At 53.2% G+C, this 103,365-nt stretch carries 90 protein-coding genes and 3 pseudogenes; 16 read left to right on the top strand and 77 right to left on the bottom strand.

Going from position 1 to position 103,365, the window contains the following annotated elements:
• Window positions 1-124: 124 nt before the first annotated feature.
• On the top strand, window positions 125-466 hold the full coding sequence (locus tag FEF65_RS11435) for a hypothetical protein (RefSeq protein WP_138239951.1): 342 nt from the start codon (window positions 125-127) through the stop codon (window positions 464-466).
• On the opposite strand, the gene FEF65_RS11430 is transcribed toward FEF65_RS11435, so the two are convergent.
• Window positions 453-3,704, bottom strand: coding sequence for an AAA family ATPase (locus FEF65_RS11430; protein ID WP_138239950.1), 3,252 nt, complete (start codon window positions 3,702-3,704; stop codon window positions 453-455). The genes FEF65_RS11435 and FEF65_RS11430 overlap by 14 nt on opposite strands.
• A gap of 12 nt (window positions 3,705-3,716) precedes the next feature.
• A complete protein-coding gene (locus FEF65_RS11425) occupies window positions 3,717-4,943 on the bottom strand; it encodes an exonuclease SbcCD subunit D C-terminal domain-containing protein (protein WP_138239949.1) in 1,227 nt (408 codons plus the stop codon).
• A 241-nt stretch (window positions 4,944-5,184) separates the two neighbouring features.
• Here FEF65_RS11425 and FEF65_RS13825 point away from each other — a divergent pair.
• Window positions 5,185-5,448: pseudogene (locus tag FEF65_RS13825) on the top strand (hypothetical protein); the annotation flags it as partial.
• Between the two features lie 261 nt (window positions 5,449-5,709).
• Here the strand turns inward: FEF65_RS13825 and FEF65_RS11415 are convergent.
• From FEF65_RS11415 to FEF65_RS11340, 16 genes are all read right to left on the bottom strand, one after another.
• Window positions 5,710-5,955 carry a DUF6933 domain-containing protein gene (locus tag FEF65_RS11415; RefSeq protein WP_138239947.1) on the bottom strand — a complete coding sequence of 82 codons (246 nt, stop codon included), beginning with the start codon at window positions 5,953-5,955 and terminating at the stop codon, window positions 5,710-5,712.
• 19 nt (window positions 5,956-5,974) lie between these two features.
• Window positions 5,975-7,318 carry a type II toxin-antitoxin system HipA family toxin gene (locus FEF65_RS11410; protein ID WP_138239946.1) on the bottom strand — a complete coding sequence of 448 codons (1,344 nt, stop codon included), beginning with the start codon at window positions 7,316-7,318 and terminating at the stop codon, window positions 5,975-5,977.
• Entirely contained in the window at window positions 7,312-7,575 is a 264-nt protein-coding gene (locus FEF65_RS11405; protein ID WP_138239945.1) for a helix-turn-helix domain-containing protein, read from the bottom strand. Before FEF65_RS11405 ends, FEF65_RS11410 begins: the two co-directional genes overlap by 7 nt.
• 286 nt (window positions 7,576-7,861) lie before the next feature.
• The gene (locus FEF65_RS11400; RefSeq protein WP_138239944.1) at window positions 7,862-8,782 is read right to left on the bottom strand and encodes a PIN domain-containing protein; all 921 of its coding nucleotides are present in this window, start codon (window positions 8,780-8,782) and stop codon (window positions 7,862-7,864) included.
• A complete protein-coding gene (locus FEF65_RS11395) occupies window positions 8,782-9,693 on the bottom strand; it encodes a DUF5655 domain-containing protein (RefSeq protein WP_138239943.1) in 912 nt (303 codons plus the stop codon). Before FEF65_RS11395 ends, FEF65_RS11400 begins: the two co-directional genes overlap by 1 nt.
• Complete coding sequence (locus FEF65_RS11390) at window positions 9,690-12,728, bottom strand: reverse transcriptase domain-containing protein (RefSeq protein ID WP_138239942.1); 3,039 nt, start codon at window positions 12,726-12,728, stop codon at window positions 9,690-9,692. The genes FEF65_RS11395 and FEF65_RS11390 overlap by 4 nt, the downstream gene beginning before the upstream one ends.
• 31 nt (window positions 12,729-12,759) lie before the next feature.
• Entirely contained in the window at window positions 12,760-13,689 is a 930-nt protein-coding gene (locus tag FEF65_RS11385) for a hypothetical protein (RefSeq protein ID WP_138239941.1), read from the bottom strand.
• 3 nt (window positions 13,690-13,692) lie between these two features.
• On the bottom strand, window positions 13,693-14,925 hold the full coding sequence (locus FEF65_RS11380) for a restriction endonuclease subunit S (protein WP_138239940.1): 1,233 nt from the start codon (window positions 14,923-14,925) through the stop codon (window positions 13,693-13,695).
• Window positions 14,922-15,947: a PDDEXK nuclease domain-containing protein gene (locus FEF65_RS11375; RefSeq protein WP_138239959.1), complete on the bottom strand. Its 1,026-nt coding sequence runs from the start codon at window positions 15,945-15,947 to the stop codon at window positions 14,922-14,924. Before FEF65_RS11375 ends, FEF65_RS11380 begins: the two co-directional genes overlap by 4 nt.
• Window positions 15,948-16,009: 62 nt before the next feature.
• On the bottom strand, window positions 16,010-17,668 hold the full coding sequence (locus FEF65_RS11370; protein ID WP_138239939.1) for a type I restriction-modification system subunit M: 1,659 nt from the start codon (window positions 17,666-17,668) through the stop codon (window positions 16,010-16,012).
• A gap of 219 nt (window positions 17,669-17,887) precedes the next feature.
• Window positions 17,888-18,259, bottom strand: coding sequence for a GxxExxY protein (locus tag FEF65_RS11365; RefSeq protein WP_138239938.1), 372 nt, complete (start codon window positions 18,257-18,259; stop codon window positions 17,888-17,890).
• 38 nt (window positions 18,260-18,297) lie between these two features.
• The gene (locus FEF65_RS11360) at window positions 18,298-21,099 is read right to left on the bottom strand and encodes a type I restriction endonuclease subunit R (protein ID WP_138239937.1); all 2,802 of its coding nucleotides are present in this window, start codon (window positions 21,097-21,099) and stop codon (window positions 18,298-18,300) included.
• A 50-nt stretch (window positions 21,100-21,149) separates the two neighbouring features.
• The gene (locus FEF65_RS11355) at window positions 21,150-21,425 is read right to left on the bottom strand and encodes a hypothetical protein (RefSeq protein WP_138239936.1); all 276 of its coding nucleotides are present in this window, start codon (window positions 21,423-21,425) and stop codon (window positions 21,150-21,152) included.
• 389 nt (window positions 21,426-21,814) lie between these two features.
• Window positions 21,815-22,678 carry an SIR2 family NAD-dependent protein deacylase gene (locus FEF65_RS11350; protein WP_202978272.1) on the bottom strand — a complete coding sequence of 288 codons (864 nt, stop codon included), beginning with the start codon at window positions 22,676-22,678 and terminating at the stop codon, window positions 21,815-21,817.
• 263 nt (window positions 22,679-22,941) lie between these two features.
• Complete coding sequence (locus FEF65_RS11345; RefSeq protein ID WP_138239935.1) at window positions 22,942-23,688, bottom strand: DUF481 domain-containing protein; 747 nt, start codon at window positions 23,686-23,688, stop codon at window positions 22,942-22,944.
• A gap of 427 nt (window positions 23,689-24,115) precedes the next feature.
• Entirely contained in the window at window positions 24,116-25,147 is a 1,032-nt protein-coding gene (locus FEF65_RS11340) for a cytochrome-c peroxidase (protein ID WP_138239934.1), read from the bottom strand.
• Window positions 25,148-25,418: 271 nt separating this feature from the next.
• Here FEF65_RS11340 and tgt point away from each other — a divergent pair, with 271 nt between their 5' ends.
• Genes tgt through FEF65_RS11315 form a run of 5 tightly spaced genes read left to right on the top strand, consistent with a single transcriptional unit; the run spans window position 25,419 to window position 29,915 of the window.
• On the top strand, window positions 25,419-26,543 hold the full coding sequence (gene tgt, locus FEF65_RS11335) for a tRNA guanosine(34) transglycosylase Tgt (RefSeq protein ID WP_138239933.1): 1,125 nt from the start codon (window positions 25,419-25,421) through the stop codon (window positions 26,541-26,543).
• 37 nt (window positions 26,544-26,580) lie between these two features.
• Entirely contained in the window at window positions 26,581-26,934 is a 354-nt protein-coding gene (gene yajC, locus FEF65_RS11330; protein ID WP_138239932.1) for a preprotein translocase subunit YajC, read from the top strand.
• Between the two features lie 44 nt (window positions 26,935-26,978).
• Window positions 26,979-28,562 (top strand): protein translocase subunit SecD, encoded by a 1,584-nt coding sequence (gene secD, locus FEF65_RS11325; RefSeq protein WP_138239931.1) that lies wholly within the window; start codon window positions 26,979-26,981, stop codon window positions 28,560-28,562.
• A 7-nt stretch (window positions 28,563-28,569) separates the two neighbouring features.
• Window positions 28,570-29,514: a protein translocase subunit SecF gene (gene secF / locus FEF65_RS11320; RefSeq protein ID WP_138239930.1), complete on the top strand. Its 945-nt coding sequence runs from the start codon at window positions 28,570-28,572 to the stop codon at window positions 29,512-29,514.
• A 14-nt stretch (window positions 29,515-29,528) separates the two neighbouring features.
• Window positions 29,529-29,915: an Mth938-like domain-containing protein gene (locus FEF65_RS11315; RefSeq protein ID WP_138239929.1), complete on the top strand. Its 387-nt coding sequence runs from the start codon at window positions 29,529-29,531 to the stop codon at window positions 29,913-29,915.
• Between the two features lie 113 nt (window positions 29,916-30,028).
• Here the strand turns inward: FEF65_RS11315 and FEF65_RS11310 are convergent, their stop codons facing one another.
• Window positions 30,029-31,528, bottom strand: coding sequence for an OmpA family protein (locus tag FEF65_RS11310; RefSeq protein WP_238701367.1), 1,500 nt, complete (start codon window positions 31,526-31,528; stop codon window positions 30,029-30,031).
• A gap of 270 nt (window positions 31,529-31,798) precedes the next feature.
• On the opposite strand from FEF65_RS11310, the gene FEF65_RS11305 reads away from it, so the two are divergent.
• Together FEF65_RS11305 and FEF65_RS11300 are read left to right on the top strand one after the other, a co-directional pair.
• Window positions 31,799-32,677, top strand: coding sequence for a GGDEF domain-containing protein (locus FEF65_RS11305; RefSeq protein ID WP_161595239.1), 879 nt, complete (start codon window positions 31,799-31,801; stop codon window positions 32,675-32,677).
• A 310-nt stretch (window positions 32,678-32,987) separates the two neighbouring features.
• A complete protein-coding gene (locus FEF65_RS11300; RefSeq protein ID WP_161595238.1) occupies window positions 32,988-33,386 on the top strand; it encodes a hypothetical protein in 399 nt (132 codons plus the stop codon).
• Between the two features lie 320 nt (window positions 33,387-33,706).
• Here FEF65_RS11300 and FEF65_RS11295 read toward each other — a convergent pair whose 3' ends face one another.
• Both FEF65_RS11295 and FEF65_RS11290 read right to left on the bottom strand, forming a co-directional pair.
• A complete protein-coding gene (locus tag FEF65_RS11295; RefSeq protein ID WP_138239926.1) occupies window positions 33,707-36,766 on the bottom strand; it encodes a response regulator in 3,060 nt (1,019 codons plus the stop codon).
• Window positions 36,767-37,222: 456 nt separating this feature from the next.
• Entirely contained in the window at window positions 37,223-37,639 is a 417-nt protein-coding gene (locus FEF65_RS11290; RefSeq protein WP_138239925.1) for a bacteriohemerythrin, read from the bottom strand.
• A gap of 177 nt (window positions 37,640-37,816) precedes the next feature.
• On the opposite strand from FEF65_RS11290, the gene hrpB reads away from it, so the two are divergent.
• Entirely contained in the window at window positions 37,817-40,453 is a 2,637-nt protein-coding gene (gene hrpB, locus FEF65_RS11285) for an ATP-dependent helicase HrpB (RefSeq protein ID WP_138239924.1), read from the top strand.
• Window positions 40,454-40,885: 432 nt separating this feature from the next.
• Here hrpB and FEF65_RS11280 read toward each other — a convergent pair whose 3' ends face one another.
• Complete coding sequence (locus tag FEF65_RS11280) at window positions 40,886-41,332, bottom strand: DUF2127 domain-containing protein (protein WP_138239923.1); 447 nt, start codon at window positions 41,330-41,332, stop codon at window positions 40,886-40,888.
• Between the two features lie 379 nt (window positions 41,333-41,711).
• Between FEF65_RS11280 and FEF65_RS11275 the strand changes: the two genes are divergently transcribed.
• The 3 genes from FEF65_RS11275 (at window position 41,712) to FEF65_RS11265 (ending at window position 47,051) form a co-directional block, all read left to right on the top strand.
• Window positions 41,712-43,595 carry a PhoX family protein gene (locus FEF65_RS11275; protein WP_161595237.1) on the top strand — a complete coding sequence of 628 codons (1,884 nt, stop codon included), beginning with the start codon at window positions 41,712-41,714 and terminating at the stop codon, window positions 43,593-43,595.
• A 66-nt stretch (window positions 43,596-43,661) separates the two neighbouring features.
• The gene (locus FEF65_RS11270) at window positions 43,662-44,156 is read left to right on the top strand and encodes an ATP-dependent zinc protease family protein (protein ID WP_161595236.1); all 495 of its coding nucleotides are present in this window, start codon (window positions 43,662-43,664) and stop codon (window positions 44,154-44,156) included.
• Window positions 44,157-44,393: 237 nt separating this feature from the next.
• The gene (locus FEF65_RS11265) at window positions 44,394-47,051 is read left to right on the top strand and encodes a hybrid sensor histidine kinase/response regulator (protein WP_161595235.1); all 2,658 of its coding nucleotides are present in this window, start codon (window positions 44,394-44,396) and stop codon (window positions 47,049-47,051) included.
• Window positions 47,052-47,227: 176 nt separating this feature from the next.
• Here the strand turns inward: FEF65_RS11265 and FEF65_RS11260 are convergent, their stop codons facing one another.
• Window positions 47,228-47,572, bottom strand: a complete 345-nt coding sequence (locus FEF65_RS11260) for a hypothetical protein (protein ID WP_138239919.1) — start codon at window positions 47,570-47,572, stop codon at window positions 47,228-47,230.
• 36 nt (window positions 47,573-47,608) lie between these two features.
• Entirely contained in the window at window positions 47,609-48,301 is a 693-nt protein-coding gene (locus FEF65_RS11255) for a transposase (RefSeq protein WP_138239918.1), read from the bottom strand.
• Between the two features lie 133 nt (window positions 48,302-48,434).
• On the opposite strand from FEF65_RS11255, the gene FEF65_RS11250 reads away from it, so the two are divergent.
• Window positions 48,435-50,666: an NADP-dependent isocitrate dehydrogenase gene (locus tag FEF65_RS11250; protein WP_138239917.1), complete on the top strand. Its 2,232-nt coding sequence runs from the start codon at window positions 48,435-48,437 to the stop codon at window positions 50,664-50,666.
• A gap of 94 nt (window positions 50,667-50,760) precedes the next feature.
• On the opposite strand, the gene FEF65_RS11245 is transcribed toward FEF65_RS11250, so the two are convergent.
• Genes FEF65_RS11245 through FEF65_RS11235 form a run of 3 tightly spaced genes read right to left on the bottom strand, consistent with a single transcriptional unit; the run spans window position 50,761 to window position 53,758 of the window.
• Window positions 50,761-51,879, bottom strand: a complete 1,119-nt coding sequence (locus tag FEF65_RS11245; protein ID WP_138239916.1) for an ABC transporter permease — start codon at window positions 51,877-51,879, stop codon at window positions 50,761-50,763.
• Window positions 51,872-52,789, bottom strand: a complete 918-nt coding sequence (locus tag FEF65_RS11240) for an ABC transporter ATP-binding protein (RefSeq protein WP_138239915.1) — start codon at window positions 52,787-52,789, stop codon at window positions 51,872-51,874. The genes FEF65_RS11245 and FEF65_RS11240 overlap by 8 nt, the downstream gene beginning before the upstream one ends.
• A gap of 3 nt (window positions 52,790-52,792) precedes the next feature.
• On the bottom strand, window positions 52,793-53,758 hold the full coding sequence (locus FEF65_RS11235; protein WP_138239914.1) for an HlyD family secretion protein: 966 nt from the start codon (window positions 53,756-53,758) through the stop codon (window positions 52,793-52,795).
• Between the two features lie 238 nt (window positions 53,759-53,996).
• Between FEF65_RS11235 and FEF65_RS11230 the strand changes: the two genes are divergently transcribed.
• Complete coding sequence (locus tag FEF65_RS11230) at window positions 53,997-54,557, top strand: outer membrane protein (RefSeq protein WP_238701366.1); 561 nt, start codon at window positions 53,997-53,999, stop codon at window positions 54,555-54,557.
• Between the two features lie 67 nt (window positions 54,558-54,624).
• On the opposite strand, the gene FEF65_RS11225 is transcribed toward FEF65_RS11230, so the two are convergent.
• The 50 genes and pseudogenes from FEF65_RS11225 to FEF65_RS10985 all read right to left on the bottom strand — a co-directional run bounded on the left by FEF65_RS11225 (window position 54,625) and on the right by FEF65_RS10985 (window position 102,296).
• Window positions 54,625-55,587 carry an AAA family ATPase gene (locus FEF65_RS11225; protein ID WP_138239912.1) on the bottom strand — a complete coding sequence of 321 codons (963 nt, stop codon included), beginning with the start codon at window positions 55,585-55,587 and terminating at the stop codon, window positions 54,625-54,627.
• Window positions 55,584-56,213, bottom strand: a complete 630-nt coding sequence (tmk, locus tag FEF65_RS11220) for a dTMP kinase (RefSeq protein WP_138239911.1) — start codon at window positions 56,211-56,213, stop codon at window positions 55,584-55,586. The genes FEF65_RS11225 and tmk overlap by 4 nt, the downstream gene beginning before the upstream one ends.
• Window positions 56,214-56,324: 111 nt before the next feature.
• On the bottom strand, window positions 56,325-56,954 hold the full coding sequence (locus FEF65_RS11215) for a TIGR04282 family arsenosugar biosynthesis glycosyltransferase (RefSeq protein WP_138239910.1): 630 nt from the start codon (window positions 56,952-56,954) through the stop codon (window positions 56,325-56,327).
• A complete protein-coding gene (locus tag FEF65_RS11210) occupies window positions 56,954-57,643 on the bottom strand; it encodes a TIGR04283 family arsenosugar biosynthesis glycosyltransferase (RefSeq protein ID WP_138239909.1) in 690 nt (229 codons plus the stop codon). The genes FEF65_RS11215 and FEF65_RS11210 overlap by 1 nt, the downstream gene beginning before the upstream one ends.
• Window positions 57,633-58,703 carry a hypothetical protein gene (locus tag FEF65_RS11205; protein WP_138239908.1) on the bottom strand — a complete coding sequence of 357 codons (1,071 nt, stop codon included), beginning with the start codon at window positions 58,701-58,703 and terminating at the stop codon, window positions 57,633-57,635. The genes FEF65_RS11210 and FEF65_RS11205 overlap by 11 nt, the downstream gene beginning before the upstream one ends.
• A gap of 56 nt (window positions 58,704-58,759) precedes the next feature.
• Window positions 58,760-59,695, bottom strand: a complete 936-nt coding sequence (locus tag FEF65_RS11200) for an NAD(P)-dependent oxidoreductase (protein WP_274595453.1) — start codon at window positions 59,693-59,695, stop codon at window positions 58,760-58,762.
• Between the two features lie 149 nt (window positions 59,696-59,844).
• Window positions 59,845-60,375: a hypothetical protein gene (locus FEF65_RS11195; protein ID WP_138239906.1), complete on the bottom strand. Its 531-nt coding sequence runs from the start codon at window positions 60,373-60,375 to the stop codon at window positions 59,845-59,847.
• Between the two features lie 98 nt (window positions 60,376-60,473).
• Complete coding sequence (locus FEF65_RS11190) at window positions 60,474-61,523, bottom strand: peptidase M42 (protein WP_138239905.1); 1,050 nt, start codon at window positions 61,521-61,523, stop codon at window positions 60,474-60,476.
• 473 nt (window positions 61,524-61,996) lie between these two features.
• Complete coding sequence (mtgA, locus tag FEF65_RS11185) at window positions 61,997-62,710, bottom strand: monofunctional biosynthetic peptidoglycan transglycosylase (RefSeq protein ID WP_138239956.1); 714 nt, start codon at window positions 62,708-62,710, stop codon at window positions 61,997-61,999.
• A gap of 155 nt (window positions 62,711-62,865) precedes the next feature.
• A pseudogene (locus FEF65_RS13820) lies at window positions 62,866-63,843 on the bottom strand (DUF3387 domain-containing protein); the annotation flags it as partial.
• A 69-nt stretch (window positions 63,844-63,912) separates the two neighbouring features.
• A pseudogene (locus FEF65_RS11180) lies at window positions 63,913-66,105 on the bottom strand (type I restriction endonuclease subunit R); the annotation flags it as partial.
• Entirely contained in the window at window positions 66,102-67,130 is a 1,029-nt protein-coding gene (locus FEF65_RS11175; RefSeq protein WP_138239903.1) for a virulence RhuM family protein, read from the bottom strand. The gene FEF65_RS11175 and the pseudogene FEF65_RS11180, both read right to left, overlap by 4 nt.
• Before the next feature lie 136 nt (window positions 67,131-67,266).
• Window positions 67,267-68,154, bottom strand: coding sequence for an Abi family protein (locus FEF65_RS11170; protein WP_138239902.1), 888 nt, complete (start codon window positions 68,152-68,154; stop codon window positions 67,267-67,269).
• A gap of 59 nt (window positions 68,155-68,213) precedes the next feature.
• The gene (locus FEF65_RS11165; protein ID WP_138239901.1) at window positions 68,214-68,468 is read right to left on the bottom strand and encodes a hypothetical protein; all 255 of its coding nucleotides are present in this window, start codon (window positions 68,466-68,468) and stop codon (window positions 68,214-68,216) included.
• Between the two features lie 111 nt (window positions 68,469-68,579).
• Window positions 68,580-69,080, bottom strand: coding sequence for a hypothetical protein (locus tag FEF65_RS11160; protein WP_138239900.1), 501 nt, complete (start codon window positions 69,078-69,080; stop codon window positions 68,580-68,582).
• Between the two features lie 20 nt (window positions 69,081-69,100).
• Window positions 69,101-70,282: a DUF6161 domain-containing protein gene (locus FEF65_RS11155; RefSeq protein ID WP_138239899.1), complete on the bottom strand. Its 1,182-nt coding sequence runs from the start codon at window positions 70,280-70,282 to the stop codon at window positions 69,101-69,103.
• Window positions 70,279-71,766 (bottom strand): restriction endonuclease subunit S, encoded by a 1,488-nt coding sequence (locus FEF65_RS11150; RefSeq protein WP_138239898.1) that lies wholly within the window; start codon window positions 71,764-71,766, stop codon window positions 70,279-70,281. The genes FEF65_RS11155 and FEF65_RS11150 overlap by 4 nt, the downstream gene beginning before the upstream one ends.
• Entirely contained in the window at window positions 71,756-73,882 is a 2,127-nt protein-coding gene (locus tag FEF65_RS11140) for an N-6 DNA methylase (protein WP_161595234.1), read from the bottom strand. The genes FEF65_RS11150 and FEF65_RS11140 overlap by 11 nt, the downstream gene beginning before the upstream one ends.
• A gap of 167 nt (window positions 73,883-74,049) precedes the next feature.
• Window positions 74,050-75,063: a dihydroorotate dehydrogenase-like protein gene (locus tag FEF65_RS11135; protein ID WP_138239897.1), complete on the bottom strand. Its 1,014-nt coding sequence runs from the start codon at window positions 75,061-75,063 to the stop codon at window positions 74,050-74,052.
• Window positions 75,056-78,640, bottom strand: a complete 3,585-nt coding sequence (gene nifJ / locus FEF65_RS11130; protein ID WP_138239896.1) for a pyruvate:ferredoxin (flavodoxin) oxidoreductase — start codon at window positions 78,638-78,640, stop codon at window positions 75,056-75,058. The genes FEF65_RS11135 and nifJ overlap by 8 nt, the downstream gene beginning before the upstream one ends.
• Before the next feature lie 230 nt (window positions 78,641-78,870).
• A complete protein-coding gene (locus FEF65_RS11125; RefSeq protein WP_238701369.1) occupies window positions 78,871-79,419 on the bottom strand; it encodes a methyltransferase family protein in 549 nt (182 codons plus the stop codon).
• Window positions 79,420-79,556: 137 nt separating this feature from the next.
• Window positions 79,557-79,970, bottom strand: coding sequence for an ATP synthase F1 subunit epsilon (gene atpC, locus FEF65_RS11120; protein WP_238701364.1), 414 nt, complete (start codon window positions 79,968-79,970; stop codon window positions 79,557-79,559).
• Window positions 79,971-80,513: 543 nt separating this feature from the next.
• A complete protein-coding gene (locus tag FEF65_RS11115; RefSeq protein WP_138239893.1) occupies window positions 80,514-80,993 on the bottom strand; it encodes a cytochrome c in 480 nt (159 codons plus the stop codon).
• Window positions 80,994-81,019: 26 nt separating this feature from the next.
• On the bottom strand, window positions 81,020-81,253 hold the full coding sequence (locus FEF65_RS11110) for a thioredoxin family protein (RefSeq protein ID WP_138239892.1): 234 nt from the start codon (window positions 81,251-81,253) through the stop codon (window positions 81,020-81,022).
• 60 nt (window positions 81,254-81,313) lie between these two features.
• The gene (locus FEF65_RS11105; protein WP_138239954.1) at window positions 81,314-82,330 is read right to left on the bottom strand and encodes a permease; all 1,017 of its coding nucleotides are present in this window, start codon (window positions 82,328-82,330) and stop codon (window positions 81,314-81,316) included.
• Between the two features lie 111 nt (window positions 82,331-82,441).
• Complete coding sequence (locus FEF65_RS11100; RefSeq protein ID WP_138239891.1) at window positions 82,442-83,002, bottom strand: sigma-70 family RNA polymerase sigma factor; 561 nt, start codon at window positions 83,000-83,002, stop codon at window positions 82,442-82,444.
• Between the two features lie 12 nt (window positions 83,003-83,014).
• Window positions 83,015-83,488, bottom strand: coding sequence for a hypothetical protein (locus tag FEF65_RS11095; protein ID WP_138239890.1), 474 nt, complete (start codon window positions 83,486-83,488; stop codon window positions 83,015-83,017).
• The gene (locus tag FEF65_RS11090; RefSeq protein WP_138239889.1) at window positions 83,485-83,793 is read right to left on the bottom strand and encodes a hypothetical protein; all 309 of its coding nucleotides are present in this window, start codon (window positions 83,791-83,793) and stop codon (window positions 83,485-83,487) included. Before FEF65_RS11090 ends, FEF65_RS11095 begins: the two co-directional genes overlap by 4 nt.
• A 4-nt stretch (window positions 83,794-83,797) precedes the next feature.
• Window positions 83,798-84,055, bottom strand: coding sequence for a hypothetical protein (locus FEF65_RS11085; protein ID WP_138239888.1), 258 nt, complete (start codon window positions 84,053-84,055; stop codon window positions 83,798-83,800).
• Between the two features lie 103 nt (window positions 84,056-84,158).
• The gene (locus FEF65_RS11080) at window positions 84,159-84,914 is read right to left on the bottom strand and encodes a sulfite exporter TauE/SafE family protein (RefSeq protein WP_138239887.1); all 756 of its coding nucleotides are present in this window, start codon (window positions 84,912-84,914) and stop codon (window positions 84,159-84,161) included.
• Between the two features lie 118 nt (window positions 84,915-85,032).
• Window positions 85,033-86,172 (bottom strand): cytochrome d ubiquinol oxidase subunit II, encoded by a 1,140-nt coding sequence (gene cydB / locus FEF65_RS11075; protein ID WP_161984407.1) that lies wholly within the window; start codon window positions 86,170-86,172, stop codon window positions 85,033-85,035.
• Window positions 86,173-86,178: 6 nt separating this feature from the next.
• The gene (locus FEF65_RS11070; protein WP_138239885.1) at window positions 86,179-87,720 is read right to left on the bottom strand and encodes a cytochrome ubiquinol oxidase subunit I; all 1,542 of its coding nucleotides are present in this window, start codon (window positions 87,718-87,720) and stop codon (window positions 86,179-86,181) included.
• Between the two features lie 11 nt (window positions 87,721-87,731).
• Complete coding sequence (cydP, locus tag FEF65_RS13815) at window positions 87,732-87,863, bottom strand: cytochrome oxidase putative small subunit CydP (protein ID WP_420813986.1); 132 nt, start codon at window positions 87,861-87,863, stop codon at window positions 87,732-87,734.
• Window positions 87,864-88,566: 703 nt separating this feature from the next.
• A complete protein-coding gene (gene trxC / locus FEF65_RS11065) occupies window positions 88,567-89,013 on the bottom strand; it encodes a thioredoxin TrxC (RefSeq protein ID WP_138239884.1) in 447 nt (148 codons plus the stop codon).
• The gene (locus FEF65_RS11060) at window positions 89,006-89,590 is read right to left on the bottom strand and encodes a methyltransferase domain-containing protein (RefSeq protein WP_138239883.1); all 585 of its coding nucleotides are present in this window, start codon (window positions 89,588-89,590) and stop codon (window positions 89,006-89,008) included. Before FEF65_RS11060 ends, trxC begins: the two co-directional genes overlap by 8 nt.
• A gap of 113 nt (window positions 89,591-89,703) precedes the next feature.
• Window positions 89,704-90,087 (bottom strand): OsmC family protein, encoded by a 384-nt coding sequence (locus FEF65_RS11055; protein WP_238701362.1) that lies wholly within the window; start codon window positions 90,085-90,087, stop codon window positions 89,704-89,706.
• A 5-nt stretch (window positions 90,088-90,092) separates the two neighbouring features.
• On the bottom strand, window positions 90,093-91,370 hold the full coding sequence (locus FEF65_RS11050) for an NAD(P)/FAD-dependent oxidoreductase (protein ID WP_138239881.1): 1,278 nt from the start codon (window positions 91,368-91,370) through the stop codon (window positions 90,093-90,095).
• A gap of 200 nt (window positions 91,371-91,570) precedes the next feature.
• Window positions 91,571-91,768, bottom strand: a complete 198-nt coding sequence (locus FEF65_RS11045) for a YgaP family membrane protein (protein ID WP_138239880.1) — start codon at window positions 91,766-91,768, stop codon at window positions 91,571-91,573.
• Window positions 91,769-91,784: 16 nt separating this feature from the next.
• A complete protein-coding gene (locus tag FEF65_RS11040; protein ID WP_138239879.1) occupies window positions 91,785-91,988 on the bottom strand; it encodes a YgaP family membrane protein in 204 nt (67 codons plus the stop codon).
• Between the two features lie 99 nt (window positions 91,989-92,087).
• Window positions 92,088-92,417 (bottom strand): rhodanese-like domain-containing protein, encoded by a 330-nt coding sequence (locus FEF65_RS11035; RefSeq protein WP_138239878.1) that lies wholly within the window; start codon window positions 92,415-92,417, stop codon window positions 92,088-92,090.
• Between the two features lie 2 nt (window positions 92,418-92,419).
• Window positions 92,420-92,824 (bottom strand): rhodanese-like domain-containing protein, encoded by a 405-nt coding sequence (locus FEF65_RS11030; protein ID WP_202978150.1) that lies wholly within the window; start codon window positions 92,822-92,824, stop codon window positions 92,420-92,422.
• Between the two features lie 25 nt (window positions 92,825-92,849).
• A complete protein-coding gene (locus FEF65_RS11025; protein ID WP_138239877.1) occupies window positions 92,850-93,269 on the bottom strand; it encodes a rhodanese-like domain-containing protein in 420 nt (139 codons plus the stop codon).
• 39 nt (window positions 93,270-93,308) lie between these two features.
• Window positions 93,309-93,518 (bottom strand): YgaP family membrane protein, encoded by a 210-nt coding sequence (locus FEF65_RS11020; protein ID WP_138239876.1) that lies wholly within the window; start codon window positions 93,516-93,518, stop codon window positions 93,309-93,311.
• A gap of 40 nt (window positions 93,519-93,558) precedes the next feature.
• Window positions 93,559-96,840 carry an efflux RND transporter permease subunit gene (locus FEF65_RS11015; protein ID WP_238701361.1) on the bottom strand — a complete coding sequence of 1,094 codons (3,282 nt, stop codon included), beginning with the start codon at window positions 96,838-96,840 and terminating at the stop codon, window positions 93,559-93,561.
• A gap of 4 nt (window positions 96,841-96,844) precedes the next feature.
• Window positions 96,845-97,873: an efflux RND transporter periplasmic adaptor subunit gene (locus tag FEF65_RS11010; protein WP_138239875.1), complete on the bottom strand. Its 1,029-nt coding sequence runs from the start codon at window positions 97,871-97,873 to the stop codon at window positions 96,845-96,847.
• A complete protein-coding gene (locus FEF65_RS11005; RefSeq protein ID WP_238701360.1) occupies window positions 97,870-99,219 on the bottom strand; it encodes a TolC family protein in 1,350 nt (449 codons plus the stop codon). Before FEF65_RS11005 ends, FEF65_RS11010 begins: the two co-directional genes overlap by 4 nt.
• A gap of 59 nt (window positions 99,220-99,278) precedes the next feature.
• The gene (locus tag FEF65_RS11000) at window positions 99,279-99,599 is read right to left on the bottom strand and encodes an ArsR/SmtB family transcription factor (RefSeq protein ID WP_138239873.1); all 321 of its coding nucleotides are present in this window, start codon (window positions 99,597-99,599) and stop codon (window positions 99,279-99,281) included.
• 93 nt (window positions 99,600-99,692) lie between these two features.
• Window positions 99,693-100,832, bottom strand: a complete 1,140-nt coding sequence (locus FEF65_RS10995) for an iron-containing alcohol dehydrogenase (RefSeq protein ID WP_238701368.1) — start codon at window positions 100,830-100,832, stop codon at window positions 99,693-99,695.
• 44 nt (window positions 100,833-100,876) lie between these two features.
• Window positions 100,877-101,404, bottom strand: coding sequence for a hypothetical protein (locus FEF65_RS10990; RefSeq protein ID WP_138239871.1), 528 nt, complete (start codon window positions 101,402-101,404; stop codon window positions 100,877-100,879).
• Between the two features lie 52 nt (window positions 101,405-101,456).
• A complete protein-coding gene (locus FEF65_RS10985) occupies window positions 101,457-102,296 on the bottom strand; it encodes a phosphate ABC transporter substrate-binding protein (RefSeq protein ID WP_138239870.1) in 840 nt (279 codons plus the stop codon).
• 393 nt (window positions 102,297-102,689) lie between these two features.
• On the opposite strand from FEF65_RS10985, the gene FEF65_RS10980 reads away from it, so the two are divergent.
• Window positions 102,690-103,238 (top strand): hypothetical protein, encoded by a 549-nt coding sequence (locus tag FEF65_RS10980; protein WP_138239869.1) that lies wholly within the window; start codon window positions 102,690-102,692, stop codon window positions 103,236-103,238.
• Window positions 103,239-103,365: the final 127 nt, after the last annotated feature.

The following is a 103,365-nucleotide window of genomic DNA, read 5'->3' as shown; positions in this document are numbered from 1 at the left end:
CAATGCCTTCGTCAGTTGTTTGAGAAGTCCATTTTCGCCAATCAGGTCTTCCGGCTTTTTATAGTCGGATAACAGCTGATCCAGCAGTTCAGTGGATAATTTTGAAACGGTCATACTCGCTCCTTTGAGTGAGGCGGAAGACTCCGCCAGATTGACCGTTTACACAAAATTCAGGACATCCTCTTATGTATTGAGTCTCACCACGTATCTGGTTTCCACGTGTTCAACTCAGGAGATGCTGATTTATTGCCTTCCTGGAAAAAATCAGTTCGCAAAGACAAAACCACGCTATAAATCAGGCACTTACGCGTCTGATTTGATTCGCTGCATCCTGCAGCTCACTGGCAGCGGCAATGCTGTCCAATCCGGCTATCCTGCCGGACTGTGGCGGCCGTCCATGGCTCGCTCGGAAGCGCCGAATGAATCAGCGCTTCCCTCACGAACGCCAGCCATCAACAAGCGCTGACTCCCGGTCCGGAGATACGGCTTCTGCCACCGGTTTTCGATTCGACCTGAATCTGCGTGGCGATGCGCTCTTTTAGTGCCTGCACATGTGAAATAACACCAATCAGTTTGCCCTCCTGCTGCAGGCCGGAGAGGGTTTCGAGAGCGGTATCCAGCGCCTCATCATCCAGGGTGCCGAAGCCCTCATCGAGAAAGAGTGAATCCACCCGCACCTTTCTGCTGGCCATCTGCGACAGGCCGAGTGCCAGCGCCAGACTGACAATAAAGCTCTCGCCACCCGAGAGATTCTTGGTCGAGCGCACTTCACCCGCCTGATAATGATCCACCACATTCAGCTCCAGCGGCTGTGCAGTGTCCCGAATCAGCAGATAGCGATCACTCATTTTCTGCAGCTGCCGGTTGGCGTGACCAACCATCATTTCAAAGGTCAGCCCCTGGGCAAAATTGCGATATTTCTTACCATCAGCAGAGCCGATCAGTTCATGCAGGTTTTTCCAGCGCTGGTATTCGGTTTCCTGCGCCAGAATCGCAGCAGCCTGTTCTTTCACCTTCTCTTTGGCTGTGTTATGCGCACTCAGTCCATGCCTGCAGCTTGCGATCGCCTCTCTGAGTTCATTCAGCGATGCATGACAGCTTTCCAGTTCCGGCGTGAGTTCCTCCATCGTTTGATCCGTCATATTGCGAGCACGCTCTGCCGCCAGACTCCTCTGCTTCTCCTGTTGTCTGGCTTTGAGATCAATCTGACGCGTATCCAGCTCCTTTGCCTGTCCAGATAGGTCAGACCTGACATCTGCTGCCAATCGGGCATCCATAAAGCGGGATTCATCCGCAAAACCGGCATCTACGCACGCATCCGTAAATGATGCCTCGACCTGTTCCAGCTCCGGTTTTCGCTGTTCGATTCGACTGATCAGATCCGCAAGCTGAACCTGTGCGGTATGCAATGTCTGCTGATGATTGGCCTGGCTATCTCTGGCTGATTTTTCAGCCGCCTCCGCCTTTAGCAGATCCTCGTTGTAGCGCAACTCTTCCTGATCCGCCTGCCTGTCTCCGAAGAGTCTGTGGCGGTCATCCTGTTGCGTCTCCAATGCCAGTATCAGTTTTTGTAGCGCTTCCTGTTGTTCATCCAGCGCTTTCGCTCTGGTTTTGATGACTCCATCCAGTGCATTTACTTCACTATCGATGTTACTGATTTGTTTATCAATTTCCGCTCTGGCGCCGCATTGCTCCTGCCAGTTCTGTCGCCTCGCACGAAGTGCTTTGAGTAACTCATGCACATCGACCTCATCACTATCTGTGATGCCCAGAGGTTCTAATCTGCCGAACAAACGCTCTCGCTGTTGAACGCGTTCGTTGGACAATTTTTCCAGCACTGCGCTGAGATCAGCCTCAGCTTTTGCTGCCAACTGTTTTGCATGCAGCGACTCTGTCTCTTTCTTCTCGGACTCAATTTTATTATTTCGGGACAGGTCTACCCTAATGATGCAGCCGGTGATAACGGTCTCCTGTTCACGAGCACACCGAATCAGGCTATCGAGTTCGTTGACCTCTTGTTGAAGAGCATCCGGCTGCGGCACATTGCCTGTCGCATAGGGATGCTCTAGTGCTCCGCATAAAGGGCATGGCGAACCATCTTCCAGCTTTGAACGCTGTTCTTCGAGGGCTTCAATCCGCCTCAACAACACCATCTCCCGCATCAAGGCATCTTTTTTATCCTGATACTCCCTGAGCAGGCGTCCATCCAGAATCTGCGCAAGCTTCTCCTGTTCCTGTGCCAGAGATCGTGTTGCCTCATCCAGGGCCACGTTCTGAGACAAAGCATGTTTTCGGCACGTCTCATAAGCATCTGAAGCCTGCGCCACCGTGTTCACAGCAGCAGCCAGCTCCCTCTCTTTTCGGGCAACCTCATCCTGCAAAGGCGACAAGCGATCGACCTGAGCCTCGATACCGGCCATGCCTTCAACCAGCCATTCATCTGCTGCATGCTCGTTGAGAAACTGACTGATTTCATTCAGACGGCTCAATGCGTGTGCGCGCTGCTGCTGCTTGTGATCATATGATTGCTGATCGGCAGCAATAACCCTGGATGCCACCTCGATCTGTTGCCTGATATTGATCACGCCCTTTTCACTTGCCGCAATTTGAAGATCGAGCGCACGCACCTGTTTTAAAAGCGGCATGGCCTCATCCCGCTGATTACGGGCAGTGGCCAGCCATTGCTCTGCCTCAGCCAGAATTTCTGCCCGCTTGCCGCTTTCAGCTTTGAGTTCCGGAAGCTTCTCCTGCATCCGGATTAACGATGCCCCATCCTCCGCCTGCTGTTTTCTGAGTCCTGTCAGGCTGGCGTAGCTGCCATCCAGTGAGGATGCCTGCATCGCCCGCTCAAGCTGTTCACGCTGAGGCATGAATGCAGCAAGTGATTGCTGCAATACTTCCGCTTCAGTATTCAATATACTGATTTCACTATGTAGTCCGGCAATGGTATTCAACCAGCGAATGGCCTTTTCAATCGCCACCAATCGTTCGGCAACCACGGCCTCTGCCGCCAGCTTATCGGCCAGAGACTGCTCCAGTTCACGCTCCTGCTCCGGATCGAGAATCGAAGCCGATACTGTTTCTGTCCTGGCCTTGAGTTGGTTCAGCTTCTGATTTTCCAGACTCTGTATTTCATGCACTTTTTTGGAGATGTCACTATATATCTGAGTGCCGGTGATCTGTTCCAGAATGTCTGAGCGCTTATCCACGGTGGCTTGCAGAAATGCGGCAAAGCTGCCCTGAGCCAGCAACATTGAACGGGTAAAGCGGTCGAAATCCATGCCCGTGGCTGCCTCGATCCGGGTTGCCACATCCTGAAGCTTCGTAGCCAGAATTGTGCCGCTCACAGCATCGGCAATCTCATGCTTCGGATTCTGCAGCTCGCCACCGGCATGCTTGCGGGCCCGATGCTGACTCCAGTGGCAGCGATAACGCCCCGTTTGGGTTTCAAATGTCACCTCGGAGAAACACTCACCGGTCTGGCGTGACATGATCTCGTTGGCACTTTTGGTCACCCTGTTCAGGCGTGGTGTACGTCCATACAGGGCCAGGCAGATGGCATCAAGAATCGTCGACTTGCCGGCGCCGGTCGGACCGGTGATGGCAAAGATGCCATCCGATACAAATGCCGGATGGGTGAAGTTGATCTCCCACTCACCGGCCAGTGAATTCAGGTTTTTGAAACGGACATTCAGAATTCTCATGGTATCCCCTGCTTAAGCCTGTGTATCGCATTCATTCAATAATGTGAGCGTTTCCTGATAAGCGTGCAGAAGTTCTGGCCGCTGTTCCTCCGCGACTTCGTGCGCATCCAGACAACGGGCGAAGACATCATACTCATTCAGGTCATCGAGTGTTTCCTCATCATACATTTGTCCCAGCATCCGATCGATAATGCGATTGTTCTTGACCCGCAGGATTTCCATCCCGGTACCGGCTGTTGTCTGCTCAAGCCGCTCGCGCAAATCGCCGATCACATCCATGCCATCGTAGACCACCTCCAGCCAGGCGGCAGAACTGTTTGCCACTAATGCACCGATTCGATCTGCAATCGTTTGCCAGTCACCGCGAATGCGCTCCAGTTGCTGAAACACCGGCACATGGATCCGTTGCACCGATACACTCCTGTGTTCGAACGCCACCAGACAGACACTCTTTTGCTGCTTTGCCTCACCGAACCCCATCGCGATCGGTGAACCGCTGTATCGTATGTGCTCCTGCCCGCCCACCGGCTGCGGCACATGCAGATGTCCAAGCGCCACATAATCAAAGCAGTCCGGGAAGATGGTTGCTCCGACATGGGCAAGGGAACCGACATAAAGCTCGCGCACTCCATCCCCATCGATCGTCTGACCACCGGCCGTAAACAGATGGCCTGTGGCGACAATCGGAATATCAGCCCCGAGCTCCGCCCGTTTCTGCTCAGCCAGTGCAGCGATCGCGGCATAGTGATTGCGGATGCCCTCGATCAGCTTCCGCTCCTTATCGTCGATACTCTCACCGGCTTCCGCCACGCGAATATCGCGATCCCGCAGATATGGCACGGCACAAACAATCAGCTCCGCTTCTCCTGTATCACCGCGAAGCACCAGCAGCTCATCGCTCACCCGGTCGGAGATTGCCCCCACCACATGCACATTCAGTGCTTTCAGCAGCTCTTTCGGTGCATTCAAAAATGAAGGTGAATCATGGTTGCCGCCTGTCACCACCACATGCCGGCAGCAGGAAGCGGCAACGCGACAGAGAAAGCGGTAATAGAGCTCCTGCGCCCGATTGCTCGGTGTGCCCGTATCAAACACATCCCCGGCCACCACCAGCACATCGACCCCGTTCTGCGCAATAAGTTCGGCTTGCCAGTCCAGAAATGCAGCGAATTCTTCATAGCGCTTGCGTCCATACAGGTTGCGCCCGATGTGCCAGTCTGATGTGTGGATGATTTTCATATACCCGCTCTCTTATTCAAGATTTCCTGTTAAGCAACGTGTAACGCTCATATGCAACGGTTATCGAGCCCAGCGCAGAAAAACGCAGTCACTTATGCCTGACACGACACCAATTTCTTAAGAGCTTATATTCAATCTGTTATGTATGTATAACAGTTTATAATCGAAGCCTTATGATTACGTTTGATATGTCAGATAAAGCCACTCTGTAGAGGCCGGCAAGCGATTCAAGGCGCTTCGCTTACGCAAGAATGTGACTCAGGATGAGCTTGCAAAGCTTGCCTGTGTCTCAGTCAGCAGCATTAAAGCACTGGAGCCCGGGAACGCCAAGCTATCAACGATGATGGCAGTACTGCGCGAACCTGGTGCCCTTGATGCCCTCGATGCTTTTATCCCCGAAATCACAATCAGTCCGCTCGACACAGCCAGAAGAAACGCTAAAAAGCGAGAGCGTGCAACGCGATCACTTGACACCGCAAAGCGTGAGGATGAATCAGAATGGTAGATAAACCGCATTCGTGCAGACAAGCAGGTGTTAGTTTATATAGCCTCAGTTTGTCGGCGGTAAGCGCCTGTGATAATTCATTATTACAAACTGAACATGAAGGTCTTCGGATAGCTCAGAGTCCCCTTCTCCAAGCGCTCAATAACCCATGCCTGGCACCGTATACAATAAACTGCACAAATATAACTCACAAATAAAGCAATAGTTGATTTATATAAAAGCGAGATATAACTCAGTAACTCATGCCTGCCGAACCATAAGTCAAATAGTCAAATCAGACCCGCTTCCCACAACTATAAAGTAAAGAGCTGGCCCCTTTCTTACTTTCTTCACACCAACCATCAACAACACAAACCGGGTTTGATCATGGCAGAACATCACGCAGTTACGGCGATCGATCGTATAAAGATTGGCATGCCAGCTTCCCAATGGATTGGAGTCAATCAAGGGCTCGGCACTTACATCCGACAGCTTAGCTGCAAGCTTTTTCGTGCAGTGAATGATCAACCTGACACACTCCTCATGTTCATATTGCTCTTTGAATGATTTCAGCCGATTCCTGCAGGCCGGAGAAAACCTTGTCAGTGACTATCGCCGGAAAATCCTCTGGCAGCATCTCAGAAACCTCACCAATGACCTTTGGTGTATCAGCCAGAATCTCTTCGATGATGCCATCGACCTCACCGCCAAGTCCCAGCTTCTTAGCCACAGAATAGAAATGTCGGGGATGGATATCCTTCAGTTTGTAGTGCTCATTTCGTGAGCGAAAGGCCATCGCAAGCCGTGCTTTGTGCCTGCTTAACTGGTTTGCCTTCTCCCCCATGATGGGCCATGTCGACAGCACATCGTATATCGGAGTCATGCGATACGTTCCTCCAGCTTCGTGAAAGAGACTGAAGTTTTTCGCATGCCCATCGGTTGCCGCGAGCATCCAGAACAGAATCTGGGTTTTATAGAACGTCCTGCGATCCTGATCGGCGGTTGCAGAGCCTCGCAACAGCCTGAGCAAATCACTCATACCCGGGCCTCCGTCACTCTCGTACTTAAGTTCCGGCGGCTTGCCCAGTGCCTGACACATATCTTCCTGAGGCAATCTGAGCCAATACTTTCCGTGAATGGATGACTTTCTGTCAAAACGCTCAACGACCAGTGCCTTTGTCTCTCCGAACATGGCCATATCGCACCGGGCAACCGGGATACCATAAGCCTGCATGATTTTTGAACAGAGCCACTCATTCTCAACCGATATGCTCATATCCGCATACATATTGCCCACCAACCCAAGCGGCAGCTTCATGATATGGGTGGTCGGTGTGACGCCGATCGGAGCATGCCACTGGCCTTCATGCCAAAGCAGTGCCGTTTTCTCCTGTGCGCCGGCAATCGAGATACGAAACTCATCCCTCACCTCTCCAGCCAGCCTGGCGGTCGTTGCAGCACGCAAATATTGCTCGACCTGCTCTGCTGTGAGCGGACGCGCTGTGATGCTGTTCCAACCCTCTGGCTCTTCATCTTCATGCAGAAGCTGAATGGCTCCAACACAATCCCTGCCGACTTCGGCCAGCAAATCGAATGGTGTACTCCCGCTTGCACCATAGTTCTGCTGGATGCGGCGGCGGATCTCCTTGCTATCCGGCAACAGATTGTCGAAAAAGCTTTCGACAACATCCCCTGTCACTGGCGCATTGCCCGGCTGGAACGGCATGGAGAGCGAAAGCACTCGGCGATGCGGAGAGTGCAACCAGCTTTCGGCATACCGAAACTGTTGCGGTTTTTGTTTGTAAACATGCCAGGTGCCGGCAAGCTGACCATTCATCCAGACATTCAGTGATTGCCTGTTTTTCGAACGCCTGCGAACCGGAGTCACCATGATTCTTCTTCAGGTGTGCGATTGGATGCGTTTGCGCTTTTGCGCTCCCTGATAATCAGGTCTGCATCCAGCGCCGAAAGCATTTGTAGAATCCTTTCAAAGTGAACCTTCTCCGGATGCGCTTCATTCCTGGCAATCACTCTTTGCGAAACCCCGAGCTTCTCGCCCAACTGTTGCTGAGTTAACCCGGCCTGCTTTCGCAACGTTTTAAGCTGTGTGGAAAGCTGTTGTGCAATGGCAACCTTGTATTCCATCATTCACCTCAGCCAACACCATAGACCTTCATCGATCTAAAGTAAATATAGATCCTTATCGATCTAAATACATTTTAGATCATAAACAGTCTATGAAAAGTCATGCCTAAACTCCGACATATTCAGCTCCTTATCAGGGGCACATCTTCATCAATGTGTCTCAATTGATTTATATGACAGCAAGATATAACTCAGCAACTCATGCCTGCCGAACCATAAGTCAAATAGTCAAATCAGACCCGCTTCCCACAACTATAAAGTAAAGAACTGGCCCCGCACTTTTTTTTCGTCATTTTGATCCCCTGCCTTGTCTGTCCAGCTCCAACATAGCCTTTTCCAGATGCGCATTGGCTTCTGCTCCATGCTTTTCGGAAAGAGCTGCCGCCTCAGCAATATGTTCCGCAATGAGTGGAGTAACACCTTCGATGCCTGTTACCACCGATTGAACCCACTGAACCATTTTCGCCCGAGCTCCAGGGTGAAAAATGACGAAGAAAGCACCTGCTATCAAAACCAGCTTGACCCAATCAGGGGCTCGACTGATCGCGGATGCCAATGCTTTGATTCCTAAGAGCAACTGTCGAACTGCGCCAATCGCAACACCAGAAAGCACCACCCCTGAAACTTTGATTTCCATGCTTACGGCGATGGCTCGTGAGTAGTCACGCAGAGAGGTAACGCATTCGACTGTAATCCAGTTGCCCCCCATCATCTCAATATGTCGATCTTTGGTAATTACACCATGGGCACTGATGTCCTCGGCAAGCGCCACAAAAAATGCATCGTCAGGATCTACACCATGTTTGAGCCTGGTAACTCGTGCTGCCTCAGGCTCTTTGACTTTCAGCCTTGGCTTGTACTGCTCCCACTCTTTGAGCAACAGGCCAACGTCGATTCCTTTGTCCGCTGCCAACAGAGGAATTTTCTCTTCGACTTCATCTAAGAGAGCAGGCGGGGCATAAACATCTATCGTCTCTGCTGCGATCACTTCCATCAGGTCTGTTGAGGCCTCTGGGTTTTTCCGCTTCTTGCATAGCCAAATGAGATCGCCGAGCACTATGTTGGTATCAACTACCACACGAAATCTGGCTATATCACCCAAGACAGGCTGTAACTCTTTCCATTGGTGCAGAGCAGCCCGTAAATGCTTCAGGTGATCTGAATGAACCGAAGTAAAAGCATTAACAATGTTCTCACTCGGCATATTCATTAGCTGGCCTCGTAGCTGTCTGACAATAGAAGCTTGGCATCCTGCAGTTGTTCAACTGTTGAGATCGCAATCTCCAGATCTCCGGTACCAAAATGGCCAATACTGCGGACGTCACGAGTGAATCCCTGTTTCAATTCAATCGAATCGGGATTTATTTTTGCATAGACGAGCAGCTTGCCGGACTGCGGGTGAACTTCGACACAGGCAAAGTTTTTGATACGCTTGAAGGCGATATAGAACTTCAGCTCCTTGACCTGTACGTCATCCCCCAGCGATAAAAGGTAGCCAGACAATTCACCGAATAGGTCTTTCAAACCCTGAGGAGATTGTTCGAGGTATTCTGATACGGTCTTATCCTTTTTCTTAACCTTACTGGAAGAGGAATCAGTAATCTGCGTGACCGTCGCAGTCGTTGCGTTGACCAGTTCAAGCAAGAGCAAGTCATCACCAAACAGTCGATACCTGATCAGTTCGATATTACGGTTGATCTGTTTTACAGCGTGTTCATCATATTTGGTGAAATCACCGGCGATGCAAAGCAAACGAGGACTGGAAAACTCGATGCTGTTCACGACATCAATGCCGAGCTTATCCATCACCAGCAACTTGAAATCGGCCTGATGTTCCATTAGCCAGTCAAGGTAAAAGAGCCCCTGATTGATGACGTTCTCATCACTCCTGCGCTTGTATTCGATGATGACAGGGCAGCCGTTTTCATCCAGGCCAAGACTGTCGATGCGCCCACCGTGCGCCTTGCCGGTGGAGTATTCGCTAGCGAGGAAGCGGACACCGAGGAACTCCTCCATGTGCCGCTCGATCTGCGCCTGCAGCGACTTCTCGATTGTCGCCGACCTGCCTTGCAGCTCTTCGACTTTGCTGTTTGAAGTCCGGAATAGCTTGATGTCACTCATGATTCATTCCCCCCAGCAGGCAACACCTTACGGTTGTAATCCATCGCGTCATTAAACCCATCAGGCACCGGCTTATAGGGCTTGTCAGGAGAGCGGTGACTGCTCTGGAACTCACGTAAGGACTGCACGTCGATTTCCCCAATGACACAGTAGTCTGTAACACCACCCTTAACTCGGAGTACATCGCGTTTCCAACTGTCCTTGAAAGGTGCCCGAATACGGCTATCACCATATTGGCGATCGTTGCATTGAATGATGTAAGCGTGCATATCCAGCGAGGCAGACTCCACCAGTGCGTTGAAAGTTTCCGTGTCCGGATTCCATTCCGGCACAAACAGCGCATCCACCTTTCCACACAGATCAGCTCGGTAGCTGATATTGGTCAATTCGCTGCAGATCAGCAGTGCAAAACGAAAGCCTCCGTGCTGAATAATGGGAGGCTTTTTCCACTCCTTGTCTGGCCTCAGCTCCAGCCCAGCCATCCGATGCAACTCCTGCTCTTCGTGCAAAGCTGGTCGCTGTTTGTCTTGTCGATAAATCATCAGCGAAGGAAAACCCAAACCATCGTGTGAGAGTGCCGCCCAAACTTGATTGCGTACCCGCCCCTTACTGGCATGTAGATACTCAACACCAGTGATCAGCGAAATCCCCCTGCCTTGCAGCTTGCGGGCAATGCGAATAAACCAGTGTGCAGGTAGCGCAAGTTCCGGCAAGACCAAGTAACGACTGTTGCGAGGTTGTGCAATCACGCCATCCAATAAACGGCACAAACGTGAATAGCGGTCGACATCCGGGTCAGGCATTCGCTTAACGGATGCCGCCCAACTATTCAATTGCGTCTGCCAACTGGAAACGGCGATGGTAAATTTTTGCGTGCTGGCGTCGATTGGGATATTCAGCACTCGATTGCTCTTATCAAAACAAGGGGACTTTCCGCTGAGTTCAAACCCCCGAACTGCCAGAACCACCTTTCGCATCTCTTCCTGCTCCGATTCGGCATATGGATTGCGGTTCAAAATGAATAGTTCGGGCAAATTGAAGGGGCGAGTAGAAAACACCAGTCCATTTGGGAGCTGCTTGAACCTGATCCATTCTGCAAGATGTATAGCTCCGATCAGCAAATCGTCGGGCAAGAAATCGGTAGTCTTGATGTAATTGGTAATTGCCTTTTTGGCAGGGATGCCACGCTGGGCCACCATCTCTTTCGGCAGTCCGATAAAGCGGAACGGCATGTGGGCAAGATCGAATGAGTAGAGCCGAGCTTGTTTCGTTTGAAAACCTTTGGCTGATACAGGCCAGGATATAAGATTATAAAGACTTATGCTTGGGATGAAGTCCGCCATGTGTTCTTGCCATGCCTGCTTGCCCACTTTGGATAAACGAGGCAGGAAGGCGGCCGAGATGCTCTCATGGATACTGGAGAAAAGCTGCTCTTGCCAGCGTTTGATCATCTCTGTGGCACTTGGCTTCTCTTCACCCTCGGGCCACGCCTTGATGCCTACCGTGCACTGATCTTCTACTTGCTTGCAGAGTTTTTCCAGGGCCTCAAGAACCCGGCGAAGCTCTGAAAAGTCCTCGCAAGCAGTGATCAGCCGAATTACACGCGGCAGATAGATGGCCAAATCAAAGAACCGAGGTAGCACCACCACATGCTGAGTAAAAGCTCTGATGAATGCTCGCCGGTGCTCGGCCCAAGCCTCTGGTAGCAGGTCTCGTTCATAGGCTTCAAAATCACGTAGTTTGATTGCAAAGCCTGCTCTGCGCATGGTCAGGGCATCGGCCTTACGCAGGTTGTCAGCAGCTTCACCATCACTTTGTGAGGCAGCCAGAAGATCGGTTCCGACATGCTCAGCAGACTGCGGCAGGCGTGGCATGGCTCGCCATTCACTGGCGCGTTCGTGGATTTGATGGGCAATGGCATCCACCATGGTTTTGCCTGACTCGCCCTCAAGGATGAATACCTTGTTTTTGCCATTAGCAAAGTGGATGCGGCTTTTGCCGTCACCTTGGTTGAGATAGTCGGGTTTAAAACAAACATTATTCCCTTTATTCTCCTCTACCCAGCCTAGTTTTCCATCAGCACGGGCGAACAACCACTCCCACAGCTGGACGGTAGAGCCAAAGTCGGCCCCGTTCTCCATAACCAACAGGATATCGTCTACATAGCGTCCGTAATATATCGGTGCTACTTCCTGCTCGATGCAGCGATCCAGCTCAACCAATGCGATATTGGCCACTACCGCCGAGGCAGGTAGCCCGACAGGCAAGCCTCTCTTCAATGGCGTGTTTGCCGACCACGCTTTAAGCGCACTGATAAAAAGACGATTGAGCTTGAGATGCTCTTCCGACAGCTCCAGCCCCAGGACATTCTCGATAAAGGATGGTGCCAGCATGAAGTCCGGGTTTAGCTCGTGATAGAAAGAACTAACATCAGCAGTGAGTGCAACAATCTTCCTATCTGCATTCAAAGCATCGCGCATCGCGGCGATCCCATTGTCACGCCAGTCGCGAAAAGGTTTGAGATAAGGCTTGAATGAGCCGAGCGACAATGGATTGATGCGCTTGCCATCCTGAGTACGACGCAAACGGTTTCCGTATGAGCAGTCGGTCAGCTTCGCATCAAACAGGTGGCCTACTTCCATCATCCATAAGGTAGAAAGCACATGAAAACTCAGGCTGCACTTGGCCATCACCCGAAATTCGGCCTTTGGTTTTTTTGATGCTTTGGTATCAGCTAAATCCTTGCAGGCATATTCCCACTCATCTGCTGGAGAGGAAAATATAAGGCCGCCTTTCCGATGATCCTTCCAGCCATCCATATCGACGGAAGTGCTGGCCAGAGTCCAGCTGCCAATGAAGTCCGCTTGCGTTACCCAAGACTCATCCTCTCCATCGATCTTCTTCTGTAATTCAGAGAGGTTGGAGTGAAGGTTTTCTTCATAGTCCGCAATCGCGTTCAATGAAGGGTGGGAAGAATAGTAGAGATCAACCTTGGCCTTGCGATAAGCAAGACCTAGATCCTGGAGAGTAGTCATCTGCTTGCACCCCCGTTAGATTCAACGCGCCCTATAAATACTTCGAATACACAAGGGCAACAGGGCAGTCTTCCCCTATCCCCTTTAGTTTATCGGCTGATACATTTTTTCTGGCGATCATCACCTTACCAGTTGACGTCCGGCTTTGAGCACTTATGCAAACATAGAAGAAGCCTTCAGATATCTCCCACGAACCATCAGGAAAAATGGTCTTTGGGCCATCCAAAGCGATCAATTTGTGTGTATCAAAAGCCTCAAGAATTTCTGGCCCAACCAATACAGCGTTTTCCATAGCCTCTTTTGTTAGTCTGAAAAAACGATCTACTTCCCAGCCGATGAAATCGCTTCGGATTGTCGTATGCACCTTGTTCGAGGTGACGACTCGGTGGGCTATGCCGAGTCGATTACAAAGATCGTTAAAGTCTGGATCACCTTCTTGAACGAGTCGTTCACCTGGCCTTTCAGGCGGTGAGAGCAAGCTGGCCACATGACTCTTGAGATACTTCTCTCGGAGAGCATTCATCTCAAGCGCGTCGGATATTTGATCAACTGTGATCTTCAGAGGTAGGCCAATTCGGAGAAGGGTCGAGGGGTCTATGTTTTCCCAATCATTAGGGTCTCTATCCGGGGCGGCAACAAGATCGAATGACTTCGTATGCATACCGACCAAGGCATTAATCACTTTGGCCATGGCCGCGTGCACTTCGAAGTCGTGCAGTCCTTCCAGGTCATAGGAGTACCAAAGCTCATCACCAATTGTTTTGATCAAAAACAAACGCTCAATTTCAAGCCCTTCAGAGCGCAACAAGGTCCAGAAAGTCTCCTCGACCCTCAATACCTGCCTTTGGAACTCCTCATAAAGCCGTGTTGGTTCAGTGGCGATCAGCTCCGCATGTTTACGAAGCTTAGCTTTAGCCTCGGTTGAGCCACAGATGTCGATGGAAATAGATAAGAATGCCATCAGTTATTTATCTCCAGTCAGACTAATCCGCGACAAATCCAGTTCGCCCTTGAATGCATTCTGGCTCAGGGCGCCATAGAGGTTTTCCAGACAGGCCAGGCTTTGCTGGTAGCTGGCCTTAACTTCGTCGGTTTTGGTATGAATAGCGGCAAAGTGATTTTGTAACTCGATTGGTGGACGTTTGAGTTTTGTTTCTTTGATAAGGCCCAAGTTTAAACCGCTCATAATTGCACCACGGTTCTTACTCCTGAACTGGTTGAGAATGAATGGGCTTGAATGAATCGAGTACGACAAAAAAATCGGATGGGCTATATCCCTATTTAGAGTAATTGCTGCCAAATGCTTGGTGTTGATTGCCAAAGGAATATGATCGGGAATAACCGCCGAGCGCCCTATGGTTCCCATGATGGAGACAATCACATCTCCAGGATAAATTCTGTAGTTCTGTAGTTCTTTGTATTTCTCATTGGTTATGAAGCGTCGTTCTCCCCATGCAAATCGATTTTGAACTGCGTTATCGATGCCTATAACGGCCACATCGCCTTCAGTTGTAAATTCACTGTGCAACAAGTTCGATCCAAATGGGCCCGTGCGCATTGCACCTTTATGCTTTGCAGCTAGATCCTTAATTTCAACCTGAGGCCAATCATCATAACCCGGCGCTTTCGGGCCGAACATCTCCAGAAAGACACTTTTAAGCAGGTCGTCGAGTTGTTGCAGGTGTTGTTTGCGCTGGGCAATCAGCCCTTCCACCTTACCGAGCAGATGGGCAATGCGCTTTTGGTCGTCGAGCGGCGGGAGCTCAACCTCGAGGTTCTTTACTATGGTTGCTGAAAGGTTTTTAAGAGCGACACCCTGCCCTTTATTAATCAACTTTTGTTTATTGCTTTCAAACCAGCACTTAAGATAAGACAGGTCTATTTCTTCGTTAGGTTTCCTTCTAATTCCAAGAATTGCTTGATTAGTCGACAAATCGCGCCCCGCGAAGGCAACCTTTCCAATTGATCCATACATTGAAAAAAGAAGCGTACCCTTTGGAAACAACCTTCCACGGATGTTCTTTAATCCTTCATCAGAAATCTTTTCTTCAGTCTCATAAACAAAGCCATTATCAGAGTTTTCAATATCTGAAATCTTTGCCCATGGAATTTCCCCACGAAAGAACTCTGGGTTATTTCTCGAAGGAGTTCCTCCACTCGATATATCACAAACTTGGGATAGAATGACCTTTCTCATCCCACCATCTCCCTCAACTGATCATCAATGAAGTCCTGCATCTCCTCTTTCGCGGGAAGTTCCAGTTGGTATTTCGAGACAAAGAGCTGGTTGTCCATGCCAGCCAGCGCATATTCGACCAGCGCGTGGTTTTTGTCGGTGCAGAGCAATATGCCGATGGGCGGATTGTCATCATCGGCCATCATGTTCCGGCGATACCAGTTCACATAGGTATTGAGCTGACCGATATTTTCGTGGGTGAAACCCTCCAGCTTGAGCTCCACCAGCACATGGCATTTCAGGATGCGGTGATAGAAAACCAGATCGACAAAGAAGTGTTCATCCCCTATCAGGATGCGCTTCTGCCGGGCCTCGAAGCAGAAGCCGTGGCCAAGCTCCAGCAGAAACGCCTGCAACTTGTCGGTCAGTTGCTGCTCCAGATGCGACTCACTCATCACCTCGGCTGATTTCAGGCCGAGGAATTCGAACACATAAGGATCGCGAATGTTCAGAACCGTTTGCGCCTCCGCCCCCTGCTGCGTCAGCTCGGAGAGCTTCTGTTTATCCTGCGACAAACCGGAACGCTCGTAGTAGAGGCTGGCAATCTGGCGTTTGAGTTCGCGCACCGACCAGTTGCCGCGCATGCACTCCATCTCATAGAAGGCGCGTTTGGTTGCATCATCGATATCAACCAGCAGATCAAAATGACTATAGCTAAGCCGCGTCGCTAAACTGGCCGGGTTCCCCGAAGATTGTGGGGACACTGTCGGCACAATTGAATCACCGGGCAGGATCGGCATGTTTTTGAATAGTGGGGGCAGCGTCCCCACTATTTGCGGATAAAAATGATAGAAGCGATGATAGCGATAGAGCTGGCGACGATTGCAGTTACTCAACCCCCTCAAAGCTATAGCGAGCTCGCCGAATAGCCTCTCCCCATACTTCGCCCGATCCTTGCCATGGAGTTCATATTCAGCGATGTAATGGCCAATCAGCCAGTTTCTCAGGGTCAGGCTAAGATTGATCGCCTTGCCAGCCTGCATATGCAGTTCGCGGTCTGCACTCCGGATGCTCTCGATCAGTTGAGTGAAGGTCTGCTCACTGCTCACCCGATCATCTCCCGCAACTCCAGCAGCTCTTTGACGATACCGCCCTGCATCCCGGCCAGTGCACCGGCATCGCTATCACCCACCTCCGCCTTGAGCAGGCGCTCCAGAATCACCCCCGGTGCTTCATATTCGATCTCTTCAAAGACATCCTCTTTATAACGGGAAAGCGAAAGATCGAAGCCCTCGGCTTCGATGTCGGCGCGGGGTACCATGAAGTATTGGGCAGTGCGGTCGGTATCGGCCTCGGCACTGCGGGCGTGATACTTTGCAACGATATCCTGCAGATCGCCATAGCCCTCCTGCTTGGTGCGCTTGTCATCCAGCGAATAGCCATCCGCCTGCATCTCATAGAACCAGACATGCTCGGTGGCCGGCTGGCTCACCTTATCCTTCGCATCCCATACCTTGGTGAAGAGCAGAATGGCGGTGCTAACCCCGGCATAGGGCTTGAACACGCCGCTGGGCATAGTGATCACGGCCTTGAGATCGCAGCGCTCCACCAGGGTTTGACGCAGTTGCTTGAACGCTTTGCCGGAACCGAACAGCACGCCCTGAGGCACGATGACGCCGGCGGTGCCGCCCTTCTTCAGAAGCCGATAGATATTCTCGACAAACAGTAGCTCGGTCTTGGTTGTACCGAGCGTCAGATTCTCATTAATATCGCCCTTGTCGATGCTGCCGGTGAAGGGCGGATTGGCCATGACGATGTCGTAGCAGGCCTCCTCGGTGAAACCCTTGCTCAGCGTATCCTTGTAATCGATATCCGGCTCATCAACACCGTGCATCATCAGGTTCATCAGGCCAAGGCGCACCATGGTGCTGTCGATGTCGTAGCCATGAAGCGTGGCTTCCAGAATAGCCTGTGCCTTCTCTGTGAGCCCTGCAGAGACTGAAGTGCGCACAAAACCATCCTCATCCGGCTTCAGATCCCTGGCACCAGCTTTTTGGGCCAGATCGGTGACGATGGACTGATAGGCACCGAGCAGGAAGCCACCGGTACCGCAGGCGGGATCAGCGATATTCTGGCCAAGTTGCGGCTGCACCAGCTCAGCCATCAGCTTGATGATATGGCGCGGGGTGCGGAACTGGCCGTTCTTACCGGCAGAAGCGATCTCTGAAAGCAGGAATTCATACACATCGCCCTGGATATCCTGGAAGGCCTGCCCCTTCTCCTGCGAATCTTTCTCCATCACTTCGAAGATCTCATCGATGGTCTTTACCGCTTCAACCATCAGAGCTGGCTTCGGAATGATGAAGACGGCATTGCGCATATGGTGGGTGAAGTTGGATTCGCTCCCGTTCATATCCTTGAGGAACGGGAACACCTTACCCTGGACGTGAGACAACATCTCCTCGGCATGCATGTGCTTGAACTCGCTCCAGCGCAGCGTGCGGCGATCTACGGCATACTGCGCAGGGTTGTCCTGATTCCGATATTCGGGCGGAATCCAATTGCCCACGAACTTGGATGTGAATGATTCACCGGTCCACTCAGCATCGGCCTGCCGCTTGTGATCGAGTTCATCCAGTCGCTTCATGAACAGCAGATAGGTGATCTGCTCGATCGCGGTAAGCGGGTTGGAGATGCCGCCTGACCAGAATTTATTCCATAGCTGGTCGATCTTCGATTTAAGTTCGGGGTTATTTTGTAACATAGAAAAACCTTTTTAACCACGGAAGGCACGAAATACACGGAAAATTATTTTATTGGTGTCCGTGTCTTCAGTGTAATCCGTGGTTAATTCAAAATTGGTCTGGCTCATAAAATCAGCCTTTCAATCTGCACCACGGAAAGCACGGAGAACACAGAAAAGGCTTTTTATAACAGTCCATGTAGTCAGTGTCTTTCGTGGTTAAAATGAAACTATCACGGTTCATAAGATCAACCTCTCTATCTGTGCTTTCGGGTGACTGCCAAAATTGACCAACAAGCCAAGCTTCAGATTCGTAGCCTTTAGATAATTTAAAACTTGCGCCCTATGCTCCGGCGCGATGCTCTTGACAGCTTTTAGCTCCACAATGACCTGTTCATAACAGACCAGATCGGGCTGATAGAGCTGATGCAATGGCTCATCCTTATAGTAAATGCCCAACTTCGGTTGAGAAACAAAAGGGATACCCCTCAGACTCAATTCCTTCTCCAGACACTCCTGATACACCAACTCCAGAAAGCCTGAACCCATCTCACGGTAAACCTCAAACGCTGCGCCACGTATCGCAAAGCTCTCTTGCTCAAACAGTAACATATAATTTTCCGTGCCATCCGTGATTTCCGTGGTTCATATCAAGCAGCCAGCCGCTCGGTCATGCGCAGGATCTCGTCGATCTCAGATGGACCGAACACGCCGCGAATACCCTGAGGATGAATCACTGTGAATGGGGCGCTGATCAGATCACGCTTCTCTACCTTCTCCCGCTCGACAATGAAGTTTTTCAACAGGTTCAGGAACTCCAACTGGCGACTGCTCAGGTTGCTGTGCTCATGAATGAACTGATCGAAAGCCTCGGCCACAGTATCGGGAAAACTCTTCAAAATCTCGATGCCGAGGATATGGCGGATAAACTGGATAAAGCGGGCTTTGCGGTTCTTATAGACCTGACGCAGCAGATCCTGCGTGATATGCGGATGCTCGGCATGCAGCAGTGAAGCCAATTCATCGGCCTCGCCATCACTGATGAAATCACCGCCCTTAATCTTCTGCAGGATCGGATTGGTTTCAGTGAGCTCCATGATGAGAGCCTCTACCATTTCACGATAGCGACTGACACTGACTGCTTCATGCTGCGGCCCGAACTCCACCATCTCCTTCTTGTGAAGCTGGTCGATCAGATCAAGGTGAATGGGGTCTGTACCACCGGTACTCTGATCACGGAATTTCATCAGCGGGCCAAGCCTGTTACACAGATCATCGAGCGCATCCTCATCCGCCATGGCCCAGAAACGATTGCTTTGCGCTGCGCGAATCAGCTCTTCCTCAACTTTGACGAAAGGTACACTGAGCGGTAGTTCACCGATCTGCTCGGTAATACTCTCTTTCAGCACTTCAGCCCGCTCTTTCTCTTCGCACAACTTCGCCAGCGAATACTCCAGCAGATCACGCTCGAAACGCATGGCCTTGAAATCAGCCTCGGATACGGTACGGAACAGCGGTTTGATCTCAGCACGCAGGAATTCGAGCTTCTGATGGGAGAGCTTGACCCAGAAATTCTCATCTTCGATCTGATGCAGGACGGTTGCAGCCTCTTTGATGACGATAGAACTCGCCGGTAAACCGGCAATCTGCTTGCGCAGCTTGGCTATCTCTCGCTCGGCCAACTCCTCATGGCCGCTATCAATTGCTTTCTCGATCTTATCCAGCCGTAGCCCCGCCAACCGGACAGGCAATGGCAACTGTGGTTTCAGCTCTTTGCCTTTCGGCTGCAGCTTGAAGTATTCGAAGTTGTCCCAGCAGTCGAGGATCAGGAAGGAATCTTTCTCAGTACACCAGGGTTTGGGCTTACTGGTCTCCAGCAAACGCGTACCGCGTCCGATCATCTGCCAGAACTTGGTATAGGAGTAGACTGGTTTGGCGAATACGAGGTTCACGATCTCACGCACATCGACACCCGTATCGAGCATATCGACACTGATGGCAATACGCGGCATATCATTGTTGGTAAACTGATCGAGCAAACCACCCTTGCCGTAAACACGCGGGTCATCCGATACGAGCACCTTGGCCAGCTCTCCGTGGTACTGCGGAAAGAGTTTGTCGAAAATCTCCTCGATACGGCGTGCATGTGCTTTGGAAGAGCAGAAGAAGATGGTCTTGCCAGGAAGCACGCCATTTCCATCCTTGATGCACTCCTCCATAAACTCCCTGACGATCAGGGCATTGGTGCCCTTGTTAATCACCTGTTTCTCAAGCTGGGTGCCCTCGAAATTGATCTCTTCAACCTCCTTGCCTTCGAGAATGAGCCGCTTCTGATCCTCCAGGGTGATGGTGCGCTTGTTGATACCCTCCATCTGAAATTTCGTCTGAATCTTCATCACCTGAAAATCGCACAGGTAGGGAGGCACATTGTTGACCGCTTCCTCATAGGTGTAGGCGAAGGTTGGCAACCCATCCTCACAATGAAATAACCTGAAGGTGTTGTGATCGATGATATCGGTTGGCGTCGCTGTCAGGCCCAGAGTGATGGCCTTGAAGTAGTCGAGGATCTCACCATAGGTGTTGTAGATCGAGCGATGGCTCTCATCAATGACAATGAAATCGAAGAAGTGTGGAGAGAGGTGCTGCGCTTCGCCCCGAATGATATTTAACATCGTCGGATAGGTGGAGATATAGATGCGCCGATCTTTGGCAATCAGCTTTTCACCCATATTCGGCCAGCGTGGCTCATTTGGCAGATGCTCCTTGAATGCTCCGAGCGCCTGATCACGTAAGGCAATACGGTCGACCAGAAAGAGTACTTTTTCTGCATGTCCTGCTCGCATCAATGCATCGGTCATAGCAATGCAGGTACGGGTCTTGCCTGTACCTGTGGCCATCACCAGCAGCATATCCCGCTTCTTCTGTTCGATTGCTTCGAGCACAGAACGAATGGCACGGATCTGATAGTCACGACCAGCGATCGATGTGTTGATCAGCTCCTGTGTCAGCGGTTTGCGATTACGCCGAATATAGCGAAAGCGCTCCAGATCATCGCGGGTGGGAAAGCCAACAACCTTACGCGGCGGGTAGTTGCCCAGATCCCAGAAATAGGTTTCGAGTCCATTGGTGTAAAAGCAGAACGGCAGCTCTCCACCCAACTGCTTTTGGATGTTGTAGCAGTACTGCTTGGCCTGCTCACGACCAAGCGCGGCGTCCTTTGATGTCCGCTTGGCTTCGACGACAGCAAGGGGACGCCCATCTTTACCCTTAAGCACATAGTCGCTGAACTGGTGACCCTGATACGGAGTTTGTGGCTCGGAGACGCCTTCGGGAAGATCAACTGAAATATCAAACTCAAGCGCTACCTGGGTTGGGTCAGATATATTCCAACCTGCGGCAGCCAGGGCGACGTCGATTTTATCGCGGCGAGTTTGTGCTTCAGTGCTCGTCAATGAGTCCCCCAGTTCCAATGCATGTGCTTTGATGCTCTAACTACAGATAATCAGATATCTAATTCCTTGAGATCTGTAACAGTGATTCGGAGAAGTGCGGCCCCTTTCGCCATCGCTCTGATCGCTGTCTGTTTTCCCTGTAAACGTTCAAAAACAGAGCCATCTAAAGTTCTTATCACAAGTTTTTTTGAATTCATTTCAGCAGCAAATGAGGCACTATACTGAACAACAGCGCCAACCCCTTCCCCTACTGCCATCATGACTATATCCCCGTCTTCCAGCGTATCAATGTTAGCATGAATTTCAGCTATATCGCCAAGTCTCATTTTCCGCTCCCAATATCATTCAAGTGGATCATTACCACCGGATAAAACGGGTTACTGATCTTCGCCCAGCCTCTTATGCGCAGCAGCAGGCAGCAGGAAGTTTTCGCCCGTCAGCCCGCCACGTCCTGTTTTATCTTCCAGCTCCTGCCGCGCCTCTTTGGTAATCCCCTGCCACCTTTTCGTTGTTCATTCAGCCCCTCCACAACTTCGGGCCACCTTATGGGTCACGATCTCACCAGCGGATGAAAGGGGCTGGTCTTCAACTGATCCGATGTCATCGCACTTGCTCCAGCTTGATCAGGCTCCACCGTCAAGCCGGTGGGGAGACCACAGTATAGGTCTCATCAGGCGATTGTCTTGTCATCCAAATGGATGACAAATCTCAGTAGCTACACCTCGCCCAGGATGCTGCGAATGCCGTCCAGTCCATTCATGGCAATCGAGATGGCTCCTTCCGGCACCTTATGATCCCGCGGGTTAATGCGGATCAGCGAGCAGTATGGAAACAGATCCCAGAACAAATGCTCGCCCAGTTCACGAATCGTGGGAATCACCCGCCCTGCCCCGATCTCAATGATGGCAACCTGCTTTCCCTCAGCACGCAATGGCTCCAGCCAGTGGATAAAGTGCGCGGCCTGCCTGCTTTCACGGGTATCAACCCAGCGCCAGTCGCCAAACATCAGCACATTGGGACGGGCCACCTCCCCGCAATCGGGACAATACGGCATGCGTGTCGCCCTGAAGCGCTCTTCATCGACAATCACCGCATCATCATCGGCAGGCCATAAATCCTTATGCGCGCCGCTGCTGCACTGCCACCAATCGAGTGAGCCATGCACCTCGTGGATGCGTGAATCATCGAAGCCTGCTTTGTGGAAATGACTATCGACATTCGATGTCACGACGAAATAGTTATCGCCCTTCTGCCGGCACAGATCGAGTAACATTCCGAATCCGGCATGTGGCTGCGTCTGTCGGTACTGGTGCAGGCGATGGCCGTAGAAGGCCCAGGCAAGTTCCGGCTCATCGCGAAACCATGCCAGTCTCGCCATGTCTTCGAAGCTTAGGCCCCGCCGCTTAAGCACCGGATACGCCCGCCATAATCCATGTACGCCACGAAAATCAGGTAATCCGGAGTCCACGCCCATCCCCGCTCCGGCCGTGATCAGCAGCGCATCCGCATTTGCGATCGCCTGCTTTGCCTGCGCAATGGCCTGACTGCTGCTGTTATGCTCGCTCACCATCGCCTCCATGTTTCAATCTCCGCCTGAATCCGGGCATTGCACGATCATAGATTAGTTTGCCACGACCACCGCATGCATAGATATCGCAATGATCCCGGTGTATGCGACATATCAGGTCGCAAAGGCGGCTGAACAGGCAATGGGCGATACGGGCATGAATCAGCCTTAGATACTCATCCGGTGTGATCTGCCGGTGCTGAAAGAGTGTATGAGTTTACGTTGGCGAGGAGCTGTAGAGGTATTTCTCTAAACCAGTGCAGCGCCTTCAGAGATCAGAATGCATACTCAAGTGCAGTTTTGTAGCTGACATCGGTGGCCTTGATGCCGGTCGGCGGACGGGAATCATGCGCGGTTTCCACCGACAGGCGCAGAGCCAGTCCGTCGGTTAACGAGACCTTCATGGCAGCATCATCCAGCAGTCGAAAATCGGCCGGGGTTTTCCATGCCGGCTGATAATAGACGGTATTTTGCAAGCGAACATGATCGTTTAATATATATTGAAACGACAGGTAGGAGTTCATTCGCCACAGACGGGTGGCCGGTGCATTGGTGCCCCTCAACGCTTCCCGCTCAAAGAAGGAGCCAAGACCGATATGCACACCCCAATGCTCATCGCTTTCAGACCAGCGCATGCCACCACCGAGCAGTGTACGCAGCTTCAGCCGGGCAAACTCATCCTGTTGCAGCTGGCCGAAGGCTTCGATATCCCAGTTCTGGTCCAGGGCAAAGCGGTGGCGAAGATGACCGAATGCCTTGTTGGTATCGCGGCGTCCGCGACTTTTACCATAGGCGTAACTGGCCACAGCCATTTCGGTGTGACGTCCATGCTGCCAGCGCAACCGTCCGCTTGCTTCACCATTGACCTTGGCTGTATTGCCAGAGCTGCCATTGACCGACAGGCCAACCTTGCCGGCAACCCCCTCGGTATTGGCAGGAAGATCGATATCTTCGGCATTGATGATGGCATGGGCCTGTAATGGAACGGCGAACAGAAGAACAAGGAAAATGATCAGTGGCATCGCGGCATGCTAACCAACATGACTGCTGCGACCAAGCCGACATCGCATCGATACGATTGTTTCAGCCTGAAAATAGCCAGTGCAGGTAAAGGTGTGTGGGCGCCGCTTGATTCCCCCTTATAAGATTTGCCGAATAGAGTGATTCACTACAGAAACAAGCTGTGGATACAGCGGATGTAGTAAATGGCTCGTATGAGGGAATCTTCAGGACCAAAATATCGGGGGGGCGTTCTTTCACCCCTTTCTTTACCGATAAGTCAAAAAATTTCTTCAGCATTATTTCCCGCTAATGCGCGATGAACTGATTAAAAGCGTCCTTTCCATGATTGTGTAATGATTTAACGAGAAGTGCCATATGGTTGATATTCATAAAAAAAGAGGCGCGTCATTGACGCGCCTCTTGAATGTTTCACTGTGCTTGAATCTTTCAGGGAAGCACAGGTGTGTGAATGCGGTTCAGATGCTTGTCGGTCAGGGTTTTCATGAATGCAACCAGATCCTTTTTCTCCGCCTTTGTCAGCTTCAGTGGTGTCATCAGGGCATCCTGATTCGGATTCTTCGCATCACCACCCTTGTTGTAATGCTCGATCACCTGCTCCATCGTGGACATCGCACCATCATGCATAAAGAAGGTGAAAGAGGCCGAGTTATAAAGTGAAGGGGTCTTGAAGGCACCCTTGTCGGCATCATCTTTGGTGACCTCATAACGGCCAAGGTCCTCTTTCAATGGTCCAACCTGCGGCACGCTGATATTATGATAGGCATTATCGGTCATCAGTGGTGCGCTGTGGCAGGCAGCACACTGTGCCTTACCCTGGAACAGTTCAAAGCCCCGTTTTGCAGCAGGTGAAATTGCCTTTTCATCGCCATTCACATAACGCTGAAACGGTGAATCGGTGGCCACAAGGGTACGCTCGAATGCGGCAATCGCTTTGGCGATATTCGGACCGGTTGCATCCTCACCAAACACCTTGTTGAACTGCTTCTTGTAGGCAGGAATGCCATTAAGGCGTTTTACAATCGCATTGACATCACCACCCATTTCACCCGGTGCCGAGATCGGGCCCATATGGCCGGGAAGTGCACCGGTCTGCTCCTCCAGCGAGGAGGCACGCCCGTCCCAGAACAGGGTGTCGTAATAGGCAGCATTGACCCATGAAGGAGCCCAGCGTCCCAGTTCGCCGCCCTGTCCGAAGGCACGCGGGGTGTGGCCGCCACCACCGGCAAACGGCAGATGGCAACCGGCACAGCTGATCGAGTCATTTTTAGATAAGCGAGGATCAAATGCGAGCTGATGGCCCAGTGCAACTTTTGCTTCACTCTGCGGGTTATCAGCGGGTACCGGTACTGCCGGCAGCTTCCAGTCGGACAGATCCCCGGCTTGTGCAGCCATTCCGGAAAACAGACAAAAGCCCGCAAATACAGCAGACTTGGCTACTCTGAATTCAGGTAATTTCATAACTCAACTCCTCGATATGTTCTTGAAAGATATTTCAGGACAGGAGGCTATCCTGCTTCAACAGATCATTCTGCAGATGGCATGCGCCATCGCAAGCAAAACATAACCATGGTGAGCATCGACAGTCCATCCGAAATATGCGGATTTTCACACTGCATGGCGGACACCGGGTTATCCTCCGTGCATCGCTGATTCATCCGGCGATTCTGTTACAGTGACGGTAAGTCTGATTACTTGCTGCGACCTGCACATGCCGTCAGTCTGCCCCGCCATGAATGCATTGACCTTTGAAGTATTGGCAAAAGACGAAGGCGGATTCGCACGGCGAGGCCGCATGCATCTTGCCCATGGTGTGGTTGAAACCCCCGTATTTATGCCTGTAGGTACCCAGGCCACCGTAAAAAGCATGACCCCTGCCGATCTGACCGAAGATATCCGGGCCAGCATTATTCTCGGCAATACCTATCATCTGATGCTGCGTCCCAGTGCGGATCTGATTGAGCGTATGGGGGGGCTGCATCGTTTTATGAGCTGGGACCGCCCTATTCTGACCGACTCAGGCGGATTTCAGGTGTGGTCGCTGGGTGATTTGCGCAAAATTGAGGAGCATGGTGTTCGCTTTCGCTCGCATATTGATGGTTCAGCCGTCTTTCTCGGCCCGAAAGAGAGCATGCATATCCAGCGTCAGCTGGGCAGTGATATCGTTATGGCCTTTGATGAGTGCACTCCCTATCCGGCAACAATCAGTGAGGCCGAAGCCTCCATGTTGATGTCCATGCGCTGGGCCGGAGAGTGCCGTGAGCACCTGCCTGTCAACGATACGCAGGCACTGTTCGGCATTGTTCAGGGCGGTATGTATCCTGAGCTGAGAATTCAGAGTCTGGAGATGCTTTCAGCCATTGATTTTGAAGGCATTGCCATCGGCGGCCTCTCGGTCGGAGAGCCGAAAGAGGAGATGATGGCGATGATGGATGCACTGGCTCCGCATCTGCCGGTCGACAAACCTCACTATGTGATGGGTGTCGGCACGCCCGATGATCTGATTGAGGGGATCGATCGTGGCATTGATATGTTCGACTGTGTCATGCCGACCCGTAATGCCCGTAACGGCACACTGTTTACCGACGATGGCAAGCTGAATATCAAGAATCTGCGCTATGCCGAGGACCCCCGCCCGATCATGGAGGATTGCAGCTGCTACACCTGTCGCAACTTCTCCCGCTCCTATCTCCGTCATCTTTATATGGCTAAAGAGATTCTCTCATCCCGACTGAATACGCTACATAATCTCCATTATTATTGCGATCTTATGAGCCGGGCCAGAAACGCTCTCGAGCAGGGCGAGTGGCCGGAATTCCGCAATCGCTTTTTACAACGCTATCGTGACCATGCATAATCCCCGCCTTCCATTTAATTCAGGAGCAATCATCCACATGAAATCAATTATCACCCACTCGTTTGCAGCCATTGCCGCTGTGGCCGCCCTCATTTCACCGGCACTGGCCGAAGGTGCTGCAGATCCGCAGCAGGCCAATGGATTTGCGCAGCTGATTCCGCTGCTGCTGATCATGGTCATCTTCTACTTCCTGCTCATCCGTCCGCAGCAGAAGAAGGTTAAAGAACACCGCAACATCATCGAGGCGCTGAAGAAAGGTGATAAAGTTATCACCGGTGGCGGTTTTTACGGTACGATCGTTGATGTTAAAGATGACTTTCTCAAGGTTGAAATTGCTGAAAACGTCCGCGTGAAAATCAAGCGTGATACGATTGTAGGCCTTTCCGACTGATTTCAGTCGGTCGAATATTGTACTCTCTTTAAAGGATCTCTTTCATGCAAAGCTTCCCTCGCTGGAAAATATGGTTAATTCTGTCTGTTCTTGTGGTATCCGTGATGGCATCACTGCCCAATATCATGAGTGTGCCATCCTGGTGGCCGGCAGCGCTCAGCAAGCCGATGAGTCTCGGCCTTGACCTTAAAGGCGGCGTCCACCTGGTACTGGATGTGGATGTCGACAAGGCCGTGGCCCACAGTGTTGAGGAAGATGTCGACACAGCACGTCAGGCTTTGCGCAAGGCGAAAATCCGCTATAGCAAGCTGGCCAACGACGGTCTGGTACTGCAGGTCAGCATCAGAAGCTCCGAAGACATGGCGGCGGCGGAAGCTTTGCTGAAAGATACCTTTAATAACTACGATATCGCTTCAGCACCGGATAACACCTTCCTGCTGACACTCAAGCAAGCCGTTGCCGATGAAACAAGAAAATTCGCGGTAGATCAGGCCATTGAAGTGATTCGTGGACGTATCGATGCACTTGGCACCACCGAGCCGGTTATCGTCAAACAGGGTAAACAGCGTATTCTTGTCCAGATCCCCGGTTATGAAGATTCTGCCCATGCCAAGCAGCTGATCGGCCGTACCGCCCAGCTCGAGTTCAAGCTGGTGGATGAAAAAGGTGATCTCGAAAAGGCGATGGCCGGTAGCATTCCTCCCGGCGACATCATCATGTATGGCCCTGAAAAAGTGCGCAGCAATGGTCAGAGCGATCGCCAGCCATACCTGCTGAAGCGTCATACCGAACTGTCGGGTAACGAGATTGCAGATGCCCGCGTATCAATCGATTCCCGCTTCAATGAGTATGCCGTAACCCTGAAGTTCAACAGCAAGGGAGCCCACAAGTTTGACAAGCTGACCGCAGCCCATGTCGGTGAGCGATTTGCCATTATTCTTGAGGGTGTTGTGAACTCGGCTCCGGTGATTCGTGAGCGTATTTCCGGTGGTTCTGCGCAGATTACCGGCAGCTTCTCACCGGCTGAGGCCCATGATCTGGCTATTGTACTGCGTGCCGGCGCCCTCCCCGCTCCGGTCAAGGTGGTGGAAGAGCGCTCCATCGGCCCGAGCCTGGGTCAGGACTCGATTGATCAGGGCATGAACTCGGTCATTATCGGTATGATTCTGGTGCTGATCTTCATGGCTGTGTACTACCGCATGTTCGGTCTTGTCGCCAACGTCGCACTGATCTTCAACATGGTGCTGATAGTTGCTGCCATGAGCATGATCGGAACGACCCTCACCCTTCCCGGCATTGCCGGTATCGTGCTGACCATCGGTATGGCTGTGGATGCCAACGTACTGATCTTCGAACGTATCCGTGAAGAACTCTATCTTGGCAAAACACCGCTGGCGGCCATTGACGGTGGTTACAACAAGGCCTTCTCGACCATTATCGATGCCAACATCACCACACTGATTGCCGCAATCGTGCTGTTTCAGTTCGGTTCCGGTCCTGTGAAGGGATTCGCCGTCACACTCTCCGTCGGTATTCTGGCCTCGATGTTCACTGCCATTACTGTCACCCGCGCCATCATTGCACTGAGCACTGAGAAGCGTTCCCGTATCGAAAAACTGAGTATTTGAGGCATTCATGCAACTTATCCGTCCAGACATCAATATTGATTTTATCGGCAGACGCAAACTTGCGATGCTTATCTCGGCACTGATGATTGTCATTTCACTGGCAGCCCTGGCTACCAGGGGGCTGAATTTCGGTATCGACTTCACCGGTGGTACGCTGGTGGAGGTGAAATTCGACAAGCCGGCTGATATTGCTGACATCCGTAGCGCCATTTCTCCGAAGGGATATGGCAATGCGGTGATTCAGGATTTCGGCTCGCCTGAAGAGATCATGATCCGCGTACAGAACAAGGAGAATGAGAAATCATCCACCATCAGCACCGCCATCCTTGATGGTCTGAACGAAAAGTTCGGTGCGGATGCTGTTGAAATGCGTCGTGTGGAGTTTGTCGGCCCGCAGGTTGGTGAAGAGCTCACTCAGGCTGGTATCATGGCTGTACTGATCGCCATGCTGGCGATTCTGGTCTATGTCACCTTCCGCTTTGAGTTCCGTTTTGCTCTCGGCGCTGATGCGGCACTGGTGCATGATATCACCATCGTGCTTGGCCTGTTCGCCATTACCGGCAAGGAGTTTACCCTGCCCGTCATCGCTGCCCTGCTGACGGTGATCGGTTACTCACTTAATGACACCATTGTGGTGTTTGACCGTATTCGCGAGAACTTTGCTGCCAATCGCAAACGCAAGAACCCGGGTGAAGAGGCAGATATTGCCAATGCTTCGGTCAACCAGACGCTGGCCCGTACCCTGATGACCTCAGGCACAACGGTGCTTGTGGTTGCCGCGCTGTTTTTCTTCGGTGGTGAAGTGATTCACGATTTCGCATTCGCCCTGCTGGCCGGTATTCTCGTGGGTACCTACTCTTCCATCTATATCGCCAGCCCGATCATGCTGTCGCTCGCCGGCCGCTTCAAAGGCGATGAGGAAGAGCGCAACAAGATGGAGGAGCGGCCCTGAGCTCCTCATTCTTCATGGGTGACATTAGTCCCGATCTGCATCGGGATACGCTGCTGTTTACCGGTTATGATGATGACTATATCAAGGTGAACCATCAGCTTTACCACAGCAGCCTGTGTATTCACGAGGGTAAACTGGTCAACCCGTGGGGCCCTGCCCGCATCAGGGATGTAACGGTGGATGTGCTGCAAATGTTTCTGCAACAGCCGCCTGAGGTGCTGATCATCGGTACCGGCCGTACCACGGCTTTTCCGGATACATCGGTCATGCAGTTCCTTGCCGATCACCATATCGGCTTTGAATGTATGGACTCCCGTTCGGCAGCACGTACCTATAACATCCTGCTGGCCGAGGGCCGCACCGTATCAGCAGCACTGCTGCTGCCCGGAGCCAGACGTTAATCATCTCCCTTCGGAGAGAACTGCACCAAATAAAAAGGCCCGGAAGGTTATCCTCCCGGGCCTTTTTGTTTGGTGTGCCTCTTTTTATTTGATTGCGCGCTGTGCCGTCCGTTTTATTGCGGTAGTGCCGCCTGTTGTGGCAATGACTCAGCTGTATCCATCGTCGGTGCAATCAAGACGATATCAATGCGCCGGTTACTACGCCGCCCTTCCGCCTTCTCATTATTGGCAATCGGATGATCCTCACCAAAGCCGACAGCCGTGATCTCACGGTGGTTTTCCCCGAAGCGTGCCTCAAAGTACTCCCTGACCGTCATGGCGCGGCGCTCGGACAGCTGCTGATTATATTCATCATTGCCGATCGAGTCGGTATGGCCTTCAATGCGAATGGCTCTGTTGGCAAACAGGTCGATGGCTTTGCCGGTCAACTCCAGCAGCTCATAGGATTCGGTTGGAATAATGGTGCTGCCACTCGGGAAGTTCATCGCCTTCATGCGAATGATCACATCGGCATCGGTGGTCAGAAAGAGCTCTACCTGATCCGGATTAAACAACTTGGCCAGCTGTGCAATTTTTGCCTCCGCATCGCGTTTCAACTGCAGCTTGTAGCGCGCTTCATCAAGGCTTGAGCGGGCGGCATCCAGTTCAGAGACATGGCCCTGCAGGCGATTAATCTGCTCGCTGGCATCAGCAAGTTCAGCTTCATAGCCTGACTTCATCTGATCAATCGCCTGCATAATCAGGGCAACCTGCTCGTCGGTTGTCTCTTTGTCCGTCGTGATGTGAAGATGTTCTGCAATCACATTCAAATCATGCTGACGGCTGTCGAGCCACTCTTCCACCATGGCCGGCTTTTTATGCAGCAATCGCCCCTGTACACCGATCTGTTCAGCCTTGCCGGCCAATGCAATGCTGTTGCGGCTCTCATTGTAGAGCTGGCCACGGGCAGCCGGATGACTGCTGACCAGTCGCTCGACTTGTTTGAGTCCTTCACTGGCGCCGGCAAACGCCTTCGGAGCATATCGGCCGCCATCAGCCTTGCGAGCTTCGGCAATCGCACGGGCAATGGGCCGGGTCAACTGTTCACGGGCAGCCACCACCTCTGCCTGATAGGTCAGCAGTTCGGCATTTCCCGACTCCTTCGCCGCCCGATGCAAATTGCCCTCCTCCACGGCAGCAACCACCTTCTCAAATGCCTCTTCCGCCCGATCGGCCAGATCGCGTCGAATTTCACGCGCACCTGCTGCATGCATACGATCACGCGATTCGATCAGGGTCTGGAAATGACTGCTCATGGTCAGGCTATTGTTAATCGCCTTTTGTGCCTCCAGATCTGCCTCGCTGCTCTTATGCTGTGCATATGCCTCTTTGGCTAGCTGATAGGCCAGAGGGGACAGCTCCGGCGCTCTTACCGCCTCAGCCTCCTCCAGCATGGAGCGTGACTCGGCAGCCGTGACGGATAATACCGGTGTGATAAACATCAGGGCGCTGACCACACCACTGGCGATACACTTTTTATTCATATGTTCTCCTCTTGCAATAGCAATCTTCGGCCCGGTGATGACCTCTTCCGGACAAGCCTTGCTGGTATCGACCATGGTGATACTTGTCATGACCTCTTCCTGATCGGGATTGTGAGCAGCGGAGATGAGCTGTATGTGTCCTGCATCGCATCTTTGTGGTCCTGCGCTAACTTCAGGTGGAGATACTGATCGATGGGCAAACGCATGATTTCGTCTCTGCCTGCAAACCTTTGTAGCTGGCACTGAATTTGCTGATCGATAAATCACACCGCCGAGCGTTATGGATGCGCAGATCTTCAGCATCTCCATAACATTGACTGCGAACGTCAGACAGAAAAAGGGGGATATAGGCGTATGACCATGGATAATCTGCCCCTGCTGTCGCTGATCGGGCTCGGTGCACTTGTACTGATATTCTCCTCGATGAAAACCATGCACATACTGGCCATGATCAAGGATGGTTCGATTGCTCGCTACTGGCGCATTCTCAAGTTCGCCATGATCTTTTTTCTGGTCGGCTATCTGGGGGTCATGGCCATGGTGGTTGTCGGCATCACCGACATCCTGATTCTGCTGACCGGCATGATCTTTTTTTTCGGAGCCCTGTTTGTCTATTTTGTGGTTCATACCGGTGAGTTGACGATTCAGGAGCTGCTCGAGGATGAAAAACACATCCGTCAGCTGGCCCACTTTGATGCCGTGACCAGTTTACCAAACCGTACCCTCTTCTTTGAACGACTGTCCAAATCCATCACGCTGGCCAGCCGTCACCAGCAGAAGCTGGCTGTCCTGTTTATCGACCTGGATGGATTCAAGGAGGTGAATGACAGCTTTGGCCACGATACCGGTGATGCGGTGCTGAAGGCTGTGGCTGAGCGCCTGACCACACATGTGCGTGGTGCTGATACGGTGGGTCGCGTGGGTGGCGATGAATTCCTTGTCCTGCTCAACGAAATATCCAGCCCGGCTGCCGGAGAAATCGTAGCCCGAAAAATGATCGATACCCTGAATCAGCCCATCATCGACGGGGAGATCAGCTGTCAGGTTGGCGCCAGCATCGGTATTGCCATCTTTCCGGATGACGGAAACGATATCGAAACGCTGATCAAGCAGGCCGATGATGCGATGTATGTCGCCAAGCGTGGTGGTAAAAACCAGTTTATCTCCTACGCACAGGCATTTGCCGATGGGCCAGGCCAGCATCAACCGCTGCCGGAGGGTGCAATAGCACCGCACTAAACCGGTATCAGCGGATCTCCTCACGACGAGCGATCCATGTGTTGGTATCCCTGCCCTGCTTCTCATTTATATGTCTATGGCTGAATTCTTTCTCAATCTCTGCATCCCTGTTGTGATTCAGTACGACAGGAACAATGCGCGACTGATTTTTCTCGCAGCAACGACCACAGACAGCGCCTGAAGTTGTCAGGCCATGCATGGCCACGTGGATGCAGCGCATTGATACGTTTGTTTGGCTTGATGATCCGGATCACATCTTTGCTTCCCCCGGACCGCGTAGAGTGAAAATACCCAACGACAGGAGGCAAAGATGAAGCAGATTACATCCACAATCGCTGAGTATTTGAATGCTGCAAAAAAGGAAAGGAGGAAAGAGTACATCAGCCGTACCCGGACCAGAATGAAGCAGGTGAAACTCGCAATCGCTGAATATTTAAGTGCCGTGAGGGAGACCCGCAGCCAGGAACAGGCAGATCATACTCATATCCGCTATGTGGGCGGCACTCAGGTTGTACTTGAAAAAGCCAATGGCCACAAAATGATCACCGATATCAAACTGCTGCGCATCATGAGCAAGTTCTTACGAGATGAGTCCAGAAGAGAGCAAACGGACTTCTCCAAACTGATGCAGGAGACTCCGGAGCAGGATATTCCACTCAGCCCGTTCCCTCATCACACATCGAGGAAAGGACCACTCTCGCTGTTCTGAGAGATCCGCTACCAGCATGCAAAAGGCTCGCCCATTCGGCGGGCCTTTTATTTGGTTTATCGCGCATGAGCGGCAAATGTGGTGTTCGCAATAATGATGCCAGTTCCTTTTGGACGCGTCGTTCAGCTGATGTTCCATGCCGGCTCATGGCGACCTGATCTATGCAGTCGGATATTCCCTGCCATTGCTGGGCTCCCGCTTCTGCATGCGGACCAAGTCCATGAAGTAGCGCTCATCGGTTGATACAGGGCTTCGTAATATTCGATCCGGACGTATCTCGCCTGCATGCATATATATAAACAGGGAAGCGCTTCATCCTCTTACAGTCTGTTCAATGCAGGGAGAAGCCGCTCAAGTTCATTGTTTACCCTGGTCAGCCATGTCTCAATCTCCGCACGGTTGTTCTGATCGGCCCGCTCAAGGTTTCTGGCGGCACTCTCCAGTGCTTCAGCGCCGATAGTACCGGCCAACCCTTTCAACGAGTGCGCACAGCGACCTGCTGCTTTCGGATCGCTATCTGCCTGAGCCTCACGGTAGAGTGCTTCAAAATCCTGATATGCATCCCTGAATTTTATCAGCAGCTTGTAATACAGCTGTTTATTGTGATTGAGCTGGGATAGCGCTTTATCTCTGTTGACTCCAGCAATCTCGGGAACGGTAACCATGGCCTCGGTCGATGCAGGCATTGCGCTTACAACAGCGCCTGTGGCCGGGGTAATCCAGTTGGCCATGATATTGAACATCTCGTTGACGTTGATGGGCTTTGAAATGTGGTCATTCATGCCGGCACTGGCCGCCCTCTCCTTATCCGAAACCATGGCATTGGCGGTCATGGCGATCACGGGCAGCTTCTCAAAACGGGGCTGCTTGCGAATTTCGCGGGTTGCGGTGTAGCCATCCATCACCGGCATCTGGCAATCCATCAGCACACCATCAAAACTCTCCCGATCCAGCAGCTTCAGTGCTTCTGCGCCATTACTCGCCAGCGTGACCCGCAAGCCGTTGCTACCGAGCAGATCCAGTGCCAGCTCCTGATTGATTTCGTCATCCTCCACCAGCAGAACACGGGCACCATGAAGCTGTTTGATTGCAGCCTGGGACTTTTCGTATCTGTCCAGAATCCTGCATCGCTTCGCTTTTTGGCTGCCCTGACTGATACGCAGCAGTGAATCTCTCAATGCCGTCGTGGTGATCGGCTTGGTCAGAAAATCGGAGAAATCGACTCCTTCCGCCTGCTCCCTCGCCTCATCACGACCATAAGCGGTAAGCATGATCACCATCGGTATCTGCGTCAGATGCAGATCGTGCTGAATATGACGGGTCGCCTCAATGCCATCCATATCAGGCATCTTCCAGTCCATCAGTATAATGTCATAAATCACCTCATTGTTTTCTTTCTCAAGCATGTGCATGGCCTCATGGCCGGAGCTTGCCTGATCCACCCTGATATCGAGGTTGGTCAGCATATCTGTGAGTATCTCCCTCGAGGTCGGGTTATCATCAACGACCAGCGCATAGCGCACCGGCAGTTGCCTGACCGCTTCGGCCCGGGATGCATCGGCATACAGGTATTTTCCAAATACCGCCGTGAAATAGAATGTGCTGCCTACGCCCGGATCGCTTTCCACCCAGATTTCGCCCTGCATCAGCTCGGTCAGCTTTTTCGAAATGGCCAGCCCGAGGCCGGTACCACCGAATTTTCTGGTTGTTGAGGAATCCACCTGACTGAATGATTTGAATAACTTGGCCTGATCCTCCCCGGACATACCGATACCGCTGTCACGCACCGCAAAGAGCAACCTGATCTCATCCTCGCTCTCATGTTGTGCCTCGACAGAGACCAGGATATCGCCCCCTGCATGGGTGAATTTGACTGCGTTATTACAAAGGTTGGTGAGCACCTGGGTCAAACGAAGCGGGTCACCATAAAGCGCCGTATGCAAGCCATGTTTCACATCAAACATCAGCTCGACGCCCTTCTCTTCTGCTTTGAAACCGGCAAGGTTGGCGAGGCTGTCCATCACATCATCCAGCTCGAAATAGACCTGCTCCATCTCCAGCTTGTCGGCTTCGATCTTGGAGAAATCGAGGATGTCATTGATGATGCCGAGCAGGTTCTCGGCTGAACGGTGGACCTTGTCGATATAGTTATGCTGTTTGGCATTGAGTCCGGATTGCAGCACCAGTTCGGAGAGACCGATAATTGCATTCATCGGTGTACGTATTTCATGACTCATATTGGCAAGAAATTCGGACTTGGCCTTGTTGGCACGTTCTGCGGCATGACGGGCTTCGTTCAGGTCATCGGTCCGTTCCCGGACGGTCTTCTCCAATCGTGCTCGCTGATTACTCAGGTTACGCATGAGCTGGAACAACAGCAGCGTCAACATCATGCCCAGAGCAAACACGATCCAGCGCGTGTTGCTGCTGTATTTCTCCCAGAACCCGGGTGCAGTGACATAATGCAACTGCCACTGTCGATTGCCCAGTTGAATGGTATTGGTCAGCCGTAACTGGCCATTATCCGGCCGCATGGCATCTTCATAACTGATGGCAACCTTATGCGAGCGGGATGAGTGAAAATTAAGCAGCCTCTTTTTTCCATCCGCCATGGTCTCGTGACTTAACAGAGCAATATCCACCCCACCAACCGGCGTTTTTGCAATACCGCTTTCCATGATCGTGCCCGGGGGCAGCAGTGAGAACGTGAAGCCTGTGGTGTGATCGTAATGATCATGCTGATTGGCATGGGCAGCCATGTGCAGGTGTTTGTCATAGATCGGATGGATGGCAATAAACCCTTCCGGATTGTGCAATGCCGGCAGAGGCAGGGTTACAAAGTCAGACACCATCGTGGCCTGCGTGCTGCCGGCCTGTCGTATCAATGCAGGCGAAACCAGAGAGCCGATGTCGAGTCCCTTGAGTGCAGAAAAATAGTGGTTGATGGCAATATCAATGACCGGGAAATAGGCATCGCGGTTTACGGAAAGCTCCTTATTCTCCCCCCCTTCGATGATCGGGTATCCATGGCTGATTGCAAATGCCGCTTTATCAGCACGACTGACCTTGCTTGCCATGCCGAGCAACAATGGCGCTGTGTCGCTGTCAATTTGTCGCCAGACTTCCGACGTAGTCGTAGCTATTTTTTTATTTTCTTCATCGGGAAAATTTTCCTGTAGCGAAGAGAGAAGCTCGCCAATGCGCATGCGGTGATCAAATTCAGCCTGAATCGCAGCCGTATGACTTCGGGCGATAAAATTGAGTTCAGCTTCAAGCTTGCCCTGATAGCTGCGCTGGATACCCAGAAACATCGCGATGGACATCAGCGTACCGGTGAGCAATACCAGCCAGGGGGCAATATTTCTTATTTTGAAATCCATGGTCACTCCGCTGATTCTGATTGCAACCGTTTAACAGCAACATTGATACCAGATTGTTAACCACCTCTGATCTGTAACCCGGGGAACGGGATGGTCACAATGGGCTCACGGATAGTTTTTTACCGCCTCCGGTGGTTCCGGCAACAGATTCAAATGGCATACCGGTAACAGCTTTGACAGCTACATATGACACGGGTCATCTGTATGACAGGGGTGTTAGTTCGATCATGAGCGCGGGCATGGCTGATTTGTCGCTCTGACTCAGGACAAGCTGATCTGCTGAGCACGTTCATCGAGCCATGGAGATCACCATCACTCGGCATGGTTGCCGTTTGCAAGCTTCGCCATGACCGGATGAGCCGCAGGTGCACAGGTCAAACCCGAGCGTGTCTGACCCTGTGTTTTCTTTGCCGGAGGGTGTCCCGAATTTTGTGGAAACGGTGTTTGTCGCAGGAACTATTCGGTTCGCAGGTAATCGATGTATTGAGTGTCGTGATTCAGAATATGATCGATCAACGCATTCTTGATCTCCCCCCCCAGATCAACCCACTCCTGACTGTAATTGCTCGCCTTGAGTTCTTTGAGCACACCTTCCAGTTTATTGAGCAGCTGCTCATGAATTTCAGCATGCTCCATGGCCAGAGGAAAATGATTTTCGACAAACAGCAGCTCTTCGTTGGCAAAGTGAACGGCTGCATCTTCCAGAATAAATCCCATGATGCGCACAATCTCATTCTTGTCGTGCTGCTTGCTGGTGACCTCATGGTTGAACTCATTCACCATCTGAATGAAGTGTTTGTGTTCCGCATCAATCTCCTGGTTATGCATGCTAAGCTCATCCGACCACTCAATCGTCCATGGTGTATTCCGCATCGATCCTCTCCCCTGCCTGTGCCTGGATTTTAGCGAACAGAGCCCGCCCGGTGATTGTTAGCAATAGGGCTGCCAATACCGGCAAGAGAGCATTGCACCAACGCCTCATGGCCACTCTGTGCCGGAACCATCACTGTGCTGCGGCGCAGGATCTCCCCATTCGCTATCATGCGACGCATGTCCGCCAATCTGTCCGATCACCTGCCCTCACTTCCTCCCGACCTGCCTATTCACGCTGTTCTGGCAGAGATTCAGCAGCGTTTAACCAGCCATAACCGTCTGGTACTGCAGGCGCCCCCCGGAGCAGGAAAGACAACCGCCGTGCCTCTGGCTCTGCTGGGGCAACCATGGCTTGAAGATAAGCAGATCATTCTGCTTGAGCCGCGCCGTCTGGCCGCGCGCAATGCGGCAGCACGGATGGCATATCTGTTAGGTGAAAAGGTCGGTGAAACAGTAGGTTACCAGATTCGTCAGGAGAACTGCACGAGCGCGAAAACCCGCATACTGGTGGTCACCGAAGGAATCCTGACGCGAAAATTGCAGGCCGATCCCGAGCTTCAGCATACGGCACTGGTGATGTTCGATGAGTTTCACGAGCGCAGTCTGCATGCCGATCTGTCACTGGCCTTAAGTCTGCAAAGCCAGCAGATCCTGCGCGAGGATCTGAAACTTCTGGTGATGTCGGCGACACTCAATACCGGTGCCATCGCCCGCCTGCTGGGTGATGCCCCGATCATCCAGTCCGAGGGACGCAGCTTTCCGGTTGCAGTACACTATCTCGAACAGGCGCCCCCGCGTGGCGGTAGCCATTTCGAGCAACAACAGGCGCTGATGGGCGGCATGATGGGTTTTGTCAAAACCGTGATCCACGAGCATGACGGAAGCACCCTGATTTTCCTGCCCGGTGTGGGCGAGATCAACCGGCTAGCCTCATTGATCAGGGAGTATCTGAAGAGCTGTTCGCTCGACAACATCATCGTCGCGCCGCTGCACGGCAGCCTGAGTAAACAGCAACAGGATCTGGCCATCGCTCCGCTGCGCGACAAAGGCATGCGCAAAATCGTGCTGGCAACCAATATTGCCGAGACCAGCCTGACCATTGAGGGCATTAACTGCGTGATCGATTCGGGACTGGAGCGGATCCTCGACTATAGTCCGGCTTCCGGTATGAACCGGCTGAAAACGCAGGCAATCTCGCAGGATTCCGCCGAACAACGCAGAGGCCGCGCCGGCCGGCTTGCCGCCGGCACCTGCTTTCGCTTATGGACCGCTCAACAACATTTAATGAAACACGCCATGCCGGAAATCCTGCATAGCGACCTCACCTCGTTTATGCTGGAGCTGGCCCATTGGGGGGGCGCCGATCCCGAAGAGCTGCAGTGGCTGGACAAGCCGCCACGCAGCGCCTGCGAACAGGCAACAGAGCTGTTACAAGGGCTTCGCGCACTTGATCAGAGCGGAAAAATCACAGCGCACGGGCGCGATATACTGAGGCTGGGTACGCATCCGCGGCTCGCGCATATGATGCTTGCCGCCATTGATACGGGGCAGCCATGGCACGCCTGCCTGATTGCCAGCCTGCTCACCGAGAAAGATCCGTTTCTTGCCGGTAGCGTAAAGAGTGCTGACATTCACGATCGACTCCAGTTGCTTGTGCATGGCCAATCGTCACATCAGCGGGGCATCGACCATCAACAGTGCCAGCGCATTCTGCAAACCGCAGATGATTTCTTTGCGCGTCTGCACGCATGCAGCAATCAAAACATCAGTGGCGGCAGCATGAAAAAAGAGCGCCCCGATCCACACTATAGCGGTGTACTACTCGCCTTTGCCTATCCCGACAGAATCGCCCGCAAGCGCCCCGGCAATGATGCCCGCTACCTGCTCAGTAACGGTAAGGGAGCACTGATTCCGCCCCGCCTGCAGCAGCACCATCTGCATGAGTATATTGTGGTCGCCAACCTTGATGAGCGCAGCGGAGAAGCCACCATTTATATGGCTGCGGATATCACTTCAGATCAATTGCAGGACTGTTTCGCTGACCTGATCGTGCAAACCGAACGTATTGAATGGAATGAGAGTGCCGAACGTGTTGAGGTGAAAGAGAGCAAACGCATCGGCACCATCGTGTTGCAGGAATCGATGATCCATCACTCCAAAAACAGGGAGGCGATACAAGCATGCCTGATGCAGGCGATAAGAAATAAGGGACTGGCGTGCCTGAACTGGTCGGAGCGTGCGATCTCGCTAAAGCAACGGGTTGAGTGCATCCGCTATCACAGCGAACACAACGCGATCCTGAATAAACAGCTGCCCCCCCTGCCCGACTTTTCCGATGCCCATCTCAGCCGTACGCTGGAAGTATGGTTGCAGCCACATCTGAGTCATGAGAACAGCCTGAAAGCGTGCCAGAAACTGGATATGCATATGCTGCTGATCAGTCAGTTCAGCTGGGAGCAGCAACAGCTGATCCATCAGCTGACGCCGGAAAAGATCAGCGTGCCGAGCGGTTCAGAGGTCGCCATCGATTACAGCGATCCAACGCAACCGATTCTCGCGGTCAGGCTGCAGGAGCTGTTCGGCCTGCAGGACACGCCGGCGATCCTTAATGGCCAGTGCAAACTGATGCTGCACCTGTTATCGCCTGCGCGTCGCCCCATGCAGATCACAAAGGACCTGAACAGCTTCTGGCACTCCACCTATCATGAAGTGAAAAAGGATCTGCGCGGCAAATATAAAAAGCACTACTGGCCGGACGATCCGTTTACCGCCCAGGCGACCAGCAAAACCAAAAAGCAGATGGAGAGGCAGTAGCCTCTTCCATTAAGGAAGCGCTGATGTGTCGGCGCTTCCGAGCGAGCCATGGAGGGACGCCACAATCCGGCAGGATAGCCGGATTGGACGGCTTTGCCGCCGCCAGGTGAGCTGCAGGATGCAGCGAATCAAATCAGACGCGTCAGTGCCTGATTTGTAAGCAAAGACAAAGCGATACGCAGAGTAAAAGCAATTGATGTCAGCATTGAGTGGTGGAATTCGCCCGTCGTTAAACGCTGCAGAGGTACGAGATGCCTGCAATAAGCATGCTTTTGAATTCGAGATTGCCCGCTCCCTGATCGAAGCCGGAATCACTCCTGACGTACCCCATTGATTCCTGCGATCGACATTTCAAACACCCCAATCCCACGCCAGGCCCCGACACAAGCAGATCATACTGCGGGAAGCGTCCAGCATTGCCGCCTTATGGTTTCAGTCAGACTTTCCTTTTATGATCAGGTACAGATAAGCAACAACCATACAATTCACCGTGAGGAAAGAGGCGCTGATAAGGGGCGGTTTGACAATACATTCGTAAATTTCGAACGGCATGTACATGCCCCCACTGATCAAAGCGAACCACTCGACCCAGCGCAGCCGGTGCCACAAGCCGTATGCTTCGATAAACCTGACCAGCGAATAAACCAGTGCGCCGACAGCAATCAGTACCAGATTGATGTTGGCCAGATCGCCCGCAGCTTTCAGAAAGATGCCGGAGTACTGGCTCGCCGGGTTCAGATGCAAATGCGCGACGACCATTCCGGCCACCTGCTGAAGATTATTTCCTGCAAACTCGAGAATTCCCAATCCGGCAGCCAAAGCCAGAAGTCCTTTGGATGCTTCGATCATCGCGATGGGTTTGAGCCCGATTTGATTCATATCTCACGCAAATTATATATCGAACCACGAAATGTATATCTCACAAACATTTGAATATCTGCATCAGGACAGGCGCGGACTGTCGATGAACATGATCAGAATGTGACATCGAGGACCGGGCATACGGGCTGAGGTGCTGATGCAGCCATCCCCCGAAGCAAAGATCCGATCACGAATTTCTCCCTGGCATCCGCCATGCAAGATCTGGGTACCGCTCTTACTTGCAGCATGTGAACGTATACTTCTCGCGGATACTGAATAAGGCTTGCCGGTGTCATATTGCTGTCAATGAGAGCCCTCATGATGTGCGCTTTTTAAAAAAAGGATACTCATGCAGAAATCAAACTGGAATATATGTCTGACAGCAGGTGCTCTCACCATGATCAGTGGCTGCCAGCTGATCCATGATGATCATTCTAAAGACAGAAGCTATACCGTTGCGATCACCGCCAGCGAAGCTCCGGCAAATGATTATCAGCGTGGTTCGATCTACAGTGATTCACGCATGCAGATCAGCCATGATGGCAAGCGCATTGAATTCCCGCTGCACTACAAGCCCATCTTTTACACCAATGACACCATTCCAGCAGGCAAGCTTGCCGGCCAGCTATTCGGTGCGCTGCCTGGTCCGGATGGAGAGCCACTGACAGATCCCACCTCTGAAACAAAGCAGCCATATATCGCGGATAATCCGGATGGCACCACGCTGATCCCTCTTGCAACGGTTGCCAAAGATGGCAGCGCAGAATTCGCGCTCATCACCCACTTCGAATATGTCTCACGCAACGAGGCCGGCAGCAAGCAGTATCTGTTGCACCCGATGTTTGTCGGTAACGGCACCCTCACACAGGCCGACAACGGTTCACTGAACCTGACCAACTATAGTAAACAACCGATGAAAATGATGAAGGGCTTGTGGTCGCCCTGTGCCGCCAGCGTCTCGCCTTGGGGCACACATCTGGGCAGTGAGGAGTATGAGCCGGATGCATTCCACTGGTCACTGGGCTACAACGGCAAGGCACCGGGAGTTGCCAGTAGCCCTAAAATGGAACGATTTGTGCCCGAAAGCGGCAGCGGGCCGGAAGCCCCCTACCACTACGGTTATCTGCCCGAGTTCAAGCTGGATACGCATGGCATGACCGAAGGTGCAAAGCACTACAGCCTCGGTCGTTTCTCGCATGAGGCCACCGCCATCATGCCCGATGGCCGCACTGCTTATGCCGGCGATGATGTCAGATATGGCGCCCTGTTCATGAGCATTGCTGATCGGGCGAACGATCTTTCTGCCAACACCCTTTATGCCGCCAGATGGGAGCAACAGAACAATCAGCCCACAGCAACGGCAAAGCTCTCATGGATTCGCCTCGGCCATGCCAGCGATGCCGAAATTGAGGCGCTGATCAAATCCGGCATCGGGTTTACAGATATCTTTGCAGTCAGTGACCACGCAGCCGATGGTTTCCATGCCGTGAAGGATAGAAAAGGTAACGTCCAGTTTCTTCGCCTGCAGCCGGGTATGGAGCAGGCTGCCGCCTTTCTTGAGTCAAGACGCTATGCCGCCTATCTCGGCGCCTCTGTAGAGTTTTCGCATCTGGAGGGAATTGTCCTTGATGCTGAAAAGAGACAGCTCTTTCTGGCGGCATCCAGTCATCGCTATGGCATGAGCGACAATCAGGGCGATATCAGAATCGCTGAGCATGAATCAGGCGGTATCTTCTCGATCTCTCTGGGTACATCCGGCCGTGATCAGCATGGTGATGCTGTCCCCACTGAATGGCTGGCTGATGGCATACAGTCGATTCCGGAACTGACAGGTCGCGACCTGCGCCATCACGGACAGTGGCAAGCCGATGCCAATGGTAACCTCGCCGATCCCGAGCGCATTGCCAATCCGGATAATCTCGCCTTTTCCGCAGCCACGCGTCTGCTCATCATCGGCGAGGATTCGGAGTTGCACATCAATAACTTCGTCTGGGCCTGGAACGTCGATACCCGCCAGCTTAGCAGAATACTTTCGCTGCCAATGGGTGCCGAGGCAGCAGGTTTGCAGGTACTCGATAACCTGAATGGCTATATGTACATCATCACCAACTACCAGCATCCCGGCGCTCCCAATATGGCAGTCACACCGGCTGTTCTGGAGCCTGTCAAACGGGCGAATCCGGAGTTCGCGGCAGGCATCGAGAAGCGCTCGGCCGTGGGGGTGATCGCCATTGAAACCGGCAAACGTCATCAGCTGCCATGGATGAAGTCCGAAAAGTAATATTGTCACTTACGGCGACACACTTCATGGCTTCGCAGCTTCTCTCCGCACATGCAGCATAGCGCCATGCCGTCCGCCTGCGCCCATGCACTCTCCCACCGTATCCTGATCTTGATGATGCTGGCGGTACTGCTATCCGCATGTAGCGTCACCACAAGGCAGATCATCGGGGCGACTGAGCACGTCACCATTGAAGAGGCCGGCATGGCATTCACGGCCCGCATCGATACCGGAGCGGCAAGCTGCTCCCTGCATGCGACCGATATCAAACGAATCGCCGGGCCTGATCGCAAACAGGATCGCGTCAGCTTCATGACCGCTACTGCGAATGGCGACTCCCGTCGAATCGAAACAGGAATTGTCGATGTTGTTCGAATAAATAGCGCCGAGGGAAGCAGCCTTCGCTATAAGGTGGCATTGACCGTCAACCATAGCGGTCGCAGCAAACAGGTTCTGTTCACACTCAGAGATCGCTCTCACATGGAGTATCGATTGCTGCTCGGCCGGAACTGGTTGAGCGGTGACTATATTGTCGATGTGGCGCCATCCCGCCATAAATAGTACCCTATTGATATTTTGTGTCATGATCAACCATCCCGGATGGTTGATGAAGCCATACTGACCACCGTCAGCCGTACACCTGGCACGAAGGCATGAGCGGATCGTGATCAGTCACAGATCGACCTCATTACTGTTATCCAGTTGCGAACTTTACAGCGTAGCTTTAAGACATTCAGAGTGACATACAAATCAATCACTTGCTAAGATGCCTGCATCTGTGACTGTGTGGAGATCATGATGGCAAATCAAAACAGACGCGGGTTCACCTTCAGCCTGAGGGGGCATATCGCCGCCGCGACAGCCGCAATCTCCATCATATTGTCTCTCGGTATCAGCTTCATGGCAGCCAGTATCAGCAAGACGCAAATCGAACATCGTGAAGGCAGAGCCTTTGCCAAGCAGGCCCATCACACGGCCGAGATGCTCGATCGGGCCATGTTCGAGCGCTATCGTGAAATGCAGGTCGCATCGGTATTGAGCGACATCAGCTCTGCCGCTGTACCACCGGATGCCAAGCGCAAGGTACTGGAGCGTATGCAGAGCTCCTTCAATGCCTACGCCTGGGTCGGTATTTGCGATGCCAATGGCATCGGCCTGGTCGGTACGGGAAAATACCTTGAAGGCAAGGACCTCAGCAAACGGCCGTGGTGCACGCAAGGACGTGATAAACCCTATGTCGGCGACATCCACGATGCCCTGCTGCTGGCCAAAATCCTGCCCAATCCGTCGGGCGAAAAATTTTACCTGCTCGATGTTGCCGCCCCCGTCCGTGAGCCCGGCGGCAAGCTGCTCGGTGTTCTCTGCGGCCATATTTACTGGAAGTGGGCCGAGGAGATGCTCAACGTCTCCGACAATCCGGACACCAATACCCTGCTGACCAGCAAGGATGGTCTGCTACTGGCCGGCCCGCTGCCGGCCCGCAGCCAGTTGGCCGATGCCGCGCCGCAAACCATGGCTGCAGCCAGAAAACAGCAGACCGGATTCCGGCTTGAAAAATGGAGCGATGGCAAGACCTACCTGACCGGCTTCTCACAGGGCAACGGCTACCGCGACTATCCCGGACTGGGCTGGATTTCCCTCTATCGCCAGAATGTTGATATCGCCTTCGCGCCGGCCCGCGACCTGCAGAATCGCATCCTGCTGCTTGGCCTGTCGCTGGGCCTGCTGTTCTCGGTGATCGGCTGGTTCCAGGCCGGTCGTATTGCCCGGCCGATTCAGGCAATTACGCACGCCGCCAAGCGTGTCGCTGCAGGCAACCTTGACTACACCGCCCCGCCGATTGAAGCCGACGCCGAGGTCGAGGAGCTTGCCGACTCCATTCAGCAGATGACCAGCACACTGTCGCGTGAGATCAGTGACCGCCGTCAGGCAGAGGAGAGATTACGCAAGATCTCCGAAGCAGTGCATCAGGCCGGTGAAGCGGTCATCATTACCAACCGTCAGGGGGTGATCGAGTATATCAATCCTGCCTGCAGTGATATCACCGGCTACAGCCTGGAGGAACTGGTCGGTCAGACGCCGGCCATCCTGAAAAGCAATCAGCAGAATCCCGAGTTTTATGCCACGTTGTGGCAAACCATCACCGGTGGAGAGGTTTGGCACGGCACCCTGATCGACAAACGTAAGGATGGTATTCTCTATCCGGCCATGATGTCGGTCGCGCCTATTCGCGACGAGCATGGCGAAATCACCCACTTTGTCTCGATCCAGCAGGATATGTCTGATCAGAAACGGCTGGAGGAGCAATTTATCCAGTCCCAGAAAATGGAGGCTCTCGGCACACTGGTCGGCGGCATTGCCCATGACTTCAATAATATGCTGGCCGGCATTAACGGTAATATTTTTCTGGCAAAAAAAGCCGTGCTAAAACCGGACAAGATCACGGACAGACTGGAGCAGATCGAAGCCCTGACCACGCGGGCCAGCGAAATGATTCGACAAATGATGGCTTTTGCGCGCAAGGATACGACAAAGAAACGCGAGCTCGATCTTGGCGAACAGATGCGCACAATTATCCGGCTTGCCAAAACGGCCATTCCCGAAAGCACCCGCCTGACACTGGCACTCGATGAAACCGAATTGCCGGTACTGGGAGATGCCACACAACTGCACCAGATCATCCTAAACCTGGTGAACAATGCCCAGCATGCGCTGAGCGGGCGTGACCAGCCCCAAATCACCATCGGTCTGCAGCAATTCGAGGCCAGCAAGGCTTTCATGGCACAGCATCCCGAACTGACAACGCCACACCTCGCCCACATCTATGTCGCCGACAACGGCCAGGGTATCAGTGAGGCCATTCTCTCACGCGTGACCGAGCCATTCTTCACCACCAAGGAGGCCGGCAAAGGCACGGGGCTCGGTCTGGCCATGGTATTCGGCGCCATCCAGAGTCATCGTGGCAAGCTGGTCATTGAAAGTGCAGAGGGAGTTGGCACCACCATCCATATCTATCTGCCACTGCACACAACTGACCGGCCGGCGCAGGATGCACATGAGGTGCAGACGAGTATCGTTGCCGCCAACGGTGAATGCATTTTGCTCGTTGATGATGATGAGTTGCTTCGCAATGTACTCCGCGAAGGGCTCGAGTCGCTGGGTTATCGGGTTACCACGGCCGTCAATGGCAGGCAGGCCATGCAGATCTACTCGGAACAGAGTGCTGACATCGATCTGGTACTGATCGATGTGGTGATGCCTGAAATGGGCGGTGTGGAAGCCGCGAAACAGATCATCCGCATCAATCCGCAGGTGCGGCTGGAATTCATGACCGGATATGACCGGGAACAGTTTGCCAACGATCGTGCTCTGCTGGAGCAGTATGAGGCGATCATGAAACCGGTACAGATCGAGGCTCTCAGTGTGGCGCTTTCCAGAGCGCTCAGGCAGGGATAGTTAGGGAGATGCTGATTGATTCAGCGATTCCGGGCGCGCTGACCGGTGGCCGCAATTCGTCAGGATGGCCGGATTGGACAGCTTTGCCGCCGCCAGTGAGCGGCAGGATGGATGCAGCGACTCAAATCAAACGCGTAAGCACCCTATGTGAAAGCAAAGACAAAACCACGATTCGCTCAGTCGGGCGACAACGCGATTGTTACCCCGGCGGACTGTTTATCGATATCGATTTGCACCGTGCACTGTTCGTGGCAGGTATCAACAGGTGTGGGATCATCCGCACAACTGCATCCGGCGATGACTGACGAGTAAAATATCATTGCCCGCACACGGATCACACTCTCCAGCTCCTCTGAGCCAAGTATCACCGCCGAGACCCCATCTTCGAGTGCCACGCTGCCCAGCCTCAAACCTTCCTGCAGCGGAAGCTGCGCTGGTGGAAGCATTTCAACTTCGCGCTTCAACACCGACGAAAACTGCGGCGAACGCCAGGCATCAAGTGAACTTTTGAATAAAATCATGTGCAAATCATAGCCGCATCCGGAAAAAAGGGGACGCTACCCTTTTGGGGCAGGAGGTAATTCCTTTTTCGGTCTGCCTTGAGGTCGTTCCTGTAAAGGCCGCCCGACCTTTTGTTCGAGGCCCTGTATAAAACTCTCGGAACCACACGGTAACCCCATTTCCACACGATGCCGCAACGTATCCAGCAAGTGGCTTTCATCCTGACCAAATAACCATTCGGACCAGTTATCGATCGATGCCAATTTAGACTCCCATTCATCCCTCGATCTCAACACGGCATCCACGCGTACACCACAATGCCCGGCCGCACTCGACCAATGATAATCCTCTGCTCGTTCAACAAGCCCGGCCCGAACGGGGTTGCGCTCAACATAACGAATCGCTGACCACAGATATGCATCATCCAGCGCGGATGAAAAGAATCTTCCCTGCCAAAGGTGCCCGGACCAGTTATTTATACGATTCACCCTCTGGGCGTAACGCATATGTAGCGGTTTAAACACTTGCTGTAATCCCTCTTCGCTATTCGGTACAGCAATCAGATGCACGTGATTTGTCATCAGACAGTAAGCCAGAATGTCGACATCGTGTTTTTCGCAATACTCACAAAGCCAATCCAGGTACGTACGGCGATCATCATCGCTGAAAAACACATCGGAACGCCTGTTACCACGCTGAGTGATATGATGCGGTACGCCTGAAAACACGGCTCGAGGTAAGCGAGGCATGTTCTTAGTTTAGACGATACAAGCCATTAAAGGGTAGCGTCCCCTTTTTCTCCTGCCCTTTTATATCCATTCGGGGCTGTTAAACTCGCCGCACCTCGCTGCGCCCTGTGTGCAGATCTAAAAAGGATACCGCATGACACAGAAGACCCCGACCATCATTTACACCAAGACCGACGAAGCGCCGATGCTGGCAACCTATTCGTTACTGCCGATCGTGCAGGCGTTTACCAAAGCCGCCGGTGTAAATGTGGAGACCCGCGATATTTCGCTGGCCGGTCGTATCATTGCCAACTTTCCCGAACAGCTTTCGGAAGAGCAGCGCATGGGTGATGCCCTCTCCGAACTCGGAGAGCTGGCCAAGACACCTGATGCCAACATCATCAAGCTGCCGAATATCAGTGCTTCGATCCCGCAGCTGGTAGCAGCCATTAAAGAACTGCAGGCACATGGCTTTGCCGTGCCCGACTACCCTGTTGATCCACAGAACGAGGCCGAGAAAGAGATCAAGGCACGCTACGCCAAAGTGCTCGGCAGTGCCGTGAATCCGGTACTGCGTGAAGGCAACTCCGATCGCCGCGTAGCCGATGCGGTGAAGCAATACGCCCGCAACAACCCGCACTCGATGGGGGCCTGGAGCCGTGATTCGAAGTCACATGTCGCGCACATGAGCGAAGGCGACTTCTACGGCTCTGAAACCTCATGGGTGGCCGACAAGGCGTGCGCCGTGCGTATCGAACTGACCCAGACCGATGGCAACACCGTGGAGCTCAAGGCTCCTATGAAGCTGCTGGCAGGCGAAGTGATTGATGCATCGGTGATGAGTGCGAAGGCACTGCGCGCGTTTTATGCCCGCGAAATTGATGATGCCAAGACGCAGGACGTGCTGCTCTCCCTGCACCTGAAAGCAACGATGATGAAGGTCTCCGACCCGATTATGTTCGGCCATGCGGTGACCGTTTTCTTTAAGGATGTGTTTGAGAAACATGCTGCAAGCCTCGAAAAAGCCGGGGTAAATCCGGATAACGGTGTCGGCGACATGATGGCGCGTATTGCCACGCTTCCAGAGGCTGAGCGCACGGTCGTTGAAGCCGATATTGCCGCTGTGTATGCATCACGCCCGGCACTGGCCATGGTCGATTCAGGCAAGGGCATCACCAATCTGCATGTGCCAAGCGACATCATTATCGACGCCTCCATGCCGGCAGCCATCCGCTCCTCCGGCCAGATGTGGGGACCGGACGGCAAGCTGAAAGATACCAAGGCGATGATTCCTGATCGCTGCTATGCCGGCGTCTATCAGGAGACCATCTCCTTCTGTAAGGAGCACGGTGCGTTTGATCCGGCGACGATGGGCAATGTCTCGAATGTCGGCCTGATGGCGCAGAAGGCCGAGGAGTACGGCTCGCACGACAAGACCTTCCGCATGCCGGCCGATGGTGTGGTGCGTGTGATCGACGATGCCGGTAACGTAGTGCTCGAACATATCGTTGAAGCCGGTGATATCTGGCGCATGTGTCAGGCCAGGGATGAGCCAATCCGCGACTGGGTGAAGCTGGCCGTTGCTCGTGCCCGTGCCACGGGTCAGCCGGCCATCTTCTGGCTCGATAGCAATCGTGCCCATGACCGTTCACTGATTGCCAAGGTCGAGACCTACCTGAACGACCACGACACTGCCGGGCTTGATATCCGCATCATGAGCCCGGTGGAAGCTACCCGCGTCAGCCTCGAACGGATGAAACGTGGTGAAAACACCATTTCTGTGACCGGCAACGTGCTGCGCGACTACCTCACCGACCTGTTCCCTATTCTGGAGCTCGGCACCAGTGCCAAGATGCTCTCGATCGTACCTCTGCTGGCTGGCGGTGGCCTGTTTGAAACCGGCGCCGGCGGTTCAGCACCCAAGCATGTGCAGCAGTTTGTGGCTGAAAATCATCTGCGCTGGGATTCGCTCGGCGAATTCCTTGCCATTGCCGTCTCTCTCGAAGATCTGGCTGCGAAGACCGGTGATGCCAAAACCGCTGTGCTGGCCAGGGCGCTCAACGAAGCGAACTGCAAGTTCCTGGCTGAGAACAAGTCGCCATCACGTCGCTGCGGCGAACTCGATAATCGTGGCAGCCACTTCTACCTCGCCCTCTATTGGGCTGAAGCGCTGGCCAACCAGAACGACGATGCAGCGCTGAAAGCGATGTTTGCACCGCTTGCTGCAGCACTGGCGGAAAATGAGGCTGGTATTGTTGAAGAGCTCAACCGTGTGCAGGGAAGCGCTGTCGATCTTGGCGGCTACTACCAGCCGGATGAAGTAAAGCTGACCGCTGCCATGCGTCCATCAGCACGCTTTAATGATGCACTGACACTGATCGGATAAGCCCGGCCGGTTTCGTCTCAACGGATCGTGCCTCAGGCCACACGGGTGGTTTGAGGCACGATACCCGAAGAGCTTCGTATATTTAAAATCGCAATCAATCCAGTGTTTTATGAAAACGTTTGAGTGCAACCAGTAAAGCAAACAGGGTAAACACCATAATCGGCCACAGGTGCTCCCATGCCAGCGGCAACGTATTTCCTTTGAGCATAATGCCCCGCACCAGGCGCAGGAAATGGGTTAACGGCAGCACTTCGCCGATCATCTGCGCCCATTGCGGCATACCCCTGAACGGGAACATGAATCCGGACAAAAGAATCGAAGGAAGAAAGAAGAAAAAACTCATCTGTAAGGCCTGCATCTGATTGGCGGCCAGTGTTGAGAATGTAATGCCCATACAGAGGTTGGCGAGAATAAATACAATCGCCAGCCCGTACATCAGTGGCAGACTGCCAACCACCGGCACATGAAAGAACAGCATGGCTGCCAGCAGAATCAGTGTAATCTGGACATAGCCGACAAAAATATAGGGAATAATCTTTCCCAGCATCAACTCAATGGGCGTAACGCTGGTGGCGAGAAGATACTCCATCGTTCCCCGCTCCCGCTCCCGGGTAATGGCCACGGCGGTAATCATCACCATCGTCATGGTCAGGATCACCCCCATCAGGCCGGGAACAATATTGTAGCGGCTCTCCCCCTCGGGGTTATAGCGCTTGTGCACGGAAAGAGTAAATGGTGGCGCTCTGAGCGGGTTTCCCTCCTCTTTTGCTGTCGCAGCTGCGATTTCGGGTAATACAGCCAGTGCACTGGCTGTGGCGATCGGATCGGTCGCATCGGCTTCGACCAGCATCACCGGCTGCTCGCCGCGCAACAGCTTGCGTTCAAAATCGGCCGGAATCGAGATGACAAACTGAACTTCCCCCCGATCGAGCAGCTCCGATGCGGCCGCTTCACTGGCAGGGAGAGCGACCGTGTTGAAATATCCGCTATGGTGGAGTCCAGCCATCAGGCTGCGTACATATGGTCCTGAATCCGCCGCCAGCAGTGCCGTCGGCAGCGCGCGCGGATCGGTATTGATGGCATAGCCGAAAAGAATCAGCTGCAGTACGGGAATGCCGATCATCATGGCAAATGTCATCCGGTCCCGCCGCATCTGGATGAACTCCTTGGCGGCAATCGCTGCCAGTCGCGACCACGAGAACCGACTAGACATCGAGCTGCCTGTGATGACGGGCAAGATAAAAGAAGAGATCCTCCAGAGTGGGCGCCACCGCTTCTGCGTCCGTCAGCAAGCCGAAATCATTCAGGCAACGCTCCAGCGCCATACGATCCGGCCCTGTCACTTTGACACCGCCCGCCAGAACCTCGGCCATACTGACAGCCGCCTGCTTCTCCAGCGTTTCAAGCAGCGCGGTACTCACTCCCGGCAGGCGAAATGCCACCAGCGATGATTGCTTAATCACCTCCTGCATGGTACCGCTGGCAAGCATGGTGCCGGTATGAATATAGGCCAGTCGATCCGAGTAGAGCTCCACTTCGTCCAGATAATGGGTGCTGACCAGTACCGCCACCCCCTGCGCCGATTTCTGCCGGATGATATGCCAGAAACTTCGCCGCGATTCCGGATCGACGCCACCGGTCGGCTCATCCAGCAATAGAAGCTCCGGCTCATGCATCAGGGCACAGGCAAGGCTTAGCCGTTGTTTCCAGCCACCCGAAAGGGTACCGGCCAGATGATTGGCGTAATGCTGTAGCTGAAACTCGTGCAGGGCAGCCTCAACCTTCTGTTGTCTGGCATCCAGCTGATGAATGCTGGCGGAGAAGCCAAGGTTTTCACGCACCGTTAAATCCGAATAGAGACCGAATCCCTGCGACATATAGCCGACATGCTCTTTGATCGCATCATATTCGCGGCGAATATCGAATCCCAGACAGTGCCCCTCACCGCCATCCGGGGTTAACAGTCCGCACAACATGCGAATGGTGGTCGTTTTACCGGAGCCATTGGGGCCGACAAAGGCGACAATCTCCCCTTTGCCCACCTCCAGATCGATGCCCCGCACAGCCAGCTGATCGCCAAAGCGCTTGATCAGGCCGGAAACCGCAATGGCTGTATCGGACATGCGCTACTGCTTCAGGCTCTGGCGTACTTCCACCGGCAACCCCGGTGTCAGGTTAACCGGCTCACTGTAACGGGCCTCAATACGAAACATCAGTTTGTCGCGATTATCACGGTTGAACAGAACCGGGGGTGTGAACTCTGCCTCACTGGCCAGCCTGCTGATGCGTGCAGTGCGCGGCTGGCCGCAGCCATCGCATGAGACCCTGACCTCCCTGCCAGGCTCCAGGCCGGCACGCAGTGCCTCGGGCACGAAAAAGATCACCTTCACATCGCCGGCCGGTAAAAAGCGCAATACCGGCACTGTGGCCCCACTGATTTCCCCGACCCGACGAATCAGGCGATCCACCAGCCCATCGGCCGGTGCTGTCACTCGACTTTCAGCCAGCAGCCGGGTGGCATCGGCAACCGCTGCTTCTGCGACTGCAAGCTCCGCACGTGCGGCACGAATGCGGTCTTCACGCCCGCCAAGTTTGGCCACCGCAAGCTCGGCATCGAGCCGGTCTTCACTTGCCTGCCGCTGTATCACGCGGGTGCGGGCCTGCTCAAGCTGACTGGCTGCAACGAAATCCTTACCGGCCAGTGATTGCAGGCGCACCAGATCATCCTTCGCCTGGCTGAGTGCTGCGGCAGCTTCCCGCTTTCCGGCCAGCAGGGCTGCAATTTCAGGCGGGCGTGCTCCCTTTTCAAGATCGGCCAACATCGCAGTCAGCTGGGACTGACGTGCCATAGCCTGCTCAAGTAGCAGCTTCTCATGTGCATCATCCAGCGAAAACAGCCACTGCCCTTTTTTCACCTGCTGCCCGTCAGTCACCGCAATCGTCTCAATACGGCCGGCATGTTCGGGGGCAATCTGAATATATTCACCTTCCAGGTAGCCCTGAAAATAATCCGGTGCATCAGCACTGCAGCCGGGCAGCAGCATCAGTGCCAGCAAAGCAGCAGCAAAAGGCGGCAAATGCATGAATCTCATGGGCTTTAGTGTAAGGTGAGTGTATCAAAAGCGCCAGCGAATCTGTGTCGCAGTGCGCGCGAACAAGCCTCTGTTTTTGAGGCTTCTGTGCTTACAATGTCAAAGACTTGCAGCAGTGACTGGACTGCCTGCATTTGCCGTTACGACTGTGGCATATCAATAACCATGTAACCACTGCGGTTCTCCCCGTCTGTTTGTTGATTAGCCTGCTGCTCAACTTAACCTTTCAGGAGTCATGATGAAACTCGGTACAAAACTCGCCATTCTCGCCATTGGCCTTACCACCGCCACGCCCGTATGGGCCGAAGGTCAGCATTACGTTGGCGTTGGCCTCGGTGCACTGAATATCGGTAATGGTATCAGCAAAAAGGCTGTATTCGGTGGTTATATTCAGCTTGGCCATGATTTCAGTGAACATCTGGGGGCAGAGGTCCGCATCGGCGCCACCGGCAGCACCAGTGGTGCCACCCCCGGAGCAGCCAAAGAGCGGATGGAATTTGTTGCCCACTATCTGAAGCCCCAGTATGCCTTTACCGATACCCTGACCGGTTATGCGCTGGCAGGTTTTGCCGTCGCCCATTGCAGCTATCAGCCTGCTGGCGGCGTCAAAAAGACCAAAAACCGAATCAGCTATGCGTATGGTCTGGGGCTGGATTACCGGGTCAGTGATGACTACTCAGCCGGTATTGAATGGTCACACATGATGAGCAAGCCGAAAAACAGTGCAGCCACCATGGCTACCGATTTTAAAGGCCTTGAAGCCAGCGTCTTCACCACAGCGATCCGTTATCGCTTTTAGTACCTGCACGCTTAACCCGGCGGGCCATGAATGGCCCGCACGGCAACATCCCCTCTCATCCAGAGCGTTAACGTCCGCTCTGGCTACAACTGCGTAAAGCAGCGCGCAGCGTCATCACATGGGCCAGCAGTGTGGGACCTGCGCGCAGGCTGCTGCGCACCACATCGGCTGGCCAGCGGGCACAGGCATGTGCGGCCTGATGCAGTGTTTCAGCGGCGACGAATCCTTTCGCATCGCCTGCCTGTTGCAGACGCGGATATACAGGGGCAAGTAACAGACTGATAATCAGATCATGCGGTACCATGGCGACAAACTGCCCAATCCAGTTTTCCAGCATGCCGATATCGGCTTGAGCCAGCTCATGCACCAGCTGTCGCCAGGAGAGCAATGCGCCGGCAACCTTTTTATCCTGCAGGCTATGAACTGTGCCTGGGCACCCTTTCGCCAGTTCAGTGGCCAGAGTCAGCTGCTCAGGGGTCACATCATCCCCCAACTGCAAGGAGAGAATCCCGCGAACGGTTTCATCGGCAAGCGGTGTACACTGTTGCAGCATACAGCGGGAACGGATGGTGGCAGGCAATCGCATCAAGTCGGCGCAGACCATTAGCAGCATGCTTCCTGCCGCAGGCTCCTCAAGCCCTTTCAGCAGCGCATTGGCAGCCTGGTTATTCATCCGCTCAGCATCATCAAGAATGACGATCCGGCGTTCACCCTGTGATGTACTCAGGGCAAGAAACGCGAGCATCTCCCGGACCTGCTCGATGTTCACATCCCGTTTTCCTTCGATCAGAGCCACGCGATATACATCCGGGTGGGAACCGGCAGCCAGCATCAGACAACCATGGCAACGGCCACAGGCCGAATGATGCTCACAGACCATAATACCGGCCAGCTTCTCAGCCAGCATATGCTTGCCGATCCCCTTCAAACCATATAGCAGCCAGGCGTGATGCAACCGCCCCTGCGCCATTGCCTCGGTGAATCGCGCCTCAACCGCTTCGTGACCGGCCACGGCCATCGCATGACTCATAGCTGAAACCGTGCGCTGATCATCGCGATCACCTGCTGATGCACCTCATCAATCGACTCCGCCGCATTGATGCGAACAATACGCTCTGACTCGGCATCCGCCTGGCGCACAAAGGCATCCGCAACCCGTTGATGAAACGAGACGGCCTCATCATCCAGCCGACTGCTTTTTTCCCCCGCCAGCTGCCGCAAACGCATGCGTTCTACAGCTGTTTCCACCGGCACATCAAACCACAGGGTCAATGACGGGGTGATGCCACACTCGGCAAACCGGAGCATGGGCTCAAGCCCTGCTGCATCAAGTTTGCGAGCTGCCAATTGATAGGCACGAGTTGAATCGCTGAATCGATCACACAGCACCCAGGCCCCATCTGACAGGGCCGGCATCAGTTTGCTACGCACATGCTGGGCCCGATCAGCCAGAAACAGTAATAATTCGCATTCAGCCACCGGCAGATGCTCACCGGACAACAGCAGACGGCGAATCTCTCCACCGAGTGGGGAATCGCCCGGCTCAAATGTGGTAACCACCTGCTCACCTCGGGATTGCAGCCATGCAGCAGCCAGTTTCAGCTGGGTACTTTTACCACAACCATCCACGCCTTCGAATGTTATCAGTCTGTTCATATACCTCCCGCAAACTGGGTATGATGCCAGCGGCTCACTGCAGGATATAAGTCATCATGCAGAGCCACGAGCATAACGCTGCGCAATCTGTATCCATTGGTAAACCGGAGATCAGCGCAACAATGGCCGGACAGACTCCGGCACCAACCAGCCGCTGCCTTCAGCCCGCAGCAGATCATCAGGAAAATCGATATCAAAACCGTAATCCAGCAGCTGCGAGGTCAAGCCGAGTTGTCCGATGATGGCCTGCGTCTGCACCAGAACCTGACCGGATGACCACGCCACACCGGCAAACAATGGCCAGGGTTGATGCATGGCGATCAGATCATAGCCGCCATCCTCCACCGGCCCCACCACCACATCTGCGTTTGCCAGTGCATCATATGCCTGATGCAGCCGCTGATCCGGCATGTGCGGCGAATCCGTCCCCAGCAGCAGCACTGCCCCGGCTCCGTCAGCGCAGGCCTGTGCCACCAGTCGCCCCATCCTGTCGCCCAGGTTTCCCTCTCCCTGGGCGACCACTGGGCACGTATATTGCGAATAAAACCGGTGAGATGGATCATCTGCTGCAACCACCACATCATCAAACAGGCGCACGGCTCTTTCAATTACGGTGGTGGCCATCGCAGCATGCAGCATGGCTGCTTCGGCAGCTGTGTAGCGCGCCAGCAAACGTGTTTTCACCGCTCCTGCAACCGGTGCCTTGCACATGATGATCACCCGCACATCCGGATATGTCATCAGCGCGCCTGCCGGTACATTTGGGCCAGTCGATCGGCCGGTACACCCGACCAGAACAGCAGCCTGAGCCACCACATCCTTACCATGGTGGTGAAAATACCATGTTGCTCCCAGCGACGGCTGCTGGTGATAACCTGCGTGCGCAGACAGGCAATGCGCCCTGTCCGTTTGAGACGCCTGGAGAGATCAATATCCTCCATCAACGGTATGGCGGCAAAACCGCCCAGCTGTTCGAATACCGCGCGGCGGACAAACATGCACTGATCTCCTGTGCTGATGCCGGAGAGGCGTGAGCGCAGGTTGATCATCCGCTCAATGATGCGAAAAAACGGATGAGAACCGGACAAGTGCAGATCAAAACGCCCCCCGACGATATCAGGCGCTGCTATCGCCTTCCTGACCGCCATTATATGACCTGAATCAATCACTGTATCTGCATGAATAAAAAGAAGTATATCCGATGTACACAGGGCCGATCCGGCATTCATCTGGGTGCTGCGTCCCGCCGCCGAAGTGATCCAGCACACCCCTGAAGCGGCCAGAAAATCGCATGATCCATCCGTGGAGCCACCATCAACGATGATGAGCTCATCCGCGCCCAGGGTGGATAAATGCTCGAGCAGGGCCGGTAAAACAGTCCGCTCATTGAGCAGTGGTACCACCACGGCAATGGATGGTTCAATGCTCAACGGTTAATGAAACCCAGCCACTCCCGGGCTCACGGAAGTTGGTCACCTGGCCGCGCCAGGCGCGACCGGCCATCCCAATCAGGCGGGTTCCATGCATATAAAGCCGGATATCCAGCTTCATCACTTGCCCGCCAACCTCAATTTCCGAGGCGGGAACCAGTTGCTGTACAATGGTCTCTTCGGGATCAAGCGTATCAAAGCGCACCCGGCTGATGCCTTTACCAATGACCACGCCCTTGCCGCCATGGCGGGCAGCAGGCTTGAAGACCCAATCCTTGCGATCCGACCAGACACGTTCACGATCCATCTCCGATAACCTGTGCGTTGATGGTGTCACCGTGCGAATGAGGGCAACCTGACCGGCATCCAGACAGCTCTCCAGCAGTCCTTCCCTCCACCAGTCCACCATACGGGTTTTATCACCGATCAGGGCGTAGCTGCGCGGATGCGGGTTGATGATCACCTTGCCTTCCTGATAGGCGGCCCGCACCTCGGCAAGATCGGCTCCCTCAAGATAAAAGTCCGTATGCCGGTTGTAGATCGCATCAATGCGTTCGCCCCGATAATGCAAACCCTCGTGGTCGCGAACAAGGTCCTCCGGGCTGAGCACAAATGCCTGACGGCCGCTGGCGCGAAGCAGGTCGGCATAGGCACACATCTCCGGATACATGAACTGGCGGGTCACATCCTCATCCATAATGGCGATGGTGGACCAGTCAGATGGAAACATGGCAAGGATTCGTTCGCCCAGATCACCTGGCATATCGGGATGCGACTCCATCTGCGGCAACCAGCGATCATCGCCGATATAAAGACCACCGGCATTATTATTAATTTCAATCAGCCTGGGGCCGGCCGGTGTCAGATGAAAATCAAATCCCATCAACACACTGGGCCATCGGGTGGGCACGCGCGCAGCATGCGGAAGCGATGTTTCAAGCGCGGCAAGATAGGCCGGATTATCCTTGAGGCTGAAAACGGTACGCGAAAAATCGAGCATGATCTCAAAATTCCGGGCGGAAATGGTGACTGGCGTTTCGGTGGCAAGTGATGTGGTCATGGCCAGAAGCTACCCTCTATACCCGGTGAAACCAGATTGATTTTTTCTGCATGCATTCATTGCAGCAAGCATTTTACGGCAGCAAAATCCTGATCGAGCAGTGCAACCGGCGCATTCGGATCAAACATCCCGGCCAGCAGACTGCCAACCGGCAGTGAAACTCCGCGATCTGCAGCAGCCTGCTGTACAAATTGCATGTCCTTGGCCATATGTCTGAACGGGAACTGCGGCGGGTAATGACCGTTGATGATCATCTCCTCTTTGATCCGGAACAGCCCGCAGGCCAGAGGCCCGGCTGCCACAGCCTGTAAGAATGTGGCGCTTGAAAGTCCGGACGCCTCAGCCAGATGTGAGGCTTCAGCCAGCCCTTCCATCATCGTGCCCAGCAGCAGATTGATCGCGAGCTTCATGGCAGAGCCGCACCCGGCCTCGCCACAGTAAATCACCCGGCTGCCCATACTGAGCAACAATGGCTCCAGCGCCTGCACTGCAGATTCAGCGCCACCTGCCAATATCACCAGGGTTCCCTGTTGAGCGGGTATTTTTGATCCTGAAACCGGGGCATCGACAAATGTGATACCACGGCCTTGCAGCTGCTGGTTTAATTGTTGCGAACAACTTTGGGGAACGGTGCTCATATTGATCACAGTTTTCCCCTTGCATGCTCCGGCAAGCAGGCCGGACTCCCCGTGCAACACCGCATCGACAGCCTCGGGACCGGTTAACATCAGAATCATAACATCACTGGCATCAGCCACAGCCTGCGGTGTGGCTGCCACATGGGCCCCGATTTCAGCCAGGGGCATGCATCGCTCGGCTGAACGGTTATAGACGGTTAAGCTGAAACCGGCCTTGAGAATATTGGCTGCCATGGCTTGCCCCATAATACCAAGACCGATGAATCCGATTCGTTGTTGCATCTGTTCTCCCTGCTGCCTCTGATGAGCAAAGTTTAAGGGATTGGGGCCATATTGCGAACCCGCGATCCACATGGGTATAGACCGGCATGAATGGTTGTCAGGGGATTCAGCGCATCCATATAGCAAGCGATGATGAATCGAGCGTTTCCGGGCTGGCTATGGACGACCGCTACAATCCGGCATGATGGCAATCAATCAGCATCTCCTTAACAGCATGCTGCTCAACTGAAAAACAGCGCAATCAACAGTATCACCAGCAACGGGAAGAGTATCGGCGCCAGAAAGCGAATCTTGTCGCCCACCGCATCTTTGGAGGGTGTAGTCAATTTCGGTAACAGCATCTGGGCCGCACCGAACAGCAGCACCGCATCTTTGGAGGGAATCGCCACAGCCGGCGCCCAGAAGCCCTCATCAGCCAGCACTTTTTCCCACGGAGCAGTGCAATCCTTTGATTTCCTTGCATGTGGCGAAGGCTCGGTCATTTTTGATGCATCCATCACCAGCCACTCTTCGACCGGTGGATGATACATGGCATGGTCCTCGCGTAACTCGCGAACCGCCCACCAGCCGCAGCCATTACATGTACTCAGGGACGTGGTGACCAGCGGTTTCCCTGCCTGCCGGCAAAAGGCAGCTGATGCCGAAGATGGCTCAAGCTCACGGGAATCCAGCTCGGCCTGACAACAGGGACACTTATTCAGCGTCAGCTGCTTACGGTTCAGGGCAATAATATCAAAGCATACGGTTTGCATGGTTTCTCCTGCCAGGTAATCCGGCCATTCAGGGCGAAGACCCTAACCGGAATGCCGTGATCAAAGGAGGGGGAATTTAACTTGATGGCGTTGCTGCTTCAGATATCGGACAACATGCCGAGTATGCTGATAAACGCTGCGACTGACTCCACCGATGCTGACTCCTCCATGGTGTGGTAACCGGTCGTTGGAATCTGAATAGTGGTTCCGTCAACCAGACCATTGGATGCCGCAATCACCCGCCCCATTTCGGTACTGCCGAGAGAGCGGGGCTTTTCTCCGGCCCTGATCAAGAGCTGGTTTTCCGCTTCAACATATTTGTCCTTATACAGAAAGCTAAAGCCGTTTTCCCGGCACAGCGTTTCGATAAGTGCGGTACTCTCGGGATTGAACGCTGCATTGGCATCCTTTTCCCGCAGCACCAGCAGCTGCTGATTAGCACTCTCAATATCGGGAAACGGACTGGTATCAACCACAAACAATCGATTGGTGGAGCCTCCGAATCGACGGAACCACTCAAGCAGGTAACGCCAGCTTTTGCCGGCCTCTTCCTGAGCGGTAAAAAATGCTGTCCCTTTGAAGCCAAGGCTGAAGAGATGAACCAGTGCGGCAGCAGTCAGCACATTATCCAGCTGGCCGGCCAGTCGCCCCTGATGCAGTCTCAGCTTGTCCTTGAAGGCAATCGGTGTCCCGGCAACGACATCGGCCAATCCGTTAATTTCAAAAATCAGGTTGTTACGAAACTCGCAGACATAGGCCCGTTCAATGACGCCGTTGCCACGATATACCCCGGACCACGGCTCATAGGCATACACCCGCTCGGACTGAAATCGCTCGGTGACCTTGCTCATCAGCTCCTCAGAGACGGAGTTATTCAGAAGATCTGTTCGGTTGGCGGAAACAAAGGCTGCATACTGAAACTCATTCGGCCCGGTGCATATCAAACCGTGGCGATCAATATGAGCTGAAAACATCGTACTGAAGGGGTCACTGCCCTGGGCCACCAGCAGTCCTTCATACCAGGTGACCTTCGCCCCCCGCTCCTCCAGTTCGCGCTGTAGTACCCGGAAAAAGGAGTGCTCGGCGCCCACCACACTTGGCTGTCGGATAATGACTTTTAACAGATCAATGAACTCATGATTCAACATATCAACTCACCTGCCTTCGATGACCTGAGGTCTGCATGCCAGGTGGCAGAACGGAAAATCAGGTGTGCGGCCTGTACATCAGGCACTGCTGCACATGCTAAATAATCACCATCCTGACTCCTATCATTTCATCTGTACGCTCTCCTGATTTCATTCGCCATTAGCGCAATTCAGCAGTGAGCACAAGTAATTTTCACCTCTCTTTCCACTGCAAGGTACAACTTGATTGCAGTCTGGTAAGTTACCATAAGAAGCGATAATAAACATTAATAGGAGAATGTAACTATATGTTATTCAATTGTAATTATTTGTGGCTATTTTTTAGGCTAACTACACACCTGTCATAAAAATGTAATAAGGCATTACCTTCTCACAGGTTTATTCACCGAGTTATCCACAGCTTCTGTGAATAGCTGTCGAACCTCATAAAAATGCACCGGCAATTCCCCTCCATCCAGCACTTCAGCCTATGATCAGGGGATAAGAACCATCGGCATATAGCGAGCAATGGTATGGGTTCGTCTGGCAATCCACCTGGTATGATGTCCGTCGTAATAGCGAGGGTTTGGCAATATGGCAGCAAGCCTTGCCGCCTGCCGGACGGAGAGCATGGAGGCCGGAATTCCATAATAATGACGAGCCGCCGCCTCCGCCCCATAGATGCCATTCCCCCATTCGGCATAATTCAGATAGAGCTCAAGGATGCGCTGTTTGGACAGTGTCGCCTCAAGCATGACGGTAAACACACTCTCCTCAACCTTGCGCCACAGGCTGCGTTCTCCGGACAGGAACAGATTCTTGGCCAGCTGCTGGGTAATCGTGGAGCCCCCGGCCCTGATTCGCCCTGCCTTCAGATTTTTTTCCAGAGCCAGCTGGATACCATCCAGATCAAATCCATGATGCTGCACGAATGAGGCATCTTCAGCTGCAATCACGGCCCGTTTCAGGCGAGGTGAAATATGATCATATGCAACCACATGCTGAGACAGATCCGCATTCGGATTGCTGAGCTGCCGGTTTTGCAGGTCCTGCAGCATAAACGCACTCATTGCTGGCGTATCATGACGCCATGAAAGCACCTGCATAAACGCCCATAGGTGCCAGCTGATCACCAGTACCAGCATGGCGATCAGGAGATATTTCAACCGAAATCGGCTGGACCTGGCGGATCGGGTGGCAGCTGTCATCACGGGCGTATGATAATCCAGCAATAGCGGAGCAACAGTCATCATGCGTGCAAATCTGTCAGCCGGCAGCTCCTCTCCAATGAGCCAGATCACATTACCTGCCATCGATATCACTTCGTCCTGTCGTTCAACCCGGTCAGGACTCGATCTAAAAACTACCTGCTTGCACTCCAGCGTTCGGAAAGAGCCTCTGCCTGCTTGAGTACCAGATCGATTGCCTCCTGCTGGCCATCCGGCGGGTACTTCCACTTGCGCAGTGCCCTGCGGACCAGATTACGCAATTTCGCGCGCACAGAATCTCGTACCTGCCAGTCTACGGTCGTACTCTTGCGCAGCTGTTCGGTGACATGCCTGGCCAGCTCACGAAGATTATCATCGCCCAACTCGCGCACTGCTGACTCGTTCTGAACCAGTGCCCGATAAAATGCGATTTCATCTGCATTCAGCCCTAACTTATCTGCGGCATCAGCATCCGCTTCCATCTCTTTGGCCATCCTGATCAGCTCTTCGATTACCTGTGCGGTCTCAATGGCGCGATTGTGATATTTACGCAACGTTTCCATGATGCGATCGGAGTATTTCTTTTCCAGAACAATATCGGTTTTCATGCGCGCCTTGATTTCATCGCGCAGCAGCTTCTCCAGTAGCTCCACTGCCAGATTCTTTTGTGGCAAATGTTTCACATCTTCGAGGAACTCGTCCGATAGCAGGCCGATATTCGGCTTATCGAGCCCGACCAGATCAAACACATCCGCCACACCATCAGCCACAATCGCGTTATCGATAATTTGCTTGAGTGCCGAATGCATCTCTTCGTCACTGCGCCGCTTATCAATGGTGGTAAACTTCACCACAGCTGCTTTCACCGCCGACAGGAAAGCAATCTCCTTCTTCAAGGCTTCCGCTTCACCGAGTGTACCGGAGAGTGTGTAGGCCTTGCTGATCGCCGCCATCACATCAAGGAAGCGCTTCTTGCCATCCTCGAGAGCCAGAATGTGATTCATCGCTCCCGGCAATAATCTCAATGCTTCGGTCTCATAAGCACTGTAATCGAAGCCGTGCAGCATGCCGCGTACAATATCGAGTTTCTCCAGCAGAATGGCAAAGGCCTCGTGTACATCCAGTGTCGGCGTCCCCCGCCCTTTGGCATCGGTATAGATTTTCAGTGCGTGTTTGAGTTCATTGGCAATGCCGATGTAGTCCACCACCAGTCCGCCCGGCTTATCCCTGAATACCCGATTCACGCGGGCAATGGCCTGCATCAGGTTATGTCCCTTCATCGGTTTATCGACATACATGGTATGACAGTTCGGCGCATCGAACCCGGTCAGCCACATATCGCGCACGATCACCAGTTGCAGCGAATCATTTACATCCTTGAATCGTTTCTCGAACAGTTTTTTAGTCTCTTTGTTGTAGATATGAGGTTGCAGCCTGGCTTTATCGGAGGCCGAGCCGGTCATAACGACCTTGATCGCACCCTTGGCAGGATCATCACTGTGCCACTCAGGGCGCAACGCCACGATGGCATTATACATATCCACACATATATCGCGGCTCATGCAGACGATCATCGCCTTGCCCGGTTCGCTGGCGATGCGCGTCTCAAAGTGAATGACCAGATCCTCACTCACTTCCTGCATGCGCGGACCACTACCAACCAGCTTCTCCAGTGCCGCCCATTTCGACTTGGTCTGCTCGCGAACGGAGAGATCCTCTTCATCCTCGATGACCTCTTCGACCTCATCGTTCAGGGCTTCGATCTCATCCGCTTTGATATCGAGCCTGGCCAGCCGCGATTCGTAATAGATCGGCACGGTCGCGCCATCGTCCACCGCATCCTGAATATCGTAGATCGAGACATAATCGCCGAATACGGCACGGGTATCCTTATCCTCCATGGCAATCGGTGTACCGGTGAACCCGATAAACGATGCCTGCGGCAAAGCATCACGCATGTGTTTGGAATAGCCGAAGGTGTATTTCTTATCGATGACATTGCCCGCTTTGTCTTTCACATCAACAAGACGGGCTTTGTCTCCGTACTGGCTGCGATGCGCCTCATCCGAGACCACCACGATATTATGGCGCTGACTTAGTACCGGATGTGTAGCTTCATCACCCAGCAGCGCGAACTTCTGCACCGTAGTAAAGATGATCCCACCAGCCTGACGCGAGGCGAGAATATCCCGCAGATCATCGCGATCGACTGCCTGTACCGGTGTCTGTTTCAGGGTTTCCGAAGCCATCGAAAAGGTATTGAACAACTGCCCGTCGAGATCGTTGCGATCGGTCACTACCACGATGGTCGGATTATTCATCTCCGGCTGTGCCAGCAGCTTGCCGGCATAGCAGACCATCGAGATCGACTTGCCCGAGCCTTGCGTATGCCAGACCACGCCCGCTTTACCCGAACCAGGCACCACTTCCGAGCCGTAGCTCGCGCGCGGCTCCCGCGCCTCACCCCCGGCCCGCTGCGAGGCAATCACCGTTGCCTTCACCGCTTCGCGCACAGCGTGGAACTGATGGTAGCCGGCGATCTTCTTGATGACACTGTCCCCATCGTTTTCAAACAACACAAAGTGATGGATGTAATCGAGGAACAGCTCCGGATTAAAGAAGCCCTTCACCAACGTTTCCAGCCGGTATTCAAACAGCGGCTTGTCATCTTCATTGGCGATGGTGCGCCACGGCAGAAAACGCTCCTTGTTGGCCGTGAGCGATCCCACCCTGGCGCTTAGTCCATCACTGACCACCAATGCCTCATTGAAGGTGAAGAGATCGGGAATCTCATCCTTGTAGGTTTGCAGCTGCTGGTAGGCTTGCCAGATATCGGCATTGGAATCGGCGGGATTTTTCAGCTCCAATACAGCCAGTGGCAAGCCGTTGATAAAGACGATCACATCCGGCCGGCGATTGCCTTTGGCTCCGGTAATCGTGTACTGATTCACCACCAGAAACTGGTTGTTGGCCGGATTGGTGAAGTCAATCAGCTGCACATAGTCGTGTTTCTTTTCGCCCTCACCCTCAATCCCTCTCCCATAGGGAGAGGGAAAGCCGCCCCCTCGCCCGCCGGGAGAGGGTTGGGGTGAGGGTATGTATTCGACCTTCACCCCCTCCAAAAGCTGGCGATGGAATACCTTATTGTTCTTAATCAGCACCGGCGTTTCCGGCTTGGCGACCTGATGACTCACCTGCTCCAGCACCGACGTGGGGATATGCGGGTTAATGACCTTCAATCGCTCCAGCAAGCGCCCGAACAAAGCGATCTGGCGATAGTCGCTGCGCTCCGGGCTATCTCCATCGGGAGCAATGTCATAACCACAGGCATAGTCGTAACCGATGGACTGGAACCATTCGAGACAGAGTTGTTCGAGCTGATCTTCGCTGATCATTGCTTGTCCTTGTTCGATAAAGAATTCAACTGTTTGATATCCTGCTCCAGCTCTTTCAGGCTCTCTTCATGCTGTAGAAGCCGCTTCTGTTCCCTGTATTTCTCATACTCATCTGCCGATCTTTCCAGCGCCATTTGATGGCTGATTTTACCAGCGTGAGTCAACAGCTCCCGTCCGTTGAGTTGAATGATTGCATCCAGCCGGGCAATCCAGTCTTTCATGTACATGGGGGTTCGCTGCTGAGCCATGGTTTCGGCAAAGGCGAGATATTGCTCCACAAGTAAACCCAACAACTTGATTTCATCTTCTCTGAGATAGTTCTTGGCCACGCTGACATCACTTTTACGAACCGGCAGATCACCTTTTTTATCCAGCGACTGCATCCCCATTAGCGGCAATGCCGCGTCCACCCGGCGATACACCAGCTCCGCAGCTGTCTGCTCGCTGATTGCCCACAACAACTTATTTTGTATCACCTTGAAAAACTCGACTGTCTTCTCGTCTTTCGGATCGTAATCGATACTGGTGGTGTAGATGTCCTTGATCTTCTGATAAAAGAAGCGTTCGGAGAGTCGAATCTCCCGGATGCGTCCCTGGAGTTCGGAAAAGTAGTTCATCGACTGGCCGCTCTTGAATCGCTCATCATTCAACGCAAAGCCTTTGACGATATACTCCTTCAGCCGCTGGGTCGCCCAGATGCGGAACTGCGTGCCCTGCTGCGATTTCACGCGGTAACCCACGGAGATAATCACATCCAGATTATAAAATTGAACGTCTCTGGACTGAGTTTTATCCGCCATCGCACCATGGCGAGTGGTTGTCCGGAATTTCCGGACAACCAGTTGCTCATCCAGTTCGCCTTCAGAAAAAATATTGGCGATATGCTCAGAAATGGTCTTTTTGCTTTTCCCGAACAGTTCAGCCATATGATTCTGCGTCAGCCAGACTGTTTCATCCTCCAGCCGCACATCCAGCCTGATTTTCCCGTCAGGGTTCCGGTAAATGAGAATCTCAGATTGTGTCATTTCATCTCTCCCATGCGCGATTCAAGACCAGGCACCGACAGTTGAAGGCTGGATCCGGCAATTGACGACAGCGTCAATAAGCGTATGTTTCGCCGCAATATGGCTGGCGCGGCACCTTGTGTGTTGGCGCCAGTTTTCATTTCAGCCCCCACAAATCCCAGCTTTGCCAATCATCGATCAGGCCCATGTCGTATGGTGTCACCGCCTTGCAATGCAGGATTGGGAAATCCTGCAACAAGCCTTCGAATCGAACCGCCCACGTTGAGTTGGGGCAAATGTTTTTCATTAGCTTCTGCATGATGCAGAAATAGAAGAAAGCGCGTTCCGGTTTGAGCTTATCCCAGTTCTTGCCCTGCATGGGGCGAACGTATTCGAGCATGTTGGCATTCCACAACCGGCTATGATGCGCCGATACATTGCGTACAAAGGTCAGTCCTCTGAGCCACCCTGCCAATTCCGCTCCATTCGCAGCTCCATACTTGGCAGCAATCACATCCTGATCCGCTCGCACCATGCCGCCGAACAGCTTGGAGAGCATGCCGAAATCCCAAATCTCGGTTGAAACCCAGATCGGAAGCTTTCCGTACTTATCCAGATAGTGTTTCACAAACTCAACCTGCCTGGAGCGGTTGAGGTTCTTCTGGAAAGAGTCCAGCCACTCCTGATGACCTGTCTTTCCGCTCGTGCGAACAGCGGATACAAAATCGGTATAGAAAATTTCTGGTTTCTCATGTGCATGAATATCCCGCTCGCCCAGAAGGTGCGCCACATCCACACGCACTGACATCTCGATACGTTCCAGCGCATCCAGAGCCAATAGTCGCAGCTTCTTGTCCCAAACATAGAGGTGAACGGCATCCTCGAAGTGTGCGCAGTCCATAAAGTTTTCTACGCGCTTGGTGGCAAGATTCCCGTTTTCATCCTTGATGATTTCAAAATCCCGGAATGGGTAGAGATAGCCACTGAGGCGGTAATAGCCGAGCCGCTCCAGGTAATTGAGCGCCTTGGCGTCGTCATCGACCATCAACCCGCGACCTTTCAGAATCGCCAGCTGCTCCTTGAACGACTTCCACGGCTTACCGCTCACTTTTTCTTCGCTCCTGATTTCTGGGCAAGCGCACTTCCCGCTGCGGATTTGGACGCTTTGCTGGTTCGGCCATCACTCAAGGTTTTAGACGCGGCAGTCGCGGCCTTCGCAGAGGTCTGCTTCTTCGGCGCATTGGTTTGTGAAAGTGCACTGGCAGCCGCCGTTTTAGACTTCGAGCCGGTTGCTTTGCTGGTCAGCGTTTTGGCTGCACTGCTCGCCGCCTTTGGTCCGGTCACTTTTTTGTTTGCCATGCTTTACTCCTTGCCTTCCAGATCGAATAACTGCTGTTCAATGTTCAAACATGCCTCCCCATGCACAATTCAAGACCAGGCACCACATTCCCCTAAATATTCCTCCGAAGTTCAATCACCTTGGCCCCCCAGTTTTAGATATTCATCCCTGGAAATCGTATGCAACAGAAGCCCCCATCTAAATGGCCCAGGAATGCCTTTGCCTTTTAGTATCTTCTCAACTTCCTCAATCACAAATGGATTATCAAAAGGGTGAGGGCCAGGGTGCACTGCCTCACTTTGGGGCCAATAGAGAGCTAACAAAGCTTCGGGTTTAATAGACTCTACTGTAATCCGCCACCCATACTGAAACTCATTTGGAAACTTCTTTTGGGTATACTCATCTATTTGAAGCTGCAGCTCACTTAGCTCTTCAGAACTATTTAATCGGTCTACTGCAAATTGAACTCCAGAAACGACTCCCCATACGATAAAAAAAGCAATAGCTACTGTCCCAAATGGAAGAGCCAATTTCCTTCGATGAAACCAAACCTTGGTTAGCACCGCAAGAATTGCAGCTGCTATTAAGTTGCCAATAACACCATTGAATAAGTTGTTAGTATCTAGCTCCATGATTTTCCACTTAATATCATTTATTTCCTACTTAAAAGCTCCACCAAAGTAGGCGGAGCACCATCATCTTTTACCATGCCATCTGTTGCTGGCTTAAATAGACGCTCAAGGATCAACTTTTTGTCATCGGGAGCGAACTCGGAACCTTCACGAATGATGGAAAGGTAAGTTTGCAACATGGTCACTCGCTCAGCGGCATCGGTGGCGAGATGCATATTGCTGACAAACAGGCGAACAAGAATTCTTTCAAGCCAGATCGCAAAAAAAGCAGCCACAGCAAACACGCCTACTTGCCACATCTTCGGCTGTTCCTCGGGTTTTAGATTTAAGAACAGGTCATGGGCGGCCCCACCTAAACCATCGAATAAAAACCAACCAACAACCAAGGAAATGATGGCGTAGATCAGCGCTTTCCAGTTGTGCCCCACCCGCCGCGAATCCCAATATTCTACTGGTTTTCGAAGTGCCAGCTTCTGATCATAAGCATCTTCAATGGCTTTCAGGTTCTTTTCGTGCTCTGCAATCAAATCGGAAAACGTTTTGGTCTGTTCTTCATGCAGAGTATCAAGCTTGGCTTTCTGCTCTTTCAACTCCTTAGAGAAATGCGCGTTAAGAACCTGATTCGTTTCAGCAAGTTGTTCTGCGTTCTTCTTTTGGACAGATATATTTCCGGAGTACTGCCGTTTGAGGTTTTCAAGCGCTTCTCGATGAGTAGTCGCAGTCCATTCGATTTCATTGCGGAATAGAAACGCCTGAAGAACCCCCTCGATAAACTGAGGGTGTTGCGGTTGGTTTTGAGGGGTATATGTGCCACCTAATGCAATATATGCACCAGCAGCAGCTGTAGGAGATGACTCACCACTCAACTTAAGGAGAAAAGCTCCGATCTCAGATGAACTAAGCCAAAAGCCTTGAGAATTAATACGGGATTCAACCGAGGATTTAATTGAAGCAATTGGTGCTAAAGAAGCATTTGAGTCGTCGACAGCCTGACGCCACTGTTGAAGTATCGGGTTAATCTGACCATGAATCTGATTAAATGCTGCGGGCCCGTTTCTAGATTCGGGAATTGAACTCAACCACTGCCACTTGGCCGTTTCCTCAGTTAGCCATGTAACCACTTCATCAGGAGTATGAAACTCTAAAGTTCCACCTTTCTCACCAAGCTCAAGAATTAAGCTGGGCTTTGCTTTCTTACTCATGCGGCCTCCTCAAGCTCTGCTTCGGCAGCGTCGACAGATATTTCCCCGGAAAGGAGTTTAGGGAGCAATCCGTCTCGCATTTCGGATAGGCACTCATTCTCTTTAAGGTTTCCAAGAATCTTGTCTATAAACGGACTCACACATTCTGAGTATGCCTCTAGTAACGCTTCGTCAGGAGATATGATTTCGATCTTAGAAAAGTTTCCTGTGTTGAGATTAAGTGTTGCGCTGCCACCGCTAGCCAAGTCATGCAGAAAATCCCGCTTTTCAAGCATCAGAAAATACAGATACGGTGTAGCAGAAGAGTGCTCTGGTACAATGCTGTTGATCTGTTGATTGGTAAAACTTTCTTCATGCGTAATCACAACTTGGCCAACCGTTGCAATACAACTTACGCAAACAGCCCCTTTGGGTAATCTCTTATTGAATTGAGTCTGCCCACCTGCCTTAGTGAGGGAATCTGTTGATTTAGTAACAAACATATTCCCATGCATATCCGGTATTTTTATAAATGGAATATTTCCACCGTAATATTCTTCGTGTTTCTTAGATGGAGTTTTTCCGCAGACCACCTTACCCCATGAAGCGATAGACTTTATTTCCCAGCCCTCCGGAATGGGGCCGAGGGGGGAACCGGTGAGGGTTGAGGGGAAGAGTGCGGCGGTGGCGGCGAGTTGCTCAGGTTCCCATTGATCCAGCCCCATGGGTTCAAAGTTTTTGACCACAAGAGGATGAAGCATTTCTTCCCAGCCCGAATATCCAGCTTCCATGCTCTCCAACGCTTCGAGTGTTACATTTCCCGCAATGAATGCCTGAGCAGCAAAGGCTTGCGCCTTCTCACTGCCTCCCTTCTCCCGAATAATCATTTTGGCCTTCACCGGATCGAAATCGACAAACCACGATTTGAATATCGCCTGCGCCATCTCTTCCAGCGTCCGGTTGATCTGCCGGTTGAGTTCGATTTTGTCGTGCAAGGATGAAAGACAATCCACAAGCTGTTTAAGCTCGTCCTCATTCTCAGGGTACGGGACAGGGAATTTTCTAATCTCGCCCAAAGAGAGATATTGCTGAGTTGTCCCTCTTAATCTTTCCTTGATTTGAACCTGTGCTTGAGGAGAGGAAAGGTAAAAGTACAACCACTTTGCTTTATACGGATTATTGTTTTTTAGTAGACCAACATTTTTGATCGCAAAATCAGGTTCATCTTCTATAAGACAAGGTTGTCCTACGGTTCCGATCATGGATAACAACACATCATATCGATCCACCTTGCTTCTTCGATTTACCTCATCGAAGTCTTCAATGGAGATATGGTATGCATTTGATAGGTCTAGTCGTCCTCCAACTATGTGCTTGGATGTCACAAGAGGTTTTCCATCTTCTATTCGTTTAGGTGAGTCATGCGTCCCATCTGCAACTTTGGTGCAATAATCTTGTGCGGTAGCAACTATCCACCCATTAGGCAGTTGGTACTTATATCCCATACCCGAGCCCTGCCAGATTCTTTTTGATCTCAGCTTCCAGTCGGTCGCTTTCGGCGAACTGTTCGCTTAAGGCGGCAGTAAGGCGCTGCATCTTTTCGCCGAAGGGTTCTGAGTCCTCTTCGGCATCGGCAGCACCGACGTAGCGTCCGGGCGTGAGCACATAGTCGTGCTTTTTGATCTCATCGAGTTTGGCGGATTTACAGAAGCCGGGAATGTCCTGATAACCCTCACCTGAATCCTCTCCCAGAGGGAGAGGACTTTTGAGCCCCCTCGCCCTCTGGGAGAGGGCTGGGGTGAGGGCATCATAAATCTGCTGCAAAACAGACTCGGTATTCTGTAGAACATCATTGTTCCAGAACCGCAGCACTTTGATGCCTTTCGATTCCAGAAAATCTGTTCGCTGATTGTCCTTCGCCATGGCTGCTTCGGTATTGTGCTGCCCGCCGTCAAGCTCAATGGCCAACTGTTCCTCATTACAAAAGAAATCCAGAATGTATGGATCTACTGGATGTTGCCGCCGGAACTTGCAATTTTCGATTTGACGATTGCGTAACAGGCTCCAGAGCAGCGCTTCGGCGCTGGTCTGGTTTCTTCTCAAATCTCTGGCGTTGTTAAGCAGATATTCAGGAAGTTTCTTTTGCGGGTTCTCACCCTCACCCCGACCCTCTCCCATGGGGAGAGGGAAAAAGGATTGCCAGTTGTGGAATGTGTCGGTGACTTTGTCCAGGTCTTCCTGCGTGAAATCGCGCAGCACGCGATCTTTCATGTAGCCGAGGTTGCGGGCATCGATGAAGAGTACTTCACCGGAGCGGTCGCGTAAGTTCCGGCCACTGGCGGAGGTGCGCGCCTTTTTGTTCTTCGTCAGGAACCAGATACAGGCAGGAATCTGGGTGTTGGTGAAGAGCTGACCGGGGAGTGCCACCATGCACTCCACCAGATCATGCTCAATCAGGGCTTTGCGAATATCGCCTTCCCCAGAGGTGTTCGAACTCATTGAGCCATTGGCGAGCAGCAGGCCCATGGAGCCGTTCGGGGCGAGGTGATAGAGCATGTGCTGCATCCAGGCGAAGTTGGCATTGCCGCTCGGCGGCTTGCCGTAGACCCAGCGCGGATCGTGTTCACTCACGCCGGTGTCCCACTCCTTCATATTGAATGGTGGATTGGCCATCACATAGTCGGCGCGCAGATCGGGATGCTGATCGTTCGTATATGTGTTGGCGGGCTCCTTGCCGAAATTGAAGTCGATGCCGCGAATCACCATGTTCATCGCCGCCAGCTGCCAGGTGGTGTGATTCATCTCCTGCCCGTAGATGGAGACGTCACCAATGCGACCCTGATGCTCGCGGATAAAATGCTCGGACTGCACGAAGAAGCCGCCGGAGCCCATGGCCGGGTCGTACACGCGGCCCTTGAACGGCTCCAGCATCTGCACGATCAGCGAGACTATCGATTTGGGGGTGTAGAACTGGCCGCCCTTCTTGCCTTCGGCGAGCGCGAACTGGCCGAGGAAATACTCGTAGACATGGCCGAGGATATCCTTGGCATCGAGCGAGGCATGGGTGAAGGGAACGGTACTGATCAGATCAATGAGTTCGCCAAGCTTGGACTGGTCGATCTGCAGGCGGGTGTAGTTTTTATTGAGCACGCCTTTGAGCTTGGGGTTGTCGTGTTCGATCGCTTCCAGCGCATGGTCGATCAGCTGGCCGATGGAGCGAATCTTTTTGGTGCTGTTGCCATCACGAACTTCCAGCTCGCCGGTGATGACCACCTTGTTTTTATCCTGCAGGAACTTCCAGCGCGCCGCTGTCGGCACCCAGAAAACATTGGCCTCGGCATAGTAGTCGCGCTGCTCCAGCTCTTCGGCAATCTCTGCATCGTAGTCGTCGGGGGTATCGAAATCGGCTGCATCGAGGAAGTAATCACTATCGGCATCGCGCAACTGGGCATTGATCTCGTCGCGGCGCAGATCGAAGGCATCGGATACATATTTGAGGAACACCAGCCCCAGCACCACATGCTTGTATTGCGAGGCATCGAGCGATGGCAGCAGCTTGTTGGCCGCAGTCCACAGCTTCTTTTCCAGCTCGCGCAGAAATACCTGCTCATGTTGATCCATGAAATGCCCCTCTCCCTGAATGAATCGCCTTAGCTTAGACGATGATGCCAAAAACAGGAATCAAACGTACAACCAGGCTCCGATAATACTTCCAGCCACTGTATTTGCGCGCGTGCATGATATTGCCCGCCAGTCATATGGTAAGCGGATCAATTTACCCTTTATCATCAGCGCCAAACACCATCCGGTGAATGAAAACTGTCGAGGGTTTTAATGTAGTTGGCGCGCTCAAATGCGGCCGGATCAATCGCTCTGGCATGGCTGACGCTGCCCTTGAGCTGAGCCACCGATGCGTATTCCTTCTCCTCCATCCATTGCATCATTCCATTTAGCACTTCACCCAGATATTCAGGACCGTGATGCAGCAGTGCCGCACACATATGGGTCACATCGGCACCGGCAAGCAGCAGTTTGATGGCGTCATCATGCGTGTGGATACCACTGGTGGCGGCCAGCGTGATCTTCACCCGCCCGTAAAGCATGGCGATCCACCGCATCGACAGGCGCGATTCGACAGAGGTCGAGAGTTTCAGACTCGGGGTAACCGCCAGTGTCTGCAGATCCATATCGGGCAGGTAATAACGGTTAAACAGTGAAACACCATCGACCCCGGCTATCTCCAGCCGTTTCACCAGCTGGCCGATGGAGGTGAACTGAGGCGAAAGCTTCATCATCACAGGAATGGCAACCTGCTTTTTTACCGCTGTAAGAATATCGATATAGCGGCTCTCGATCTGTTCGGATGAGCAGGTCAGATCGGATGGCATGAAGTAGATATTCAACTCCAGTGCATCGGCTCCGGCCTGTTCAAGCTCACAGGCATGCGTCGTCCAGCCACCGGGTGTGGTGCCGTTCAGGCTGGCAATCACCGGAATCTCAAGTGATCGTTTCAATCCGGCCAGCTGCTCAAGATACGTTTCCAGATGGGTACGGTAGCCATCATTCACCGGCAGGTAGCTGGAGGCTTCAAAGTGACCGATCCCCTGATGATGCATCAGATGATCGAGACGCTCCTCATCCTCAATCACCTCCTCCTCAAACAATGAGTTCATAACAATGGCGGCGGCACCGGCATCTTCCAGCCGCCGGGCCATATCGGGTTGACGGGCCAGCGGGGAGGCCGATGGAACCAGCGGATTTTTCAGCACCATCCCCAGGTATTCGGTAGAGAGGTCAATCATCATTTCCCTCCTCTTTTTCATAGGATAGCGAGGCAAGCTGCTCGTAATGATGGAAGCGCTCCAATACCCCCTGCTGCGCCCGTTGCAGCAAGCGTTCGGCGGCATCCGGGTGGGTGCGCCAGAGCATTGAAAAACGGGCTTCGCTTTGGGCAAAGGTCTTGTAGGGAATGGAAGGTTTTTTCGAGTCGAGCTGCAATGGATTCTTGCCGGCCGCTGCCCGCCTCGGATCAAAGCGCAGCAGGTTGATATGACCACTCTCCACCGCCAGCTCCTGCTGCCGGATGTTATGCGAGAGATCAACACCATGGGCGATGCAGGGGCTATAGGCGATAATCAGTGAAGGTCCATCATAGCTCTCCGCCTCGATAAAGGTTTTCAGCGTTTGCAGATCTTTGGCCCCGAAAGCGACATGGCCGACGTAGACATGTTTATAGGCCATGGCAATCATCGACAGATCCTTCTTCGGCACTGATTTGCCGCCGGCCGCAAATTTCGCTACCGCAGCCATCGGGGTCGACTTGGACATCTGCCCGCCGGTGTTGGAGTAGACCTCGGTATCAAGCACCAGAATATTGACGTTGCGGCCACTGGCCATGACATGATCCAGCCCGCCGAAACCGATATCGTAGGCCCAGCCATCACCACCGATAATCCAGACGCTCTTTTTCACCAGATCATCGGCCACAGACTCAAGATTGCGTGCCAGCTCTCCATCACAGCCGGCCAGATGGGTTTTCAGCTGCGCAATGCGCTGGCGCTGCTCATGGATACCCGGCTCGTCCGACTGATCTGCATCCCTGATCGCAGCTATCAGTGCCGGATCGATATACAGCCCGGGTGTCTGCAGCAGTTGCAACGCATAGTCACGATGGGCATCAATGGCCAGACGGAAGCCAAGGCCGAATTCCGCATTATCCTCAAACAGTGAGTTTGACCACGCCGGCCCCCTGCCCTCGGCGTTGGTGGTGTAAGGCGTCGTTGGCAGATTACCGCCATAAATGGAGGAGCAACCGGTTGCATTGGCAATGACCATGCGATCACCGAAAAGCTGGGTCGCCAGCTTGATATAGGGTGTTTCACCACACCCGACACAGGCACCTGAAAACTCAAACAACGGCTGCGCCAGCATCGCCCCCTTCAGGCCACCCCAACGGATCTGTTCACGGTCATAATCGGCCAGGCTGCGGAAAAACGCCCAGTTATGACGCTCCTGCTCCCGAAGTGGCGGCTGCGGTGCCATATTCAATGCCTTGCGGCTGGCATGGCTCTTGTCCCTGACCGGGCAGATCTCCACACAGAGGCCGCAACCGGTACAGTCCTCCGGCGCCACCTGATAAGTAATATGCATACCCGCCTCAAACTCACGTCCGATCACCGGCACATGCTTAAAGCCCGGCGGGGCATCAGCTGCCGCATCGGCCGGAAACACCTTGGAACGAATGGCTGCATGCGGGCAAACAAACGGGCATTTACCACAATGAATGCAGAGCTCCTGATCCCAGACCGGAATTTCAAGGGCCAGGTTGCGCTTCTCAAATGCTGCCGTACCCGATGGCCAGGTGCCATCGGCCGGCATCAGGCTGACCGGTATCGCATTGCCACGCCCGGCCATCATTTCACCGGTCACATGTCTGACGAAATCCGGGGCATCTGCAGTAACGGCCGCTTTCATTTCCGTATTGCTGCTAACCTGCTCCGGCACCGTGACCCGGAAGAGATGAGCCAGTGCTGCATCGATGGCGGCAAAATTACGCTCGACCATCTTGCCACCCTTGCGCCCGTAGGTTTTCTCAACCGCCGCCTTGATGCTGGCAATCGCCTGCTCTTTTGGCAGTACCCCGGATATGGCAAAAAAGCAGGTTTGCATGACGGTATTGATGCGTCGCCCCATGCCTGAGTCGGCTGCCACTTTGTAGGCATCGATGACATAAAATTGCAACGCTTTATCAATGATCTGCTGCTGCATGGTTTTACTCAACTGGTGCCAGATCCGATCGGCACTGTGCGGACTGTTAAGCAGAAAAACTGCCCCCTTTGCCGCATAGGCCAGCATATCATAACGCTCAAGAAACAGTGGCTGATGGCAGGCGATAAAGTGAGCCTCATCATGACCGATCAGATAGGTGGAGCGAATCAGCTCGGGGCCAAAGCGCAGATGCGAGATTGTCACCGCCCCCGCCTTTTTCGAGTCGTAGACGAAATAGCCCTGGGCAAACAGATCGGTACCTTCACCGATGATCCTGATCGAATTCTTGTTGGCCGAGACCGTTCCGTCCGAGCCGAGACCGTAAAACATGCAGCGCGTCACATTCAGGCCTGCATCAACCGCCATCTCCTGCCAGTCAAGACTGCTATGAGTCACATCATCATAAATACCGATGGTGAAATGGTTTTTCGGCGCCTGTTTGCCAAGTTCATCAAACACGGCCCGGATCATGCCGGGCGTAAATTCTTTGGATGAGAGGCCATAGCGCCCCCCGATGATGCGCGGCATGGCGAAAAATCGATCGCCACCACTGCCGACATAGGTCGCCAGTGCCGTGACCACATCCTTATAAAGCGGCTCACCATCAGCGCCCGGCTCCTTGCATCGATCCAGCACGGCAATCTTTTTAACAGTGACGGGCAGTGCGGCAATCAGGTGCGTGGCCGAAAACGGGCGAAACAGACGCACCTTCAACACGCCCACCTTCTCTCCCCTACGGAGCAGATGATCGACCGTTTCCACCGCCGCTTCAGCACCGGAGCCCATCAATATCATGATGCGATCAGCATCGGCGGCACCATGGTATTCGAACAGCTGGTACTGTCGTCCGGTCAGCCCGGCATAGCTGTCGAAACAATCCTGTACAATCGCCGGCATGGCTTCATACCATGGATTCACCGATTCCCGCCCCTGAAAATAGACATCGGGATTCTGGCTACTGCCACGGACACAGGGGCTGTCCGGGCTGAGCGCCCGGCTGCGATGAGCCCGAACCAGTGCATCGGGTAACATCGCCTTGATGACCTCATCACCCAATACTTTGACCCCATTGATTTCGTGTGAAGTGCGAAATCCGTCAAAAAAATGTACGATCGGAATTCGCCCTTTCAGCGTCGCCGACTGGGCAATCAGGGCAAAATCCATCACCTCCTGCACCGAGTTGGCACTGAGCATAGCAAATCCGGTCTGACGCACAGCCATCACATCGGAGTGATCTGCAAAAATGGAGAGCGCCTGCGCAGCGATGGAGCGGGCGGCGACATGGAAAACCGTACTGGTCAGTTCACCGGCAATTTTGTACATATTGGGGATCATCAGTAGCAGCCCCTGCGATGAGGTGAAGGTGGTAGTCAGAGCTCCGGTTTGCAATGCGCCATGCACAGTGCCGGCCGCACCTGCCTCACTCTGCATCTCAACGACCGCAGGAATAGCTCCCCAGAGGTTCGTGCGCCCCTGATTCGACCAGCTGTCGGACATCTCACCCATCGCTGATGAGGGAGTAATCGGGTAGATGGCAATCACTTCATTGGTGCGGTGTGCGATCAGCGCCGCTGCCTCATTGCCATCGATGGTCACACATTGTTTCGCCATACCGTCTCCTTATGGAGATGCTGATTTACTGCCTCTTGGCAAACATCAGCTCGCAAAGGCGCTCCTTTGCCTTTGCTTACAAATCAAACACTTAAGCGCTCGATTTGATTCACTACATCGCAGCAAGACCCATCCATGGGCCGCACGGAGGTAGTGAAGATCTGCCCCTCCGTCGCCATCAGATACAGAGTTTAAACCGCGCGAAGTACTTTTGCATGTGCCAACAACTGTCAACGATCCGCCGGCTTTGCCTGCCCCATACGAATGGCAGGTATAAAGGCCGGTACCTGCTGCCGGTAACGGGCATATTCGGGATAGGCTCGCACCATTCGTTTCTCTTCAAAACGGGAGCCGATGATAAAATAGAGACTGACGGCCAGCGCCAGGTTAAGCGTGTTCATGCTCTGCCAGGGGCTGGCCAGCAGTATCAGCATGGCGCCGCTATACATCGGATGACGAAGATAGCGGTAAATACCTGTCACCACAAATGTGTCGACACCTGTTGCTGCCTCTCTCAGTCCGAGAAAGACAAGCGTATCGATAGGACGAAATGCCTTAACGGCAATCACCACTCCGGCAAGCTGCAGAATGACAAAAAGTATAAAGAGCGGCCCGTGCAGATGATAGAGCGGCATATCCGGCTGGGTATGCACGTAAACAGCCCAGAGTATTGTCAACAAAACCGACTGCAGCGTATAGAACAACCGGTACCGGCTCGGAGAAAATCCATGCCAATACCACCACTGCTTGCAACGATCTGAGGCCAGCAGGCTGTGCATCAGGGCAAAGATAAAAGTGGCCAGCCAAATCAGCAGTATGGTGTGCACAGATCGCTGCCGCTATGGCCTTGCTGGTATGGCACAAGGTTCTGCCCCGACATGGCTGTAAGCATCCGCCAATACAGGGAGAACGGTTATCATCGTTTGATCATCACCAGATGCAGGCGTGCCAGCGCAACCTCCAGCTCAAGCAGCAGGCGCTCATGATCATCTGCTGGAGCAGACTGATAGGCCTCACGGGCTTTACGAACTGCTTTTTCGGCTCGTTTGGCATCGATCTCATGGGCTCGTTCCACCGCATCCGCCAGTACGGTGACAGCATCAGGCTGTACCTCGATATATCCACCTACAATCACCATCTCATCACGTCGTCCGTAAGGGCAATCCCCGCCCGGTGGACAATCGATACGCAGCACCCCGGGCCTCAAAACAGCCAATAGCGGAGCATGATTTTTCATCACCATGATTTCACCGCCCACACTAGGGGCCGTTACCGAGCATGCTTCACCCCGATAAACCTCTTTTTCCACGGTCGCTACAAGTATTTTCACTAATCCGTTATTCCTTGTCGGCCAGCATGCTGACGATATTCGAATGCTCTTATGACGAAAAGCCACTGGCAGAAGCTTCCGTGCGGGCCACGAACGACCTGCAAACTCGCGCAAGCAAGTGCCTGATGTCATGCAAAGGCAACGTTACCTTTGCATGCGGATGACTGGCAGAAGGCCAGCCCTCAACATCTCTTTATGTCATTCCGACATATTAAGTTGCAGATATGCTCACGGATGGCCTTGCCGATTGTCAACGATTCAGACCATCACCACCAGGGCCATCGCATTAAGAGAGTCCGTCATTTAAACCCCTTTCACCGCTAAGTACACAGAGTTACGCAGAGTAAAATCCATACATAGCGCATTGAGTGGTTACCTTCAGCCGGCGTGTGGCGGCCACCATACCCACATAAAGCGACGATTGATCGCCATCCTGGCAAAACGTGACAAATAGGCAGGAAACCGATTGGACGACCAAAGGCCGTCCGCAGGGCGAGGGCATGATGCCCGAATCACTTTGCCATGACTGAACCATTCACATCGTTACTGGCGATAGGTGCTGTGACAGGTCGTACAAAACTGCATGGTGGTGCGCAGTGCCTGCAGGGATGCCGACATATCATGGGTCTTCAACACTTTAGCCAATTCATCTCCACTCTCATGGAATGAAAACGCGAGCGTACGAAAATCATCCTGCTTAAAGCTGTTACACATCATTTTCATTTGTGGTGTCATCCCGAGCTTGCGGCTGGCCGTGTCCGATGCCTGATCGAACTCACCACGAGAGAGTGCATCGACAATATCACTGACTGCCTCCAGATGCGCACGCATATTGGCCAGCTGATGTTGCTTTTGCGGCCCCTTCAATCCCAGCGAGATACGGTTATCCGCCTGCATTTTCCCCTGCATACCCATGCCCATACCCATGCCGTGCATCATACCCGGCCCCATCGATTCTGCTGCATGTACCGGTAGCGCCAGTACACAGGCTGCTGCCACGGATATCCAAATGGATGTTTTCATTTTACGCTCCTTTCATTCAATATTTTTTATGCCAGCCACTGCTCAACCTGTTCCCGGGCAGGGATTCCGCCGGCATGCACCACCACACCATCAAGCACCACCGCCGGTGTCGACAGCACACCGTAAGCGACGATCTGCTGCAACGATTCAACCTTTTCCAGCCCAATCGCCACGCCACGCTGTGCAGCCACTTGTTCAATCATGGCCATGGTCTGTTTACAGCTGGCACAACCGCTGCCGAGTACCCTGAACTGTTTCATTGCTTACCTCCTTAGGGAGATGCTGATTGTCCGGCAGGTGGCTAACACATCAGCATCAGTTTATAGCACAGCATTAAACACATAGCCGACCAATAAAATGCCACCGGCAACAACGGCTGCAAACAGCATAATCAGCCGTAACTTCAAAACCTTGCGCAGAATCACCATCTCAGGTACCGAGAGAGCGATGACACTCATCATGAAGGCCAGAACCGTCCCAAGTGCGGCCCCCTTGCTGAGCAGGGCCTCTACGACAGGAACGATACCGGCAGCATTGGCATACATGGGAACACCGACCAGAATCGCTGCCGGCACCGACCACCAGGAGGCCTCCGCCCCCATCAGTGTGGCCATAGCACTTTGCGGTACATAACCATGAATACCGGCACCGACCGCAACACCGGCTACAACATAGAGAGCTACACGCCCGACGATATCTTTCATCGCGGCAATGCCTGCATGCAGACGCTGCGCCAGTGTCATTTCATTTGCTCTGAAATCAGCAGAGATACGGGCCATGTCACGCACCCAATCCTCCAGATATACTTCCATATGCATGCGACCCATGATCCAGCCGGCAACCATAGCGATGGAAAGTCCCAGTATCATATAGAGCAGTGCGACCTTCCAGCCGAGCAACGCAAACAAAAGCGTCAATGCCACTTCGTTGACCATTGGCGCTGCAACCAGGAACGAGAAGGTTACACCGAGGGGCACCCCTGCCTGTACAAAACCGATAAACAGTGGCACTGCCGAACAGGAGCAGAACGGCGTGACCACTCCAAGCAGGGCCGCCAGCATATTACCCATCCCCTCATGACGACCGGATAACATGGCGCGCGTCCGTTCCGGCGTAAACCATGTATTGACCATCCCCATGATCATCACGATGGCAGTCAGCAACATCAGTACCTTGGGCGTTTCATATACAAAGAAGCGCAGGCTTTCAGCAAGATGTGAATGGGGTTCGATGGGCAGAAGCGCAACCAGCGTATCTGCCGCCAAAGCCAGATTCAGGTAAATCAGCAACCACAATGGCCCGGCCAGCAGTAACAGCAGCGTCGTATGCCCGGTCATACAGCTGTTGCCCCATGCCAGAAAACGGGCGGAAATATGTTGGTATAACATCGTCATCACATTACCCTCGCCTGAATCTGTAGACGAACGACAGCGCCAAAGGGTGCAGAATTATTTCAATGGCGGCCTTGGCACAAAGCAGCAGACATTGCCCGCATCATTCAAACGAACCTGACATGCGCACTCCAGCTGTTGCCGCATACGTTTGCGGGCCCGTTGCAAGCGGGACTTGGCAGCCGCAACCGAAATATTCATCAATGTTGCAAATTGTTGCTGGGTCATACCATCGAGATCACACAGGGTAATGATCTGCCGGTCCTCATCCGACATTTCTGACAAGACTCGCGGGATACACACCGATAATGTATCGATCGCATCCACTTCCGGTTCTTCGGCCACAATATGATCGTCCAGTGCAATGTGAGAGCGATCGAGGCGCAGATGGTCGACCAGTGCATTGCGCGCCACACGGAATAGCCAGGCGCGGGCATTGTTGATATCTCCAAAGCACTCGCCCTGTCGCATGGCCCTTTCAAACACATCCTGTAACAGGTCGTCGGCATCAGCTGCATTGCCAAGACGGGATAAAAGCCAGTGCCGAAGCTCCGCTTTATGGCGCTGCCAGGCCTGATCGATCATCTGGCAGATATCGCTGTGATGCGACAGAGGCATGTCAGTCCCGCATCATGACACCGGCCGGGGTTTCTCATTACCCTTAATCATTCGTACCAGCATCAATGCCATCAGCGCCAGCCCGATCATCGAGAATGCTCCCAGTCCCTTTGATTTTAACCACTGGCAGAAAAAGACCCACGCAGCCAGGGCGGCGAATGAAAGCAGCCCCCCCACCAGCTGCAATATAAAGCCGGTGACCGTTCCGGAACGTGAAGCCAGCGCAAAGATCGCGGCAAACGGCTTCTTCAGCAGCGCTTCAGCCTTGAGAAAATAGTGCGGTCGTTTGAACAACAACCAGCCCATCCCGATCAGCATCAGGGCAAAAATCCCGTAATCAATAATCAAAAGTGTCAGGTCTATATTATCCATCCACTCAGGCGGCCCCTGCCGGGTGGTATAGGCCTCACCTTTGTCCAGTGGATCGGCATAGGCCGTCAGCGGAAAAAATAACGTCGAGGCGGTGATCAGGCGCATATGATTCATTGTTGATTCCCCATTTTCTGTCGTTCTTCAGCACTGCGCATCGCATCGAGCCCGAGCGTCATGGCAAAAAGCATACCGCCGGCGCCGGTGGCATGCCAACCGTGCGCATTCAGCCAGTGACACAGTAACAGCCAGCCAACCACGACCGGTGCGAAAACGAGTAGCTGTCGAATCATTCCCCTGCCCTGGCACTGTTGCCATATCAGGTAGGGAATCATGCGAAGCCAGCTCTGCCGACCGTTATACCCCCGCCAGCACAACCATGCGATGAGCAAAAATAGTGATATATCAAGCAGTGTATCCATCACACTATGTCCTTACCCGGCAGTAACCTGCAGCCCCCGGTGTCAGCAGCCGCAACGCAATCCACAACAACGGCCAGCCATGCCAGAGAAGATCAAACATATCGATCGGCCGAACCAGCTGGCCATGCATCAGCATACGCAATTTTTCCAGCAGATGCGGCTCGGGAAATACCGGCATGATGCCGAGCATGATCGCAGCCACGATCAGCATGGCCATAGAGGGGCAGTGCAACCAGCCGAATAACCTGACCTGCAAGCTCACGGCTGACCCCATCGATCCGGCTGTCGCGGCATCCGCCTGACAGCTGCTGAATATGTTTCACATTCGCGCATATTGTCATTCCCCTGAACTGAATATTCCCTCATCAGGTCAGCTGCCTGACAAGAGGTGCCAATAACATCCCTGCTCCGACGATCAACAGCAGCAGCGAAAAGCCGGACCGTAAGGCGGGCTCCGGCAAGTGACCGGCAAACCGGCATCCGATCAGGCTGCCGGCAGCTGCCAGTGCCGCAATCAACAGAACCGGTGCCACATCCAGATCGATGTGACCGAGGTATGAGATACCGGCAACGGTGGCATTAAGGGTAATCACCACCAGAGAGTGCGCCACCGCCACCCTGAAATCTGAGATGCCGAGCCAGATCAGCGCCGGCACAATAAGAAAGCCGGCCCCCACTCCCAGTACACCCGTGACGATACCCAATACCAATGCCAGTATGAATGTCCTGAAACAGCGGCAAACAAATCCATCCGTACCGCTTGCCTGTACTGCTGTTGCCCGGCGCATCCACCAGGCAACAAACAGTACAAGGATACCGAACAGCACACTCTGCAGCTGATCAGGGATCGCCAGCCCCACATATGATCCGATCCAGCTGCCGCTAAAACCACCGATGGCAAATACCAGCAGCAGTTTGGGACGTATCACCTGCCAGGCCCGTTTTCGTAACACCGTCACCAAACTGACCGATGCAACAATCCACAGGCTTGCGGCAATGGCCACCTTGATTGGTAACCCCACGCCATAGGCCAGTAACGGCACGGTAATCATGCCGCCTCCGGCACCGAACAGGGCCAGCAAGACACCGATCAGCGGCGCAAGAACCATCGTTACAAGCATGCGACAAGCCTGAGGCGACAGATGATCATTACATTCTGCTTCCAGCCTTCACGCCGGTATAAACGGCAAGTGCTGCAACCATCAACCAAATCAGATACCACATATTCGTCTCCTTGACTCAATACACTGCATGATCATTTTCACGGATGTGCGCAACCGTGACACGCCCGCGCAGTACACGGAACACCCATGCGGTATAGGCGAGGATCAACGGTACAAATATCAGTGCCGCAATAAGCATCAGATAAAGGGTCTGCTCACTGGAGGAGCCATCCCACATCGTCAGACTCTGAGCCGGATGGGTTGAGGATGGCAGTACAAACGGGAACATGGCTACACCGGCAGTGGCGACCACACCGGCGACGCTGATGCCGCTGGCAATAAAGCGCAGGCCATCACGCCTGATCACAATCACAGCCAGTGCCCCGATCACGGCCAGTGCAGGTACAATCCAGAGTGCCGGAGCGCTTTGGAAGTTGTTCATCCAGCTGCCTGTCACCATGCTTACCTCTTTCAGCAACGGGTTGGACGGACCGTTATGACTCAGACCGGAAACCACCTGATATCCGTCAATACCACTGGCGACCCAGTAGCCGGCGACCACAAACAGGATCACCGTCAACAATGCTGAAATTTTGGCTGTCACTGCAGCGCGCTGATAGATCGGAGCTTCTGTTTTGATCATCAGGAACGATGCCCCCTGCATCACCAGCATGCTTACCGAGACCAGCCCCACCAGCAAGGCGAACGGATTGAGCAGCTCTGCCAGTGTACCGGTATAGAAACTGCGCATGGTATCGTCAAAATGGAATGGAACGCCCTGCAACAGGTTACCGAAAGTGACGCCAAAAATCAGCGCAGGCACTACACCGGAGACAAACAGGCTCCAGTCCCAGAATGATCGCCAGGTACTGTTCTCAAGCTTGCTGCGATAGTCGATGGCGACCGGACGCAGAAAGAGTGAAAACAACACGATCAGCAACGCTGCGTAAAGCCCTGAAAAGGCGACAGCATAGACGGTGGGCCATGCCGCAAGTACAGCACCGGCACCGAGAATCAGCCATACCTGGTTACCATCCCATGTCGGGCCGATACTGTTCATCAGTACCCGACGTTCACCATCATTGCGCCCGATAAACGGATGCACCATAGCGACACCAAGATCGAATCCATCCATAATGGCAAATCCGATCAACAGTATTCCAACCAGTGCCCACCATATAAACCTGAGACTTTCGTAATCAAGAAACTCCATCATGATCTCCTATGATTCAAAGTGATAACGGCCGGTATGCAGGCTGCTTGGGCCCAGACGTGCATATTTGACCATCAGAAACATTTCCACCGCAAAGAGCGATGAATACATCAGCGCAAACGCAATCAGACTGTTCTTCACCTCATCAAAGCTGAGGCTGGAAGCACTGAGATGGGTAGGAAGAATGCCGTAAATGGTCCATGGCTGACGTCCGAATTCGGCCACAAACCAGCCGAGCTCAGCAGCAACCCATGGCAGAGGCAGAGCAAGCAATGCGATCCAGAGCAAGCCCCGACGCTGTTCAAGCCCACCCTTTCTTGCCGCAATAAAGGACCAGAGCATCAGCAAAAACAGACCCATACCGATCGCAACCATAATCCGGAACGTCCAGAACATCGGAGCCACAGCCGGAACGGTATCGCGTGCAGCCTGCTGAATCTGTTCATCGCTCGCTGTGGCCACATCATCGGTATACTTTTTCAGTAACAGCGCATGGCCCAGGTTATCCTGATGGGCATCAAAGAGTGCGCGGGTTTCATCCGACTTGTCGCCCTTGCGCATCTCACGCAACGCCGACCAGGCAATCATACCATCCCTGATACGCCCTTCATTTTCCTCAATCAAATTGACCACGCCCGGCACCTGCTTATCCAGTGAGCGGGTACCAATCAGACCGAGCGCCCCCGGAATCTGAATGGCCATGTGAGTGGTTTTCGTTGCTTCATCCGGGAAACCGACCACGGTGAAGGCTGCCGGTGCAGGCTCAGTCTCCCACTCCGCTTCAATCGCAGCCATCTTTTCCGGCTGATACTCAGCCACGTGATAACCTGACTCATCCCCCAGCATGATCGCTGAAACCGAAACCACCAGACCGAAACCTGCTGCAACAGCAAATGAGCGACGGGCAAACTCCAGATCACGGCCGCGCAACATATACCAGGCACTGATCGCCAGCACAAAGACAGCACCGGTCAGATAGCCGGCAGAGAGCGTGTGCAGAAACTTGACCTGTGCAACCGGATTAAAGAGCAGCTCGGAAAAGCTGGAGAGCTCGGTACGCATGGTATCCGGATTAAATGTCATGCCGACCGGATGCTGCATCCAGCCATTGGCGATCAGAATCCACAGAGCTGACAAATTTGAACCGAAGGCGACAAGCGAGGTCACCATCAGATGCTTGCCTTTACTCAAACGATCCCAGCCGAAGAAAAACAGGCCGACAAAGGTCGATTCAAGAAAGAACGCCATCATGCCTTCAATGGCCAGTGGCACTCCGAAAATATCACCGACATAGTGTGAGTAATAAGCCCAGTTGGTTCCAAACTGGAACTCCATCGTCAGGCCGGTCACCACTCCCATGGCAAAGTTAATCGCGAACAGCTTACCCCAGAAACGGGTCATATCTTTGTAAATCTGCTTATTGGTGATTACGTAAAGACTCTCCATTGTCACCAGCATCAGCGACAATCCCAGCGTCAACGGCACAAAAAGAAAGTGCGTTAATGCTGTAAAGGCAAATTGTAATCGGGAAACATCTATCAATGCATCCATCGGGTTCTCCTTTAATTTAAGATATGAGCCGCGGGCTCTATCAACGAATGGGTTTCAGAAAAGAACAACCACCAGATCAGCGCGATAGCGATAACTTTGATTACCAGTATCCATCCCAGTTCTTTGGCAAGAGAGTGACTCATATGTACTCCATCATCATAGATCGCACCCTATTAAGATAATTATATTATGCAAGTCTAATATTATAATTATGTTATTATTTCTTCACCCATTGCCCTGAAGAATGGCCAGAAGTCGTGTTAATTACTTGATTCTAAAATGGAATATATTTAAAAGATTTTTTGTAAACGAAGCAATAGCTGGATACCACGTTCATGGAATACATGAAAAACGATTGATGGTACCCTGCTCCACATCATGTCGTTACCAATCTGCCTCGAAATGCCAGGCACACTCCCGATGAAAACAAACAAAGTCCGAACGTTGGGGCCGGGCAGCCTGATGATGTTAATGCGGATGCATACCATCATCACAGCCGGACACTTTTATCATGCATTCAATCAGGTTAGCAGAATCGAATAAGATGGTATTGCAGTCTTATAGAGTGCATGGCCCCGCACTTCTCCTGCAACAGATTAGACTTGGCAATCGATCACTTGCGACTTAAGGAGATGCTGATTGATTGCCTTCCTGACAAAAATCAGTTCGCAAAGACAAAAGCGTGGATTTGTCTTTACTTACAAATCAGGCACTTACGCGTCTGATTTGATTCGCTGCATCCTGCAGCTCACCTGGCGGCGGCAAAGCCGTCCAATCCGGCTATCCTGCCGGATTGTGGCGCCCGTCCATGGCTCGCTCGGAAGCGCCGAATGAATCAGCGCTTCCTTAGCTCTGCTGCAACATCCGAAGGCAATAATTTCTAAGCTCGGCTTCCGGCAAGGCACCATGCATCGTATCAACGGTCTTGCCATTCCGGAAAAACATCATGGTAGGAATCGAGCGAATCTGGAAACGGGAGGAAAGCTGCGGATTAGCATCGACATCCACTTTGGCCACCAGCAATTGCCCGTGAAATTGCTGTGCAAGCTTTTCAAGAACCGGCGCGACCATACGGCATGGACCACACCAAGCCGCCCAGAAGTCCACCAGAACCGGCAATGGCGAATGCATGATCCGATCAGTGAAATTCGCATCAGTGATTGCAACTGCATGGGCCGGAAACACATCTTTTTTACAGCGGCCACAGCGAATGGAACCCATCGAGACACCTGCAGGGATGCGATTAAGCACTCCGCATTGCAGGCATGGGTAAACCTGCGGGGACTCACTCATTGCCATCCGCCTTTTTTCTCAATGCATAAGCCAGTTCAAAGCGGCCGTTTTTGTGGGGAACAAGCAGTGGCTCATGGTCCGGCCAGTGCCAGCGTGACTGATCGAACAGCTGCCGCATCGACAGAAGATCACAATGATACGGTGGTCCTCCGGCACAACCTGTTTGCATAAACAGGGCAAACAACAGCCCTCCATCGCTCAAGCCCTGATGCAACCAGCTGGCATATGCATCCCGTTGTGACGGGGCAATGGCACAAAGGCAGGTCTGCTCGTACACCGCATCGAATGGCTGATCAGGTCGAACATCGAACAAATCACCGGTAATCAACTCCGCATGCAGATCTGCCTGCTCAAGTTGTTGCTGCAGATGAGCAATGGCAGAAGGCGCCACATCAATGGCAGTGACACGATAACCCTGCCGGGCCAGCTCAACCACCTCATGCCCTCGCCCGCAACCGGGGATCACAATATGGGCACCAGGCTCAAGATACTTCAACAGATGTGTCAGGGCAGCACTCGCACCACCTCTGTCCCAACCTGTTTCACCGCGCTGATAGCGCCCTTCCCAGTCATTCATCGCAGAGCCCCCATCCTTGTTTGGCAACATGCATCCTTACCGACACCAACCGGTAACAATCGGAAATCACTTCCGGCTCAGGATGCGTCATAAGCCGGAAGCAATCACCATGCTTATTTCAGTACGACATCGATCACAGGCGGATGCATCAGCGTTGCATGCACCAGACACTGGTTCGCCACCCTCTCAACCGCTTTTCTGCGATTCTCGGGAACAGACGGAAGATCAACCTCGACAGTAAACACGCCAATACGCCTGGGCGCATCTTCAGCCACCGTCCAGTCACAGCCTACCTCCAGACCAGTGGTATCAATACCGGCCTGCGTACAGTAACGGGCTACGTAAAATGCAACACAGCCGGCAAGCGAGGCAGCCATCAGTTCCGGTGGTGTCATTCCCTCATCACTACCACCATTGTCTGTTGGCTGATCAATGATCAGTTCATGGGAACGGCAGGCTGCCGTAAATCGGCAGCCTCCGTCATAACCAATACGCATACGCATTATTTCAGACGCTCAATACCCATACGCTTGAGGAATGCCTTCTCCATAAACGGCTCGGAAACACCGGTCTTCATCTTGCGCATGAAATATTTCTCAAAGCCGACCTTGGCAACATGCACCCAGGCTCCGCTCTTGGCCCATACCATATTACGTGGCGGAATCTGCGGATAGGCAATCAGCGCCACTCCGCCATTACCAAAGTCAGCAAGGCAGATGGCTCCCCAGGTACCTGACTTCTCCGGTGCTTCACCCTTCAGATCATGGATGATGTTATGCACAATGGCTGTGGTCATGGTCTCAATCATGAAACCGGTCTTTGGCGTACCAATCGGCACCGGTGTCGTTTCAATCGGCGGAATGGCCACGATCACACCTGTACCATAAATATTCTTGAACTTCAGGTTCTGCTGGAATTCGTTGATGGTGACAAAACCAAGCGGATTGACCAGCCCCTCACAGTTGGCAACCGGACCCACGCCGCGGAATGGAGGCATCAACATGGCATATTTGTGCGGCAGCGAACCTGATGCAATCACGGCACCGTGACGATCCAGCTCCTCATAATCAATGCTGTGCTCATGTACCTTCAGGGTTTTGCAGTTAGTAATAAATTTGATGTCGCGCTTTCTCAGCTCGGACTCAAGCATCGATTTGGAATCTTCAACACCACCCAGACCAAGGTGGCCGATATATGGCTCCGGTGTAATAAAGGTCATTGGAACCTTGTCGCGAATTTTTCTGCGACGCAACTCGGTATCGAGAATCGCTGCATATTCATAGGCAGGACCGAAACAGGAAACACCCTGGACAGCACCGACTACAATCGGGCCGGGATTTTTACAAAACTCTTCGAATGCCTTATGTGCTTCCACGGCATGATCTACGTGGCAGATTGAATGGGTATGTCCCTGCGGACCCATGCCTTCAACGAGCTCGAATGCGAGTCGGGGACCGGTTGCAACGATCAGATAATCATAATCCAGAAACTGGCCATTACCCAGGCGGAGACGGTTTTCATCAGCAAGAATTTCATCGACACCGCAGGATAGAAAGTTAATGCCTTTCTTGTTCAGGTATGGTGAGCAAGCAAAGCTGATCTGCTCCTTGTCACGCCAGCCGACGGCAACCCAGGGGTTGGACGGGGTGAAATGGAAGTAATCAACATTCGATACAACAGTAACCTCATGTTGGCCGCCAAGTTTTTTCAGGGCGTCTTTCATTTCATAAGCAGCAGGCATGCCCCCGATTCCCGCTCCTATAATGACCACATGTGCCATATATCTCCTCTCCTTTTCGGGGCTCTTTACAAACGTCCCCCTGTATAATGGCTGCCATTGCTGGCAGAATAAGGCGAGGAGGCAGGCCCCTCCTCGCCCCTTTTTTTCGTGCAGACGCTTGGTGTTGCGGTTATACCTGCACGAAAAAACTTGCAGGGTGGCCGGCATAGCCGGCCACCCTGTAAAACTTCAATCAACTTTCAGCTACGCAAGCAACAGATTTGTGTTCTGAAACCTGCCATCGCATACATCGGACAAAACCCTGCAATCACCGTCAGCACCAACATCAGGCCGATCGCAGACCATGGCAGCAATGAACCGGCCTGAATACAGCCGACAATCATCGCCAACCCGAACCAGAGGCGGACAGAACGCTCAAGGCGACTGATGTTTCGCATGGCCCGTATCACAACTCTATTTGTCAGCGCAGGTATTAATGCCGAGAATCGGATAAAGCGGGCAAAAACGAATCAGTGCCGTTAATGCAAACACAGCACCAGCCCCCATAGCGACAAAATTCCATGGCGATGCCAGCCCTCCGACGATGCCGAAAACAACCAGGGCAACGCCTGCGACCAGCCTTAATATTCTGTCGATACCACCAACATTTGCTTTCATTATATACACCTCCTCCTGTGAAGTGAGCGTATTCTAATTTTATGATATTAAAGCTTCTGTGACATTGTCACGCAAGCCTTTTTATCTTGCGGCTATCGGTTACCGCTCGACCGGATAACCGGCCGCAATCCAGGCCATGGTACCACCGGCAACATTAATCAGGTTACGACGACCACACTGGCGGGCGAGGTAGTCAGCCGCCTGAGCCGAGCGGGCCCCTGATCGGCAAACCAGGAACACCTGCCCTGAATCCGGTATCTCATCCACCCTTGCCATCAAGGTATGCAATGCAATCAGACGAGCACCGGGAATATGACCGGAGCTGTACTCCTCAGGAGAACGAACATCAATCAGCTCGATTGCCTTCCCCTTCTCCCGGGATGCCTGCCACAGCGGATAAAGTTTGTTTACATCAATTGAGTCAACCATGCTTACTTCTCCACCGGGTATCCGGCCTGCTTCCAGGCCTCAATACCACCGACAATATTTTCAATACGGGTAAATCCATGGCTTGCCAGCAATGCCGATGCACGCGCGGATCGTTTGCCGGAATGGCAGTAAACATAGACCTGACGATTCTTCGGCACTTCGTTCATACGTCCGGCAAGCTCATCAACCGGAATCAGCATGGCACCGGCAATATGACCTTGTGCATACTCTTCCTGTGAGCGGACATCCAGAAAGAGAAACGGCATCATGCCCTCTTTCCATTGCTGCATGGCATGCTCGACAGGTACATTCTCATAACCTTCCGGTGTCTGCTCACCCATTCCGCAAGCACTGGTCATGAACGGCATCATCACAAGGGTCGCAATCGTCAACAATATACGTTTCACTCTATCCACTCCGCTGCTTGATTTATTATTTACGACCGGCCTTGACGGGAAGACCTGCCCCCCTCCAGGCACCCATGCCACCTGAAAAGTTGTATACAGGTGAGATGCCTGATTTGGCCAGCGCGGTCGCCGCCATCGCCGAACGATTACCGGATGCGCAGATCACCACCACCGGTTTGCCGGCAGGAAGCTCATCCTTGCGATTGTTAATTTCTCCCAGTGGAATATGCACGGCATTGGGCGCATGGCCGCCAGTCCACTCGCCGGACGAGCGCACATCCACCAGCGTATGAGGCTCATCGCGCATGGCAAAATATTCGGATGCGGACATGTTCTTCACACCGGACATGCGAGGTGCAATCACCCGCTGCCAGAGCATCCAGGCGATCAGTAAAGCCATAAAGATATAGACCGCATTTTGCTGCATAAATTCATTCAGTGTCATCGTGCTGCTCCTTCAGGGCCGGCATGGATAGTGAGAACATCAACCATGCTTCATACCGAGCCTGGCAAGAATCACCTCCATCAGACACCACTGGGTAAAACCTGATTGCAACAGGTTTGCGCCAACGAAGGCGGTAAACCAGAGCCAGGTTGGCTCGCCCAGTTCAACACCGTTATAACGGTAGGCAAGATAAAGGCTAAGCAGAATAAATGAGCCGGCGATAATGCGAATGGCACGCTGGATTGTCATGGTAAAACTCCTTGTAATAAAATGGTGTAAAACGATGAAACTAGATCTCCCGGGCACCGCGCCATGGCTTGTCTTTCTGCCAGAGATAATAAATCATCGGGATAATGAACAGCGTCAGTACCGTAGCCGCCAGTGTACCGAATGCCATCGACACACCCAGACCACCGAATACCGGATCAGAAATCATAATCGAGGTACCGGCAATCACAGCCAGCGCCGTCAGCAGAATCGGACGTGCACGCACCGCCCCTGCTTCCAGTACAGCCTCTTTCACATCATGGCCCTGACGGCGATAATCGAGAATAAAGTCGATCAGCAGCAGTGAGTTACGCACGACGATACCGGCCAGTGCAATCATTCCGATCATCGATGTTGCCGTAAATGGCTGACCGGTAATCAGATGACCGGGGAAAATACCGATCATGGTCAGTGCTGTCGGCGCCATCACCAGCATGGGCAGGATGAACTCACCATAGTATGCCACCATCAGCAGATAGATCAGAATCAGGCCGACGATAAATGCCGCTCCGAGATCACGGAACACATCCAGGGTCAGACGCATCTCGCCATCCCACAGCATGTGATAGCCGAATGTATCTTCCGGCTCTGTATCGGTGAAGTGCATACCACCGGTCTTCAGCTTCACACCCGGCGCAACTTCACTGCCGTCGAGATAGCCGTCCATATCCAGCAGCGGATATACCTGTGAGCCGGTAGCCGGTTCAGCCGTGACATAGACAACCGGATGCGAATCCTTGCTGAATATCGGCAGGTTGGCTTCGGCATTCTCCACGCTCGCGATGGAGGAGAGCTGAACTGCACCATTGCGACCACTGACATAAATACGACTCAGGTCATCCGCATTGGCACGCAGCGCCCGTGGCAACTGCACATGCAGCATCACAGGGTGTCTGGAGTCATCGACATGAATGGCACCGGCACCATAGCCGGCAAGGAAATCATGCAGCGCCAGCTCGACCTGTCTTGTCGCCACGCCAAGACGGGCAGCCTTCTCCTTGTCGACTACAATATTCACCTGTGTCTGGGCTTCACCAACCGAGTCATCGACATCGGTAACATCATAGGTTTGGGCGAAACGATCTTTCACCTTTGCCGCGATCGCCCGCTGGGTCGGATAGTCAGGTCCGTAAATCTCGGCCAGCAGTGTTGCCCGCACCGGTGGCCCTGGCGGATCTTCCACCAGCTTGATGCTGGCTCGCGGTGCACTTTCAATCACCGGCTGCAGCGCCTTGCGCAATTGCAGCACGATCTCGTCCGAACGAATACTGCGCTTCTGTTTATCGACCAGATTGACGCGAATCTCGGCCTGATAAGGGCTGTGCCTGAACAGGGCCGCACCACGCAGCATGCCATTAAAGTCGATCGGACCGGGCTGGCCGACATAGGCCTCATAATCGGTCACCATCGGGTGAGCACGCACAACATCGGCCACCTGTCTGGTCATCGCATCGGTCTGCTCAAGGGTTGAACCTTCCGGCATATCGATGGTGATATTAAAGGTGTTGTTATTGCCCTTGGGCAACATTTTCAGCTCGACAGTGCCTGCGGTCAGCGGGCCGTTAATGCCCTGCGGACGCGCGAACTGCCATGCCGGTTCCCACATGGCAAAGGCAAACAACAGCAGCACAACCAGCCAGAACAGACGGCGTACACCGCGCTTCTCAATCAGCGGCACAGCCATACGCATATAGGCACGATGCACCCAGTCGGTGGAGGCCTCATCCTTCTCCTCCATCGTCAGCTCGGTAATACGACATGGCAGCCAGCGCTGGGCAATCCACGGCGTGAACATATAGGCAATCACCAGCGATGCAGCCATCGCAATCGGGGCATTAAACGGGATCGGCCCCATATATGGTCCCATCATACCGGTCACAAAAGCCATCGGGATAAAGGCGAGAATGACAGCAATCGTCGCGATGATCGTGGGTTTACCGGTCTCATTGGTAGCCCGGATAATCAGGCGGGCTTTATCCTTCATGTCACGGACACCGTGATGCAGATGGCGATGAATATTCTCAATCACCACAATGGCATCATCCACAAGCAAACCGAGCGCAAGAATCAATGCGAAGAGCGTAATACGGTTGATGGTCTGATCAGCCAGCAGCCCCACGGCAAGCACAATGAACAGAATCAGCGGAATGTTCATCGTCACAATCGCCGCTTCACGCCAGCCAAGGAAAAGAAGCAGGATCACAATGACCGATGCGATAGCAATGCCAAGATGTTCGACCAGCATATTCACCGCATCATCAGCCCTCTCGCCTGAGTCGCGGGTCACGGTGACCTGGACATTATCGGGAATAAGATCGCCCTTGAGGGTATCAAGCTTGTTCAGGATACGCTCGGTCACAAATACCGCATTCGTTCCGCGCTTCTTGGCCAGTGCAATGGAAACAGCCGGCCGCTCTTCATTGCTATAACCGCTGCTGGCCGCACCGAACCCGATGCGGTGGTACTGCTCTACCTCGGCTGCACCATCGACAATCGTGGCGATATCGCGCAGATAAATCGGCTTGCCATCGGCCTGGCCGACAATCAGGCGCCCGACATCGGTGGCCGACTTGAGATATCCGTCAAGCCATACCTTGCTGACATGGTTGCCCCCCACCAGCTCACCGACGGAACCACCACTGTTCGCGGCACTGAGTACCTGATGCAGCTGATCGAGTGTAATACCGAATGCTGTCATGCGGGTCGGATCCAGATCGATACGGATCTCACGGTCACGGCCACCTACAATATCGGCAACTGAAACCCCCTCAAGCGGCACCAGTTGTTCACGCACACGTTCAGCCAGACGCTTCAGAGCCAGGCCGTCCATATCCGGCGTGGAGAGCGTAATCACTGACACGGGTACATCATCCACATCCAGCGGCTTGATCAATGGCTGAGAGGCTCCCGGAGGAATTCGGTCAAGGTTATGCATCATCCGGTCATAGAGTTTGACAAGACTCGCTTCCTTATCCTCACCCACCTTGAATGAAACGGTAACCACACCCATGGAGTCCATGGCCGCGCCATAGGTATGATCGACACCGGTCATTTCACCGAGAATCATCTCCAGCGGACGGACGATAAGGTTTTGCACCTCTTCAGGGCTTGCCCCCTGCATTTTGACAATGACATTGGCGGCAGGCACATCAATGACCGGATTTTCCTCACGCGGTGTCAGCATCAAAGCGGCAAGACCGATGACGAAAATCAGAATGCTAATAATCGGAGTCAGGCTGGTTCCCATCGCGGCAGCGCCAAGCCGGCCGGCAATGTTCAGCCCCTTGATATCATGTTGGCTCACGGGGTTACTCCGCCTTTACCAGCGCACCGCTGCGCAGGCCGCCATCCTCTCGCCAGGCAACCACGTCACCATCATTGAGACCAGCCAGAATTTCGACACCCTGGGCCAGGTGCTCTCCGCCCCTCAGCTGGCGATAGTGGGCAATTCCCTGACTATCCATCACATAGATACCGATCAGACCCGAACGCTGCACCAGTGCAGCTTCAGGCACGACAATGGCTGCACGCTCACCGACTGCAAAAGATACCTCGGCAAACATACCGGAGTAGGCACCGCTGTCGACGGCAAGTGCAATCTTCACCAGAAACTGGTGCGACAACGGATCGGCAGCCTTGACGATCTGACGGACGGTTCCATCGATTGATTTACCGAGACCGGTGACATTGACGCGCACCACATCGCCCTCGTGTATTTTGGCAATAAACTGTTCTGAAACATAGGTTTCGACCAGCAAGCTTGAAGGATCTTCAAGCACCAGCAATGGCTGTCCAGGCGTCGCCAGATCACCCCTGCTTGCATGCTTTTCTACGACAATTCCACTGACAGGAGAGCGCACCTCGGCATACTGCAGCTGGTTTTCAGCCTGTACGGCACGCGACTGAGCCACTTCATGGCGCAGGCGAACCTTGTCGAACTGCTGCTGACTGACAGCATGATCCGCAAGCAGGCTGCGATAACGATTCAGGTCTGCCGCTGCATCAGCGAGATCAGCCTTCACCTGGGCATAGGCCTGACGTGCATCAACCGGGTCGACATCAAACAACAGCTCACCACTGCTGACATGGTCTCCCTCACGCACCTTGATATTCCGGATATAGCCGGAAAGACGTGAACTGATTGATACCTTGTGATCGGCACTGACGGTACCACTGGTATGATAATGCTGCGGCAGAATCACGGCATTCAGTGTCTGTGTATGTGCAGACATCTGGACCGGCGGTATACCTGCAACCTGTTTTTGCTCATCCGAGCAGCCGGTCAACTGCACAAGTGACAGCCAACCAATGGTAAGCATGACTGCGGTCTGCCTCATTGTACGTTCCCCTTATCGTTCACATCTTCATTCATCTGACCGGCAGCAGCCATAAGGCTCTCTTCACCCAACCGCCCGGTAAACAGCATCAATTGGGCTTTTGCAACGCTGACATCGTAACCGGCACGAATAGCCTCAGCCCGCGCCATATCCGCCCGACTCTGCGCATTGAGAAGATCGGAAGTCTTTTCCAGTCCCTGCAAATGCCTGAGTTCGGTAATTCGCAGCGATTCCTCGGCCTGCTTCATCGCACGCGATTCGGTTTTACTGCGCTTTTGTGCCTCTGTCAGCTGCCTGACCGCTTCTCTAACCTCATTACCGATCTGTTGGCGCTTGTCATCAAGCTCAAGCGACAGGCGAGCGGCATCCGCCTCCTGACGGCTGACGACAGCACGATCGGAACCACCGGCAAAAATATTCATACTGACAACAGCAGAAACGGTGGCATTACCATTGCGCACTGAAGGATTGGCATTGTTCCACTCCTGCGTTGCCTGCACAGCCACATGCGGCAAAAACGAAGAGCGGGCCTTATCCACCCCTGCCCTGCTGCCCTCAAGCTGCGCCTGCAGTGCTTTCAGGTCCGGCCTGCTTTCCAGAGCTGCAGATGTCAGCGCTTCGCCGGAAAGCTGCGGCTGCTGAAATTCAGGGGCAGCAATCGGCTGCGTCAGCTGATCTGCATCCACGCCGGTCAAGCGCGCGAGCATATCACGTGCTTCGGCTACGGCATTGCGACTTTGATTCACGCGCACTTCACTCTGCAAGCGGTGCACCTCTGCATCCATCACATCCGATTCAATCAAAAGGCCGCGTTTGTGCATGGAAATCACATTATTAAGATAACGACCGGAGGCTTCGAGCGTCTTCTCGGCAGCCTGCAGCTGCGCATCCGCATTCAGCCAGGCCATATAGGTCTGAATCGTCTGGAACATCAGCTGCTGCCTCATCCAGTCGTGTTGACTGCTACTGGCAGCCACACCCTGCTCGGCCTGCCTGCGACCAGCCCACAGCGCCCCCCCCTGATACAACGGCATGGAAAGGGTCAGTCTTGGCTGATAATTATTGATGGCTGCCGGATGATTCAGGGTTGCCGGCACGAAATCGGCATTGGTCACCCGCTTCTGTAACAATCTGGAACCGAACACCGTCATGGGCGAGTTGCTGCGCATGGCAGAGTAACTGGCATCCACCCTGGGCATCAGGTAACCGTTGGCTTCATCCATACCGGCCCTGGCCATATCCACCCGGTATTGATCGGCAGCAAGAAGGCGGTTCTGCTTCAGCGCCATAGCAACACTCTGCTGCAGAGTGAGAGATTCAGCCGCCGCAGCCGATGAGAATCCCATCACACCGGACAATATTAGGACATAACGAAAAGATGATGTTTTAGACAAAAAAAAGGGACTCATTCAGGACGCCCCTTGATCGAACAGCGCTCCGGACAATAGATATGCTGCAATGCATGTACCAGATCGGCAAAGGCAGGGTTTGAAATGCTGTAATAAACCTGCTGACCGCGCTTTTCATTGCAAATCACGCCCATCATGCGCATTTTCGCAAGATGCTGGGAAAGGTTCGACTGGGCTGCGCCCGTCGCCTCCATTAATTCCTGTACACACATCGGGCCATTCAGCAGGTGGCAAAGCACCGAGAGGCGAACCTCATGGGCAATCGCACGCAACCCTTCGCTGGCAGAGGCAATCTTTTCTTGAGGGATTCTATTCATGCGCCGAAGAATATTCGATTCCACTAATATAAGCAATACGTAATGTTGAAACAGCATGCCATTCAAAGCATGACATGAGCGGCTACGCTGCTGTTACAGCCTTGTCCGGAGCAGCTCTATTGCCTGTTCGTCGGTCAGCCGAACGGGGTTGGTTTTCATACCACCACTGGCATGAGCGACAATACGGGGCAAATCGTCATCCGTGATACCGTAGGCTGACAGGCGGGGCATCGCCAGGCGCTCGCTCCATGTTGCCAGTAAAGCAAGCAAACCATCGCGCGCCTCGTCACCGGATAGCAGCGGCTGATTGAGCATCAGGCGCCCTGCCACGGCATATTTCTCGAGCGCTGCCGCACCATCGGGAACACCCTTTAGCAACATCATATTCTGACGGACTGCTGCATGCAGCAGGGTGCCGCAGACCACACCATGAGGAACAGGAAAAAACGCGCCAAGCGGTGAAGCAAGACCATGCACACTGCCAAGCCCCGCATTAGCCAGCGTCAAACCCGAGACTGATGATGCATAAAGCATTCCGGCACGGGCCGACACATCATCCCCCTGCTCCACTGCCGCTAGCAACGAGTCCCGCACACAGGCAAGCCCGCTCAGAGCCAGTGCATCCGTCATCACTGATGCTGTTGTAGAAAGGTAAGATTCAAGCAGTTGTGTCAGTGCATCCATACCGCATGCCGCAGTCACATCGGCAGGGCAAGCCAGCGTTAATTCCGGATCAAGAATGATGGTTTTAGCGACCAGCAACTCATGCCGAAAGGACTTTTTAAAGCCATGGCTACCGACCTGTGACAGGACAGCATTCATGCTCGTTTCTCCACCGGTACCTGCAGTGGTAGGCAAGGCAATCAATGGCGTCGATGGTCCGCGATAGACTTCACCCCGTCCCACACCTTCAAGGTAATCCATCACCGAGTGCCCTGTCGGCAATAAGCCGGCAATCGCCTTGGCAGCATCAACGGCACTGCCGCCACCTACCGCAACCACACAATCAGGCTGCCAGACGGAGAACTCTGCAACAGCGTCGTCCACCAACTGAGGAGAGGGTTCACCACTCACCCGGATACGCCTGAGTTCAAACTGAGCCAGCAATGAGCTCAACAGCGTCTGGCACAGGTCTGAGCGGTCAAATGAGGAACCGCCGGTCACAAGCAGCACACGCTTGCCATACGAGCGGATGACTCTGGCCAGATCCCCCCTTTTGCCAACTCCGAAGATGATCTTCGGAGTTGAAGCAAAAGAGAACGACTGAACGTTTAAAGTTATTTCTTGCTCACATTGGCATAAAATGCGATGCCGGACTTGCCATCCTCATACAGCTCCATCCACACATCGGTGCCCTTCGCTGCATCCGGCAGATCGGTCGACGGGATATGCGCCTTCAGCGTCATGGCTTCGCCATTGAAACGATCAATAATCTGGCAATCACCACTCAGGCTGTACTGCACATCTGTCGGCACCGACTTGTCAGCTGCAAAAGCAAGCTGGCAGTTGATACCCACATCACTCACCTTGTCGCCCTCACCATACTTCAACACATCCTGCTGAAGATTGATGACATCGCCATGAATCGACTTCGCACTGTGTGACAACAGCAACAGGCGAGAAGTGTCCATGGCCTTGATGAACTGACTGAAGTTACCGAACATGATCGGGTCGAATTCAGTGTTCGGCTGTGTCTTTACAAAAATCAGGAAGTTCACACTCCTGGCATCACTATCCTGCGCATATGCATTGGCTGACATCAAACCCATACCTGCCGCCAACAACACAGACATCATTTTACGCATTACCTTCTCCTTCGTGCTCATCATTTCAATTACGCCTCTGGTCTGTGTGGCATTAACGGGCCGGGACATAACCGAGCGACTTTACGACAGACTGGCACTCGGAACCCTGCATATAACTGACGAAATCTTTCACCTCTCCGGTTGGCTCACCCTTGGTCATGATCAACAGCGGACGCGAAAGCTTGTAGCTGCCGGAGGCCACATTCGCCTCAGTCGGCTCCACACCATCCAGAGTCAACAGGCGGACAGAACCTCCGCCCTGCACGTACTCGGCAGCAACACCCACAGAAGCAAAAGCAATCGCATTGACATCATGCGCTACTTTTTGGAGGGCAACATCCTGTGAAAATGCCACCCAGGCCTTACCCTTATCGAAGGTCAGCGTGCCATCCGCTTCGTTGCCTTCCAGATGAAAGTGCTCGGAAAAGAGCTCGTAGGTACCATGTACCTTACCCAGCGAGATCAGTGAAACCGCTCCATCTCCGCCACCGACGGCTTTCCAGTTATTCACTTCACCCTTATAGAGCTGTTCAACCTGTGCTGAAGTAATCGAGGTAAGCGGATTTTCAGCATTCACCACAATCGCGACGCCATCCGTACCAAGCCTGAATGTCTTCATATCAGGGAAAGCCTTGAGCTCCTTATCCTTGATTTCACGTGAGGCGCGGCCGATATCGACCTTACCCTTTCCTACTGTTTTCACACCCTTGCTGGAACCACCACCGGCAATAATCACCTGTGTATCAGCATGACTCTTTTTATACGCAACTGCACATGCCTTCATCGCTGGCTGGACCGTCGTCGAGCCAGCCGAAGTAATCACGCCCGCATGGGCGTATGATGATGCCCACAGGAATGCAGCCGTACCTGCAAACAAACTCAGCCTGCTCATGAATTTCTCTCCGGTATTTCTGAAAGTATGGTCTTGATAGCCTCTAAGGGCCGACCACCACGAAACCTGCCTGCTTAAATGATAAATGCAAACAGCGCATGTACGCCCCCTGCCAGGATTGCAGAGCATTGCCGAACCCGCCCCTCTTCACTATCGTTATCAATAAATGGATGTATTTCAAATCATTGCACCGCATAAAGGACAATCGACATGAACCATGATACAAGTGAACCATCTCGCGAACGCGCTCCTGACTCAGGCCAGCCCCCCCCGCACAGCAGCACTCCCGGCAACCACAGGCAATCATCCCAACCTTTGCGTCACCCTCCCCGGCACCCACAGCGCCCCCGCAGTCGCTGGGCCCATCACCGCAAACGACTTTTACGCACGACGATGATCATCCTCGTCCTGGCTCTGACCATGTCATCATGGGCCATCTATCGATCGTTTGAGCTGGCCATTGAAAGTCAGCACGGCTATTTATGGAAGGATGAGCTGGCCCGTGGCAACTATCTGGAGGCATTCACACACTTCATTGGCCTGACCAATGATGCAATGTCTCAGGTCATCAATAATGAAATGTCGCTGGAGCGGGTAAGCCGCGACATCAAAAGTACACTCCCCTACCTGAAAAAAGCCGGCTACACCCTGACCGAAGTCGACGTCGAACTGGGCATCCCCCCAAGGGTCTTTGTCCATTTTCACCATCATGGCTCAGGACATGTTGATGTGGATCAGGCCCTTGCCGCCATGGATCATAATCTGATCGGTAAGGCATTGATTCTGGCTATCGCTGAAGCCGGCAACCTGCAGGAAAAGGTGGAGGATTCCGATATGCCATTCAACCATGTAGAAGTGGAGCTCGCCCCTATTCCCAGCGTCAAGGTTGAGTATATCAGCCCGAGCAAGCTGCACCCGTGGGGCAAGGAGAGTGATCACTAGGGAGATGCTGATTTATTGCCCTCCTGGCAAAAATCAGTTCGCAAAGACAAAAGTGTGGTTTTGTCTTTGCTTACAAATCAGGCACTTTCGCGTCTGATTTGGCGAGCCGTCCATGGCTCGCGCGGAA

Source organism: Mariprofundus erugo (assembly GCF_005818865.1).
Lineage (GTDB): Bacteria > Pseudomonadota > Zetaproteobacteria > Mariprofundales > Mariprofundaceae > Mariprofundus > Mariprofundus erugo.
This window is presented reverse-complemented; position numbering and strand designations above follow the sequence as displayed.

Excerpts from the sequence above, each read along its gene's own strand:
- FEF65_RS11430 (WP_138239950.1), bottom strand. The coding sequence starts at position 3,704 with ATGAGAATTCTGAATGTCCGTTTCAAAAACCTGAATTCACTGGCCGGT.
- FEF65_RS11425 (WP_138239949.1), bottom strand. The coding sequence starts at position 4,943 with ATGAAAATCATCCACACATCAGACTGGCACATCGGGCGCAACCTGTAT.
- FEF65_RS11410 (WP_138239946.1), bottom strand. The coding sequence starts at position 7,318 with ATGGTGACTCCGGTTCGCAGGCGTTCGAAAAACAGGCAATCACTGAAT.
- FEF65_RS11405 (WP_138239945.1), bottom strand. The coding sequence starts at position 7,575 with ATGATGGAATACAAGGTTGCCATTGCACAACAGCTTTCCACACAGCTT.
- FEF65_RS11400 (WP_138239944.1), bottom strand. The coding sequence starts at position 8,782 with ATGAATATGCCGAGTGAGAACATTGTTAATGCTTTTACTTCGGTTCAT.
- FEF65_RS11395 (WP_138239943.1), bottom strand. The coding sequence starts at position 9,693 with ATGAGTGACATCAAGCTATTCCGGACTTCAAACAGCAAAGTCGAAGAG.
- FEF65_RS11390 (WP_138239942.1), bottom strand. The coding sequence starts at position 12,728 with ATGACTACTCTCCAGGATCTAGGTCTTGCTTATCGCAAGGCCAAGGTT.
- FEF65_RS11385 (WP_138239941.1), bottom strand. The coding sequence starts at position 13,689 with ATGGCATTCTTATCTATTTCCATCGACATCTGTGGCTCAACCGAGGCT.
- FEF65_RS11380 (WP_138239940.1), bottom strand. The coding sequence starts at position 14,925 with ATGAGAAAGGTCATTCTATCCCAAGTTTGTGATATATCGAGTGGAGGA.
- FEF65_RS11375 (WP_138239959.1), bottom strand. The coding sequence starts at position 15,947 with ATGCAGGCTGGCAAGGCGATCAATCTTAGCCTGACCCTGAGAAACTGG.
- FEF65_RS11370 (WP_138239939.1), bottom strand. The coding sequence starts at position 17,668 with ATGTTACAAAATAACCCCGAACTTAAATCGAAGATCGACCAGCTATGG.
- FEF65_RS11365 (WP_138239938.1), bottom strand. The coding sequence starts at position 18,259 with ATGTTACTGTTTGAGCAAGAGAGCTTTGCGATACGTGGCGCAGCGTTT.
- FEF65_RS11355 (WP_138239936.1), bottom strand. The coding sequence starts at position 21,425 with ATGAGACTTGGCGATATAGCTGAAATTCATGCTAACATTGATACGCTG.
- FEF65_RS11350 (WP_202978272.1), bottom strand. The coding sequence starts at position 22,678 with ATGGAGGCGATGGTGAGCGAGCATAACAGCAGCAGTCAGGCCATTGCG.
- FEF65_RS11345 (WP_138239935.1), bottom strand. The coding sequence starts at position 23,688 with ATGCCACTGATCATTTTCCTTGTTCTTCTGTTCGCCGTTCCATTACAG.
- FEF65_RS11340 (WP_138239934.1), bottom strand. The coding sequence starts at position 25,147 with ATGAAATTACCTGAATTCAGAGTAGCCAAGTCTGCTGTATTTGCGGGC.
- tgt (WP_138239933.1), top strand. The coding sequence starts at position 25,419 with ATGAATGCATTGACCTTTGAAGTATTGGCAAAAGACGAAGGCGGATTC.
- yajC (WP_138239932.1), top strand. The coding sequence starts at position 26,581 with ATGAAATCAATTATCACCCACTCGTTTGCAGCCATTGCCGCTGTGGCC.
- secD (WP_138239931.1), top strand. The coding sequence starts at position 26,979 with ATGCAAAGCTTCCCTCGCTGGAAAATATGGTTAATTCTGTCTGTTCTT.
- secF (WP_138239930.1), top strand. The coding sequence starts at position 28,570 with ATGCAACTTATCCGTCCAGACATCAATATTGATTTTATCGGCAGACGC.
- FEF65_RS11315 (WP_138239929.1), top strand. The coding sequence starts at position 29,529 with ATGGGTGACATTAGTCCCGATCTGCATCGGGATACGCTGCTGTTTACC.
- FEF65_RS11310 (WP_238701367.1), bottom strand. The coding sequence starts at position 31,528 with ATGACAAGTATCACCATGGTCGATACCAGCAAGGCTTGTCCGGAAGAG.
- FEF65_RS11305 (WP_161595239.1), top strand. The coding sequence starts at position 31,799 with ATGGATAATCTGCCCCTGCTGTCGCTGATCGGGCTCGGTGCACTTGTA.
- FEF65_RS11300 (WP_161595238.1), top strand. The coding sequence starts at position 32,988 with ATGAAGCAGATTACATCCACAATCGCTGAGTATTTGAATGCTGCAAAA.
- FEF65_RS11295 (WP_138239926.1), bottom strand. The coding sequence starts at position 36,766 with ATGGATTTCAAAATAAGAAATATTGCCCCCTGGCTGGTATTGCTCACC.
- FEF65_RS11290 (WP_138239925.1), bottom strand. The coding sequence starts at position 37,639 with ATGCGGAATACACCATGGACGATTGAGTGGTCGGATGAGCTTAGCATG.
- hrpB (WP_138239924.1), top strand. The coding sequence starts at position 37,817 with ATGTCCGCCAATCTGTCCGATCACCTGCCCTCACTTCCTCCCGACCTG.
- FEF65_RS11280 (WP_138239923.1), bottom strand. The coding sequence starts at position 41,332 with ATGAATCAAATCGGGCTCAAACCCATCGCGATGATCGAAGCATCCAAA.
- FEF65_RS11275 (WP_161595237.1), top strand. The coding sequence starts at position 41,712 with ATGATCAGTGGCTGCCAGCTGATCCATGATGATCATTCTAAAGACAGA.
- FEF65_RS11270 (WP_161595236.1), top strand. The coding sequence starts at position 43,662 with ATGCCGTCCGCCTGCGCCCATGCACTCTCCCACCGTATCCTGATCTTG.
- FEF65_RS11265 (WP_161595235.1), top strand. The coding sequence starts at position 44,394 with ATGGCAAATCAAAACAGACGCGGGTTCACCTTCAGCCTGAGGGGGCAT.
- FEF65_RS11260 (WP_138239919.1), bottom strand. The coding sequence starts at position 47,572 with ATGATTTTATTCAAAAGTTCACTTGATGCCTGGCGTTCGCCGCAGTTT.
- FEF65_RS11255 (WP_138239918.1), bottom strand. The coding sequence starts at position 48,301 with ATGCCTCGCTTACCTCGAGCCGTGTTTTCAGGCGTACCGCATCATATC.
- FEF65_RS11250 (WP_138239917.1), top strand. The coding sequence starts at position 48,435 with ATGACACAGAAGACCCCGACCATCATTTACACCAAGACCGACGAAGCG.
- FEF65_RS11245 (WP_138239916.1), bottom strand. The coding sequence starts at position 51,879 with ATGTCTAGTCGGTTCTCGTGGTCGCGACTGGCAGCGATTGCCGCCAAG.
- FEF65_RS11240 (WP_138239915.1), bottom strand. The coding sequence starts at position 52,789 with ATGTCCGATACAGCCATTGCGGTTTCCGGCCTGATCAAGCGCTTTGGC.
- FEF65_RS11235 (WP_138239914.1), bottom strand. The coding sequence starts at position 53,758 with ATGAGATTCATGCATTTGCCGCCTTTTGCTGCTGCTTTGCTGGCACTG.
- FEF65_RS11230 (WP_238701366.1), top strand. The coding sequence starts at position 53,997 with ATGAAACTCGGTACAAAACTCGCCATTCTCGCCATTGGCCTTACCACC.
- FEF65_RS11225 (WP_138239912.1), bottom strand. The coding sequence starts at position 55,587 with ATGAGTCATGCGATGGCCGTGGCCGGTCACGAAGCGGTTGAGGCGCGA.
- tmk (WP_138239911.1), bottom strand. The coding sequence starts at position 56,213 with ATGAACAGACTGATAACATTCGAAGGCGTGGATGGTTGTGGTAAAAGT.
- FEF65_RS11215 (WP_138239910.1), bottom strand. The coding sequence starts at position 56,954 with ATGACATATCCGGATGTGCGGGTGATCATCATGTGCAAGGCACCGGTT.
- FEF65_RS11205 (WP_138239908.1), bottom strand. The coding sequence starts at position 58,703 with ATGACCACATCACTTGCCACCGAAACGCCAGTCACCATTTCCGCCCGG.
- FEF65_RS11200 (WP_274595453.1), bottom strand. The coding sequence starts at position 59,695 with ATGTGGATCGCGGGTTCGCAATATGGCCCCAATCCCTTAAACTTTGCT.
- FEF65_RS11195 (WP_138239906.1), bottom strand. The coding sequence starts at position 60,375 with ATGCAAACCGTATGCTTTGATATTATTGCCCTGAACCGTAAGCAGCTG.
- FEF65_RS11190 (WP_138239905.1), bottom strand. The coding sequence starts at position 61,523 with ATGTTGAATCATGAGTTCATTGATCTGTTAAAAGTCATTATCCGACAG.
- mtgA (WP_138239956.1), bottom strand. The coding sequence starts at position 62,710 with ATGACAGCTGCCACCCGATCCGCCAGGTCCAGCCGATTTCGGTTGAAA.
- FEF65_RS11175 (WP_138239903.1), bottom strand. The coding sequence starts at position 67,130 with ATGACACAATCTGAGATTCTCATTTACCGGAACCCTGACGGGAAAATC.
- FEF65_RS11170 (WP_138239902.1), bottom strand. The coding sequence starts at position 68,154 with ATGGTCGATGACGACGCCAAGGCGCTCAATTACCTGGAGCGGCTCGGC.
- FEF65_RS11165 (WP_138239901.1), bottom strand. The coding sequence starts at position 68,468 with ATGGCAAACAAAAAAGTGACCGGACCAAAGGCGGCGAGCAGTGCAGCC.
- FEF65_RS11160 (WP_138239900.1), bottom strand. The coding sequence starts at position 69,080 with ATGGAGCTAGATACTAACAACTTATTCAATGGTGTTATTGGCAACTTA.
- FEF65_RS11155 (WP_138239899.1), bottom strand. The coding sequence starts at position 70,282 with ATGAGTAAGAAAGCAAAGCCCAGCTTAATTCTTGAGCTTGGTGAGAAA.
- FEF65_RS11150 (WP_138239898.1), bottom strand. The coding sequence starts at position 71,766 with ATGGGATATAAGTACCAACTGCCTAATGGGTGGATAGTTGCTACCGCA.
- FEF65_RS11140 (WP_161595234.1), bottom strand. The coding sequence starts at position 73,882 with ATGGATCAACATGAGCAGGTATTTCTGCGCGAGCTGGAAAAGAAGCTG.
- FEF65_RS11135 (WP_138239897.1), bottom strand. The coding sequence starts at position 75,063 with ATGATTGACCTCTCTACCGAATACCTGGGGATGGTGCTGAAAAATCCG.
- nifJ (WP_138239896.1), bottom strand. The coding sequence starts at position 78,640 with ATGGCGAAACAATGTGTGACCATCGATGGCAATGAGGCAGCGGCGCTG.
- FEF65_RS11125 (WP_238701369.1), bottom strand. The coding sequence starts at position 79,419 with ATGCACAGCCTGCTGGCCTCAGATCGTTGCAAGCAGTGGTGGTATTGG.
- FEF65_RS11115 (WP_138239893.1), bottom strand. The coding sequence starts at position 80,993 with ATGAAAACATCCATTTGGATATCCGTGGCAGCAGCCTGTGTACTGGCG.
- FEF65_RS11110 (WP_138239892.1), bottom strand. The coding sequence starts at position 81,253 with ATGAAACAGTTCAGGGTACTCGGCAGCGGTTGTGCCAGCTGTAAACAG.
- FEF65_RS11105 (WP_138239954.1), bottom strand. The coding sequence starts at position 82,330 with ATGACCGGGCATACGACGCTGCTGTTACTGCTGGCCGGGCCATTGTGG.
- FEF65_RS11100 (WP_138239891.1), bottom strand. The coding sequence starts at position 83,002 with ATGCCTCTGTCGCATCACAGCGATATCTGCCAGATGATCGATCAGGCC.
- FEF65_RS11095 (WP_138239890.1), bottom strand. The coding sequence starts at position 83,488 with ATGAATCATATGCGCCTGATCACCGCCTCGACGTTATTTTTTCCGCTG.
- FEF65_RS11090 (WP_138239889.1), bottom strand. The coding sequence starts at position 83,793 with ATGGATACACTGCTTGATATATCACTATTTTTGCTCATCGCATGGTTG.
- FEF65_RS11080 (WP_138239887.1), bottom strand. The coding sequence starts at position 84,914 with ATGCTTGTAACGATGGTTCTTGCGCCGCTGATCGGTGTCTTGCTGGCC.
- cydB (WP_161984407.1), bottom strand. The coding sequence starts at position 86,172 with ATGATGGAGTTTCTTGATTACGAAAGTCTCAGGTTTATATGGTGGGCA.
- FEF65_RS11070 (WP_138239885.1), bottom strand. The coding sequence starts at position 87,720 with ATGGATGCATTGATAGATGTTTCCCGATTACAATTTGCCTTTACAGCA.
- cydP (WP_420813986.1), bottom strand. The coding sequence starts at position 87,863 with ATGAGTCACTCTCTTGCCAAAGAACTGGGATGGATACTGGTAATCAAA.
- trxC (WP_138239884.1), bottom strand. The coding sequence starts at position 89,013 with ATGAGTGAGTCCCCGCAGGTTTACCCATGCCTGCAATGCGGAGTGCTT.
- FEF65_RS11060 (WP_138239883.1), bottom strand. The coding sequence starts at position 89,590 with ATGAATGACTGGGAAGGGCGCTATCAGCGCGGTGAAACAGGTTGGGAC.
- FEF65_RS11055 (WP_238701362.1), bottom strand. The coding sequence starts at position 90,087 with ATGCGTATTGGTTATGACGGAGGCTGCCGATTTACGGCAGCCTGCCGT.
- FEF65_RS11050 (WP_138239881.1), bottom strand. The coding sequence starts at position 91,370 with ATGGCACATGTGGTCATTATAGGAGCGGGAATCGGGGGCATGCCTGCT.
- FEF65_RS11045 (WP_138239880.1), bottom strand. The coding sequence starts at position 91,768 with ATGCGAAACATCAGTCGCCTTGAGCGTTCTGTCCGCCTCTGGTTCGGG.
- FEF65_RS11040 (WP_138239879.1), bottom strand. The coding sequence starts at position 91,988 with ATGAAAGCAAATGTTGGTGGTATCGACAGAATATTAAGGCTGGTCGCA.
- FEF65_RS11035 (WP_138239878.1), bottom strand. The coding sequence starts at position 92,417 with ATGGTTGACTCAATTGATGTAAACAAACTTTATCCGCTGTGGCAGGCA.
- FEF65_RS11025 (WP_138239877.1), bottom strand. The coding sequence starts at position 93,269 with ATGACACTGAATGAATTTATGCAGCAAAATGCGGTCTATATCTTTATG.
- FEF65_RS11020 (WP_138239876.1), bottom strand. The coding sequence starts at position 93,518 with ATGACAATCCAGCGTGCCATTCGCATTATCGCCGGCTCATTTATTCTG.
- FEF65_RS11010 (WP_138239875.1), bottom strand. The coding sequence starts at position 97,873 with ATGAGGCAGACCGCAGTCATGCTTACCATTGGTTGGCTGTCACTTGTG.
- FEF65_RS11005 (WP_238701360.1), bottom strand. The coding sequence starts at position 99,219 with ATGGGATTCTCATCGGCTGCGGCGGCTGAATCTCTCACTCTGCAGCAG.
- FEF65_RS11000 (WP_138239873.1), bottom strand. The coding sequence starts at position 99,599 with ATGAATAGAATCCCTCAAGAAAAGATTGCCTCTGCCAGCGAAGGGTTG.
- FEF65_RS10990 (WP_138239871.1), bottom strand. The coding sequence starts at position 101,404 with ATGCGTAAAATGATGTCTGTGTTGTTGGCGGCAGGTATGGGTTTGATG.
- FEF65_RS10985 (WP_138239870.1), bottom strand. The coding sequence starts at position 102,296 with ATGAGCAGGCTGAGTTTGTTTGCAGGTACGGCTGCATTCCTGTGGGCA.
- FEF65_RS10980 (WP_138239869.1), top strand. The coding sequence starts at position 102,690 with ATGATCATCCTCGTCCTGGCTCTGACCATGTCATCATGGGCCATCTAT.